The 115,343-nt window shown below is 39.6% G+C and carries 125 protein-coding genes (2 of these 125 cut by a window edge); 49 read left to right on the forward strand and 76 right to left on the reverse strand.

Going from position 1 to position 115,343, the window contains the following annotated elements:
- Nucleotides 1–399, reverse strand: the 5' end (the start) of a protein-coding gene (locus F895_RS08470; protein WP_005241732.1) for a CTP synthase. Its footprint begins 1,233 nt before the window's first position; 399 of the gene's 1,632 nt are visible here — the first part of the coding sequence; the start codon lies at nt 397–399; its stop codon lies off the left edge, out of view.
- 367 nt (nt 400–766) lie between these two features.
- Here F895_RS08470 and F895_RS08465 point away from each other — a divergent pair, with 367 nt between their 5' ends.
- Nucleotides 767–1,249: a hypothetical protein gene (locus tag F895_RS08465; protein ID WP_005241733.1), complete on the forward strand. Its 483-nt coding sequence runs from the start codon at nt 767–769 to the stop codon at nt 1,247–1,249.
- Nucleotides 1,250–1,306: 57 nt separating this feature from the next.
- On the opposite strand, the gene F895_RS08460 is transcribed toward F895_RS08465, so the two are convergent.
- The 4 genes from F895_RS08460 to F895_RS08445 form a co-directional block, all read right to left on the reverse strand.
- Nucleotides 1,307–2,392, reverse strand: coding sequence for a YheT family hydrolase (locus tag F895_RS08460; protein ID WP_005241735.1), 1,086 nt, complete (start codon nt 2,390–2,392; stop codon nt 1,307–1,309).
- A 15-nt stretch (nt 2,393–2,407) separates the two neighbouring features.
- Nucleotides 2,408–3,127, reverse strand: coding sequence for an SGNH/GDSL hydrolase family protein (locus tag F895_RS08455; protein WP_005241737.1), 720 nt, complete (start codon nt 3,125–3,127; stop codon nt 2,408–2,410).
- A 39-nt stretch (nt 3,128–3,166) separates the two neighbouring features.
- The gene (locus F895_RS08450; RefSeq protein WP_005241738.1) at nt 3,167–3,574 is read right to left on the reverse strand and encodes a nuclear transport factor 2 family protein; all 408 of its coding nucleotides are present in this window, start codon (nt 3,572–3,574) and stop codon (nt 3,167–3,169) included.
- A gap of 73 nt (nt 3,575–3,647) precedes the next feature.
- The gene (locus F895_RS08445) at nt 3,648–5,672 is read right to left on the reverse strand and encodes an NADPH-dependent 2,4-dienoyl-CoA reductase (protein WP_005241746.1); all 2,025 of its coding nucleotides are present in this window, start codon (nt 5,670–5,672) and stop codon (nt 3,648–3,650) included.
- A 124-nt stretch (nt 5,673–5,796) separates the two neighbouring features.
- Between F895_RS08445 and F895_RS08440 the strand changes: the two genes are divergently transcribed.
- Nucleotides 5,797–6,357 carry a PadR family transcriptional regulator gene (locus F895_RS08440; protein ID WP_005241748.1) on the forward strand — a complete coding sequence of 187 codons (561 nt, stop codon included), beginning with the start codon at nt 5,797–5,799 and terminating at the stop codon, nt 6,355–6,357.
- Nucleotides 6,357–7,277 (forward strand): alpha/beta fold hydrolase, encoded by a 921-nt coding sequence (locus F895_RS08435; RefSeq protein WP_005241749.1) that lies wholly within the window; start codon nt 6,357–6,359, stop codon nt 7,275–7,277. The genes F895_RS08440 and F895_RS08435 overlap by 1 nt, the downstream gene beginning before the upstream one ends.
- Nucleotides 7,278–7,330: 53 nt before the next feature.
- Here F895_RS08435 and F895_RS08430 read toward each other — a convergent pair whose 3' ends face one another.
- Nucleotides 7,331–8,374 carry a 3-deoxy-7-phosphoheptulonate synthase gene (locus F895_RS08430; protein WP_005241750.1) on the reverse strand — a complete coding sequence of 348 codons (1,044 nt, stop codon included), beginning with the start codon at nt 8,372–8,374 and terminating at the stop codon, nt 7,331–7,333.
- A gap of 617 nt (nt 8,375–8,991) precedes the next feature.
- On the opposite strand from F895_RS08430, the gene F895_RS08425 reads away from it, so the two are divergent.
- Complete coding sequence (locus tag F895_RS08425) at nt 8,992–10,566, forward strand: ATP-binding cassette domain-containing protein (protein ID WP_005241751.1); 1,575 nt, start codon at nt 8,992–8,994, stop codon at nt 10,564–10,566.
- 102 nt (nt 10,567–10,668) lie between these two features.
- Here the strand turns inward: F895_RS08425 and F895_RS20300 are convergent, their stop codons facing one another.
- The 8 genes from F895_RS20300 to argC all read right to left on the reverse strand — a co-directional run bounded on the left by F895_RS20300 (nt 10,669) and on the right by argC (nt 18,630).
- Complete coding sequence (locus F895_RS20300) at nt 10,669–11,328, reverse strand: TonB-dependent siderophore receptor (RefSeq protein ID WP_227501371.1); 660 nt, start codon at nt 11,326–11,328, stop codon at nt 10,669–10,671.
- The gene (locus F895_RS0118960; protein WP_005241753.1) at nt 11,265–12,851 is read right to left on the reverse strand and encodes a TonB-dependent siderophore receptor; all 1,587 of its coding nucleotides are present in this window, start codon (nt 12,849–12,851) and stop codon (nt 11,265–11,267) included. The genes F895_RS20300 and F895_RS0118960 overlap by 64 nt, the downstream gene beginning before the upstream one ends.
- A 227-nt stretch (nt 12,852–13,078) precedes the next feature.
- Entirely contained in the window at nt 13,079–13,441 is a 363-nt protein-coding gene (locus F895_RS08420; RefSeq protein ID WP_005241760.1) for a YnfA family protein, read from the reverse strand.
- On the reverse strand, nt 13,441–15,726 hold the full coding sequence (clpA, locus tag F895_RS08415) for an ATP-dependent Clp protease ATP-binding subunit ClpA (protein ID WP_005241762.1): 2,286 nt from the start codon (nt 15,724–15,726) through the stop codon (nt 13,441–13,443). The genes F895_RS08420 and clpA overlap by 1 nt, the downstream gene beginning before the upstream one ends.
- 87 nt (nt 15,727–15,813) lie before the next feature.
- On the reverse strand, nt 15,814–15,960 hold the full coding sequence (locus tag F895_RS19510) for an ATP-dependent Clp protease adaptor ClpS (RefSeq protein WP_245106440.1): 147 nt from the start codon (nt 15,958–15,960) through the stop codon (nt 15,814–15,816).
- 352 nt (nt 15,961–16,312) lie between these two features.
- The gene (gene clpS / locus F895_RS08410; RefSeq protein WP_168926869.1) at nt 16,313–16,726 is read right to left on the reverse strand and encodes an ATP-dependent Clp protease adapter ClpS; all 414 of its coding nucleotides are present in this window, start codon (nt 16,724–16,726) and stop codon (nt 16,313–16,315) included.
- A gap of 23 nt (nt 16,727–16,749) precedes the next feature.
- A complete protein-coding gene (locus F895_RS08405) occupies nt 16,750–17,499 on the reverse strand; it encodes a DUF6776 family protein (RefSeq protein WP_005241765.1) in 750 nt (249 codons plus the stop codon).
- Between the two features lie 81 nt (nt 17,500–17,580).
- A complete protein-coding gene (gene argC / locus F895_RS08400; protein WP_005241767.1) occupies nt 17,581–18,630 on the reverse strand; it encodes an N-acetyl-gamma-glutamyl-phosphate reductase in 1,050 nt (349 codons plus the stop codon).
- Nucleotides 18,631–18,904: 274 nt separating this feature from the next.
- Here argC and F895_RS08395 point away from each other — a divergent pair, with 274 nt between their 5' ends.
- The 3 genes from F895_RS08395 (at nt 18,905) to F895_RS08385 (ending at nt 22,793) form a co-directional block, all read left to right on the forward strand.
- Nucleotides 18,905–20,422, forward strand: coding sequence for a hypothetical protein (locus tag F895_RS08395; protein WP_005241768.1), 1,518 nt, complete (start codon nt 18,905–18,907; stop codon nt 20,420–20,422).
- Between the two features lie 144 nt (nt 20,423–20,566).
- On the forward strand, nt 20,567–22,054 hold the full coding sequence (phoA, locus tag F895_RS08390; RefSeq protein ID WP_005241769.1) for an alkaline phosphatase: 1,488 nt from the start codon (nt 20,567–20,569) through the stop codon (nt 22,052–22,054).
- Nucleotides 22,055–22,181: 127 nt separating this feature from the next.
- Entirely contained in the window at nt 22,182–22,793 is a 612-nt protein-coding gene (locus F895_RS08385) for a CDP-alcohol phosphatidyltransferase family protein (protein WP_005241770.1), read from the forward strand.
- Nucleotides 22,794–22,810: 17 nt separating this feature from the next.
- Here the strand turns inward: F895_RS08385 and F895_RS08380 are convergent, their stop codons facing one another.
- Nucleotides 22,811–23,506, reverse strand: coding sequence for a M48 family metallopeptidase (locus tag F895_RS08380; RefSeq protein WP_005241771.1), 696 nt, complete (start codon nt 23,504–23,506; stop codon nt 22,811–22,813).
- Nucleotides 23,506–24,177: a ribose-5-phosphate isomerase RpiA gene (gene rpiA / locus F895_RS08375; RefSeq protein ID WP_005241772.1), complete on the reverse strand. Its 672-nt coding sequence runs from the start codon at nt 24,175–24,177 to the stop codon at nt 23,506–23,508. The genes F895_RS08380 and rpiA overlap by 1 nt, the downstream gene beginning before the upstream one ends.
- 103 nt (nt 24,178–24,280) lie before the next feature.
- Between rpiA and ilvA the strand changes: the two genes are divergently transcribed.
- The 3 genes from ilvA (at nt 24,281) to F895_RS08360 (ending at nt 27,966) form a co-directional block, all read left to right on the forward strand.
- Nucleotides 24,281–25,819: a threonine ammonia-lyase, biosynthetic gene (ilvA, locus tag F895_RS08370; protein WP_005241773.1), complete on the forward strand. Its 1,539-nt coding sequence runs from the start codon at nt 24,281–24,283 to the stop codon at nt 25,817–25,819.
- A gap of 157 nt (nt 25,820–25,976) precedes the next feature.
- Nucleotides 25,977–26,627 carry a potassium channel family protein gene (locus F895_RS08365; protein ID WP_005241774.1) on the forward strand — a complete coding sequence of 217 codons (651 nt, stop codon included), beginning with the start codon at nt 25,977–25,979 and terminating at the stop codon, nt 26,625–26,627.
- A gap of 1 nt (nt 26,628) precedes the next feature.
- Nucleotides 26,629–27,966, forward strand: a complete 1,338-nt coding sequence (locus F895_RS08360) for a TrkH family potassium uptake protein (protein WP_005241775.1) — start codon at nt 26,629–26,631, stop codon at nt 27,964–27,966.
- Here F895_RS08360 and F895_RS08355 read toward each other — a convergent pair.
- Genes F895_RS08355 through F895_RS08345 form a run of 3 tightly spaced genes read right to left on the reverse strand, consistent with a single transcriptional unit; the run spans nt 27,954 to nt 32,614 of the window.
- Nucleotides 27,954–28,481 carry a cysteine peptidase family C39 domain-containing protein gene (locus tag F895_RS08355; RefSeq protein ID WP_005241781.1) on the reverse strand — a complete coding sequence of 176 codons (528 nt, stop codon included), beginning with the start codon at nt 28,479–28,481 and terminating at the stop codon, nt 27,954–27,956. The two genes, F895_RS08360 and F895_RS08355, sit on opposite strands and share 13 nt — an antisense overlap.
- Complete coding sequence (locus tag F895_RS08350) at nt 28,482–29,651, reverse strand: phospholipase A (RefSeq protein ID WP_005241783.1); 1,170 nt, start codon at nt 29,649–29,651, stop codon at nt 28,482–28,484.
- Nucleotides 29,652–29,674: 23 nt separating this feature from the next.
- Nucleotides 29,675–32,614, reverse strand: a complete 2,940-nt coding sequence (locus F895_RS08345; RefSeq protein WP_005241785.1) for an insulinase family protein — start codon at nt 32,612–32,614, stop codon at nt 29,675–29,677.
- Nucleotides 32,615–33,143: 529 nt separating this feature from the next.
- Here F895_RS08345 and F895_RS08340 point away from each other — a divergent pair.
- From F895_RS08340 to F895_RS08305, 8 genes are all read left to right on the forward strand, one after another.
- Entirely contained in the window at nt 33,144–34,157 is a 1,014-nt protein-coding gene (locus F895_RS08340) for an adenosine kinase (protein ID WP_005241792.1), read from the forward strand.
- Between the two features lie 16 nt (nt 34,158–34,173).
- Complete coding sequence (locus F895_RS08335; RefSeq protein ID WP_010590022.1) at nt 34,174–34,479, forward strand: Rieske (2Fe-2S) protein; 306 nt, start codon at nt 34,174–34,176, stop codon at nt 34,477–34,479.
- A 22-nt stretch (nt 34,480–34,501) separates the two neighbouring features.
- Nucleotides 34,502–35,113: an OB-fold-containig protein gene (locus F895_RS08330; RefSeq protein WP_010590023.1), complete on the forward strand. Its 612-nt coding sequence runs from the start codon at nt 34,502–34,504 to the stop codon at nt 35,111–35,113.
- 553 nt (nt 35,114–35,666) lie between these two features.
- Nucleotides 35,667–35,858, forward strand: a complete 192-nt coding sequence (gene cydP / locus F895_RS08325) for a cytochrome oxidase putative small subunit CydP (RefSeq protein ID WP_004806751.1) — start codon at nt 35,667–35,669, stop codon at nt 35,856–35,858.
- The gene (locus tag F895_RS08320) at nt 35,858–37,435 is read left to right on the forward strand and encodes a cytochrome ubiquinol oxidase subunit I (RefSeq protein ID WP_005241807.1); all 1,578 of its coding nucleotides are present in this window, start codon (nt 35,858–35,860) and stop codon (nt 37,433–37,435) included. Before cydP ends, F895_RS08320 begins: the two co-directional genes overlap by 1 nt.
- A complete protein-coding gene (gene cydB / locus F895_RS08315) occupies nt 37,432–38,577 on the forward strand; it encodes a cytochrome d ubiquinol oxidase subunit II (RefSeq protein ID WP_005241809.1) in 1,146 nt (381 codons plus the stop codon). The genes F895_RS08320 and cydB overlap by 4 nt, the downstream gene beginning before the upstream one ends.
- A gap of 14 nt (nt 38,578–38,591) precedes the next feature.
- Nucleotides 38,592–38,693 carry a cytochrome bd-I oxidase subunit CydX gene (cydX, locus tag F895_RS19515; protein WP_000270276.1) on the forward strand — a complete coding sequence of 34 codons (102 nt, stop codon included), beginning with the start codon at nt 38,592–38,594 and terminating at the stop codon, nt 38,691–38,693.
- Between the two features lie 4 nt (nt 38,694–38,697).
- Nucleotides 38,698–38,994, forward strand: a complete 297-nt coding sequence (locus tag F895_RS08305; RefSeq protein WP_005241811.1) for a cyd operon YbgE family protein — start codon at nt 38,698–38,700, stop codon at nt 38,992–38,994.
- 102 nt (nt 38,995–39,096) lie between these two features.
- Here F895_RS08305 and F895_RS08300 read toward each other — a convergent pair whose 3' ends face one another.
- The 8 genes from F895_RS08300 to F895_RS08260 all read right to left on the reverse strand — a co-directional run bounded on the left by F895_RS08300 (nt 39,097) and on the right by F895_RS08260 (nt 46,307).
- A complete protein-coding gene (locus tag F895_RS08300) occupies nt 39,097–39,933 on the reverse strand; it encodes a LemA family protein (protein ID WP_005241814.1) in 837 nt (278 codons plus the stop codon).
- A 1,036-nt stretch (nt 39,934–40,969) separates the two neighbouring features.
- Nucleotides 40,970–41,635: a YccT family protein gene (locus tag F895_RS08290; protein ID WP_005241818.1), complete on the reverse strand. Its 666-nt coding sequence runs from the start codon at nt 41,633–41,635 to the stop codon at nt 40,970–40,972.
- 304 nt (nt 41,636–41,939) lie between these two features.
- Entirely contained in the window at nt 41,940–42,524 is a 585-nt protein-coding gene (locus F895_RS08285; protein WP_005241820.1) for a lysozyme, read from the reverse strand.
- 229 nt (nt 42,525–42,753) lie between these two features.
- Nucleotides 42,754–43,212 carry a hypothetical protein gene (locus F895_RS08280; RefSeq protein ID WP_005241822.1) on the reverse strand — a complete coding sequence of 153 codons (459 nt, stop codon included), beginning with the start codon at nt 43,210–43,212 and terminating at the stop codon, nt 42,754–42,756.
- Between the two features lie 292 nt (nt 43,213–43,504).
- Nucleotides 43,505–44,101, reverse strand: coding sequence for a nitroreductase family protein (locus F895_RS08275; protein WP_005241824.1), 597 nt, complete (start codon nt 44,099–44,101; stop codon nt 43,505–43,507).
- A gap of 181 nt (nt 44,102–44,282) precedes the next feature.
- Complete coding sequence (ftsY, locus tag F895_RS08270) at nt 44,283–45,389, reverse strand: signal recognition particle-docking protein FtsY (RefSeq protein ID WP_005241826.1); 1,107 nt, start codon at nt 45,387–45,389, stop codon at nt 44,283–44,285.
- A 118-nt stretch (nt 45,390–45,507) separates the two neighbouring features.
- A complete protein-coding gene (locus F895_RS08265; protein WP_005241828.1) occupies nt 45,508–45,837 on the reverse strand; it encodes a hypothetical protein in 330 nt (109 codons plus the stop codon).
- A gap of 110 nt (nt 45,838–45,947) precedes the next feature.
- The gene (locus F895_RS08260) at nt 45,948–46,307 is read right to left on the reverse strand and encodes a hypothetical protein (protein WP_005241830.1); all 360 of its coding nucleotides are present in this window, start codon (nt 46,305–46,307) and stop codon (nt 45,948–45,950) included.
- Nucleotides 46,308–46,533: 226 nt separating this feature from the next.
- On the opposite strand from F895_RS08260, the gene F895_RS08255 reads away from it, so the two are divergent.
- The 3 genes from F895_RS08255 (at nt 46,534) to F895_RS08245 (ending at nt 48,135) form a co-directional block, all read left to right on the forward strand.
- On the forward strand, nt 46,534–46,767 hold the full coding sequence (locus F895_RS08255) for an SEL1-like repeat protein (protein ID WP_004653777.1): 234 nt from the start codon (nt 46,534–46,536) through the stop codon (nt 46,765–46,767).
- A 420-nt stretch (nt 46,768–47,187) separates the two neighbouring features.
- Nucleotides 47,188–47,565: a DUF2750 domain-containing protein gene (locus F895_RS08250; RefSeq protein WP_005241831.1), complete on the forward strand. Its 378-nt coding sequence runs from the start codon at nt 47,188–47,190 to the stop codon at nt 47,563–47,565.
- 138 nt (nt 47,566–47,703) lie between these two features.
- Nucleotides 47,704–48,135: a CBS domain-containing protein gene (locus tag F895_RS08245; protein WP_004772457.1), complete on the forward strand. Its 432-nt coding sequence runs from the start codon at nt 47,704–47,706 to the stop codon at nt 48,133–48,135.
- Between the two features lie 62 nt (nt 48,136–48,197).
- On the opposite strand, the gene F895_RS08240 is transcribed toward F895_RS08245, so the two are convergent.
- Complete coding sequence (locus F895_RS08240; protein ID WP_005241832.1) at nt 48,198–49,412, reverse strand: aspartate aminotransferase family protein; 1,215 nt, start codon at nt 49,410–49,412, stop codon at nt 48,198–48,200.
- A gap of 163 nt (nt 49,413–49,575) precedes the next feature.
- On the opposite strand from F895_RS08240, the gene grxD reads away from it, so the two are divergent.
- Nucleotides 49,576–49,917 (forward strand): Grx4 family monothiol glutaredoxin, encoded by a 342-nt coding sequence (gene grxD / locus F895_RS08235; RefSeq protein ID WP_004639270.1) that lies wholly within the window; start codon nt 49,576–49,578, stop codon nt 49,915–49,917.
- Nucleotides 49,918–49,968: 51 nt separating this feature from the next.
- Here the strand turns inward: grxD and F895_RS08230 are convergent, their stop codons facing one another.
- The gene (locus F895_RS08230) at nt 49,969–50,292 is read right to left on the reverse strand and encodes a hypothetical protein (protein WP_005241833.1); all 324 of its coding nucleotides are present in this window, start codon (nt 50,290–50,292) and stop codon (nt 49,969–49,971) included.
- Nucleotides 50,293–50,371: 79 nt separating this feature from the next.
- Between F895_RS08230 and F895_RS08225 the strand changes: the two genes are divergently transcribed.
- Both F895_RS08225 and F895_RS08220 read left to right on the forward strand, forming a co-directional pair.
- On the forward strand, nt 50,372–50,800 hold the full coding sequence (locus F895_RS08225) for an HD domain-containing protein (RefSeq protein WP_005241838.1): 429 nt from the start codon (nt 50,372–50,374) through the stop codon (nt 50,798–50,800).
- A gap of 55 nt (nt 50,801–50,855) precedes the next feature.
- On the forward strand, nt 50,856–51,776 hold the full coding sequence (locus F895_RS08220) for a LysR family transcriptional regulator (protein WP_005241840.1): 921 nt from the start codon (nt 50,856–50,858) through the stop codon (nt 51,774–51,776).
- Between the two features lie 29 nt (nt 51,777–51,805).
- On the opposite strand, the gene map is transcribed toward F895_RS08220, so the two are convergent.
- The gene (map, locus tag F895_RS08215) at nt 51,806–52,600 is read right to left on the reverse strand and encodes a type I methionyl aminopeptidase (protein ID WP_005241842.1); all 795 of its coding nucleotides are present in this window, start codon (nt 52,598–52,600) and stop codon (nt 51,806–51,808) included.
- A gap of 358 nt (nt 52,601–52,958) precedes the next feature.
- Between map and brnQ the strand changes: the two genes are divergently transcribed.
- Nucleotides 52,959–54,260 carry a branched-chain amino acid transport system II carrier protein gene (gene brnQ / locus F895_RS08210; protein ID WP_005241844.1) on the forward strand — a complete coding sequence of 434 codons (1,302 nt, stop codon included), beginning with the start codon at nt 52,959–52,961 and terminating at the stop codon, nt 54,258–54,260.
- 401 nt (nt 54,261–54,661) lie between these two features.
- Complete coding sequence (locus F895_RS08205) at nt 54,662–54,922, forward strand: hypothetical protein (protein ID WP_005241846.1); 261 nt, start codon at nt 54,662–54,664, stop codon at nt 54,920–54,922.
- An 11-nt stretch (nt 54,923–54,933) separates the two neighbouring features.
- On the opposite strand, the gene F895_RS08200 is transcribed toward F895_RS08205, so the two are convergent.
- On the reverse strand, nt 54,934–55,389 hold the full coding sequence (locus F895_RS08200; RefSeq protein ID WP_005241847.1) for a hypothetical protein: 456 nt from the start codon (nt 55,387–55,389) through the stop codon (nt 54,934–54,936).
- A gap of 135 nt (nt 55,390–55,524) precedes the next feature.
- On the opposite strand from F895_RS08200, the gene F895_RS08195 reads away from it, so the two are divergent.
- Nucleotides 55,525–56,382 carry an alpha/beta hydrolase family protein gene (locus tag F895_RS08195; protein ID WP_005241848.1) on the forward strand — a complete coding sequence of 286 codons (858 nt, stop codon included), beginning with the start codon at nt 55,525–55,527 and terminating at the stop codon, nt 56,380–56,382.
- A 695-nt stretch (nt 56,383–57,077) separates the two neighbouring features.
- Nucleotides 57,078–57,542: a MarR family winged helix-turn-helix transcriptional regulator gene (locus F895_RS08190; protein WP_005241849.1), complete on the forward strand. Its 465-nt coding sequence runs from the start codon at nt 57,078–57,080 to the stop codon at nt 57,540–57,542.
- A gap of 54 nt (nt 57,543–57,596) precedes the next feature.
- Here F895_RS08190 and F895_RS08185 read toward each other — a convergent pair whose 3' ends face one another.
- From F895_RS08185 to F895_RS08165, 5 genes are all read right to left on the reverse strand, one after another.
- Entirely contained in the window at nt 57,597–58,262 is a 666-nt protein-coding gene (locus F895_RS08185) for an SOS response-associated peptidase family protein (RefSeq protein WP_005241850.1), read from the reverse strand.
- 80 nt (nt 58,263–58,342) lie between these two features.
- Nucleotides 58,343–58,963, reverse strand: coding sequence for a 2OG-Fe(II) oxygenase (locus tag F895_RS08180; RefSeq protein WP_005241851.1), 621 nt, complete (start codon nt 58,961–58,963; stop codon nt 58,343–58,345).
- 161 nt (nt 58,964–59,124) lie between these two features.
- Complete coding sequence (locus F895_RS08175; RefSeq protein WP_005241853.1) at nt 59,125–61,287, reverse strand: malate synthase G; 2,163 nt, start codon at nt 61,285–61,287, stop codon at nt 59,125–59,127.
- A 289-nt stretch (nt 61,288–61,576) separates the two neighbouring features.
- Nucleotides 61,577–62,722 (reverse strand): cell division protein ZapE, encoded by a 1,146-nt coding sequence (gene zapE / locus F895_RS08170; protein ID WP_005241854.1) that lies wholly within the window; start codon nt 62,720–62,722, stop codon nt 61,577–61,579.
- A 118-nt stretch (nt 62,723–62,840) separates the two neighbouring features.
- Nucleotides 62,841–63,860, reverse strand: coding sequence for an AraC family transcriptional regulator (locus tag F895_RS08165; protein ID WP_005241855.1), 1,020 nt, complete (start codon nt 63,858–63,860; stop codon nt 62,841–62,843).
- Between the two features lie 155 nt (nt 63,861–64,015).
- Between F895_RS08165 and F895_RS08160 the strand changes: the two genes are divergently transcribed.
- The gene (locus F895_RS08160; protein WP_005241856.1) at nt 64,016–65,530 is read left to right on the forward strand and encodes a flavin-containing monooxygenase; all 1,515 of its coding nucleotides are present in this window, start codon (nt 64,016–64,018) and stop codon (nt 65,528–65,530) included.
- A 231-nt stretch (nt 65,531–65,761) separates the two neighbouring features.
- Nucleotides 65,762–66,988 (forward strand): multidrug effflux MFS transporter, encoded by a 1,227-nt coding sequence (locus tag F895_RS08155; RefSeq protein WP_005241857.1) that lies wholly within the window; start codon nt 65,762–65,764, stop codon nt 66,986–66,988.
- A 34-nt stretch (nt 66,989–67,022) separates the two neighbouring features.
- On the opposite strand, the gene F895_RS08150 is transcribed toward F895_RS08155, so the two are convergent.
- Complete coding sequence (locus F895_RS08150) at nt 67,023–67,592, reverse strand: TetR/AcrR family transcriptional regulator (protein WP_005241858.1); 570 nt, start codon at nt 67,590–67,592, stop codon at nt 67,023–67,025.
- Nucleotides 67,593–67,808: 216 nt separating this feature from the next.
- On the opposite strand from F895_RS08150, the gene F895_RS08145 reads away from it, so the two are divergent.
- Nucleotides 67,809–68,726 (forward strand): LysO family transporter, encoded by a 918-nt coding sequence (locus F895_RS08145; RefSeq protein ID WP_005241859.1) that lies wholly within the window; start codon nt 67,809–67,811, stop codon nt 68,724–68,726.
- A 16-nt stretch (nt 68,727–68,742) separates the two neighbouring features.
- Here the strand turns inward: F895_RS08145 and pyrF are convergent, their stop codons facing one another.
- Nucleotides 68,743–69,423, reverse strand: coding sequence for an orotidine-5'-phosphate decarboxylase (gene pyrF, locus F895_RS08140; RefSeq protein WP_005241860.1), 681 nt, complete (start codon nt 69,421–69,423; stop codon nt 68,743–68,745).
- 112 nt (nt 69,424–69,535) lie between these two features.
- The gene (locus F895_RS08135) at nt 69,536–70,084 is read right to left on the reverse strand and encodes a helix-turn-helix domain-containing protein (RefSeq protein WP_005241867.1); all 549 of its coding nucleotides are present in this window, start codon (nt 70,082–70,084) and stop codon (nt 69,536–69,538) included.
- 89 nt (nt 70,085–70,173) lie between these two features.
- Here F895_RS08135 and F895_RS08130 point away from each other — a divergent pair, with 89 nt between their 5' ends.
- Complete coding sequence (locus tag F895_RS08130; protein WP_005241868.1) at nt 70,174–70,830, forward strand: AzlC family ABC transporter permease; 657 nt, start codon at nt 70,174–70,176, stop codon at nt 70,828–70,830.
- Entirely contained in the window at nt 70,827–71,153 is a 327-nt protein-coding gene (locus F895_RS08125) for an AzlD domain-containing protein (RefSeq protein ID WP_005241869.1), read from the forward strand. Before F895_RS08130 ends, F895_RS08125 begins: the two co-directional genes overlap by 4 nt.
- Before the next feature lie 90 nt (nt 71,154–71,243).
- Here the strand turns inward: F895_RS08125 and F895_RS08120 are convergent, their stop codons facing one another.
- The 16 genes from F895_RS08120 to F895_RS08050 all read right to left on the reverse strand — a co-directional run bounded on the left by F895_RS08120 (nt 71,244) and on the right by F895_RS08050 (nt 82,882).
- Nucleotides 71,244–71,609 carry a lipopolysaccharide assembly protein LapA domain-containing protein gene (locus tag F895_RS08120; RefSeq protein WP_004653853.1) on the reverse strand — a complete coding sequence of 122 codons (366 nt, stop codon included), beginning with the start codon at nt 71,607–71,609 and terminating at the stop codon, nt 71,244–71,246.
- Nucleotides 71,610–71,623: 14 nt separating this feature from the next.
- Nucleotides 71,624–71,926, reverse strand: a complete 303-nt coding sequence (locus F895_RS08115) for an integration host factor subunit beta (protein WP_004653854.1) — start codon at nt 71,924–71,926, stop codon at nt 71,624–71,626.
- A 157-nt stretch (nt 71,927–72,083) separates the two neighbouring features.
- Nucleotides 72,084–73,766: a 30S ribosomal protein S1 gene (rpsA, locus tag F895_RS08110; RefSeq protein WP_005241870.1), complete on the reverse strand. Its 1,683-nt coding sequence runs from the start codon at nt 73,764–73,766 to the stop codon at nt 72,084–72,086.
- A 114-nt stretch (nt 73,767–73,880) separates the two neighbouring features.
- The gene (gene cmk, locus F895_RS08105) at nt 73,881–74,561 is read right to left on the reverse strand and encodes a (d)CMP kinase (protein WP_005241871.1); all 681 of its coding nucleotides are present in this window, start codon (nt 74,559–74,561) and stop codon (nt 73,881–73,883) included.
- 9 nt (nt 74,562–74,570) lie between these two features.
- Nucleotides 74,571–75,011 carry an SRPBCC family protein gene (locus F895_RS08100; RefSeq protein ID WP_005241872.1) on the reverse strand — a complete coding sequence of 147 codons (441 nt, stop codon included), beginning with the start codon at nt 75,009–75,011 and terminating at the stop codon, nt 74,571–74,573.
- Nucleotides 75,012–75,077: 66 nt separating this feature from the next.
- Nucleotides 75,078–75,587, reverse strand: coding sequence for a tRNA adenosine(34) deaminase TadA (gene tadA, locus F895_RS08095; protein ID WP_005241873.1), 510 nt, complete (start codon nt 75,585–75,587; stop codon nt 75,078–75,080).
- Between the two features lie 5 nt (nt 75,588–75,592).
- Nucleotides 75,593–76,717, reverse strand: coding sequence for an enoyl-CoA hydratase/isomerase family protein (locus F895_RS08090; protein WP_171057861.1), 1,125 nt, complete (start codon nt 76,715–76,717; stop codon nt 75,593–75,595).
- Nucleotides 76,714–77,427 (reverse strand): uracil-DNA glycosylase, encoded by a 714-nt coding sequence (ung, locus tag F895_RS08085; protein WP_005241875.1) that lies wholly within the window; start codon nt 77,425–77,427, stop codon nt 76,714–76,716. The genes F895_RS08090 and ung overlap by 4 nt, the downstream gene beginning before the upstream one ends.
- Before the next feature lie 45 nt (nt 77,428–77,472).
- On the reverse strand, nt 77,473–78,069 hold the full coding sequence (locus tag F895_RS08080; RefSeq protein WP_005241876.1) for a 6-pyruvoyl trahydropterin synthase family protein: 597 nt from the start codon (nt 78,067–78,069) through the stop codon (nt 77,473–77,475).
- A gap of 107 nt (nt 78,070–78,176) precedes the next feature.
- On the reverse strand, nt 78,177–79,172 hold the full coding sequence (gspK, locus tag F895_RS08075; protein ID WP_005241878.1) for a type II secretion system minor pseudopilin GspK: 996 nt from the start codon (nt 79,170–79,172) through the stop codon (nt 78,177–78,179).
- On the reverse strand, nt 79,169–79,960 hold the full coding sequence (gene gspJ / locus F895_RS08070) for a type II secretion system minor pseudopilin GspJ (RefSeq protein WP_005241879.1): 792 nt from the start codon (nt 79,958–79,960) through the stop codon (nt 79,169–79,171). The genes gspK and gspJ overlap by 4 nt, the downstream gene beginning before the upstream one ends.
- Nucleotides 79,957–80,361 (reverse strand): type II secretion system minor pseudopilin GspI, encoded by a 405-nt coding sequence (gene gspI / locus F895_RS0118965; protein WP_032865349.1) that lies wholly within the window; start codon nt 80,359–80,361, stop codon nt 79,957–79,959. Before gspI ends, gspJ begins: the two co-directional genes overlap by 4 nt.
- 169 nt (nt 80,362–80,530) lie before the next feature.
- Entirely contained in the window at nt 80,531–81,079 is a 549-nt protein-coding gene (locus F895_RS08065; RefSeq protein ID WP_010589977.1) for a type II secretion system protein, read from the reverse strand.
- An 11-nt stretch (nt 81,080–81,090) separates the two neighbouring features.
- Nucleotides 81,091–81,699, reverse strand: coding sequence for a TetR/AcrR family transcriptional regulator (locus tag F895_RS08060; RefSeq protein WP_004757931.1), 609 nt, complete (start codon nt 81,697–81,699; stop codon nt 81,091–81,093).
- Nucleotides 81,700–81,739: 40 nt separating this feature from the next.
- Nucleotides 81,740–82,513: a TatD family hydrolase gene (locus F895_RS08055; RefSeq protein WP_005241885.1), complete on the reverse strand. Its 774-nt coding sequence runs from the start codon at nt 82,511–82,513 to the stop codon at nt 81,740–81,742.
- 24 nt (nt 82,514–82,537) lie between these two features.
- Complete coding sequence (locus F895_RS08050; protein ID WP_005241886.1) at nt 82,538–82,882, reverse strand: PilZ domain-containing protein; 345 nt, start codon at nt 82,880–82,882, stop codon at nt 82,538–82,540.
- Between the two features lie 484 nt (nt 82,883–83,366).
- Between F895_RS08050 and F895_RS08045 the strand changes: the two genes are divergently transcribed.
- Entirely contained in the window at nt 83,367–83,729 is a 363-nt protein-coding gene (locus F895_RS08045) for a hypothetical protein (RefSeq protein WP_227501365.1), read from the forward strand.
- Between the two features lie 55 nt (nt 83,730–83,784).
- Here the strand turns inward: F895_RS08045 and F895_RS08040 are convergent, their stop codons facing one another.
- The 13 genes from F895_RS08040 to F895_RS07980 all read right to left on the reverse strand — a co-directional run bounded on the left by F895_RS08040 (nt 83,785) and on the right by F895_RS07980 (nt 94,867).
- Entirely contained in the window at nt 83,785–84,294 is a 510-nt protein-coding gene (locus tag F895_RS08040) for a hypothetical protein (RefSeq protein ID WP_005241888.1), read from the reverse strand.
- Nucleotides 84,295–84,450: 156 nt separating this feature from the next.
- On the reverse strand, nt 84,451–84,756 hold the full coding sequence (locus tag F895_RS08035; protein WP_005241889.1) for a hypothetical protein: 306 nt from the start codon (nt 84,754–84,756) through the stop codon (nt 84,451–84,453).
- A gap of 183 nt (nt 84,757–84,939) precedes the next feature.
- Nucleotides 84,940–85,923 carry a hypothetical protein gene (locus F895_RS08030; RefSeq protein WP_005241890.1) on the reverse strand — a complete coding sequence of 328 codons (984 nt, stop codon included), beginning with the start codon at nt 85,921–85,923 and terminating at the stop codon, nt 84,940–84,942.
- Nucleotides 85,924–85,925: 2 nt separating this feature from the next.
- Nucleotides 85,926–86,687 (reverse strand): 3-deoxy-manno-octulosonate cytidylyltransferase, encoded by a 762-nt coding sequence (gene kdsB, locus F895_RS08025; RefSeq protein ID WP_005241891.1) that lies wholly within the window; start codon nt 86,685–86,687, stop codon nt 85,926–85,928.
- 9 nt (nt 86,688–86,696) lie between these two features.
- Complete coding sequence (gene lpxK, locus F895_RS08020) at nt 86,697–87,704, reverse strand: tetraacyldisaccharide 4'-kinase (RefSeq protein ID WP_005241892.1); 1,008 nt, start codon at nt 87,702–87,704, stop codon at nt 86,697–86,699.
- Nucleotides 87,705–87,706: 2 nt separating this feature from the next.
- Nucleotides 87,707–89,434: a lipid A export permease/ATP-binding protein MsbA gene (gene msbA / locus F895_RS08015; RefSeq protein ID WP_005241893.1), complete on the reverse strand. Its 1,728-nt coding sequence runs from the start codon at nt 89,432–89,434 to the stop codon at nt 87,707–87,709.
- Nucleotides 89,431–89,859: an ExbD/TolR family protein gene (locus F895_RS08010; protein WP_005241894.1), complete on the reverse strand. Its 429-nt coding sequence runs from the start codon at nt 89,857–89,859 to the stop codon at nt 89,431–89,433. Before F895_RS08010 ends, msbA begins: the two co-directional genes overlap by 4 nt.
- 14 nt (nt 89,860–89,873) lie before the next feature.
- Complete coding sequence (locus F895_RS08005) at nt 89,874–90,503, reverse strand: MotA/TolQ/ExbB proton channel family protein (protein ID WP_005241895.1); 630 nt, start codon at nt 90,501–90,503, stop codon at nt 89,874–89,876.
- 100 nt (nt 90,504–90,603) lie between these two features.
- A complete protein-coding gene (locus tag F895_RS08000; RefSeq protein ID WP_005241896.1) occupies nt 90,604–91,491 on the reverse strand; it encodes a ParB/RepB/Spo0J family partition protein in 888 nt (295 codons plus the stop codon).
- Nucleotides 91,488–92,270: a ParA family protein gene (locus F895_RS07995; protein ID WP_005241897.1), complete on the reverse strand. Its 783-nt coding sequence runs from the start codon at nt 92,268–92,270 to the stop codon at nt 91,488–91,490. The genes F895_RS08000 and F895_RS07995 overlap by 4 nt, the downstream gene beginning before the upstream one ends.
- An 18-nt stretch (nt 92,271–92,288) precedes the next feature.
- On the reverse strand, nt 92,289–92,924 hold the full coding sequence (gene rsmG, locus F895_RS07990) for a 16S rRNA (guanine(527)-N(7))-methyltransferase RsmG (protein WP_005241898.1): 636 nt from the start codon (nt 92,922–92,924) through the stop codon (nt 92,289–92,291).
- A gap of 240 nt (nt 92,925–93,164) precedes the next feature.
- Nucleotides 93,165–93,854, reverse strand: a complete 690-nt coding sequence (murU, locus tag F895_RS07985; protein WP_005241899.1) for an N-acetylmuramate alpha-1-phosphate uridylyltransferase MurU — start codon at nt 93,852–93,854, stop codon at nt 93,165–93,167.
- A complete protein-coding gene (locus F895_RS07980; protein WP_005241900.1) occupies nt 93,854–94,867 on the reverse strand; it encodes an aminoglycoside phosphotransferase family protein in 1,014 nt (337 codons plus the stop codon). The genes murU and F895_RS07980 overlap by 1 nt, the downstream gene beginning before the upstream one ends.
- Nucleotides 94,868–94,985: 118 nt before the next feature.
- Between F895_RS07980 and F895_RS07975 the strand changes: the two genes are divergently transcribed.
- Nucleotides 94,986–97,448, forward strand: a complete 2,463-nt coding sequence (locus F895_RS07975) for an LPS-assembly protein LptD (RefSeq protein ID WP_005241901.1) — start codon at nt 94,986–94,988, stop codon at nt 97,446–97,448.
- Nucleotides 97,448–98,761, forward strand: a complete 1,314-nt coding sequence (locus F895_RS07970; protein ID WP_005241902.1) for a peptidylprolyl isomerase — start codon at nt 97,448–97,450, stop codon at nt 98,759–98,761. Before F895_RS07975 ends, F895_RS07970 begins: the two co-directional genes overlap by 1 nt.
- 100 nt (nt 98,762–98,861) lie before the next feature.
- Here F895_RS07970 and fba read toward each other — a convergent pair whose 3' ends face one another.
- From fba to F895_RS07955, 3 genes are all read right to left on the reverse strand, one after another.
- Nucleotides 98,862–99,899, reverse strand: coding sequence for a class II fructose-bisphosphate aldolase (gene fba / locus F895_RS07965; RefSeq protein WP_005241903.1), 1,038 nt, complete (start codon nt 99,897–99,899; stop codon nt 98,862–98,864).
- A gap of 203 nt (nt 99,900–100,102) precedes the next feature.
- Nucleotides 100,103–101,254, reverse strand: a complete 1,152-nt coding sequence (gene rhlB, locus F895_RS07960) for an ATP-dependent RNA helicase RhlB (protein ID WP_005241904.1) — start codon at nt 101,252–101,254, stop codon at nt 100,103–100,105.
- 102 nt (nt 101,255–101,356) lie between these two features.
- Nucleotides 101,357–101,569, reverse strand: a complete 213-nt coding sequence (locus F895_RS07955) for a cold-shock protein (RefSeq protein WP_004911569.1) — start codon at nt 101,567–101,569, stop codon at nt 101,357–101,359.
- Nucleotides 101,570–101,926: 357 nt separating this feature from the next.
- Here F895_RS07955 and F895_RS07950 point away from each other — a divergent pair, with 357 nt between their 5' ends.
- The 6 genes from F895_RS07950 to F895_RS07925 all read left to right on the forward strand — a co-directional run bounded on the left by F895_RS07950 (nt 101,927) and on the right by F895_RS07925 (nt 105,162).
- Complete coding sequence (locus F895_RS07950) at nt 101,927–102,166, forward strand: sulfurtransferase TusA family protein (protein ID WP_026040228.1); 240 nt, start codon at nt 101,927–101,929, stop codon at nt 102,164–102,166.
- A gap of 132 nt (nt 102,167–102,298) precedes the next feature.
- The gene (rpoH, locus tag F895_RS07945; protein ID WP_005241906.1) at nt 102,299–103,168 is read left to right on the forward strand and encodes an RNA polymerase sigma factor RpoH; all 870 of its coding nucleotides are present in this window, start codon (nt 102,299–102,301) and stop codon (nt 103,166–103,168) included.
- A 107-nt stretch (nt 103,169–103,275) separates the two neighbouring features.
- The gene (locus F895_RS07940) at nt 103,276–103,641 is read left to right on the forward strand and encodes a DUF423 domain-containing protein (protein ID WP_005241907.1); all 366 of its coding nucleotides are present in this window, start codon (nt 103,276–103,278) and stop codon (nt 103,639–103,641) included.
- Nucleotides 103,642–103,650: 9 nt separating this feature from the next.
- The gene (gene thiS, locus F895_RS07935; RefSeq protein WP_005241908.1) at nt 103,651–103,848 is read left to right on the forward strand and encodes a sulfur carrier protein ThiS; all 198 of its coding nucleotides are present in this window, start codon (nt 103,651–103,653) and stop codon (nt 103,846–103,848) included.
- Between the two features lie 23 nt (nt 103,849–103,871).
- The gene (locus tag F895_RS07930; RefSeq protein WP_004639328.1) at nt 103,872–104,657 is read left to right on the forward strand and encodes a thiazole synthase; all 786 of its coding nucleotides are present in this window, start codon (nt 103,872–103,874) and stop codon (nt 104,655–104,657) included.
- 178 nt (nt 104,658–104,835) lie between these two features.
- Nucleotides 104,836–105,162, forward strand: a complete 327-nt coding sequence (locus F895_RS07925) for a hypothetical protein (protein ID WP_005241909.1) — start codon at nt 104,836–104,838, stop codon at nt 105,160–105,162.
- Nucleotides 105,163–105,232: 70 nt separating this feature from the next.
- Here the strand turns inward: F895_RS07925 and F895_RS07920 are convergent, their stop codons facing one another.
- Genes F895_RS07920 through yaaA form a run of 3 tightly spaced genes read right to left on the reverse strand, consistent with a single transcriptional unit; the run spans nt 105,233 to nt 106,924 of the window.
- Complete coding sequence (locus F895_RS07920; RefSeq protein WP_005241910.1) at nt 105,233–105,847, reverse strand: HD domain-containing protein; 615 nt, start codon at nt 105,845–105,847, stop codon at nt 105,233–105,235.
- Between the two features lie 9 nt (nt 105,848–105,856).
- Nucleotides 105,857–106,120: a hypothetical protein gene (locus F895_RS07915; protein ID WP_005241911.1), complete on the reverse strand. Its 264-nt coding sequence runs from the start codon at nt 106,118–106,120 to the stop codon at nt 105,857–105,859.
- Between the two features lie 21 nt (nt 106,121–106,141).
- The gene (gene yaaA, locus F895_RS07910; RefSeq protein ID WP_005241912.1) at nt 106,142–106,924 is read right to left on the reverse strand and encodes a peroxide stress protein YaaA; all 783 of its coding nucleotides are present in this window, start codon (nt 106,922–106,924) and stop codon (nt 106,142–106,144) included.
- A gap of 125 nt (nt 106,925–107,049) precedes the next feature.
- Between yaaA and F895_RS07905 the strand changes: the two genes are divergently transcribed.
- The gene (locus F895_RS07905; RefSeq protein WP_005241913.1) at nt 107,050–107,679 is read left to right on the forward strand and encodes an alpha/beta hydrolase; all 630 of its coding nucleotides are present in this window, start codon (nt 107,050–107,052) and stop codon (nt 107,677–107,679) included.
- Between the two features lie 93 nt (nt 107,680–107,772).
- Nucleotides 107,773–108,843, forward strand: a complete 1,071-nt coding sequence (locus tag F895_RS07900; RefSeq protein ID WP_005241914.1) for a DUF2157 domain-containing protein — start codon at nt 107,773–107,775, stop codon at nt 108,841–108,843.
- On the opposite strand, the gene rtcR is transcribed toward F895_RS07900, so the two are convergent.
- Entirely contained in the window at nt 108,844–110,445 is a 1,602-nt protein-coding gene (gene rtcR / locus F895_RS07895; RefSeq protein ID WP_005241915.1) for an RNA repair transcriptional activator RtcR, read from the reverse strand.
- Nucleotides 110,446–110,512: 67 nt separating this feature from the next.
- On the opposite strand from rtcR, the gene F895_RS07890 reads away from it, so the two are divergent.
- Nucleotides 110,513–111,478, forward strand: coding sequence for a ribonuclease Z (locus F895_RS07890; protein WP_010590242.1), 966 nt, complete (start codon nt 110,513–110,515; stop codon nt 111,476–111,478).
- A 111-nt stretch (nt 111,479–111,589) separates the two neighbouring features.
- Here F895_RS07890 and F895_RS07885 read toward each other — a convergent pair whose 3' ends face one another.
- Nucleotides 111,590–111,880: a hypothetical protein gene (locus tag F895_RS07885; protein ID WP_005241917.1), complete on the reverse strand. Its 291-nt coding sequence runs from the start codon at nt 111,878–111,880 to the stop codon at nt 111,590–111,592.
- A gap of 433 nt (nt 111,881–112,313) precedes the next feature.
- Between F895_RS07885 and F895_RS07880 the strand changes: the two genes are divergently transcribed.
- The 4 genes from F895_RS07880 to rtcA form a co-directional block, all read left to right on the forward strand.
- Entirely contained in the window at nt 112,314–113,582 is a 1,269-nt protein-coding gene (locus F895_RS07880) for an RtcB family protein (RefSeq protein ID WP_005241918.1), read from the forward strand.
- Between the two features lie 4 nt (nt 113,583–113,586).
- A complete protein-coding gene (locus F895_RS07875) occupies nt 113,587–114,036 on the forward strand; it encodes a hypothetical protein (RefSeq protein ID WP_005241919.1) in 450 nt (149 codons plus the stop codon).
- Complete coding sequence (locus F895_RS07870; RefSeq protein WP_004639341.1) at nt 114,033–114,491, forward strand: DIP1984 family protein; 459 nt, start codon at nt 114,033–114,035, stop codon at nt 114,489–114,491. The genes F895_RS07875 and F895_RS07870 overlap by 4 nt, the downstream gene beginning before the upstream one ends.
- A gap of 258 nt (nt 114,492–114,749) precedes the next feature.
- Nucleotides 114,750–115,343: the 5' portion of an RNA 3'-terminal phosphate cyclase gene (gene rtcA / locus F895_RS07865; protein ID WP_005241920.1), read on the forward strand. 465 nt of this gene lie beyond the right edge of the window; the window shows 594 of its 1,059 coding nt (coding positions 1–594); its start codon is at nt 114,750–114,752; the stop codon falls past the right edge of the window.

The raw sequence follows: 115,343 nt of genomic DNA on the forward strand, positions 1-115,343 counted from the left end.
GCCTTCACCTGCGCGAAGGACGCGTTCTTTAATGTTGTCTGTAATATGTGGAATAACTTGAACCGTACCACCTAAGTAATCACCACGACGTTCTTTATTTAAAACATCCTGATATACGCGACCACTGGTAAAGTTATTCAGTTTGGTCATTTTCGCGCGACGTAAGAAACGTTCGTAATATCCCAAATCTAAGTCAGTTTCAGCACCATCCTCTGTGACGAAAACTTCACCGTGCTGAAATGGGCTCATGGTACCTGGATCGACATTAATGTATGGATCCATTTTTACCATAGTGACTTTTAAGCCACGAGCTTCCAAAAGTGCAGCAACAGAAGCAGCAGAAATACCTTTACCTAGTGATGAAACCACACCACCAGTGACAAAAATAAAATGGGTCATTGAGTTTCTCGTACAATCGAGCCGAAATCGGCCTACAATGTTGGGCAATTTTACTGTACTCTGCCCCTATAAAGCAAAGTCAAACCGCATCAATTCAAAGAACTATAAACAACTGGCTATTCTATCAGCATTTTCGATAAAAATTTACGGATTTTGTGGATTTTTCATACAGACATTCAATCGAGTGATTCAAATGCATGAAAAAGTATGGCAAAAATCTACTTTTCCCGCTTACAACGTCTCAACCTCTATCTGCTAATTTGCAAGCTTTTATAAAATATAAACAAACACAACATTACACAGTGATTTCTTCAACTTGATTTGCTGTTATAATTGTTGCGTCCTTATTTAATATGTTGTTTTAGCAATGGCGAATAAAAAACTTTTAATTTGTGCAGCACTTGCGACTGGTCTTTTATTAACTGCTTGTGTCAAAAAAGAAGAACCTAAAAACGAAGAGCAGCAAGAACAGGCAGCAACCGAGAGCCAAACTCAGCCTGAACCTGCAAAAATCCAAGAGTTTGAATCTTTAGAAAGTGTTGATAAACACGAAGCTCCAGCACCTGTTGTTGAAACAACGCGTGAACAAACTCCAAATACTACCACTGAAGTTCGTCGTGAAACTCGTCCAGCTCAAACAGAGAATCCAACTGCGACTGAGACTCCACGCACTGAAGAACCAAAACCAGCTAAAACAGAGCAGCCAAAAACTGAACAAACTGTAAAAGCTGAGCAAAAACCTGCGAAGACTGAACAAGTAAAAGCACCAAAATCTTCAGCACCAGCTCAAAGTGAAGATGATGCTGTCGCTGCTGCAATTGCTGCTGCAACCCCTGCGTTAAACAATTAATCTTTTAATTGCAAAAAAGGCCAGTTCATTTCGACTGGCTTTTTTATCTTGATCAATTTAGTAATTCTTAAAAAAATCAGCCATCAAGCGTGAAGCCCAAGACTTCACACTGAAACTTTCATAAAAACCGCAATGACTTCCCTTTTTCGTCGTCACAACCGCAATATTTTCCATTTGCTGAATTGCACCTTTATAAGGTTCCAAGTTTTTGATTGAACAGACAGGATCATCTTCAGCATTCAAAATCATCAAGGGAACTTTAATATTCTCGAAGACATAAATTGGATTAATTGCCTGACAATAACTTTGATAATCCTGAAACCCAGCCATTTCAAAATATTCTTTTTCAAAGTCTTCCAAGCTTGTTGTTGCCAACACCTTATTTACCGAAGCGACCTGCTGCCAAGTTTTTTGATAAGGGTAAATGAAATATTTAAATAACTTTTTGGTCATCATTTTACTGTAAAAAGGATGTACATTTTTAAAACCTATTTCGGTGTTATAGCCTGGGCACATTGCAAACGCAGCTTTAAATGGTGTATCCGATCCTTGCTCACCTAAATAGCGTACCAAGAGCCCCGTTCCCGCAGAAGAGCCAACGGCATATAAGTTTGATGATGGAAACAAATCTTGGATATGAGCCAGTTGCTCTTTGAGGTCACTGGTCGAACCAAACAGTGAAATCTGCGGTACGGGCATTGGTAAACCCGCATGACCACGGCGCAAACATAGTGCGATTCGCCAACCGGTATATTCATGTAAGTCTTTAACCAATTCGCGCATACTCTCGGGAGTGCCAGTAATGGTATGCATAATCACAACGGTCGGCGTGTCTGCTGGTAGATCATAACCATACCAAGCAATGGCAGTGATACCACCATCCTGCATTTTAAGTTGCTCAATACGATCATATTCAAGTTTAACCGTTTTCTTCCGAATCACATCGAAATAAAGGAGATGTACATGTGTATTACTGAGCCATGGCGTCGGGCGATATTTCTGCTTTAACTGCGGCAACTTTTCTAAAACATCTTTAATTTTCCCTTTCGGGTCATAATAGATTTTAGGCTGCTCTGCACCAAGTACCGAATCAAATAGTTCTGAACCTAAAACTCTAATTTTATTTAAAGTAGATAAACTCATATTCAACCGCCACCTCTAAGGATGAGTAAATGTTTGTCGCACTAAAGCTGCGACTTGTTGCCCCCAAATGGCATAGATTTCTTTGCCTGGATGAAAACCATCACTTGCCATTGGCAAATCCAATGCCTGAAAAGTTTCAAGATCATATTGAATAAATTGAAACTGCGGCAGTGGTGCCAACCACTGTTGTAATGCCTGATTCATCTGTTGTGCATATCGTCCAAACAACCAAGCCAATGGATTGGGCAATGCTGGAAAATGCTGCATCGGCGGCACACCCGATACAATGATGAGTTTAGGTTGAAATTGACTCTGTATATAGGTGAATAATTGCTTTTGTTGTTTAATCCACGATTTAACAGAGGTCAGTTTAGTCACATCATTGACACCAATTGAAGTGATTACAACATCATAGCACTGCTGTTCTAACTGTTGCACTGCCTGAAAAACCTGCTGTGTGGTATCACCTGTTTTAGCGTGTAGTTTCCATTGCAACAAATAGTCCTGCTGCAACTGGGAAATAATCGCTCCAGATAAAGCATCTTGCTGCGTTTCAACGCCAACCCCAGCCGCCGCTGAATCGCCAAGGATAAGTAATGAAAGTGGTTTACCATTGCCAACAGAACCCTCCCGATCACCACTGGCTTCTAAAAGACGAGGTGTATTCTTCCGAACTTTCATACCTTGTATAAGAAGTATAGGAAGTAATGCAAAAGTTGAAAGCTTTAACCACATTACAAGAGTCTCAATATTACTTAGGCTATTTTAGCGAGATTAGCTTGGCTGATATTTTGCAAATCTCGCACCCATTTTCTCAGCCAACGCAGCTAAACCACTCATTGGGCGAATCATCACTTCAAAATCAATGATTTTCCCTTGTTGGTTAAATCGAACCATATCAATGCCTTTGAGCGATTTTCCGCTAACATCGGCACTAAACTCCAACACCACATTTTCCCCATCCTCAGTATAGAATTCGCGGTGATAGGTGAAATTTTCAAAAACCTGAATGACATTGGTCAAAATAAAGAAAACCACATGCTTTCCTTCATAAGGCTTATAAGCAACGGGAGAACGGAATACGACATCTTCAGCCAACAAATCATTTAAATTCGATAAGTCACCTGTTTTAATCATGTGATGCCAGTTTTCCAAAGCCTGTTTTGTTGTTTCGAGTGTCATTGTTATTTTTCCTTGTGATTTAATGGATCGGTTGATGAGCACCCCCTCCTGAAAGAGAATGCTCATCAAGATTTTATAATATGGCTGCTAACTCAGCACCTTGGCGAATTGCCCGTTTGGCATCTAATTCACCCGCTTCCTTCGCACCGCCAATCAGATGAACATTTTTACCGTCTGCTTTCAGTTGGTCGAACATTGCGGTATACGATTCTTGACCGGCACAAATCACCACATTATCGACCTCAAGCACTCGACTTTGACCATCAACGGTAATATGCAAGCCTTGGTCATCCACCTTGTCGTAACTGGCACCTGCAATCATTTTTACATCACGATGCTTTAAGCCAGTACGGTGAATCCAACCAGTTGTTTTACCTAAACCAGCACCTACCGCAGCAGTCTTACGCTGTAATAAATAAATTTCTCGTTCTGACTTTTCCAACGTTGCTGGTTTTAAGCCACCGACATGCTCATAGGCTGTATCAATCCCCCATTCAGCATAGAATTTTTGAGGATTTAAACTACCACTGTCACCTTCATGCGTTAAATATTCTGCGGTATCAAAGCCAATACCACCTGCACCAATAATGGCAACACGTTTACCAACAGGTACACGTTCTTTCAATACTTGGATATAGCTCAACACTTTTGGATGATCAATGCCGTCAATATGGAGTTGACGTGGTGTTACCCCAGTTGCAACCACAATCTCGTCATAGTTTGCCCGACTCAGCTCTTCATAAGTCGCAGTATGGTTAAGTACTAATTCAATATTGGGCTGTAATTCAATTTGACGTTTAAAGTAGCGTAAGGTCTCGTAGAACTCTTCTTTGCCTGGAATGGTCTTCGCAATATTGAATTGACCGCCAATTTGATTGCTTGCATCGAAGACTTTGACTTTATGCCCACGGCTTGCAGCGTATACTGCAAAACTTAAACCCGCAGGGCCAGCACCAATCACTGCAATATTTTTTATCGCATTGGTTTCTTTAAAAATAAGCTCTGTTTCATAGCAAGCACGCGGATTCACTAAGCAGGTTGCAATTTTCATTGAGAAAATATGATCTAAACAGGCTTGGTTACAACCAATACAGGTATTAATTTCATCACTGCGACCTTCACTTGCTTTTAATACAAACTCAGGATCAGCTAGCATTGGACGTGCCATAGACACCATATCAGCCTGCCCAGAAGCCAATACATGCTCTGCCATTTCAGGGGTATTAATACGGTTCGAGGTAATTAATGGAACTGAAACTTCGCCTTTGAGTTTCTCCGTCACCCAAGTAAATGCCGCACGAGGTACTTTGGTCGCAATCGTTGGAATACGCGCTTCATGCCAACCAATCCCTGTATTGATAATGGTTGCACCAGCTTTTTCTATTTCTTTAGCCAACTGAATGACTTCTTCTAAACTTGAACCACCCTCAACCAAATCCAGCATTGATAGGCGATAAATAATGATGAAGTTTTCACCCACTAAATCACGGGTACGCTTTACGATTTCAATCGGGAAACGGATACGGTTTTCATAGCTGCCACCCCACTCATCATCACGATGATTGGTACGTGCAGCAATAAACTCATTGATCAGATAGCCTTCCGACCCCATGATTTCGACACCATCATAACCTGCGTATTGTGCCAGCTTGGCGCAGTTAGCAAAGTCATCAATTGTTTGCTGTACTTCAGCTGAACTTAATGCTTTAGGCTTAATTGGATTAATCGGTGCTTGAATCGCAGAAGGTGCAACAATCTCAGGCTGATAAGAATAACGACCTGTATGTAAAATCTGCATCGCGATTTTACCACCCGCATCATGTACCGCTTGGGTGATCACCTTATGTTTTTCTGCTTCTGCAATGCTGTCTAGCTTCGATGCATGAGCAAAGGTAAGACCTGCATCATTGGGAGAAATACCACCCGTGACAATTAATCCTACATCCCCTTTGGCACGCTCAGCATAAAATGCAGCCATACGCTCATAACCTTGTGGTGCTTCTTCCAAGCCAACATGCATAGACCCCATAAGCACACGGTTTTTTAAAGTGGTAAAGCCTAAATCAAGTGGCTTTAATAAATGTGGATAAGCTGACATGTTTTCTCCTTTGGCTCGCACACTGCTAGCTAATGCAACTTGTTGCATAAAGTTATAAACAAGATTTGATTTTTATGCAACATATTGCATAATTCTGATGAGTCATTTTTTATTATGGAACATCATGTCACTCGCCCATGTTTTATTGACCAGTCTACTCGAAAAACCAAGTACAGGTTTCGAGTTGGCTCGTCGCTTTGACCGTTCAATGGGCTTCTTTTGGAATGCGACTCATCAGCAAATCTATCGAGAACTCAATGGGATGCTGAAAAAAGGATGGATTTCTACATTAGAAGAACAAGCTGCGAATAGCCGAAAAAAAACTTACCAAGTTGAGCAACTTGGAAGAATAGAACTCGCTGCATGGATTGAACAACAAAGCGAACCCGCGCAATTACGCGATGACCTTATGGTGAGGTTAAGAGCGGAAGCTCAACTCGACGGTAATACCATTCTACCGGAATTGGAACGCCATTTATCGATACATAAGGAAAAATTAGGTCTTTATCAAGCCATCCATGATAAAGACTTTAAAAATAGTGAACCAACCAACCGTGTCTTATTCATTCATAAAATGATTCTCGAACTTGGTATCATTACAGAAAGTGAATGGATAAAATGGTTGGAACAAATGATTCCTCAGCTGAGAAAGTTTGAGGAAGCGGACAAGATTGGAGAAAAATAATGCCATTTTATACCATGCCAGATCAGGAAAAATTATTTGTACGACGTGTCGGCGAAGGTGAACCTGTCTTGGTTTTATCGGGGTTGGGAATGCAAAGCTGGCAGTGGCTCCCGTTCTTGTTTGCCAATCGCAAACAATATGAATTTATTATCCCTGATTGGCGTGGTTTCGGTGGTTCAAAAAATTGTGCCATCCCGGACTTGGATGCCATTTCAAGCCATTGGAATGATGTAGATGCACTGATCAAACAATTAAAGCTGGACCAATTTATTTTGATGGGTTATTCCATGGGCGCAACGACGGCAATGCATGGCATGAAACATGGCGGTTTAGCAGAAAAACTTAAGGCCTACTTGCATATTGATCAAACCCCTAAAATTGCGGTCGATGAATCTTGGCAATATGGTTTATTTGGTACCAAAAACTCTCAATTTAAAAAGCTGCTACTTGAGATTCAAACCTTATTGCTCAACTATAAACATGCCCAAAAGCTTGAAGATTTACCGAATGATATTCGCTACAATCTTGTAAGCTTATGGGGGGCATTCATTGAACTTCAAGGAAGTAATAATTATAGCCCCAAGATCTTTAAGCTTGCACTAAACCGCCCATTTTTACAGAAATATTTACTACCAATTCAACGCCTTGACTACTTACTTTGGTATGTCGAAAATTATTTAAATCATGATGAAGACTATCGTGAGGCTATCAGCCAGCTGAATTGCCCAACCACTTTCTTTATTGGTCGCGAATCTACACTCTACCCAGAAACTGGACAAACCCTGATTGCCGAAAGCTTAGCGAATGCCACTGCAATTTATTTTGAGCGCTCTGGGCATACACCACTGATTACCGAACCTAGAAAATTTAGCCAGGAAATTGGACACTTCCTTAGTGCTCAAGCAACACACGCGGCTTAATTGCGTATAAATAAAAAAGCCAATCAATTCAGATTGGCTTTTTTATTTACAACTTATTTCTTCAATCTCATTTTTTCCGCAACATCCAATAAGGCCTGTTCCGTTTTATCCCATCCTAAGCAGCCGTCAGTAACTGACTGACCGTAAGTCATATCACAGGAAATCTTTTGATTGCCATCAACTAAATGGCTTTCAATCATCACACCACGCACTTTAGATTCCGCACGTTCTGCAATAATTTGCTGTAAAACCTGTGGTTGCAGTAGTGGATCTTTACCGCTGTTACCATGACTACAATCAATCACCAATGCCGGCAATTGCTTATGCTTGAAATGCATCGCTTGAATCGAAGCCAAATCATAGTTGGTACCCTGATTTGAGCCACGTAAAATTAAATGTGGTAATGGATTACCTTCACTATGCAAAATTGCAGGTAGACCTTGTTGAGTCATCCCCAAGAATTGATGGCCATGCAGTGCTGATTGAATTGCATCCAAAGCAATCTGAATCGAGCCATCTGTACCATTCTTGAAGCCAATGCTGTATGGCATATGGCTTGCTATTTCACGATGAATTTGTGATTCACTGGTACGTGCTCCAATTGCCCCCCAAGCCAATAGGTCGTCAAAATAACCTGTCGCCATTGGGCTTAAAATTTCACTGGCAATCGGTAAGCCTTTTTCAATCAGTTGTAAGTAAAGCTGACGCGATTTTTCTAAACCGAGTTGTAAGTCTGATGATCCATCTAAATTTGGATCGTATAAGAAACCTTTCCAACCCAGCGTGGTACGCGGTTTTTCGATATATGCACGCATAACAAGGAAAATCTGATCTTTAACCTGTTCTTGTAATTGTTGGAGGCGATCAGCATATTCTAGTACTGCGATAGGATCATGAATTGAGCAAGGACCTGTAATCACCATCAAGCGATGATCATGTCCTGATAAAATATTCTGAATCGTTTGACGATGTTTTGAAATTTGCTGCGCTAAAGTTGCAGACAAGGGATACTGCGCTTTGAGTTGTGATGGCAAGCTAAGCATTGATTCTTTTGTATGTGTTTGTGGTTGTGTCAAAGCAGTATTTAAAGCATTCATTTTCAATTCCTTTGGACTGGCCTTCTTCGCAGTCCTATCATTTATTTGAGCAAGTGTGATCTAAGCGATGTTGATTTTTTTGCAAAGTAAAACCAAGAAATCTTGCTAAAATATGAATAGTTAAATGTGTACATGGTATTTCTCCTAAAATCTTGATTGTTAAAGCATAAAAAAACCTGATCGGTGTTGCCGATCAGGTATTAACTGGTTGGGCAACCTTTTTGCTGCCCGAAACGCATCAGGCAACGATCAATATTGCCAAAAGTAAAAGTATGCGTTGGTGTTTACAGTATGCTTTAACATATTTATTTCAAATATCTAAAAAACGGTGTCTAACTATTAAATTACGCACTATTTCAGCATTTGACAAGCACTTTTTATATTTTTTTAATCCTATCTTCAAAACCTTAAAGTTTGACCTTTCGCCAGTTCCCCCATAGAATAGTGTAAAAATAAACCAATTTGAGATTACGCCAATGAAGTAAGTTCTATTTCCATCATCAAAGTTCATTTTTCTTTTTGATGTGCAAAATAGACTTAGCTATCGTTTAGCGCTTCCTTATTCTAAAACTTATCTCGATTTCTCTATTTTGCATATCCTGTTTATGAGGTTTCTTATGACTCAACAGGCATGTATTATTTCCAACCTATCCCTTGAATTAGCCCAGCAAAAACTGTTTGATCGGCTTAGCTTTCAACTTCCATTACATCAGTTCACAGGACTGGTCGGGCGCAATGGTCAAGGCAAATCAGTATTGATGTCTGTTCTGCATGAACAGACAAAATTCAAGCTACCCTATTCAGGCCAAATTTCTTGGCAATGCCCACATCAATATTTAACTCAGCTTCAGCGCGTACAAGCAGATACTATCGCTCAAGCTTTACATATTGAAGATTTAAACGGATGCTTTGAGCGAATCCAGCAAGGTACGGCAACTTTTACAGATTATGATCAGGTTGAAGGGCTTTGGCATTTACCCACAGAATGGCAGCAGCTTTTGCAAAGTGCAGGCTTACCTATAAATCTTGATACACCCATTCAGCATTTAAGCGAGGGCCAAAAAACCAAACTCGCGCTATGCCGTTTATTTTTACTCAAAGATCATTACCTGCTGCTCGATGAACCAAGCAATCACTTAGATCACCAAGGACGTGAATGGCTGATCCAACAAATGTCTCAACACCGAATGGGTGGACTGATCATTAGTCATGACCGACAATTATTGGCACATGTACAAGGCATTCTTGCTTTAAATCAGTTAGGTTTACACTATTACGGTGGTAATTATACGCTTTATCAACAGCAGCAACTGTTGCAGGTCGAAGCCTTATCCCAAGCTGTTCAGCAAGAAAAACGCGAGTTAAAACAACTAAAAGAGCAACAGCATCACAGCCAGATGAAAGCGCAGAAACGTCAAAAAGCTGGTGAAAAGTTAAGAGCCTCTGGGTCTCAAGCCCCCATCTTACTCGATGCCAAGAAAGAACAATCCGAGCAATCTCTTTCTCACCTCAGAAAACAACAGAGCAAACAACTTGCAGATGCCAAAGATAAGTTACAGCAAAAACAAACGCAACTGGAACATCTTAAATCACAATTTTTTGAGTTTACCCAAAAGACGGGGAAATCAGGTGAGATTTTACGCTGCCAGCAATTACAGCTTGCTTACGCAAAAACACAGCCAATTGATCTAGCGCTATCGACTGGTGAAAAATTGCATTTAAGTGGCGCAAATGGTACCGGTAAGTCCACTTTACTCAAAACCCTTCAAGGCTTAATCCCGCCACTTGCAGGAGAGATTTATTGCAAAGTAAGCTCTGTTTATCTGGATCAGAATCTTTCATTACTCAATGAAAGTCTATCTGCCGTTGAATATTTATGTGGTATTAACCCCGATCTGACTGAGCAACAAGCACGCACCCTCTTGGGCAACTTACAAATTCGTAGAGATAAAGCCCTTAGCTCTATAAGAAATTTAAGTGGCGGCGAACGCTTAAAAGTCGCTTTGCTTGCATTGAAACAACAGGCGGTTGAACTATTGCTTTTAGATGAGCCTGAAAACCATCTCGATATCGAATCTCGTGAGTTACTGGCCCAAGCCATTCGCTCTTTTCATGGTGCTGTGATATTGGTATCCCATGATGAAAATTTTGTTGGAGAGTGTGGGATTACAGCATCGTATCTGTTGGAATAATTTTTAATTTTTTTAAAATTCAGGCATGGCAAAATAATGTTCATGCCTGAATAAAACAATCCCTTCTAGCGATCTAATTACTTCACAACCTAGATATTTTTTTTAAAACTTATAATTAAGAGTGGCCATAAAATTACGTAGTTCTCCCCAAGTATTGATTGCCGTTCTTTTATAGACTGTATTTCCGACATTATCAACATTGACCGCAATACTGAGATCTGGATTGATCTGATATTTCCCCATTAGATTCAATAAAGCATAGTCATCTTGTCGATTAAACTGAGTTGCTACGCCGCGTGCACGTGTATCAAAAATTTCACTTTGCCAATTCACCCCAGCCCCTAATGTCAATTTATCCCATTGATAAGTTGTGAACAATTTCAGCGTCTGTCGTGGAAGTGAACTTCCTGTAGCTGTTGTTAAGGTTTTTCCATCCCGATCTTTTGCATCTGTGTAAGTATATCCACCAGAAATATGCCAATAAGGACTCAATTCACCAGCAACCGATAACTCTATGCCCTTTACCTTAGCGCCATTCACTGCAATATAAGCAAATTCACCATCGGTAGTAAACTTCTCACCATCTCTAACAGCAAAGTTATCTTGCTTGGTTTCGAAGTAAGCAAGGTTGGTATTTAAGCGTTGATTAAAGAATTCTGCTTTTAAGCCTATTTCTACACTATTTCCCTCTTCTGGGTCTAAGAATTGGCCTGTAACATTTTTTCGAGTAGATGGATTAAAATAGAGGTATAACTTGTATATGCAGAGATCTGATCATTTATATCTAAAATTAAACCCACATAAGGCGTATAAATATGACTTTGTTTTTGTTCAGCCCCTGTACTTTTGCGCTCCCAACTACTCAAACGTGAGCCTAAAATCAGTTTTACTGGATCTGCTAACTGTAGTTTGGCCGAGGCAAACCCACCAATCTGATATTCAGCGGTTATCGTCCGCCCTATAGGAGTCAAATTGATATAGTCTCCCACATCACCATGGTAGTTTTGGATCGGTCTAGATGAAAATTGCCAAACTTTATAAGCAGGATCATTGGCATTTACTTTGTATCCATTAATCCCAAAACTTAATTCATGCTCACGACCAAGTGCTTGAAACCGCCCCGAAACAAAACTATCAATTGCATGAACTTCCGGTGTATTTATAAACTTACTCCCATGAATACTCATTTCTCCCGGCTTTAAGATAATAGGGTTACCATCCCAGTCAGTACCGTTGACGACACCATTTTCATCTTGATAATTTAGAGTATAGCCTGCTATGTTTTTAATTTGATCGCTGTCTGTCTTGGCATAACTATAGTTAATCACCCCTTTCCAATCTGGACTAAATTGATGTTCTAAGCCCAGTACAACATATAAATTATCTACTTTAAGATTTGAATCGTGAGTGGCTGGATTATCCCTTGGTCCAAATGTGGTTTGTTTCAAACCATCCCCACTCACAAATGGAAAACCATGTTGTGCGGCATTGTAAATTTTATTTTGTTGTAAACTCAGTGCAGTTGTTAATGTCGTCTGATCACTGAGCTCATAATCTACTGTGCCATACAGTAAAGTAAAATCTTTATGATAACGATCTTGCTGATTGCCTCCTGACGAATTTGCCGCAACCAATCGTCCTTTCAAAGTTTTATCTGTATTTAATCCACCCGATACATCAAATTGACTACGGTATCGATCCCAACTTCCCGCCTGAACTTTAATCGAGCCTTGTGTATTTTCAGTCGCGCGTTTACGGATATAATTAATACTGGCACTTGGATTACCTGAACCACCCAACAGACCTGTAGCACCTTTTAAAATTTCGATACGGTCATAAATGGCCGTGTCCTCCAAACCAATGTTATAAGCTCCACCAAAAGATGCCGCACTGGTTGGAATACCATCGCGCATAAAATTATTGAGCTTAAAACCACGAGCGTAATAATCTGAAAAGCCAGCACCTTCTTGTCCATGCTGACTTCTACTTACCCCAGGTGTTTCCTCTAAAACTCTGCTTATATCTGTTAGATTTTGATCCTCTATCTGCTGCTGCGTCAGCACTGTTAAGCTCTGTGGAGTATCTTTTAAATTTAAATCGAGTTTAGTTGAGCTTCGACTTGATTGAACAGTATAGCTCTCATGATTGTCTTCAGCTTTAACCGTTATTGTAGGCAATGTATTGGTTGTGTCGGCTGCCCACACATCTGAACCAATTACCAAGGAAATCGCTGATACTAAAATTCTGGGAGAAAATACACTTCTGTTGGAAACTAAGGATTCCATGAACACACTCGATTGTAAAAATGAAAATAAAAATCATTATCAATCGTAGCAATATTCTGTCAGCCTGATTTTCATAACAGGCCGTAAAAGTAGCCTTTTTGTGCCTAAATTCGGCTTATCATGGCCTCGCTTATTTAATTTGAATAATAAGCATAACCTAGTGCTTTGATGTTGTTTTACTTTTCTTATTCAAAAATTAAGCATGGTATATACCATGCTTAATGAAACTAACGCACTAAACCTTGCGGTTGCAAAATGATTAGACTTGCGCCACACAAAACAACGAAACCACCTAAAACATCCCAACGTGTTAGCATGATTTGATCAACATAACGTAGCCACAATAATGCAGTAAATATATAAATTCCACCATAAGCCGCATAAATACGACCTGATGCCGCAGGGTGCAAAGTCAGCAACCATACAAAGACCGCCAAGCTTAGTGCTGTGGGAATCCATAACCAATTTGACTTGCCTTGATTCAAAATTAAATAAGGGAAATAACAACCCAGAATTTCAGCAATTGCTGTGACGAAAAATAACCCAAATACTTTAAGTACTTGGGTTATCGAGAAAGATAGTTCAAACATTAAGCAGGTTCAGCACTCGGGGTAATATGATCTTCAAAGACTTCCAATTTTAAGCCGACTTCTTTGCCATTTTCTGTTTTTACAGAAACTGCCACATTACCACCATGCTCAGCAAGTTCACCAAACAAAATCATCTCAGCAAGCGGCTTTTTCAAATGTTCCTGAATCAGACGTTGCATTGGACGAGCCCCCATGAGACGGTCGTAGCCATTGGCTGATAACCAGTCACGTGCACTTTGATCAACATCAAGTACCACCTGTTTTTCATCAAGCTGTGCTTGTAACTCAGTCAAGAATTTGTCTACCACTGAATCGATGATCGTGGTCGGAAGTGCTTTAAATTGAATCACGCCATCCAAACGGTTACGGAATTCAGGCGAGAATGCACGTTTCATTGCATCTTGGTTATCTGCACTATGATCTTGCTCAGTGAAACCAATACTTGCACGGACAATACTCTCTGCGCCAATATTGGTGGTGAGCACAATAATCACATTTCTGAAGTCAGATTTGCGACCATTATTATCAGTCAAAGCACCATGATCCATGACTTGTAATAACAAGTTAAATACATCTGGGTGCGCCTTCTCGATTTCATCTAATAACAAGACACAATGCGGATTTTTATGAATCGCGTCGGTCAGTAAACCACCTTGATCATAACCAACATAACCCGGAGGCGCACCGATCAAACGAGAAACTGCATGACGTTCCATATACTCAGACATATCAAAACGAACCAGCTCTACACCTAACAACTTGGTAAGCTGTTTGGTCACTTCGGTTTTACCCACACCTGTTGGGCCAGCAAACACAAAGCTGCCGACTGGTTTATCTGGTGCTTTTAAACCTGCCCGTGATAATTTGATCGCTGAAGCAAGCGCTGTAATCGCCTCATCCTGACCAAACACCACACGTTTCAGATCACGTTCCAGATTTTCAAGTACCGACTTGTCATCTTTAGATACTGTTTTCGGTGGAATACGGGCAATCTTGGAAACAATATCTTCAATATTTTCAACTGAAATCGTTGTGCCATCAATCTCAGCTTTTAAACGGCGTTGAGCCCCAGCCTCATCAATAACATCAATTGCTTTGTCTGGCAAGAAGCGATCATTGATAAATTTAGCTGATAACTCAACTGCAGCAACCAATGCTTTGTCATCATATTCGACATGATGGAAATCTTCGAACTTGTTTTTCAAACCACGCAAAATTTCAATCGTTTCATTAATGCTTGGTTCATTCACATCAATCTTTTGGAAACGGCGAGACAAGGCATGGTCTTTTTCGAATACCTGACGATATTCCTGGAAAGTTGTTGAACCGATGCAACGCAAGGTCCCATTCGCCAAAGCAGGTTTAATTAAATTCGATGCGTCCATTGTGCTACCCATACTCGAACCAGCACCAATGATCATATGAATTTCATCGATAAATAAAATCGCATTTGGATTTTTTTTCAAAGCATTCAAAAGCTGTTTTAAACGCTTTTCAAAGTCACCACGATATTTAGTCCCTGCAACCAAGGCACCAATGTCTAAACTATAAACTTCTGCATTCGCCAATGGTTTTGGTGCTTTACCATTCACAATCAGCCATGCCAAACCTTCAGCAATCGAAGTTTTGCCTACACCAGGGTCACCCACTAAAAGTGGATTGTTTTTACGACGACGGCATAAAATTTGTGCTGCACGCTCAATTTCTTTCTCACGACCAATTAACGGATCCGTTTTGCCCTTTTGCGCTTCGACATTTAAGTTCAGCGTGTATTGTTCAAGTGGTCCAGCATTTGCTGAAGCTGCACTTTCGCCTTCAATATCTTCGACTTCTTCTTCTACTTGAATTTCGTCTTTTCGAGTGCCATGAGACAAGTATTGAGTCAAAGTTAAACGGTTAATTTGATGGCGTTTAAGCAAATAAACCGCAAATGAATCTCGTTCTGAATACATCGCAACTAAAACGTCAGCACCTTCAACCGTACGGTCACCGCCGCTTGATTGAACATGGAAGATGGCACGCTGTAAAATTCGATCAAAACTCTCTGTTGGATGAGGGGCTTGTTCGCTATTATCACCAAGTTTTGGGGTATGTTGCTCTACATATTCCTCTAATTCTTTACGTAAAGTAACGATATCCGCGCCACATGCTTTTAATGCATTCACAGCAGAATCATTATCTAGCAAGGCAAGCAACAAATGTTCAACTGTCAGAAACTCATGTCTCTTTTGACGAGCCATGCTAACAGCCAAACGTAACGATACTTCTAATTGACGACTGAGCATGTAACCCCCTTATATCTTGGGCTTTCTCAAAAAAAAGACACTTCTTTTAGTGAAAAAGCTGATTATTGACTTGATCCGCTGAGCTTCTCAAAGCGTAATTGAATATACGTCTACAAGCCTCTTTGCTTCATAATCTACTGTTAGCATTAGTTGAGTATCTTGGTCAAGATTCAAAACCAAGTATTGTTGTAAAAATTCAATTACAAAGAGAATAGGACTAATCCAATTGTTCAAAAAGACAGCGAAATAGTTATTAATTTATGAAACCACATTAAACCTATGAAAAATTGTAATACTTTATGGCCTTACCTAAAGCCTAACAAATCATACATAGGTTTAACATAGAAATACTCAGTATATTGTTTCATGTTTTTAGCATAAAACAATATATGCTTTGAACCATCTTTATCTCGAAAGCTGAAATGAAAGTGATATTTCTTAACACTTTCACGCATAACATCTAAGCCATATTACGACGCAAGGTCTTGCGCATGAGGAATAGCATTCCGCAAGTGCGTTGCTTTTCTTAACGCTTTTACTCGCAACTTAGTTGCTCGTCTTGCGCAGCTAAAAAGCGTTGCTTTTCTTAACGCTGCTCAGGTTCGATCTGACATAGCAAAGGATGGCCTTGCGAACGGGCATAGTTATTCACTTGATTGGCTTTGGTCTCAGCAATATCCCGTGGGTAAATACCTGCTGTTCCTTTACCTTCATAATGAACCGTAAGCATCACTTGACTGGCCTGATCAAAGTTCAGCCCAAAATAGCTTTGCAAAACTTCAATGACAAAATCCATTGGTGTGTAATCATCATTCATTAACACAACCGCATATAAGGGCGGGCGTTTTAACTCTGGCGGGGCAGTTTGTACCACTACCTCACCGTCATGATCCTCTTGCGAATCACTTAAACGTGGATTTAAGTGCCAATCGACATAACCTGATTGATGAAAAGAGTTTTTCACTTCACTTAAATTCATTTGGCGTTTGTATCTTCGCATATTGAGTTCTTAATCTAAAAAAATTATTGAGCATTCGCTTCTGCTTGCGGGATTTCTGATACAAAAGCTGAACTTACATCCACAGGCTTACCACGCTGCCAGCTAAAACGTTTGATTACAGGTGTACCCGATCCTGTCAAACGTACTTCAATGAATTGAGGTGTAAAGCCTTTAGGCATTGTCCAACGCCCAGTCAAACGCTCAAAATCTTCAAAGTTAAAGTTTCTGTCTTCTAAAGGTACGACCAAAACTTCAGTATCTTTAATCAGACGTAATTCAACCGAACCAGATGCACGGCGTTTATTTGGGCTAACTTGAACAAGATCAATCTGATATTCAAATGCATTTTCAGGTAATGATTTAATCGCCATATTTTGTATGGTTAAACTGACACCACCACGCTGCCTCAAGATATCACGATAAATCGTATTCATTCCTTCAAACTGGGTTTTATCTGCATTGGCTTGGTTCACAGCCTTGAACAAGTCATCTGCATTACTCACAGCCATATCTCGCTCTTGAACAGCCGCATTCAAACTTTTGCTAACTGAATCTAAAGCGGTTTTTTGCTTCTGAACAACATCAACCAACTGCTCAGCATCTGCATCATATCCCACTACAGTTAAACCTTGACGGTGACCAACAGTATAACCAAGCATAAAACTGCTACCGATCAAAATCGTAGCGCCAATAATCAAAGGTAAATTCGTTTTTAAGAATTTATTTTTTTCAACGGAACTGTCTGGTGAAGTAGTCGGTTCAACGTTTTCCATCATCATCTCTATCGTTATGATCTGCATCAAAGCACACATTAAAATCGAAATTTAAATGTGTGTGAAGTAAAAAAGAGTTTTTTATGGTAATAAACCAATACCTTCCAAGCCTGCTGCTTCATCAAAACCAAACATTAAGTTCATATTTTGGACCGCCTGACCTGCTGCACCTTTCACCAAGTTATCTTGCGCAACCAGAATGATCAGTTTATTTGGTTGTGGGCGATAGAGAGCGATTCTGAGTTCATTGGCACCACGAACACTACGTGTTTCTGGTGAACTATTCGCAGGCATAACATCTACAAATCTTTCATTTTTATAAAAATCTTCATAATGAGTTTGTAAATCAATTTGCTGACCTTGCTCAGTTAAGTCCACATAAATTGTACTCAGCATACCGCGAATCATAGGCACTAAATGCGGAACAAAAATAAGCTGATCAAACTGTCCTTGTTGCCCAGAAATATTTTCCAGCGCTTCAACAATTTCTGGATGATGGCGATGCCCAGCAACACCATACGCTTTAAAATTATCAGCATTCTCACTGTAAATCATACCAAGGCTTGCTTTACGACCTGCACCAGATACGCCTGATTTTGCATCCACAATAATACTTTGTGTATTAATAAGCGGACTTGATGTTTTAAGTAATGGTGCCAGACCCAGTTGCACTGTGGTTGGATAGCATCCTGGATTACCAATAACTTGTGCTTGTTTGATTTTTTCGCGATTTAATTCAGTTAAACCATATACAGAATCTTTTAACATAGCTGGACAACTATGTTGCATACCATACCATTTTTCAAACTGGGCCAAGTTTTGTAAACGGAAATCAGCTGCAAGATCAATCACTTTAGTACCAGCAGCGACCAGTTTTTCTGCATGTTGCATTGCAACACCATGTGGAGTAGCAAAAAATACAACATCACATTGCGCTAATTGATCTAAATCCAGATCTGAAAACTCAAGTGTTGTATGTCCGCGCAAACTCGGAAACATATCTGCAACGCGCTTTCCTGCTTCTGTACGAGAAGTGAGAATACGAACCTGAACTTGTGAATGTCTTAACAAAAGACGTAATAGCTCAACCCCAGTGTATCCAGTTCCACCAACAATACCAACAGAAATCACGTGTGACACCTCAAGCGTTCATTTAGGTAAATAGTATGGCAGTTTGCCGAATTTTACACAATCTTCAAGTGCCTAACTTTTAAGAAAATAAAAATGTTATCTAGCCACATTAATCAGCCATAAGCCGACACATGAAGATCAATAACTACATTATATTTGAAGTGATTTTACCATTGGTCAAGAAATACTATTGAATCATTTCACTATTCGAATAGAATAAAAAAATTGCGGTAATAATAAATTTCATGGATGCAAAATTTTTTGGAGAGCTGGAATGCCTTCTTTGATGTCAAAACAAAGATTACATCATCATATCTGCTTAGGACTAAGCACCCTTCTACTCAGCTCTGCGTTAATTGGCTGTGGAAGTGGTGAAAGTAGTGCAAAAGTAGAAACAACACCAACAGTTACTGAACCCAAACCCAAAAGCTTCAATATCATTGCTGCAGTTGAAATGCGAGATGTTGTGCTTAGAATCTTTGATAATTTTGATAATACTCTTGTTCTGGAACAAAACTTAAGTACAACGTCAGACATTAATATCACTCTACCGCGTGTTCTAAATAAAGAACGGTTATACCGCATTGAGATCTCAACGACTCCGAATTCATTGGTGTTCGACTTTCAAAATAGTCAATATCAAAATGTTTCTATGACATTGCATAGTCTGGTTGAAGTCAATACCAATAGTCTTACGCAAACGATTTATATTAATCCAGGTTCAGAAGCAATTTATCAACGTGCCTTGGTTCGTTCTGGCTCTCTGCCAACAGATATCAATATCAACCCAACAAAAGTGAGTGCTTCTCAATTAAATCTGGCCACTGCCGATGTAAATTCAGCTTTAACTAGTGCGTTTTATCAATTAGATATCCCAAATCTAAGCTCTTCCTCTGTTCTAAAAATATTTTCCCCCCAAGATGCCACATTAAACCTGAATTCATACGTGAACACCTATCTCAGTTTTGGTTTTATTCAGCAATGGGCAAATCTTTATCCCAACAATAACTTTGCTGAATTTACCAAAAATCTGGCAGTAGATTTAAGAGACGGTTATCTTGATGCGAAAAAATTACGCGGCGATCAAAGTACGCTTACGTCATTAGTCACTGCAACTCCGGACAATATTGATCCCTCCAAGAACAATCTCTTATTCATTGCCGCAAATCAGAAAAATGCCAGAGACACTTTTGCTGCTTCATTAAAACAGGCAGTATTACAACTGGCCGATAGTTATCGTCAAGCAGCCTTAAACCCACAAGGTTATAGCTTCCTGCAACAAAAATCCTATGCTGGTAATGGCCCTATAAATAATACGGCAGATGCTTTCCGCGTTGTTGGTGCTGGTGATTACCGCCGTGCTGTTGGATTCACTGATACAACTGAAACATGCAATGGCTCTATTTACCCGTGTAAACAAGGTATTACAGGAATTAATATTGTCAGTGCTAGCTTACCATCCATTGAATATTTGATTGGCAATTACAAAGACCCAAACAGTAACTGTCAACTTAATATCCGTGGTGATGGCCAGTTAGAGTTAGTAAAAGATGGGCAAACTTTTAGCTCAAAACTGGATGGTGATAGTACAGATAACTTGTTACAGGTTGATAAAGCCAATTCTGAATATTTATTAAATAGTAGCTCAACACAACCCAACAACAGTACGCTTCAGTACAATTTCATTCAATTAAGAATCAAGCAGAATCAAGTCCTCAGTGCAAGCGCAGGCTTGGATAGCCGTAAAGCCCCAGATCAACTCCAGACAACTCAATTACAGTGTAATTTCTAATATCTACACGTTATTCAGGCTATGGAAGCTATGCTTCATAGCCTGAATGAGCAATAAATTAAAGAAATTCAAAATATAATTTTAACCAAAATTTCACATTTAATTATTACTATCATTTTCAACTATTTTTCAAGTTGAAATCACGTGAAATTTAAACTATTACTTTTACCTGCTGTTATTTCTCTCTTGGTCGCTTGCGGCAATGATAACGACTCTTCTTCTAACCAATCATCTCAACCAACACCACAACCGCCTCCAACCACAGAGCTGCCAACACCATCACCCAATACACAACTTGGTGAATTACTTGAAGCTGGCGCCAGTGGGGATATCCGTCAATTTGGTGGTGCAACCCGTTTAAAGAAAGAGCGAACACAAGCAATGAAAGATTCTTTAAGCGACAAAACTGTAAAAAATATCATTTTATTTATTGGAGATGGGACGAGCGATTCAGAAATCACTGCTGCACGTAATTATGCGGAAGGTGCGGCTGGTTATTTTAAAGGCTTAGATGTATTACCATTCACAGGGAGTTATACAACCTATGCACTCGATAAAAATGGCAATATTGATTATGTAACAGATTCAGCCGCTTCTGCAACAGCATGGGCTTCAGGGATTAAAACCTATAATAATGCGCTCGGTTTAGATATCTACAAAAAGCATCATGCTACAATTTTAGAACTGGCCAAAAAAGCAGGATTAGCAACAGGTAATGTCACGACAACTGAATTGCAGGATGCCACACCTGCTGCTTTAGTTGCTCACATCAGTTCACGTAAATGCTATGGTCCAAATGAAACCTCAGCAAATTGTACCGATAGTGCGCTTGAAAATGGCGGTCTCGGTTCAATTACCGAACAACTTTTATCAGCCCGTGCAGATGTAACTTTAGGCGGTGGTAGAAAAAGTTTTTATCAAGTTGCTAAAGCAGGCCCTTTCCAAGGCAAAACATTACTTGAACGTGCCAAATTAGAAAACTATCGGATTGTTGAAGACCTTAACTCACTTAAAGCAGTCAATTTTGCTGATCAAAACCAACCTCTTCTAGGTTTATTTGCTGACGGTAATCTCCCTGTCATTTGGAGTGGCCCGAACACACAACTGAATGGTCATAAAAAAGAAGCGGAAAGCTGTAGAGACAATACTGCATTTACCACTTCAACTCCTCGTTTAGCACAAATGACCGAGAAAGCGCTTGAGCTCCTAAAACCCAATCCCAAAGGCTTCTTCTTACAAGTTGAAAGTGGTTCAATTGATAAACGGAACCATGCAGCAGATCCGTGTGGCCAAATTGGTGAAACTGTACAGCTGGATGAGGCTATTCAAGTTGCACTTAAATTCGCCAAAGCGTATGGTGACACCTTGATTATTGTTACTGGTGATCATGCACATACCAGCCAGATCATTCCAATTAAAGGTGAGAGCCCAGGTCAAACAGCAGCATTAAAAACCAAAGATGGTGTTGCAATGGCAATCAATTATGGCACAGCACCAGAAGGTTCAAGTCAACATCATACTGGATCCCAAGTGCGTATTGCTGCTTATGGACCTCGTGCTGCTAATGTATCAGGATTACTTGATCAAACAGATTTGTTCTTCATCATGAAAGATGCTTTAGGTATTCAATAATATTGAACATGTCTTTGAACAACAGCCTCTCGTTAGGCTGTTGTTTTTTATATAATATGTTACTTTTAGTCTTATTAATTATTATCGCCTGCTATACTTTCAGCACATCTTTTATGCTGCTTATTTAATGCCTTTAAAACATCAAATCCCGACTTTACTTATCTATTCCAGATTGGTGCTGGGTTTTCTTATTGTTGCTGTCACCCTACTTCAGCCTAACTTCTATGCTATTTTTACCGTGATCTTTCTGACGCTCGGACTGCTGAGTGATATTTTTGATGGCATCATTGCCAGACGCCTAGGCATATCAAGCGAAGAATTACGCCGATTAGACTCTAACATTGACCAAGTTTTTTTTATTTGTGCAATTGCTTCAATTTATTTACAACAACCCGATTTTTTTAAACAATATTTCTGGCCCATCATTATTCTGACGCTATTTGAAGTTGCAATTTACCTTGTGAGTTTTATTAAGTTCCGTAAAGAAGTGGCCACCCATAGCCTCGGCGCAAAAATTTGGACCTTATTTCTCTTCGCTTTGTTGGTACAAGTCACGCTCACAGGACAAGGCCAAATTTTATTCTGGATCGTTTTTTGGTTAGGTGTTTTAACGCGAACTGAAATCATTGCCATCATTCTAGTCCTCAAACAATGGCAAAATGATGTTCCTAGCCTCAAACAAGCTTTACGTATCAGAAAAGGTTTAAGCGTCCAGCAGAATCGTCTTTTTAATGGTTAAACCATTTATATAGAACATTAATCTTTTTTAAAGTACCAAGCAGGCAATTGAATTTGTTTTAACTGCTTTCGATGCGCAAGATAACAGGGATCATGCTTTTCAACTTCACCCCAGAAAGCTGCACTATGATCAAAATGTTTGGTATGCGCTAACTCATGCACACAAACAGATCGTACAATATGTTCAGGCATAAGCACCAATGCAGCATTTAACATGATGTCGTGTTTGCAACTACAACTACCCCAACGCGTTTTCGGTCTCCGGATATTGCATTGCTGATATGACAGGCTGATTTGCTGACTCACTTGAGTCAAATATTCAGGTAAGAACTGCTTTGCATAAGCCAAGACAGCTGCCTGCAAAGCCTGCTCTGGCTGCGCATCTTTGATCCAGACCAGATGCTGATCAAAATCAAATTTAAACAGAGGCCGCTGCTGTTGCAGGATAATTTGGAAAGGTTGCGAATGGAAAAATAGCGCTAATTGTTCAGGAAATACTGCAACCTGATTTAATTGCTGTTGTTGTTTAGCCCATGTCTCGACCAACCATTGTTCTGATTGATGCAAAAATTGCTGAATCTGTCGTTTACTACAGAATAAAGGAACGGTTAAACGAATACCTGTCGGCTCGACACGCAAGCGCAAATTTCTTGCTCTTGCATGCCGAACGACTTTAATGTCAGGTAATCGCGTTTCCAATGAAACAGATTGCATTACTGCGGTGTACGTTCTTCAATACCACTGTCAGTTGCAACAACTGCAATTGTTGCTGGATTCAATGCAAAAATACCATTGGTCACAACACCAGGAATATTATTCAAGGTTCTTTCTAGTTCAAGTGCATTTAAAATATTTAAATTAAAAACATCTAAAATCACATTGCCATTATCAGTCAACACACCTTCGCGATAAACTGGGTCACCACCTAAAGCCACAATCTTACGTGCTACTGCAGAACGTGCCATAGGAATCACTTCAACAGGAAGCGGAAAATCACGTCCTAATTGATCAACCCATTTTGAGTCATCCACGATACAGACGAATTTTTTCGCAATAGATGCAACAATTTTTTCACGGGTTAAGGCAGCACCACCACCTTTAATCATATGCATATGGCGATCGATTTCATCTGCACCATCTACATAAGCATCCAAGCCACCGACCGAGTTCATATCTACAACTTCGATACCCAACTTCTTTAAACGCTCAGCAGTTGCATTTGAACTGGCTACAGCCGCTTCTAATTGCAATTCAGGCAATAAATCAATTAAAAAATTAACGGTACTTCCTGTTCCTACGCCCAAAATGCCGCCTTTAGGCAAATGTTTCAAAGCTGCTTTGGCGGCAGCTTGTTTTTTTTCATCTTGGCTTGCATATAGACTCATGACTTCACTCAACTATTTTGACATTTGCTATAAAAAACAGCGCAAATGTACAGGGGTTTGCTACAATGATTGTCTATTTTAAACTGTTATAGGGAAGAAGAACATGCTGTCTCGTGTGGTACGACAAATTTTACAAGCAACGGTTTATGATGTTGCAATTGAAACACCGCTTGAAGCAGCTCCACGAATTAGTCAAAGAATTAATAATAACATTCGATTTAAGCGTGAAGATTTACAACCTGTATTCTCTTTTAAGCTACGCGGTGCGTACAACCGCATTAGCCAACTTCCTAAAGATCAACTCGAGCGTGGTGTAATTTGTGCATCTGCGGGTAACCATGCACAAGGCGTTGCATTATCTGGGAAGAAACTGGGTATTCACGCTATTATTGTGATGCCAAGCACGACACCGGACATTAAAGTCCAAGCGGTGAAAAGCTTGGGTGGTCAAGTGGTACTGCATGGCGATAGCTTCGATGTTGCCAACAAATATGCGAAACAACGTGCCGAAGATGAAGGTTTGGTTTTTATTCCGCCTTATGACGATGAATTGGTTATTGCAGGTCAAGGAACCATCGCCAATGAATTAATCCGTCAATGGCGCGATGTTGAATACGTTTTTGTTGCCGTTGGTGGTGGAGGTCTGATCGCAGGCGTCGCAGCGTATTTGGGTGAAGTGGCTCCACATGTAAAAGTGATTGGAGTTGAATACGAAGAATCTGCTTGTTTAAAAGCAGCACTTGAAGTCAATGAACGTGTCGTGTTACAGCATGTCGGTTTATTTGCAGATGGTACCGCAGTCGCACAAATTGGCGAATTACCTTTCGACATCATTCGCTTACGTAAATCAGATAATTCAGGCCCTATTGTTGATCCTGAGATCGTCACCGTCAATACCGATGAAATCTGTGCAGCGATCAAAGACACCTTTGATGAAAATCGCAGTATCGTTGAACCATCAGGTGCGATGGCCTTGGCTGGGATCAAAAAATATGTCGCTGAGCATCAAGTAACAGGCAAAAATATGGTGTCCATTGTTTGTGGCGCCAACATGAACTTTGACCGCCTACGTTATATTGCGGAGCGTACTGAGCTTGGTGAACGTCGTGAAGCCATTTATGCAGTGACAATTCCTGAGCAAAAAGGTGCTTTCTTAAACTTCTGTCGAGCACTTCAAGGTCGCAATATTACAGAATTTAACTATCGCGCCAGTCATAGTAACCTTGCACAAGTCTTTGTCGGGATTAGTCTCAAAGGTGGTGAAACCGAACGTCATGAAATTCATGAAATACTGAAACAACAATATGAAGTAGATGATCTCTCTGATGATGAAGTCGCCAAACTGCATATTCGCTACCTCATTGGTGGTCATGCCAATATTGAAAATGAGCGTTTGTTCCGTGTTGAGTTCCCTGAACGTCCAGGTGCACTGCTTACTTTCTTGGAACGCTTAGGCCCTACTCACAATATTACCCTGTTCCATTACCGCAATCATGGTGCAGCTGAAGGTCGCGTTCTGGTCGGACTAGAAGCAACTGATGCGAAACAGAATCCAGATGGTTTGGTCGAAACCTTGGAGAAAATCACCTATCCATATGCTGAGATCAGCGACAATACTGGATATCGACGCTTTCTTAAGTAAAATACGATAAAATAAAGCCGATGAAGATGTCGGCTTTATTTTTAATTGATGATTTTGATGTTCTCCATACTGCTGCAAACAAAATCATTACAAATAGAAAATTATTACAACTTAAAATGGATAAAAACAGATTTTTATCATTTAGTTAAGGACAGTTATGGCACAGTTTGCAGTCATTGGTTTAGGTAGTTTTGGGGCAACTGTTGCATTGGAACTCACCAAACTTAATCATGACGTCATTGGACTTGATACCCTCAAACGCAATGTCGAAAATTTGGCCGATCGGATTACCCATGCAGTAATTGCCGATGCCACCGATGAACATGTTTTGGAAGAACTGAATATCCAGAATTGTGATGCAGTTGTGGTTGCCATTGGTGAAGATATTGAAGCCAGTATTCTATGTGTTTTAAATCTAAAAAATCTTGGCGTTGAAAAAATTTTGGTCAAAGCCAAGACCAAGGCTCATCACACCATCCTTTCTCATTTAAATGTCAGTAAAATTATACATCCTGAAGAAGATATGGGCGTTCGTGTAGCGCAAGCCTTAAATTATCCAATGGTGAGTCGTTATATGGCACTGGATGATGATCACTATATTGTAAAAGTCCCTGTTAATGAAAAACTCAACCAAGTCAATTTATCAGGCATCTTAAAACAAGAACCGAATATCAAATTGTTATTACTCAAGAGAGATCAACAGATTCTCTATGAAACAGATGCCAATTTCACGCTAAAAACGGATGATGTTCTGATTCTAGAAGGCTCTCTCAGTCATCTTAGAAAACTTTCAGGATGCTTTGTATAATATGGCATTTAAAATAAACCCCCAGAAGACATTTAACCTAAGCCCACCTTCTTTGCTCGCGATTGGTTTTTTGAGTTTTATTATTATTGGTACAATTTTACTTAAACTTCCCATCGCAAATAAAGGCAATGTCAGCTGGATGGATGCTCTGTTTACAGCTACTTCAGCTGTAACTATTACTGGTTTATCCGTAGTAAACCTGAATGATTCTTTCAATCATTTTGGACAATTCATTATTTTATTACTGATTCAGTCGGGTGGCTTGGGCTTTATGACCTTTGCCATTTTAGCTGCACTAAGTTTAGCCCCCAAATTGGGTCTGAAACAGCAAATGATGGCCCAAGATAGCCTAGGACAAACCAGCCTGTCTAAAGTTACTTTTGTTGCCAAAGGCGTAGTACTCTATACCCTGTTCTTTGAACTGATTGGGGTCATTATTCTGACCGCCTCCTTTGCCCCTATCTATGGTTTTGCTCGAGGATTGTACTATGCCGTCTTTTATAGTGTCTCGGCCTTCAATAACGCTGGGTTTTCATTATTTGAAAACAGCCTCATCAGCTTTCAAAGTCATTATCTGATTTGTTTAACCATCAGCATTCTATACACATTGGGCGGGATTGGCTTTTTAGTCTTGATCGATGTAAAACAAAATAAGCGTTGGAGCAAACTGACACCAAACAGTAAATTAATCCTGAGTACTATCGCAATTTTAAATCTGGTTGCTTTTGTACTGATCTGGCTTTTGGAGTCAAACAACCCTCTCACACTCGGCTCAATGAGTTTAGGCGAACAGGCAATGAATGCCTGGTTTCAAGCCACCGTACCACGCTCTTCAGGATTTAATACCATCGACACTGGTTCGATGGAACACAGTACTGCCTTACTGACCATGCTTTTGATGTTTATTGGTGGTGGATCTCTCAGTACTGCTGGCGGGATTAAGGTTGGTACTTTCGTCATTTTATTGCTGTGTGTAATTTCTTTTTTAAGGCGCAATGAAGAAATTCGTATTTTTAATCACTCCGTCTCTCAAGAAACGACATATAAAGCACTTGCTGTTGCAGCGATTACCGGTATGTTGGTCTTTGTAGGTTGCTTTATTCTTTTTCTGCTTGAACCCAAGCTCGATGTACTCGATCTGATGTTTGAAGTGGTGTCTGCTGCCTGTACAGTTGGCCTGTCACGTGGCGTAACAGGCCAACTGCATGACGGTAGCTTATTTGTCCTGAGCCTACTAATGTTTACAGGTCGATTAGGACCACTGACACTGGCCTATTTAATTGCGACCCCCAAAAAGAGTCGCTTAAAACATGCCAATGCCAATATTCAAATCGGATGATGATCTAGCGGTTGCTCAATCACTATCGCTTGTCGACAAATACCTTCGGCTTGGCGTTGCTGCTCAAACTGGGCTTTAGACATCACATCAAAATGATCACAGAAACTAATCTCCTGTTTATCAATTGAATAAATCAGAGATTGGTTTCCAATGCCCTGTAAAGTGTCATAAAACACAATAACAAAGTTACCCTCTTCAAAAGCCTGCTGAATTCCGGCATAACCTAAAGCAGCATTCACCGGAATCTGCAAAGCTTGTGCATCGAGATAACTCTGCTTTTCATTTTCATCAATATAGGGATCGGGATCTGTATAAAAAGACACATTAAAGCCCAGTCTTTTCAACGCCACAGCCAAAGCAATGGTAAAGGTTCCCTCTTTTCGATCATGGCGACATAGTTGGATCAGGTCAGCAATATCAATATGGCTATGATATTGCTTTAAGATTAACCACGTTGCAAATACCCCACAATTTGCTTCAAGCTGTAATAAAGGTTCTGGAATATTTAAACTCATTTAGTACCAATTCATTAATGAGACACCTAAGCCGACATAGGTTGCTCGGTGGTTATAATCAATCAGACTTTCGCCATAGCCATCAAATATTTGTAAATGACCACGCAATTTATCTTTAATAGGAAAAGCCCAGTCAAACTGCACTGCACCATGCGAACGATCGCCACCTTTTAATGAATGGCGCAGCATCAAGGAAAAGTCGTTATCACCTTTACGATAGAATGCAGTTAAATCACCACGACCAATATAATCCTTAATATCTGGATTATTATCATCTTTGGCTTCTTCCTCTATGCGGTACCAAGGGCGAACCATCAAGGCAAAATTATCTTTCTCGAAGCCTAGATTAAAAATCACTCGGTTCCAGCTACGAGAGAGTGGATCTGAACGTCCATTAGATTGATGGTTCAATGTCACACCAAGCAAACGTGCATTCAGACCTAAAATTTCATAATTGGTTCTAAACATCAAACTTGCTTCAGGCTCATAATTAGTCTCACGGAACGGGCGAGATTCTTTCGAATTATACACCTGCCAACGTGAAGACTGAGTATAACCCAACCAAAGATCACCATTGTCACCAAAGATATTTTCCCAAGCTTTGGTCTTAAACGAAAGCTGAAATTTAGCCTCACTTGAGGTGAGATCCTGCTTTTGTTTTACCGTGTTTTCAGGATTTGGACTACTTGGAAACTCATTTTTATCGCTAGTCCAAAATACTGGCAGCAAGTAAACTGGTTGATACGCACGGATATTCCAGACACCCAGTTTACTCTCCTCTGAAAGCTCCCAACGACGATCTAACAAAGACACATTCGGATCAAATTTAGGTGCTGCCCCTAAAATATTTAAATCACTGACCTTTTGCACCACTTTATCTTTAAAAGACTCAGGCTTGGCTTTTTCATTTGCTTCAGCCGCAGGCATCGCTGCTGCAAGCATAGGTGCAGCATCCGTCTGCACTTGTGTTGGGATAATGGTCGGTGCTTTAAAAAGACTATCATAACAAGCCAAACGTTCAGCATTTGCTGCCAGAGCTACACACGCATCTACGGTGGCTGGACTTGTTGGTGCTGTTGATTGCGCATGTGCTAACGCTGTCGTTAAAGAGCCGAGTATCGCGAGGATACTCAGCTCCAAATGACTACGTTCAAAAGACTTGAACGCCATACATTTCTCCGATTTTTATTTTATTAATTAACTTGCTGGATATTAAATCCAAGTTTCTGCAATTCTTCACGTTTCGCAAATGGCGCAACCACTGCTTTTACAGGTTTTTGAGCCAATAAATATTGCTTCGCCACACGCTGTATATCCTCTAGGTTGACGTTCAATAAACGTTCACGCAAAATTTTACGGAATTTCGGCGTGCGTGAATGCAACAATGCATAACATGCGGTAATTGCTTCCCCTGCCGGTGAACCTGGCTTATCCATACTTGCAACCAAACCAAGAATTGCTTCTTCTAATTGATGTGGTTGTTGTTCAGTATTTAATAACCACTGTACACTGGCTTCAAAATCATTAAATGTTTCCGCTAAACGTGGATCACGGTAGCTGTAGAAACGGAATGAACACGCATTTCCATCATAACTTGCGCCACCACCATAAGCACCACCTTTTTCACGAATGGCACTATGTAAAAAACCATTACGCAAGTAAGCCGCCAATACCATCAAGGGAGCTGCATCTGGATGTGCAACATCAACCGCTTGATAAGCAGAAGAACAGAATTGAACATTGGCCTGAATCAACCATGCTTCATCGTCATTGGTATTGACTTGATCCACTTGTGTCAAAGTCACAGGAGCTTGATCAACTGCTAACTTATCCCAGACATTTTGGACTTCTTCAACCAAACGATCCGATTGATGCTCTTCACACACCAACAAGAACTGTTTTGGCGCTTGCATTAACTTGCGGTGAATCGCCTGTAATTCAGTAATCAATGCTTGATAAGCTGTATCATCTTGATCAATCTTGTTCACCAAGTCTGTAAGCCAATTTAGCGCACCTAAACCTGTATTATGATAATCACGGCGAGCCAATGCACTCATTTGACGAGATGCAGCCTGCATGGCATAGCTATGACCAGAACCGGATAAACGTGACTGCCAACGGGTCTTACGTTGTTGTAACAACTCGATAATACGATCTTTTTCATCAAAACGAAGCTGCTCAAAAGCAAGTTTAAGCAGTTGAATTGCATCCAACTTTTGTGTCAAAGATTTCGTTGTTAAGGTTAACCATGCACTGATACGGTCTTTATCATCCACCTTACTGCGTAAAGATGCTCCCATACCCAGACCACCGCTGACAGCCGTTTGGATTTGTTGCAATTGAAGATAGTCGTATTCACCAGCACCTACTTCGCCCATCAGAATTGAAAGCAAATTAAAGTAAGGCGATTGTACGATTTCATCAGGAATCTGAATCAGCACCTGTTGATAGTAAATCCCATTGGTACCCGCATGATAAAGATTCAACGGCGTATCTAAACCATTGCAGATAATTTCGCGCAATTGCCCTTGTACAATCTGCAATTCTGCAGGGATATCTTCCAAACCGACTTTTGGTAACAACTCAAGATCGTCTGGCGTATCTTGACGCTTTTTCAAAGCTTCTGTTTTTTCCTGAATTTCAACTTTCTGAAGCTCAGTCAAATTGGCGGTAATCTCAGCCAAACGCGCCTGCTCAGCTTGCTGTTCTTTGACTGATTTGGTTGCATCTGGCACCAAAGTCATTTGCACACGATGCGGGTTATCCAATAAATGTGTTTGAATTAAATTGGACAACCACATTGGGTCTTTGAGTTCTTCTTTAACTTGCTCAATCGCAGAGTCAACATCCCAAACATGAATTGGATCATTATGATGGATGGCACTGCCTAAACCGTTCAAGATCAGGCTCAGACCATACGGTGTACCATCACCATTAATTTCACGTTGATGCAATTCGATCTGATGAAGAATCGCATCCACCAGATCGGTATCAACTGGTTTAGCTGCAACGTCTGTTAAAATGCTTAAAACACCTTGTTTAAAGGTATCGGCATGTTCTGCATTTGAACCTTGTACACCACAATAGAAAGTCATTTCAAAGTTGCTGTCATCAACCCCCATCAGTGGGCCTGTTGATTGTGCATAACCACAGGTTTCTAAATACTGGCGTAAAGGTGAAGCAGAGTTTTCCAATAAAATACCTTCAACCAGACGCATACCTAAGCGTAGTTTAATATCACTGGTTTCTGGCAATAACCAAGACATCACATGATAGGTTTTATCTTTTAGGTCTTCGCTATCCACTGCATAGCTTTCCGTCACTTCCACGGGTGCTGTCAAACGCTTTTCTGGCGTTGAGTACAAGGTTGTACCTTGTGAGAATTTATGTAGAGCTAATCTTTCAAATTGCTCTTGCAGATCATAAGCACTCTGATTACCGAAAGTCATAAACACCGCATTACTTGGATGATAATGGGTTTTATAAAAGTCGACGAGTTGTTCATAACTTAAATCAGGAATGTCTTTTGGATCGCCACCAGAATTATAGTGATAGGTCGTCTCAGGGAATAAATGATGCGCCAACTGGTGATACAACTGATCTGTTGGGGAGCTCATCGCGCCCTTCATTTCATTGAACACCACCCCTTTGTAAACGGCTTGATCGTTTTCCAGTTCAATACGAATACCTTCTTGCGCAAAATCCAGAGGATTCAAATTTGCGGCAAAAGCGGCATCTAGATACACCGACAATAGGTTCTGAAAGTCTTTTTTATTCTGCGTTGCAAATGGATACGCCGTCCAGTCTGCTGCCGTAAAAGCATTCATAAACGTATTTAAAGAACGACGAATCATTAAAAAGAAGGGATCACGTACCGGGAACTTTTCAGAACCACATAGCGCCGTGTGCTCTAAAATATGTGCAGTTCCTTTTGAATCCATAGGTTGGGTTCTAAAAGCCACCAAGAACACATTTTCGTCATGGCTTGTGGCTAAGTGGTAGTGAACTGCACCAGTCACTTTGTGCTTATATTCTAAAACTTGAATATCGAGTGCTTCTACATGGTGTTGACGTAATAGCTGAAACGCGGGATGAGTTGTTTGGGTAATGCTTTCAGTAACATCTACAGTCATGTGATCTCCAATTTGTCTCTATTAAATTCATTACAATTGATTATAGAGAGTCTACCGAAGAATACGTATCGATATCCATGTAAATTACTCTATTTTTGTAGAAAAAAGCAGCGCCCAAGCCCAAACAGTGTTTTAGCAAATTTTATAGAAATTACTGCGCACTAGCACAAAGGCCGATTCCCCGACTGTGATAAAAATGAGCCATCTATATCGTATCCGTGAATCAGTTCATCACACCAAAAATAAATCTGTGCTATTGTTCGTTCCAATCGAATAAACACATGCCAGCGCTTTTACAGCGCTACACTAGATGGAACTTGAAGCGGCATATCTTAAATTGTGAATATCGAATCAGAATATCAATTTGCGTAAGAATTCCAGACTTCTTTTAATTTTAATTAGATATTGCTCCGCGACATTACCTCATTTCAAGATTGTGCAACGGTTTGCTGAATTTTCTTCAACAACCTACTGTAATCCGTAGCATTCGTGTAAACTTTACTTTTTGATTTTTACTGTGATGACAAACATGGCAACTGTTGATCTTTTTGCAATTGGTAATGCACTCATTGACCAAGAATTTAAGGTTTCAAATGAGTTTTTAACGCAACAGGCGTTGCAAAAAGGCACGATGCAGTTGGCCGATGGTGAAACACAGGCAAATCTATATCAAAAATTACAAGCAACTCAAACTTATAAAGGCCAGGCCAGCGGCGGTTCAGCAGCCAATACTACCGTTGCTTTTAGTGCATTGGGTGGTACTGCATTTTATGGCTGTCGCGTGGGTAATGATGAACTTGGTAGAATTTACCTAGACGGCTTAAACGAAGCAGGCATCAGCACCACAACTCAATCGATTAGTGAAGGTGTAACAGGCACCTGTATGGTTCTGATCAGTCCAGATTCAGAACGCACCATGCAAACTTACCTCGGTATTACTGCTGAATTATCGACTGAACAGATTGATCTTGAGCCGCTTAAAACTGCAAAATGGCTGTATATCGAAGGTTATTTATCAACTAGCGATACCGCACGTGTTGCGGTTAAACAAGCACGTGAACTTGCAAAAGCACAGGGTGTAAAAATTGCCTTATCGCTGTCTGACCCAGCCATGGTGCAATATGCACGGCAAGGTCTGGAAGAACTTCTAGATGACGGTGTTGACTTGTTATTCTGTAATGAACAAGAAGCGTTGATGTTTACTGAAACAGATAACCTTGAAGCTTCGATTGCACGTCTAAGCTTAAAAAACAAACAAGTGGTCATTACGCAAGGCGCTAAAGGTGCTGTAATTGTAGATGGTGCACACCACTTCCACGTTAATGGCCGTGCTGTTGAAGCAGTCGACACCAATGGCGCAGGTGATGCATTTTCAGGTGCATTCTTATATGCAATGAATGCAGGTTTAAGCTTGGAAGCTGCGGCACAACTTGCTATTTTGATCTCAAGCGAGGTCGTTGCTCAGTATGGACCACGTTTAAGTGTAGAGAACTACGCTAAACTTTTCGAACAATTCCAAAAAGCTCAGCAGGAATGTGCGTAATATGGAAAAGATTTGCATGACCGAGGAAGTCCCTGAACGTGAGTCTCGTGCATACGACACCATGAAAGGAACCACGATTTTCATTACTCAAAAAGATGGCAACTTCTATGCCTATCAGAATGTTTGCCCACATTTGCAAACTGAACTTGAATATTTAGAAAATCAATTCTTAGACCAAGACCGAGAATACATTCAGTGCTCTACTCACGGCGCGCTGTTTTCAGTCGAAACAGGCGAATGTATTTCTGGACCATGTTTGGGTGAATTTCTTGAAAAAGTAAATTTGGAAGTCCACTCAGATGGTGGTATCTATATTGATTAACACCTAGATCATGAATTCTGCAATGACTGAATTTTTCCTCAATTATTACCTTATGCCATTTCATATGAGTGTTGTGGCTTTAATTGTGCTCAGCATTGCAGAAACCATCGGAATTGTGATTGGTTTACGGCCCAGCCATTTGGTGAAAAAGCTGACGCCTGAATGGTTACTTAATTCTCCGTTGCTTGACGTCAAATTTTCTAAATATCTCATCTTTGTATTCCTATTAATCAACTTTAGTTTTGCGGGTTATTTTTTAGAGCTCTCATTCTTTGCTTTACAACACTATTTCATTTCACCTTATTATTTATTTGTTCCTGCTTTAATCATCGATATTTTCTTTACCGTATTTATGATTCATTGCCTGGATCAGGTAATTAAGCCTAAAGTCATTCATACCCATACTAATTTGGTTGGCCGTTTAGCCACTATTTCGACTGGCAATGCACGTCCAGGATTTTCAGCACAAGCACGTGTCCGTGATGAGTTTGGACAGCTGTATTATGTACAAGTCGAGCCAGAATACGGCGAGCTCGAATTACAATCACAAGTGTTGTTGATTAGTCAAAAATCGAACTCACATTATCTCGCAAAGAAAATCTCGCTTTCAAATAATCTGTTTACACCAGACTAAATTTTCACTCAAAAAGCTCTTTTCTGCATTAAAAACCCAGAAAATTACATTTTGTTACAAATGTATGGGGTAAAAGTTTTGAATTAGGCTCTTCCCTTCTTCTGGTTTTTATGATCTCACTGGCACCAAAAGCACGACAGTGAAATCCATCACATTTTTTAAAATAATCTTTAGCTATACACTAGGTTTTACCATGACTTCATTCTAAAAATTATTTAATCGTGAAAGTAAATTTATAACCCACTGTATATATTATAAATTTTATATTCATACCATTTTAGTTGGTTTAACATTTTTTTAATTCACTATAAACCATATCTTTTTAATCGGATATAAAAATGCAAATACAACTGTTTTAATCAGATTTTAAAATTAATTCCTATTATTTTAGTTGGATAAAATATTTATTTTAAAATATTTAAAATAACAAACATAAATAATTGATAAATAACAACTAAATCAATAATTATTATTTTAAAACCCTAAAGGTTTATTTTTAATGAATTTTATTTAATAATGTTTTACATCTTCTTTAAATATGAGGCTGGGTTCAATGAACACGAGTTCTCAAGATCCAAATCGGCGGCTCATCAGAGAAATCACGATTATTCTTATTATTAAAGTTGTCCTTCTCTTGGTGATTAAACACATCTGGTTTGATGCGCCAACGATTCCAAAAGATTTTAACAATGAAGTTGCCGAGCGTATTGCTGGTGACATGTCCAAAACTCAGGAGACACGTTGATGATTTCTGAAAGCGTGGTCGATCTTTCGCGGTTCCAATTTGCAATGACCGCAATGTATCACTTTCTTTTCGTCCCTCTAACTTTAGGTCTGGCTTTTATTCTTGCCATTATGGAAACCACCTATGTGATTTCTGGTAAAGAAATCTATAAAGACATGACCAAATTCTGGGGGAAACTCTTCGGGATTAACTTTGCCCTAGGTGTAACCACTGGTTTAACCATGGAATTCCAGTTTGGTACCAACTGGGCCTATTATTCCCACTATGTAGGCGATATTTTCGGGGCGCCACTTGCCATTGAAGGTTTGATGGCCTTCTTCCTTGAATCAACCTTTATCGGTTTGTTCTTCTTTGGGTGGGATCGCCTATCTAAAGTCCAACATTTAGGCGTGACGTGGTTAGTCGCAATTGGTTCGAATATGTCTGCCTTGTGGATTCTGATCGCAAACGGTTGGATGCAAAACCCAGTTGGTGCTGCATTTAACTACGAAACCATGCGTATGGAACTGGTTGATTTCGGTGCATTGATCTTCAACCCTGTTGCTCAGGTGAAGTTTGTGCATACGGTTTCTGCGGGTTATGTCACAGGTGCGATCTTCGTTCTTGCGATCTCAAGCTACTATCTACTAAAGAAACGTGACTTACCGTTTGCGCGTCGTTCATTCGCAATTGCTGCCATCTTCGGTTTAGCTTCAACACTTTCTGTGATTTTGCTTGGTGATGAATCTGGTTATGAACTCGGTGATGTTCAAAAAACCAAACTTGCTGCAATCGAAGCTGAATGGCATACCGAACCTGCGCCTGCTGCATTTACCTTATTTGGTCTCCCAAATCAGCAGGAAATGCGCACCGATTATGCAATTAAGATTCCTTATGTGATGGGGATTATTGCAACGCGTTCTACAGACAAAGAAGTGACCGGTTTACGCGACTTGATGAAAGAACATGAAGTGCGTATCCGTAACGGTATGGTGGCTTATAGCGAGTTAGAAAAACTTCGTGCGGGCGACCGTTCTCCAGACTTATTGGCTTCATTTGAGAAAAATCAAAAAGACTTAGGTTATGGCCTACTCTTGAAAAAATATTCTCCAAATGTGGTTGATGCAACTGAAGAACATATTCAGGCGGCAACTAAAGACACCATTCCAAATGTAGCGGCTCTATTCTTCTCATTCCGTGCAATGGTGGCTTCTGGCTTCCTGATGTTATTGCTATTCCTTCTTGCAACATGGTCAGTGGCAAAACGTAATGCCGAAGATAAACCTTGGTTACTCAAATTTGCTTTGTTTGCTCTCCCACTCCCATGGATTGCAGCTCAAACAGGTTGGTATGTGGCTGAAGGTGGTCGTCAACCGTGGTCAATTGGTGAAATCTTACCAACACATTTGTCTGCTTCAAGTGTGAGTACAGGCGATGTATGGGGTTCAATCATTGCATTAGCTGCGTTCTATACCGTGCTACTGATTATCGAAATGTACTTAATGATCAAATTTGCGCGTTTAGGTCCAAGCTCGTTACATACTGGTAAATATCACTTCGAAAAACTAGAAGCAAAAGCTGGGGAGGCTCAGTCATGATCGAATATGAACTCCTAAAAATTATCTGGTGGGTATTGGTCGGTGTTCTACTGATTGGCTTTGCCCTCACCGATGGTTTCGATATGGGCTCAATGGCACTGATGCCATTCGTGGGTAAAACTGATTCTGAACGCCGTGCTGCAATCAATACGATTGCACCGCACTGGGACGGCAACCAAGTTTGGTTCATTACCGCTGGTGGTGCTTTATTTGCAGCTTGGCCAATGGTCTATGCGGTTGCTTTCTCCGGAATGTACTGGGCCTTGCTACTGGTTTTATTTGCCCTGTTCCTGCGACCCGTCGGATTTGACTATCGCTCCAAGTTAGAGAATACCCAATGGCGTACTTCTTGGGACTGGGGACTATGTATCGGTGGCGCTGTTCCTGCACTGGTGTTTGGCGTAGCCTTTGGTAACTTGTTCCTCGGTGTACCCTTTAGCTTAGACGACACGTTACGTTCGCAATATACAGGTAGCTTCTTTGCACTCTTAAATCCGTTTGCACTGATTTGCGGTCTTGTTAGCCTATCAATGTTATGTGCACATGGTGGTGCTTGGCTGATGCTGCGTACCGATGGCAATTTGCATAACCGTTCTGCCAAAGCTACACAGATCATGGCAATCGTGTTCCTTGTGTGCTTCTTGGCTGCGGGTGCATGGTTAGCCTTTGGCAATATCTCCGGTTATAGCTATGCCACTGCGGTCAATACCAATGCTGCGCTTAACCCACTGGCGAAAGATGTGGTGACCAATGCCAATCATGGTTGGTTAAATAACTATGCAACTTATCCGATTACGATGGCGGCACCTATTGTTGCAATTTTAGGTGCGCTACTGGTCATCATTAGTGCAGGCAAACATAAAGCGGCTGCAAGCTTTACAGGTACAAGCTTAATGATTGTCGGTGCAATCCTGACTGCAGGTTTTGCATTATTCCCATTCTTATTACCATCAAGCATTGACCCAACCTCAAGCTTGACCATGTGGGATGCTGTTTCTAGTCATAAAACCCTTGGTGTAATGACCGTTGCTGCATGTATCTTCGTTCCACTCATTTTGATCTACACCTCTTGGTCGTATTACAAAATGTGGGGTGTCATCACCAACAAACATATTGAAGAAAATTCACATAGTTTGTATTAATCAGGAGATATAACATGTGGTATTTTGCATGGATTCTAGGCATTTTGATGGCGTGCTTTGCAGGTGTACTCAGTGCACTGTATATCGAACACCATCAAAATTTAGATGAGGAATAATAAAATGGCTGAAGCAATGACAACACCGAAGAATAGTAAAGCGCAAGTATTTGCAATGACCGTTTCGTTTTTGTTGGCATTGCCCCTTGCTGCTATTTTACTGATACACCCATCCCTGATGTTGGATGCAAACGGACATTACAATCATAGCTTGCTCATGTTGGTAATGATTGGAATTTCTGGTGGCTTCGTGCATGGCGTTGGGTTTATACCCAGATTCTGGTTATGGAAATGGTTATTTAGTCCCTACATCGCCTGGCCTTTAATGCTGTTAGGGTATTTTATTTGGGTCGGCAACTAAATCCCTCCTCACCATAAAAAAGCTGCTGGTTGATCTGGCAGCTTTTTTATTTAGTGTAGTTTAGAATAAAGCCAAACTAAATTTGATCGATCTTGAAATAATTTAATCTACTTTACTCGATGGTTGAATCTCATCACCACTTTCACGCTGGTCAATTTGAGCTTGTACAGTTTGCTCGGTAACTATTGTATCGCTAACTTCTTCTTCAGTATTTTGTTCTAACTGATTCGGCTTATCAATCATTTGCTGATACTTAGATACGGCACTCTCTTTTAAATTCTGGACTTGCTCACTCTCGAGGATGCGCTTACTGGTATCTAACGCTTTATTAGCAAGTGTTTTGGAACCATCAAGCAAACTAGTTTTCGCAGAACCCAAAAGTGCTGTTAAATGCTCAGCACTATCGGTATGAAAATCTTTTAGAATGTGTTGTTCCGTATTTTCAACTGAAAAATCCAAATAGGGTGCTTCAGAAAATTTAAGTGCATTCGCAATAAAAACGGTGGGGATGGAACCACGTTTGGTATTATATTCTCGAACATAATGATTGAATGTTTCACGTTGATGTCCAATTTCATCCTCAACAGCCTTTATACTCTGCATTAGACTCTGGTATTGTTCATTTGCTTTAAGATCAGGATAACGCTGAACCAAACCTTGAATTCCCATCAAAGCTACTTGTGACTCACGCTGCCCAGAAACAATTTCATTTGCTTTAGTTACATCTTTAGAAATAGTCAGATGTAAAAGTTGCTCGCCATCTTGATAATTTTTAACTACATCAATTAATTGATTAATCAGATTCACTTTTTTTTGCAACGATACAGAAATATTAGACAGACTGGATTTAATAAACTCTGCTTTTGCTTGCAAAGTATTATACGCTTTGAGCAGCAGATACATCACAATCAAAAAAATGAAAAATATAATCCAAAACATATCACCCTCAAATCATTTTCTCATTATTTAGAAGCTTGGAATAGCTTACGTCAATTGAATCAATATTTTAAATATTTATAAGTATGTTAAATGAAGCCAGATCATAAAACCATCTGATACATTCGTACAGCATAGAGCCAGTTCCATTTCAAAAAAACTCAAACAACAAACTTAAACTATTGAATTAATATACTTTACTAACCGAATCTGGCATCAAAAAAAATTAAAACCAAGACTATTTAAAATCAAAATTCATGAAAAAAAGTCCTATAATGTAAAATAAAATCCAACTTAATATTTATATTTGATAATATTTTATATAACAGGTTTATCAAATCTGATAAGCGTTTTCATTTTAAATCTATAATTAAAAACATAGTACCAACTGCAATAGCAATATGGTCCAAGCTTGACTAAAAATGAGCCTGACCAAGATTCGAGTCTTTCTTATAAAATTTTACTTTAAAACCCGCCTCATAGCAGTATCTCAATACTGTATCAGACATCTTATAGCTAAAATTACGATAATTTTGACATAAGAAAATAAAATAAGACATGAGAGATAGTGCTATGGCAAAAGCAATCTCAGCAAAAGAAGTTAAGTCCGTGGGCAAGATACTTGCTTTCATCGTTTAATAGTTAAGATAACAGCATTAATCATTATCTCGATTGATTGATGCTATCATGTCATACCATTGCAATTACAAAGTCATCATAATGTAGTTATCTATAGCTACTACTCTGTATTTTTACCTATATTTCATACATTTTATCATTGGTGAGCAAAAGCCCTACCACAACTTTTATCGGCAATTACCACGATTTTATTTCTGATTCCCCTGACCTCAGCACTTGCTTATTTATTCCCAAGCCAAGAGCTTTGGTTTCCAACTAACATTTTTGTTCGAATCTACTTCACCGCTTTGGTGTTTATACGTTTTACTAACAGTACAAAGATCGAACATACTAGGCTTGTACTCACCACCAAACAATAAAAAAGCCGATGATGACATCGGCTTTTTTATCATATTATAAATTAGTTCGTTTGACCTGCGAGCCAAGCCATAAACTTTTGACGTTCAGCTTTAGACGCTTTTTGCCATAATTCAGCTAGCTGTTGATCAGTGGTTTTTCCTGCTTCTGTAGCAGTGCTAGTTACTGCTACAGGTACGGCAGCTTGTGCTGCATAAACAGGTGCTGGTTGATTTATAGTATTGTTTTTGTTCTTTTGTGTCAGGTCTAAGGTACGACTTAACAAATTATTCCCAGAGAACCACGGTTGTGCTTCATTGTTTGCACCTGTTTGTTGAACAACAAGCTTTTTATTTTGATCATATAAAGCAACCGTCGGTTGATCTGCATATTTTTTTGCAGCTTCAAAGCTTTTTGGCGCATTTACAAGCCCTAAACTATACGACTGGTTATCTTTTAAGTTGGAAGCTTGCAGGGTTACCACACCAGATTTAAGGATGTCATGTTCACCACTCAAGTGCTCAAAGTATTCACGATAGCGCACATTAACGGTTAAATCACCTGGATCAACCTGATAGGTACTCTTCTTTGAAGGAATCAAACCATTATTTACTTCTTGACCATTTACAGCAAGAATCACGATTTCTTCAGGTGCAGTGATTGTAACTGCTGAAAAAACTGAACTACTTAATAATAAACCGACAGCAGCAACACCAACTCTTAAAGACATTAGACTCTTCTCGATATAAACATTTTTATGAAATCGTATGCACTATGCAACGCGATTGTGACCATTTTATGACAATATTTTTAATTATAACAAAAACAATATTTTACAATTGATTGATGTAGAACTGGTGTTTTGGCAATTCTCTACAATGATAAAACCTTTATGTTATAAATCCTTTTATCGTCAATTTCTTTTGGTAATTTACTATGAAACACCACAGGCCACAACCGCTCGAATCTAAACCTTAAACGACTTTTCTTATGCTAATATCATAAAAAAGAAAATGCAGGTTTCTACACTCAAGCTACTTTTTTAAAAATAGTGCCCGCTCTGTTTCACGGCGCCGAACCAAACCTCTTAACATTTTACCTCCGCCACGGTTCCAGACAAGGAACTGATCGGCTGCTCCGTCATAGTCCTCTGCATTGAGCTTTTTAAGCAGTGTAGAGCGCTTAAATGCGCTTTGACCAATATTATATGTCAGTGATATCAAGGCATCGAATTGATTTTGATTAATTACAACGTTAACAGCTTGATTGACTATTGCCTCGAAGCGCCTCAAGTCTTGTTGAAAAAAGGACTTGGCCTGCTCCACTGTGCAACGATCTCCCCGTTTCACTCTAAGACCATTTGGGTAAATTGTCGTACCAAAACCAATTGTCCAGACGCCTACACCATCGTCATAAGCATTTAGTTTTAAATCTTCAAAGCTTGTAATCAGATTTATACCGACACTACTGGTCAATTTTTCCGAATCAGTAGCTACACCAATACTCTCAACAACATCATAAGCAGTTGCCACATCAAAAGATGGATTCGTTGTACTGGCCTTCTTCCGCGTTGATTGATTGCCCGTTAACGTTTTCAAGAAATCTAATATTGCTTTCATCTATCACTCCCGCTTCTCCCTTATATCACTTTTGCCCTTTAATGTGTTGGATGATACTCAAGGCTGTCTTAACTTCTTGTCGATGAATCAAGCATAGTCTGATTGGACGAATATCTATTTAATAACACGCCAACCAAACAGTTAATCTAAATTGTGTCATCATAAAAAACCCACCGAATGGGTGGGTATATTTTTCAAATATTCATCTGCAAAACAATATCCAATCTGCTCACTCCCCAATCGGGATTGATAGTCTAAGTTGATTGCTTCTCTGCTCTGAAGGAAACGAAGGTTGCTGCAGAATTTTTTGTTGATAGTCCTGTTCTGAAATTACACCTTTATTTCGTGCTTTTTGCATTAAGTTAAACTGCTGCTCCTGACCATACGCATTCAAAGCATCAAAATGTCGATGTTCCAAAAGGTATTGGGATTTGTCATGAGGACTCATATTCGAAGTATTGGCTTGAATTTCATGTTGTTTTTCTAAGTTGTAATGGCGTTGATTGATACGGTCTTGTTCTTGTTGTTTGAATGACTCAAAGAAATCAAAACGATCGCCACTCTTCTCATATTGAGGCTCTTCTTTTTTCAGAATTAAAAAAGATTGAGGCTTCTTAAACAAATCATCGGCACTATATGCAGAACCACAAACTAAGCTACTTATCAGGAGAATTAATATTTTTTTCACAATATACACTCAATACAAAACAAACAAAGACAAGTGTATATTTTATAATTTATGCACAAAAAATTCAAATTTAATGTTACAAAACAAAATCTTATGATAATTTCACTTAATCATAACCTATACTTTCCAGCGATGAAGACCGACTCTATTCTAGCACCTCATTTTATTCTGTTTATTCTTCTATAGCATGAAAGCAGACTATTTATTCTGGAGCTTATAAAGCTTCGGGGAATCATTTTATTGCAATAAAAAAAGAGCACTAAAAGTGCCCTTTCTTGATACTCGTTTAAACTTAGTTAAAAGTTTTAAAGCGAGCCGTATCATCCATATAGGTTTTTTCGCCTGCTGCTGCTTCGATAGAACCAAATACAAGCTGAGCACGTAATTTCCAGTTTGCAGGAATCTCAAAAGTTTCAGCAACTTCTTCATCGATAATTGGGTTGTAGTGCTGTAAAGATGCACCCACACCAATTTCAGATAAAGCCGTCCAAGTCGCGAACTGAGCAATCGCACTTGAGTGTTCAGACCAAACCGGGAAGTTATCTGCATACAATGCAAATTGCTCTTGCAGACCTTTTACAACATCTTGATCTTCATAAAATAATGCAGTACCAAAACCTGCTGCAAAACTATCAATTTTTGCACTTGTATTCGCAAACGCTTCTGCTGGTATCATTTTACGTAAAGTTTCACGTACGATTTCCCAAAATTTAACGTGTGAGTTCCCATACAAAGTTACAACACGTGAAGTTTGGGAATTAAATGATGATGGGCTATGTTTAACAGCCTCACGAATCGTTTCTTCAACCTTTTCTTGGTCAACCGTAAGGTTTTTACCAATGGCATAAATAGTACGGCGTGATTTGATGCTATTTAAAAAATTGCTCATGTTGTTATTCCTACCTTGTGCCCTTAGGGCGTTATCTTGGATTGAATGTAGTGTATAACGATGTATTTTTTAGGAACAGCCTAAAAAATATGACAGATCGTTTTATTTTTGAAACAGTCTTATTCTTTATTCAAAATAAAAAAAACTCCACATCTGGTGGAGTTTTTTTATCATAATTTAATTACTTATCAGTTTCAAATAATGCTGCAACAAATGATTTTGCCGAGAAAGGACGCAAATCATCAATCTTCTCACCCACACCAATATAACGAATTGGTACATGTGTACGGCTTGCAATATTAAATAGCACACCACCTTTTGCTGTACCATCAAGCTTGGTAATGGTAATACCCGTTAAACCTACGGCTTCATCAAAAAGTTGTACTTGGTTAATTGCGTTCTGCCCTGTACCCGCATCAACAATCAACATAATTTCGTGTGGTGCAGTCGCATCAATCTTTTGCATTACACGTTTTACTTTTTTCAGCTCTTCCATCAAATTCGCTTTATTCTGTAAACGCCCTGCTGTATCGGCAATCAAGACATCAATCCCTTTAGCACGTGCACTTTCAAATGCATCAAAAATAACTGAAGCACTATCGGCGCCATGGCCTTGAGCAACAACTGGGATATCATTACGCTCACCCCAAATTTGTAACTGCTCAGTAGCTGCTGCACGGAATGTATCACCCGCAGCCAACATCACTTTCTTACCTTCACCTTGTAAACGCTTCGCCAGTTTACCAATGGTTGTGGTTTTACCTACACCATTTACACCAACCATTAAAATTACATAAGGCGATTTATTCGGATCAATATGCAATGGCTTAACGCGTGGCGCAAGCAAGGCCACCAACTCTTCTTGCAGTGCTTTATACAAGGCATGTGAATAAATCAAATCACCACGCGCTGTTCGTTCAGTCAAATTCGCAATAATTGTTTTGGTTGCATCAACCCCAATATCTGCGACCAGTAACTGCTCTTCAACTTCTTCTAACAGTTCATCGTCAATCTCTTTACCACCGATCAAAATGTTGACCATGCCATCCGTAAAACTACGACGGGTTTTAGTCAGACCATCTTTCATACGACCAAAAAAGCCTGTTGATTTGACTTCTTCCTCAACAGCAGCGGTCGAAGTAGCTGGTGTTGGTGTTTCTACAACCTTTTGTACTTCAGGCTCAATAATGGGAACATCGACAGCAGGTAAACTCGGCAATGTGACATCATCATCACCGATGTCCTCATTGATCAAGAATTTATTTTGCATATTCGATTGCTGTTGCATGTCGATTCCTTGAGATTAAAGCGGCTTTTAAAAAGATGGTCAGTCTAGCATAAATTGATTTGGTTTTCCCGATCAGGACAACCCATTCATTTATTGATAGAAATGAGTCGTTTAAAACTCATTCATCTTCTTTTGCCATTGCTGGGTATTGCTTAATCCGTTTCGATTCAAATTGATATGCATTTAAAAGCTTTAAGTAGTCAAGGCGGCGGATGGAAGCATGGCTAAGAACCTCTTGAGCCAAATGCTGCGTTCTTGGATGACTTGCTTGATGTGCATACTGAAGAATTTTTTGATATTGCAATGTATTGATCGGGCGCAGTAAGGCGTTATACGCGAGTATAAAAATAGACAAAATAATAAGACTAACCAAAACATTATAGAATTGGTCTAATTTGAATCCTAATCTGGATTGCATCAGTTTATGCTTAGAAAGTATAGACAACATAACTTACCTCGAATTAGAGGTAGTGTATGTCTCTGATTCACTTAGAACAAGTACAACGTTCAATAAGTCACAATTCCACAACTTATTGAACGCACATAACTTTACTGCAATTAACTAATTAATGAGCGTACAAAGGAAAAATACAGAATAAAAGCAATGATGACCAGAGTAATAAAAATAGCAAACATACCCACACCACTTTCAGCATCGGCAGGATGCAAATCATCATCATCCGCAATATTTTTCAGTTCTCCATCATAAATCATATAGAACCTATCTTTTTGTTCTGGACTTAAATGGCTGGCAAAATCATAGACACGTTTACGCTGAGCCAAGCAATAATCACCCAAGTGAATTTCTTGATGAAAAATCGCTTCATCAAGTAATTTACGGTGATGATGCGCTAAAGCAATAATTTGGCTCTCCAATGGTGGAACATCCACAGTTACGCCATCAATGACATTTGACATGTTATTCTCCTTTTCTATTATTCTCACTTTGATTTTACTTAAAATTATTTGTGGTTAATGTTTAATCGTGTAAGCTTTTATTTACGCAAAGATACTTAATATATTTGACATTTCCAGCAATTTGTCATATTACTTTAATAATTCAAAGTTAAAGTAGCTTAAATTCAAAGTAGAGTATCTTTGAATAGAATGTGCGGTAATCATAATTAAAATAAGGAGTTATTATATGATTCAACAATTTACACATCATGAACTAGAACATGTTTATGCCAACGCGGTTAACACCATTCAATCGCAAAAAAACTTCCAAGATGCAGTAAAAGAGCTAGAGGAAGTTGCTAAAGCAGGCCACGGTAAAGCGGCGTTATTTTTAGCAGAATTGTATTACCAAGGCTTCCGAGTTGAAAGAGATTCCTTGAAGGCACAGTATTGGCAGAAGATGGCAACCTTGCAAGCATAATCAAACGTCACTTAGGTGGCGTTTTTTAATACCTGTATAAACCCTATTAACCTCATTCTTCCCTATTGTCTAACTTGCGCTTCGTCAAAGCTTGGTCGCTTTGTCTTGCTCAGGTGGCGTTTTTTAATACCTACATCCCTCCTATTAACACTATTCTCCCTATTGCTTGACTTGCACTGCATCAAAGCTCAGTCGCTTTGCCTTGCTCAGCTGGCGTTTTGAATACTTAAAAATTCATACAAGTATTATCCCAATAAATACTGCGTGCTTAGTTCGTCTTGGGCTGCATCAAATTTTTATTCAATCGCCCTGAGCATGGACTCACAATATTTGCTTACGATTTAGATCAATTGTTTAAACATAACTGCCATCTATATTTCTTATAATAAACCATAAGTTTAAGAATATTAGTTCAATAAAATGTACCGTTTTAACCATTTCCAACCTGTCTCACGTGAGTTGATGATTAAAATTTCAATTCTAAAAACAATGATGTATTGCGGCGTGCTTTGGGGTTTATACCATCAAGGATGGGCGATTAAATCTGATCAAGACGGTCACGTATTTCCATTTTGGCTCAACGGCGTACAAGCTCATCGCTATGCCAAAGCACATTGGAAGCATTACACACCACGCAAAATCACGCCTAAAGATTTTCATGAATCATTACTTCCGACCTTAACACGTTTACAGGTCGAGCCAGCCTTATTTAACTCTTCACATCGAAAATTTAAACTTTCAACCCAGCAAATGCAGCATTTCTTCTTTATGCCACAGCAAACTGCGGTGACGGTTTAGTTATTTATGTCATCTCAATGATGACTTTTTAGACATTCATGAGAAAAAGTTATCATTGGAAAGAAATTAGGGCTTTGCAATTAAAAAAAATACCGTTAAGTTAAATGAAAATGACAATACAACACAGGTGGATAAACAATGACAATCGTTGCTCAAGTCATCAAGAATAAAGCAGTACAATCAATTTTCACCATTTCACCGAATGCGACTGTACTTGAAGCAATTAAGATTATGGCAGACAAAGGAGTTGGTGCTTTAGTCGTTGCTGAAGACGAAAAAGTCGTCGGCATTTTCTCTGAACGTGACTATACACGTAAAATTGCCTTGATGGAGCGCTCTTCAAACAACACGCCTGTGGCTGACATTATGACGTCAAAAGTAATCTCGGTGAGTTTAAACCACACGGTAGAAGAATGCCTTAATCTCATGACTGATCGCCATTTGCGTCATTTACCTGTACTCGATCAAGAAAAACTTGTCGGTTTTATCTCCATTGGTGATTTGGTTAAAGCTGCGATGGATGACCAACGTATTCTGATTGAACAACTTCAGCAATATATCTCTGGTTAAACATTTATCTGAATATAAAAAAAGGGCAAATAGATTGCCCTTTTTTATTAGCAGTTATTTAGTTAAGCTTTGAGAAAATTTTGAATGGCAGGCACAAGGCGTTTTAGCAATTCATCTGCTTGTACTTGAGTCATATTCAATGGTGGTAATAAACGAACCACTGAACCTGCGGTGACATTGACAATCAATTGATACTCATCACGTGCAATCGCAACCAGTTCCGCACAGTCTTTTGGCAATTGAATCCCGATCATCATCCCAAAACCACGTACTTGCACATTGTAATCAGCCAATTGAGCTCTTAATTGATCAACAATATAAGCCCCAACGGTTGCTGCATTTTCAACTGCATTCTCTTTCTCAAGCGTATCCAGTACGGTATATACCACACGTGAACCTAAAACAGTTCCGCCATAGGTCGAACCATGACTACCCGCACCAAGCAAACCAACAGCTTTACCTTGAGTCATCACCGCACCAATTGGAAAACCATTGCCTAAGCCTTTGGCTGTCGTCATTACATCAGGAATAATATTGGTATGTTGATATGCATAGTATTTACCGGTACGCCCATTACCAGTCTGGATCTCATCCAGCATCATCAACCAGTTATGCTGGTTACATAGAGCACGCACTTCTTCCAGATAACTAAAACCTTGTGGCGCTGTATTGACGCCCCCTTCACCTTGAATGGGTTCAATCAGGATCGCAACAATCTCAGGATGATTGATGGCAGCTTCTTGAATTGCTTCGACATCACCAAATGGCACACGAATAAAGCCTTCAACCAAAGGGGCAAAACCTTCCTGAACTTTTTTATTGCCTGTTGCAGACAAAGTTGCCAAAGTACGGCCATGAAATGACTGCTCAGCAACTAAAATTTTAGGATTGGCAATGCCTTGTTGTGCCCCAAACTTACGTGCAATTTTAATTGCACCTTCATTTGATTCTGCACCACTATTTGAGAAGAAAATTTCTTCCATACCTGAAACTTCAGCCAATTTTTGCGCTGCTGCCGTTTGCCAAGGAATCTCAAAGAGATTGCTGGTATGCACCAATGTCGCAGCCTGCTCAGCAATCGCATCCGCGATTACCGGATGTGCATGTCCTAAGCCGCATACCGCAATTCCAGTAAGTGCATCTAAATATTCCGTTCCATCGGCCGTATATAAATATGCCCCTCGCCCTCGTACAAAGCTGATCGCTTGGCGACCATAAGTTGCCATAAGGTGTGATGGTTGATCAGGTTGTACAGGAGCCAGAGTGATATTAGTCATAACAAACTCAATCTATCAGTAGTCGTGTGGAAAAAAGTTATATAAGCAAAAACTTGCATAGATTGAAAGTGTAAAGTCACATTTATATAAGAAAAATCTTTTGCAATCCTCCGCCACGCTTTTTTTTAGGTATAATGCTGGGAGATTAGTAGAGGATCTATCTATGACGGAACAAGCGCGTGATACAGTAGCGTTAATTCGTGATCAAATTGCGAAACACCCTGTTTTACTTTACATGAAAGGCACTCCACAATTCCCGCAATGTGGTTTTTCTGCTCGTGCAGTAGAAGCACTTAGCCAAATTGGTCGTCCATTTGCCTATGTAAATATTTTGGAAAATCAAGATATTCGTGCAACTTTACCACAAATTGCCAACTGGCCTACTTTTCCACAATTATGGATTAATGGCGAGTTAATTGGTGGTAGCGACATCATGCTTGAAATGTTCCAAAATGGCGAGTTAAAGCCATTAGTTGAACAGTACAGTCCTGCTCCTGAAGCATAATCTGTAAAGTAAAAAGCCAATCAAATGATTGGCTTTTTTATTGGATTCATTTTACTGCTGACTAAAACCGACATAGCGGAACATCCCTTCTACGCCCAAATCTGCTTTATAAATCTGTAAATCTAGATAATTCACCTGAGTCACACTGGCAAAAATATTCATGTTCGGGTCTTCATGAATTTCATCGACAGATTGTGGTAAGACTTCTTCGAAGCGATCTGCAATAAACTCAAAGCCCAAGTCCATCGCCATAAACAAAGTATGCTCACACGGTTGAATATATTGCTCCTGATTCCAGTCTAAAACGGCATGTTGGCAATAAGGACATACGATGTTTTGGGTCGCATCGGCAATAGTGATGAGTTGATATGACATAATGATAAAACGTAAAAAATTTCAATCAGTTTAAAAGAATATCATGCACTAATCTATCTTCTATCGGAGGATTTAGCTGATGGCAACCCTAGAACAAGCCATTGCATTCGCAGCACAACAACATGCGGGGCAAGTCGATAAAGCCAATGCGCCTTATATTCTACATCCCTTAAGGGTGATGCTGAATGTTCCCGACCTTGAGCACAAAATTGTCGCTGTTTTGCATGATGTCTTGGAAGATACCAATACAAGCACTGGAGATTTATATGCTTTAGGATTTCAAACGCATATTGTTGAAGCTATTGTTGCCTTGACTAAGAAGCAAGGTGAATCTCGACTACAGGCTGTACAAAGAACAGAACAAAACCCGATTGCACGTGTTGTGAAATTAGCTGATATCACAGACAATATGGACTTGTCTCGAATTCCAGAGCCGACGCGCAAAGACTTTGAGCGTTTAAACGAATATAAACAAGTTCGAGATATCCTATTGGCCCAAAATGTTTAATAATCTCATTGATACTCATTTAACTTGATCACAAAAAGCTGGAGCTTATAGCGTAATGCTAACGGATTTAGATGACTTTTATTGCTTTGCGCTTGTTGTAGAACACGGTGGCTTCAGTGCCGCAGAACGTGCGACGGACATCCCTAAATCTAAACTCAGCCGCAGAGTTTATAATCTTGAAGAACAACTCGGTGTGCGTCTAATTCAACGCAGTTCACGTCATTTTGCTGTGACTGACATTGGTATGGATGTCTATCGCCATGCACAAGTCATGATGAATGCAGCGCAAGCAGCACATGATGTGGTGAACCATCTCAGTAGCCAGCCACGTGGCGTAATCAAAGTGAGTGTGCCTGTAGATATTGCACAGAATCAAATGGCTAAAATCCTACCCGCCTTCATGAAAAAGTATCCTGAAGTTCGTATACAAATGATGATCAGCAATCGCCGGGTCGATGTGATCAATGAAGGGATTGATTTGGCTCTACGTGTCCGCTCCAAGCTGGATGATGATCCAAATCTGGTGCTACGCCAATTCGAAGCGATTGAACAACGATTGTTTGCAAGTCAGGCCTATCTAAATGAATTTGGTAATATTAGTACACCAGAACAATTAGCGGAACACCGCATTATCAGTATGGCTGAAGATCATCTCGATCAACAATTCCTGCTTACAGGACCAGAGCATCAACAGAAAAAGATCAAAGTAAATCCAGTCATTATGGGTTCGAATCTATTAATGCTGGCAGAACTAGCGACCCAGAATTGTGGTGTTGCCTTATTACCCGACAGTATTGCCCAAGATTTTGTCAAGTCAGGACAACTTGTAACCGTTTTACCAGAATGGACTGCGCCTCACGGTATTTTCCATGCTGTTTATCCATCACGACGTGGTTTGTTACCAGCGGTACGTGTTTTTATTGACTATCTTGTTGAAGAACTCACACAATGTTCAACTAAAAAAAAGCGCGATTAAAAAATCGCGTTTTAAATCATGAAACAAGCTTAAACTGCGGCATAAGATCCTGTACCATTTGGCCACGGGGTCAATAATTCAAAACCATCATCGGTGACTGCAACCATATGCTCCCATTGGGCTGACCATGACTTATCTAGTGTCACCACAGTCCAGCCATCCTTCAGCTCTTTTACATATCTTTTTCCTGCATTTACCATTGGTTCAATCGTAAACACCATGCCTTTTTTCAAGACCATACCTTGGCCTTTTTGCCCATAGTGTAAAATATTAGGTTGCTCATGATAAATACGGCCAATTCCATGCCCACAGTATTCACGAACAATGCTATAACCTTGGGCTTGTGCAACTGATTGAATTGCATAGCCTATATCCCCCAATGTCGCACCTGGTTTTACTGCATGTATTCCAGCTAACATTGCATCATACGTCGTTTCAACCAGTTTCTTCGCCTCTGGGCTCGGTTCACCCACAAAATACATGCGGCTGGTATCACCAAAATAACCATCTTTAATAACCGCAACATCGATATTTAGAATATCCCCTTCTTGCAAGATCTTTTTCGCAGAAGGAATCGCATGGCAAACTTCTTCATTGACCGAAATACATGTGGTTTTGGTAAAACCGTGGTATCCCACATTGGCAGGAATAACCTGCAAGGTATTCACAATAAAATCATTGCAGATATCATCTAAATATTCAGTTGAAATGCCCGGCTTGATATAAGCGCCAATCATTTCCAACACTTGTGCCGCTAAACGACCCGAAATTCTTAACTTTTCCAGATCATGTTCAGTCTTAATGGTCACAGTAGAAGCTCTCATTCGAGATATTCCTTATTTATTGATTAGATTAAAATCACACGCAGAAAAATATATATGTGGTCTGCATCAAGTATTTCAATATTTGTACGCCTTCGCCTTCAAATCTTCAATCATTTTAAGACTAAATGATCATTTTTATTTCATCTTGAATTTCGATCTAAACCAAAGAAAAAAATACAGATGCTGCACATTTACCAAGTTTTAAAAACTTTTCAATACATTAGCTTTACCAGTGCTAATTATATGATTTTCATAATTTCTTTTTAGTCAAAAAACAAACAGTTTTCACATAAAATTAGTTTCAAAAGAATGTATTTTTGTTTTAAAATTCGCACTTTTATTTTATGCCTCCCTTGTTATGAATCAACTTCGTACAGGAGATATCATTGCTTTAGGTTTTATGACCTTTGCGTTATTCATTGGCGCAGGCAATATTATCTTTCCTCCAATCGTTGCTCAGCAGGCTGGCGAACATGTTTGGCTTGCTGCTTTCGGTTTCTTAATCACTGCAGTTGGTTTGCCTGTGATTACGATTATGGCCTTATCTCGCATGAAAGGTTCGATCGAAATCATTAGCTCTCCTTTAGGACGCTTTTTTAGCTTACTCCTGACTATTGTTTGCTATTTATCTGTAGGGCCACTATTTGCAACCCCACGTACCGCAACCGTTTCTTATGAAATAGGTTTCGCACCTTATTTTGGTACATCTGGCAGTAGTCTCTTTATCTATAGTATTGTTTATTTTGCTTTTGTGACCGCAGTTTCACTGTATCCAAACAAACTACTCGATACTGTTGGTCATGTACTGGCACCACTAAAAATTATTGCACTTGCAATTTTAGGTATCGCTGCATTTGCCATTCCAACAGGCATGATTTCACCTGCTGTAAATAATTATGTGAGCAGCCCAGTATCTGAAGGTTTTGTGAGTGGTTATTTAACCATGGACACTTTAGGTGCTTTGGTATTCGGTATTGTGATTATTCAAGCGATTCAATCTCGTGGAGTCACAGATACTAAACTCATTACCAAATATGCGATTATCGCGAGTTTGATCGCTGGTGTAGGACTAACTCTAGTCTATATTAGTTTGTTCAAACTTGGCCTAGGCAGTCATGAAGTCGCTCCAAACGCAGCCAATGGTGCAATCATTCTACATGCCTATGTTCAGCATGCTTTTGGTGATTACGGTTCATATTTCCTAACTTGCCTAATCTTCCTTGCATGTATGGTCACTGCAATTGGCTTAACCTGTGCATGTGCTGAATATTTCAATGAGTTAACAGGTTTATCTTATAAATTGCTGGTTTTCATCCTGACTGGTTTTTCATTATTGATTTCCAATTTAGGTTTAACCAAGCTGATTGCGTTTTCGGTTCCGGTTTTAAGTGCCATTTATCCGCCTGCAATTGTTGTCATTATGCTGAGCTTTTTCTGGAAACGCTGGAATAATCCATCGATTGTTGTTGGTTCAGTGACGGCTATTGCCTTTCTATTCGGTATTATTGAAGCGATTAAAGCAGCTGGCTTTACTCAACAATTACCGACTTTTATTCAGCATTTACCTTTGAATGAACAAAATCTTGCATGGTTACTTCCATCAATTATTGTTCTTGTGATTGCAATTTTGATTGATCGGGTATCGTCGTCTAAGAAATAAAATGATTTGTCGTTAAAATGATGTTTTACCCAAACATGATTTTAGCTATACGAAAAATGTTCTTTTATCCAATGTTCATTTTTTGTTTACGACAAATCTTTCTTTTCAAACAACAAAATCACTCCGTCCCAGTCAAATCAGGCATTGGAAACCAACCATTCCTATTCAATAAACTTATTCAATCGTTTTTCAAAATGTAAAAATAATAGCCATTATTTAACTAAAAAATAGTATAAATCACTATAAAAAATACTTTAAATCTATATAAATCAATACATTCAAAAATTTATTTTCAAAATACCCCTTATCCCTATTGAAATGCTCAGAAAATAGCAGTACAACTTAAAAAAGAATTCAGACAAAAACACATGGTTTTGTCGTCACAACAAGGAGGGATGGAGATGTTATCAATACATTTCAACAAGCAAGTCTTCATTAACACTCTGAAGGCTAATGATTCAATCGTATATGCAACAACAACACTTGCCTTAATGGTTACGTTGTTATTTCAAGGCACAATTAAAGGTAATTTAAAACCTGAATATTTTGCATATGCATTGGTTGTATCGCTGGCCTTTTGTATGTGGGCGATTGTTGATCGAAAGTTTCGACAGCTAAGTGTAGCTCGACAGAAAAATACTTTAGGAAAAATGGATGAGTAATCATCCATTTTTTAATTCCAGAATCGGCCAATTGTACCCAATAACAAAATTGTCGTAGCGCCCAGCTCGACAACAATTAAACTGAGCATCATCAACGTCATACACCATGCAGGTAAAGTCCAACGCCCAACCTGATGCGGCTGTTTAAATTGATTGGTTGTATCCTTTAATAAGCCGTGCAAAATGTAAATTAAAATCGACATTGTAAAAAAGAATAAATTCGCAACAACGCAAAACAAAACCAGTGAATCTGATAGCACCGTAAAGAAGCTTAATGCAGCGAGAATCAAACTGGCAGAGGCATAAAGCAAACTACTCCGATGTGCAATATCAACATAATAATGTGCCCGAGCAAGTTCCGTATGTCTGATTTGATAATACTTCCAAACCCCAGTTGACATCCCCATCCACAAAAAAATCCCACTAAATATAATTGCAAGTTGTGTCGCACTATTTAAAACCAACATATATTTCCCCGAAAACAATCTATTCCTTTTGTGCGTTTATATTACATAAAATTTGACTTTTAAGTCATTTTTTAAACGAGTTTCTTTTTGGAACTTGTGTAAAGTAGAACGATGCGAATACACGAGTATGTTTTAATGAATCGCTCTGAGTCTTTTTGGATCAATTGTCAAGATAACTATCAACTTGCTGCCCAGTTTTATCCTGCACAAGGCAATAGCAAGCCATACCCTATCTTGATTTGTCCAGCAACAGGGATTACCAAAAATTTCTATCACGCTTTTGCCGACTGGCTTAGCCAGCAAGGCTATGATGTTTTAAGCTTTGATTTTAGGGGGATTGGCGAATCGTTGCACGGTGCCCTTAAGAATTCCAATGCCAGCATTAGCGATTGGGGGATCTATGATATTCCAGCTGCCATCGAAACCTTATTAAATCGTAGCCAAGCTGAAAAAGTCATCATGATTGGCCACAGTGCAGGTGGACAGTTGCTCGGTATTACCCCCAACTACAATAAAGTTGCTAAAGTCTTGGCAATTGCAGGTTCAACAGGGCATGTCAAAGGTTTAAAAGGAAAGACTAAAATTCTTGCACCCGTGATGTTTAATATTATTTTTCCAATTTCCAGCTTTTTCAAAGGCTATGGCGCAACTCAATTTATTGGGATGGGAGAAAATCTGCCCAAGAATGTTGCCAGACAGTGGGCCGAGTTTTGCAGCAAACCTGGTTATGTGATGAATGCGATTGGTAAGACCATTTTTGAAGACTATCACCAACAAATTCAATGCCCAATCACCTCTTTCTGGGCAAGCGATGACGAAATTGCTACACAGGAAAATGTGCAAGATCTTTTACGTTTATATCCAAATGCCCCAACCAAATTGATTGAATTGAATCCACAACAGCATGGTTATAAGCATATTGGGCACATGCTAATGTTTAAAAAATCCCATCAAAAATTATGGCCACTCATAGAAAGTGAATTGCGTATTTAAACATACGTATTCTCTCTGATTGTTGATACTTTACGCATCTCAACCTGTAATCCTGTTCAGATGCGCCTTTTTTATCTTAAATATCCCATCAGCTTAGCATTTTGTTTTTCACTCGTATTCATTAACTACAATCATCACGTTCCATCACTGTTAGCTCAAACGAGCTGATTCCAGTGAATTTCAAGCAATCAATGATAAAATTTCATCAGAAAAATGTGATAAAGAATGTATTTATTCAACTTTTTTAATTTTTTGATATGTTATATTTTAACCAATTGATTAATACAAGCATTTGTATTCTCTATTTTTTAAGCATTATTTATTTTTTAAATATATTGATTTTCTATATTTATGACATTTTAGACAGAAATTATTATAAAAATGTCACGTCAAAAATCGTATTTTTTTTCTACAATATGATTATTCTACAGATGAGCAAGAATTAAAAACTTGAGCATAATCTGCAAAGGAATGACGACTGGATAGTACATCATTAATAGCTGATTTATGTGAATTTTATGATGACTTATTCATTTAGAATTAAGATAATTCCAGCATTATCTTTAGATAAAAGTGTTAAAAAATGGAATGCTAAAAAAATCTAGAAATTGATTTTTTTAACAGGAAAGTTAGAGACATTTCATGGAATCTAGGAGCAGCAAAATATTGCTCCTTGTGCAAGCAGGAAATAAGTGATGCCAAAAAAATATGCGCGTTTTTTACCTACAGCCGATTCATTTAACCTAGAAGACTTCCCTTTTTACTGGATTTCTCAAGTAAATGCTCAATACGTCCAAAACATTGACAACGTACTTAAAAAATATGGTCTAGACAATTCTCGTCGTCGTATTTTAATCGCCTTACATGTCAAACCACATGCAAGTGTGTCAGAGCTTTCAGACATGGTTATTTCAAAAATGTCTACTACCACCAAAATCGTTTATCGCCTTAAAGATGAAGGCTATATCGATACCTATTCATGTAAAGAAGATGGCCGTATAACACGTGTTTTTCTCACAGAAAAAGGCCAAGAGATGATCACAAAAATCAATGATCTTACCGCCATCATCTTAGAGCAATCTTTTGATGGTCTTACGCCTTTGCAAATTGAAAAGACGATGGAAATTCTGCGTCATATGTTTAAGAATCTTGCGCGTTAATAAGCAGAGATAAAAAAGGCTTCAACATTGAAGCCTTTGTCTTTATTGTCAAAATTACAAGTCAAACATATTGAGTTGTGGGGTTATTTTTTCGAGCCTTGCTTTCGGTACATGCGAACATTCAAATTCCTCTACGGGAAAACCATTCATAAACCCATAGAGTTGATGGGGTTGCTTCAGGCTTAACCACTCATCCAAGCGTTGATGTGGAATAACCACCACGGATCGCTTCACATTACCCGGTTCATGGAAATCTTTCATCATCGGGTGGTCTATCGCGTCCATAGTCAGCATGGTTGCTGAACGAACAGTGTGTTCATTCAATTTACAAATCTCATAAAGTGCTGCAATATAAAACGCCTGCCCATCTTTACGGCGTACACCCCAGCGTTGTGGTTTATTATCGATATACTTACTTTCATAGAACTCTGAAACAGGAATCACGCCAAACTTGCATTTAGATGCTGCTTCAAGAAAACTGGGTTTCTGAAAGATAGTTTCATGTCTTGCATTATAAGTATGCTTAGAAATATTGGTATCTTCTGACCACTTCGGTACTAAACCAAATAATACTTCGCGCCACTCTAGCCCCTGCTCCGATTTAAACAGCAAAGGTGTTTTATAGCTTGGGTAAACCTCATCCACATATTCAAACGGAATCAAAGGCAATTCTAGCTGTTTGGCTTGTTCAACCGTCAAAGGTTTATAGTTAGCACACATAAGCAGATCAGTACGTATATCTCTAAAAAATAAAGTTAAAAAAAGGAGGCATCACCCCTCCTTTTTATTCTTAGATCAAATTAACCAAATAGTTTTTTCATCTTCGCACTTAAGCCGTGGATAAAACGATGTTTTGCATTGGCTTTATCACTGGTTAAGAAGTTAATCTGGATCGATTGACGTTGCCCTTCAAAAGGTACATATCCATGCCAACCATTATCTGTCACCTTAAATGCAACAAGAGTTCCTGGTCCAGCATCAATCTCTGCAACATAGTCATCCATATTCTTTTCATCATTCAAGATACGTAAACGACCTGTCGGTGCATCCCAAGATTCATTTAAATAAATCAAAATGGTCAACAACTTGGTTTTCGAGTCGGAATGGATACGACCATCCTTTTGACGTGAATAACCACGTAAAGTGATCATCATCGGATGTTCCATCACATCAACATCAAATTTTTCAGTCAAGATTTGACGAAATTCTTTAGTATCTAACGATTTTAAGAAGCGATCAAAATTAGGTTTAATCTCAACATCTTCGATATTATAGCTACCACCTTGCTGGATTTTTGGAAAATCCTGAATAACAGCTTTTACTTCACTGTCCACAATTGAGTTTTCTACAACAAAGTAAGGATATGGTGAGGTAGAAACTTGCGCTTGTTTTAAAGCATCTAATTTTAAAATTTGTGACATCGCTATGATTCGACTAAATGATCAAACTGTAGCAATTATAGCAAAAATTTGATCAAGATAATGCTTAATCCTGTTTTAGATCTATTTATCAATCAAAGCTTCCTTTAAACCACGGAAATAAAAAAAAGCCTCCGAAGAGGCTTTTTTTATATTAGATGAGCTTAATCACCTGTATAACCTTTTAACTTTAAACGTGCAGCATGTAACAATGGCTCAGTATAACCAGATGGTTGTTCTGCACCCTTGAAGATCAAGTCAGATGCTGCTTGGAATGCAATACCATCAAAGTTTGGTGCCATTGGTGTATACAGCGGATCATTGGCATTTTGTTGATCAACGATCACCGCCATACGCTTAAGTACTTCTTCAACTTGCGCACGTGTTACGATACCGTGACGTAACCAGTTTGCAACGTGTTGCGAAGAAATACGTAAAGTTGCACGGTCTTCCATTAAGCCAACGTTATTAATGTCTGGCACTTTAGAACAACCAACACCCAAGTCAACCCAACGAACGACATAACCCAAGATTCCTTGACAGTTATTTTCAAGTTCATTGTTTAACTCTTCTGCTGTCCAGTTGGTTTCTGGTGCAAATGGCGGCGTTAACAAGTCATCTAAAGTCAACATGTCTTCAGCAGCCAATACATCTTGACGTGCTTTTACATTGATTTGATGGTAGTGCAATGCATGCAGTACTGCACCTGTTGGTGATGGAACCCATGCACAAGTTGCACCTGCATTTGGATGTGCGGTCTTGGTCGCCAACATATCTTTCATGCTATCTGGTTTTGGCCACATGCCTTTACCAATTTGCGCTTTACCTTGTAAACCACATGCTAAACCGATTGCAACGTTACGGTTTTCGTAAGCAGCAATCCATTTTTGGGTTTTAACAGCTTCTTTACGCACAACTGGCGCAGCTTCCATAGACGTATGGATTTCATCGCCTGTACGATCCATAAAGCCCGTATTAATGAAAATGGTACGGTCTTTTGCAGCAAAGATACAGTTTTTCAAGTTCACAGACGTACGACGTTCTTCATCCATAATCCCGATTTTGAGTGATTTAGCAGGCAAACCGATGGCTTGTTCAGCACGCTCAAACAATTCAACCGCAAATGCAACTTCCTCTGGACCATGCATTTTTGGCTTAACGATATACATTGAACCTTTACGCGAGTTTTTGTTCTCGTTTTGACCGCGAATATCAGCAACTGTAAGCAAAGGTGTAACTAAAGCATCCATGATGCCTTCGAACACTTCTTCGCCCTCAACCAAGATCGCAGGGTTTGTCATTAAGTGGCCTACGTTACGAAGCAACATTAATGAACGGCCATGCAATGTTGTTGTACCACCAATCAGATTCTGTACAGTACGGTCTTTGTTTAAGGTACGCGTAATGGTTTTACCATTTTTCTCGATTGACTCTTGTAAGTCACCTTTCATGAGACCTAACCAGTTACGGTAGCCTTCCACTTTTTCTTCAGCATCAACCGCTGCAACCGAATCTTCCAAATCTTGGATCGTAGTTACCGCAGCTTCAAGAGTTAAATCTTTAACGCCAGCAGCATCTGTTTTACCAATTGGGCTATTTGCATCAATTTCGATAATCACATGCAAGCCGTTATTTAATAAAACGATTTCAGTAGGGTTAGCAGCTTCACCATTGAAACCGACAAACTGTGATTCGTGTGCTAAAGTCGTGGTTGAACCATCTTTGAGTGTCACAGCTAAACCATTATTCACCACTGCATATTGAGTTGCATCTGCATGCGAACCTTGTGCCAATGGGAAAGTTTGGTTTAAGAAGTCCTTTGCAAAAGCAATGACTTTATCACCACGAACTGGGTTATAGCCTTTGCCTTTCTCTGCGCCGCCCTCTTCAGAAATAACATCTGTACCATACAGTGCATCATATAAAGAACCCCAACGTGCATTTGCAGCGTTCAAGCTGTAACGTGCATTACGCACAGGTACAACCAGTTGTGGGCCAGCCAATAATGCAATTTCTTCGTCAACGTTTTCAGTCGTTACCTGAAAGTCAGCAACTTCTGGCTCTAAGTAACCAATTTCAGTTAAGAATGCCTTGTAAGCATTTAATTCAAATTTATTGTTGCGATGCCATTCGTCAATCTTTGCTTGAAGTTCATCACGCTTAGCCAATAATGCTTTGTTTTTTGGGCTAAGGTCGACAACGACTTGCTCGAAGTTTTTCCAGTAAGTTTCACTCTCTAAACCAGTACCTGGTAAAGCTTCATTTTCGATGAAATCGTAAAGTTCTTTAGCAATCGCTAGCTTGCCTTTTTGAATACGTACAGTCATTGTCTTTCCTGATGGTGCTAACTTTTTATAACAAGAATTCTAGTATACTGATTTATACTAGCCTGAATAGTAATATCACATTCCTAAATAGTAAGCATTTTCCCCATTAGAAGTATTGACAAACATATTTTTTTATACTTACCAAAACATCAAATGATGTGTGCTTGTTTTCTAGTTATGCAATATACTCCCTTTTTCAAACTCATCTAGTTATAACAAAATTCGACCAAGAATAAAGCCTTATCCCTATAAGTTTATAAAAAAAGCACTCCGAAGAGTGCCTTTTCATTTATGAAGTTTGTGCGATCTGAATTTGTCGGTGCTCCGAATGCAAATAATCATCAGACTGCATTTCCAATAAACGTGAACGCGTACGTTCAATTTCAAATGCCAATTTCTCACCTTCATAAAGATCAATAATAGAGTCTTCTGAAGTAAGAATCAGTTTTACACCACGGTCATAGAATTCATCGACCAAATAAATAAAGCGGCGAGTTCCTTCGGACAGGAAATCGGTCAAATGCGGAACATTGCTCACCAAAACGGTATTATAGATGTTGGCGATTTCAATAAAGTCTGCGGGACTACGTGGCTTAAAGCATAGCTCTGAAAACTCACACCACAATACATCTTCAGTGTGACCTAAGGTTTCTACCACGCGATTATTGATCATAATCGGTGAGCTAGATTGTGCTTGGGTTTGGGTCAGTGCTTTAAAACGACCAGATAACCACACTTGCGCATCATCCGTTAATGGATATTTAAATAATTGCGCCTGTTTCAATACCCGTAAACGATAATCTACACCTGCATCAACATTTAAAACCGTACAGTTCTTCTTGACCAACTCAATCGTCGGCAGGAAACGATCACGATGAATTCCGTTTTTATATAAACCATCTGGTGCAATATTTGATGTTGCAATCAAAGTGATGCCACGCTCAAAGAGCTTTTGGAACAGATCACTCAAAATCATGGCATCAGTTACATTTGATACGAAAAATTCGTCAAAGCAAATTACAACAGCGTCTTTATAAATCTGATCTGCAACCAAATCTAGTGGATTACGTTGACCCGAAAGTTTATTCAACTCTTTATGAACATGTTGCATAAAGTGATGGAAGTGCATCCGCATCTTACGGCGGAATGGCACAGATTCATAAAACTGATCCATCAACCATGTTTTGCCTCGACCTACACCACCCCACATATATACGCCTTTTGGATAGGTTTGACGGCGGAAACGTCGAAACGCTTTCTTCGATGCTTTATAGCGAGTGAGTAACTCTTTCCATACTCGATCCAACTCTTGCACGGCTTGCGCTTGAGCCTCATCTGGCATGAATTGTCCTGAGTCAAGTGCTTGAGCATAGCGCTCAGCAGGTGACGTTGGGATATATGCAGTGCTATGTGAGTCTGGTTTAGAATTTGACATAAGGTGTTATTGCAATTTTAATTGATGAAAATTATATCGAACATTCTGTTCAATGGCATTAGATTTTAGGCTTAATTATCATAGAGTTTAAACATCAAAATGTACCATTTTTAATCATTTAATGATTTCGACTATATTGTCTCGGACTCAATCCAAACCATCTTTTAAAAGCATGATTGAAGGCCGCTGGCTCAGAATAACCCAACATTTCGGCGACTTGTTCAATTGAATAGGAACTATTTTCAATGAACTTAATCGCCTTCTGTTTAATCAGCTGTTCACGAATTTCCTTATAGCTGGTCTGCATTTGCTGCAATTGATGTCTTAAGGTACGTTCTGGAATACTCAGGGCACAAGCGGTTTCTGCCATCGTGGGTATGACCCCATTTTGCATTTCCAGATAATCCTGCACATATTCAACAATCGTTAATTTGAGCGCCGCACTTTTCTCTAAATGTTGAATATCCTGTAGGCATTTTTCTTCATAAATGCGATACGTCAAAATATCAGCAGATGGAATTTTTGTATTTAGAATTTGTGTATTTTCCAAAATAAAAGCGGCCTGTGCACATCCAAATTTGACATCTTGACCATAATAATCTTGATAAGCAGCAAGCAACCCTAGATCTTTAGGGCGCTGAAATGGCAGTTCAATCTGAATTTTGGGTATATCCAACCCCATCATTTTAAAGATGTCTTGTAAAAACTTATAGGTACCTGAAATTTCACACTGTGCCCTTAATTGGCCTAAATGCATACTGAGATCAATAGGTTGATAAAACAAATAGATCAACTCATTTTCAATCTTTAACTGCAAGCTCCCAAATAGATGGGTTAACTGCTGATATTGAACACCATTGAGTAAGGCACGATGTAGGGTATCACTGGTCACCAGTAGCATCAGGAACGGTCCATAGCCAGCCAATGCATAATGCTGCCCAATGAATAGACCTTGTTCTGGTGAAATGTCCTGACTAATATGCTGCAAAATATCCCACTCGATTTCATCTGGAATAATTGAACTTGGATCTAAGGCATCGGCGTGTATCCCCATATTTGCTAAACGTGCATCCACATCAATACCGACATGACGCATGCCTTGAATCAAATACATCAACCCGAGGATAGATCTCTTCATAAGTTCGAATGCAATTCTCAAAACTTTAATGTTTTACTATAAAAGCCTCAGCAAATGAATTGCCGAAATGATCAAGTTTTACGTCGATACAATCATATTTAATCTCACGAAAACCGTTAAACTTGCTCAAAACTTAGCGGTGTAGGACACAAACTATGCGTGATGTAAACCAAAATGCGATTCAAAAAACAAAAGTTGCCATTATTGGTGCAGGTTTTGGTGGCTTGGCAATGGCTATTCGCCTGTTACAAAGTCAAATTAATGATTTTGTGATCTTAGAAAAAACCAATGATGTGGGGGGTACATGGCGAGAGAACCAATATCCTGGCGCAGCCTGTGATGTTCAATCGCATATGTACTCACTTTCATTTGCTCCCAAAACAGACTGGTCTAAGCGTTATGCTGAAGCAGATGAAATCTTTACCTATATCCAAGACATCACGGAACAACACAAATTAAAGGACTATTGCAAATTTGAACATGAAGTCACTCGTGCTGAGTTTGATGAAAGCCGAAATATCTGGACCTTAGCCCTGAAAGATCGACCGACAGTTGAAGCACAATTTGTTATTTTTGCCTCAGGTCCACTGCACGTGCCACAAATTCCTCATGTGAAAGGCATTGAAAACTTTAAAGGTAAAGTTTTCCATTCATCACAGTGGGATCATCATTATGACCTAACTGACAAATCTGTTGCATCAATTGGAACTGGCGGCAGTGCGATTCAATATATTCCTGAAATTGCGCCAGAGGTCAAACAACTCTATGTATTGCAACGTACCGCAGCATGGGTGATTCCTCGTGATGAACGTAAATACTCCCAACTGAGCAAATCTTTATTTAAAGCATCAAATATCTACCGTCAGATTCACCGTACCCGCCTGTATTGGACCAATGAATCTCGTGTTGTGCCAATTGTACAACCACAGATCATGAAGTATGGCCAGAAACTGGCTGAAGCCTTTATCCGCTTCCAAGTTAAAGACAAAGAACTGGCGAAAAAACTAACACCTGATTTTGTCATGGGCTGTAAGCGTATTTTAATTTCAAATAAATATTTCCCAACCTTCAACCGTAAAAACGTTGAATTAGTGACAGATGCTATTCAAGAAATCACCGCAAATAGTATCATCACCAAAGATGGCAAAGAACGTCAAATTGACTGTCTGATTTATGGTACAGGTTTTATTACCGACCCTCGTATATATCTAAAACATTTCGATTGTGTTGGCCGTAACGGCATTGAACTCAAACAAGCATGGAAAGATGGCGCTGAAAGTTACTATGGGATCAGTACCAAAAACTTTCCGAATCTATTCCAGTTACTGGGGCCAAATACCATTCTTGGGAATAACTCAGTGATTTTCATGATTGAATCTCAGGTCAACTATATTCTCCAGTTAATTCAAACGGTAGATAAAACAGGGACTCAAGCAGTTGAAATTAAGCATGACGTCCAAGATCAGTTCAATCAGCGTGTACAAGATCAGCTTAAAGGAACGGTATGGCAAGCGGGTGGCTGTAGCAGTTGGTATCAAGCTGCTGACGGTAAAAACTTTTCGTTATGGCCAACCTACACATGGCGATATTGGTTAGAAACTCGTAAAGTCAATGTCGCTGATTATAATTTTATGAGTACTTCAACTGCTGCCAAATCTAATGCTGCATAAAGAGTAAAGCCTATTTAAAAAAGCCCTCGATTCTATGGGGGCTTTTTTATTTCCAAGCGATACAATAACTTATCTCTTGCACTTATCATCTTTTCATTCTTTTATCTTTTCCAACTAAAAACAGTATTGTTAATAAGCAAATACGGAAAAAACCATGCTATGATTTTAACTACCTACCGTTAGGTAGTAAAACTATATCTGTTTGCTTTCTGCACTGGAGTCTAAAACCATATGCAATCTGCTGCTCCAATTTCTAAAATCAGTTGGTCTTTGTTACTACTACTCTCCTTATTCACAGTCTTAGATGCGTTGGCGATTGATATTTATTTGCCTGCGTTTCCACTGCTTGCCGAAAGCTTTGCAACCACAGCTGGACAGATTCAGTTGACACTCTCGGTATTTTTGATTGGCCTTGCAATTGGTCAAGGTATTTATGGTCCTTTATTAGATCGCTTTGGCCGACGCAATCCCTTATTGATTGGAATCGCAATATTTATCTTGGGCTCATTATTGGCTGCCATTGCACCCAACATTGAATGGTTGCTGGCAGCCCGGTTTTTACAAGCAATCGGTGCCTCTGCTGGTTTAGTTGTTCCAAGAGCAATTATTTCTGATGTCTGTGATGCCAAAACCAGCGCCAAAAATTTTTCTATTCTGATGCAGGTGATGATGATCATTCCTATCATTGCACCATTGTTCGGCAGCCTGATCCTGCGTATCGGTTCTTGGCATTTGATTTTCTACACCTTGGCTGCACTTGGAGCTCTGCTTTTGTTATGGGGTACTCAAGCCATTCCAGAAACCTTAAAACCTCAATATCGTCAGTCACTACAATTCGCAGCAATTAAAACAAGCTATCAAACACTCGCTCTCAATCAAAAATTTATGGCCTACACGCTGGCGGGCGGTTCTATCTTGGGCGGCTTTTTTGTTTATTTAAGCCAATCCCCATTTATTTTTATTCAGCATTATCATATTCATAATGAAGGTTTTAGTACTTTATTTGCAGCCAATGCCATCGGATTAATTATTCTTGGGCAAGTTTCGATCATATTATTAAAGCGTTGGTCTGCACAACAATTACTGATACTGGGCATGTGTATATTTAGCGGTGCCAGTTTGATCTTATTGCTCAGCGTTTCTTTATCTACCTTAAGCTTATGGCAGTATGTTGCACTGTTAGGACTAAGTATCTGGTCTACAGGTTTTATTTTTGGCAATGTAACGGCATTGACCATGCAACAAAGCCCACAACATTTAACAGGTGCGGCTTCATCATTGATGGGTTTATTGCAATATGCCTTGGCTTCGTTGATTGGCTTGATCGTGAGCTTGTTTGAAATTAATATTAGCCTGCTCCCAGCCAGTCTATTCGTTTGCGGAATGATTGCACTCAGCTTATGTATTTATGCTGCACTTAGACAAAGTGACACTTTTTCGACGACGAAAGCAGAATAATAAGTATCGTACTCAGATCAGCAATTGACTGCAATCAAGGGCTGATCAAAACATCTAATGTTTTTAGAATGGCATCTAGTCGAAGTCTGAACTTATCTCGTCCTCCGTAGATCAATTCACTTTGTAGTGCATCCACAAAACTCATACAGACCCGAGCCAAGATTGTACTGTCTAATTGATACTTATTTTCTTTCAACACCGACTGTTGTAGTGCCTGTAAAAACACCTGTTCCAATTCAGCCATGAAAACATGCATTGGCTCAATCACCTGATCATATAAGTGTACAGGTGGACTAATTAAAGCATTCATCCAGAACTGAACTCCATAAGAGAGATCAAAGCGTTGTTCAATACTCATGAAGTAAGCGTGTAATTGCTGCTGAATTCCCATACCACCTTGCAAAACTGTTTTGGCATGTCCCAGTTCTTCATCAATCATGATCGGAATCAAGCTTAGATACAGTTCATCTTTATTTTTAAAATGTGCATAAATTGAAGGCTTTTTAATTCCAACATCAGTCGCAATTTCATTTAAGGATGTTGCTGCAAAGCCTTGTTTTGCAAAACGCTCAAAGGCAAATTTTTGAATCTTCGCTGCTGTCACAAATCATTTACCTCTATTTCTTAAAAAAGTATATTTCACTCCATATAATATTCATAGCGACAATGAGCATCCTGAAGTTGATCAACTGTGTTAGGGACTTCTGACGGATATAAATGCACCTTTATTGCAAAACATTCTATATCAAGTGATATATAAATCTACCCAAGTATCAGATTTCCCTGCATAATAAATCAGCACTCTAAACACGCTGATTGTATGACCTCTCTTGTTTTAATCTTCCAAATTTTTATCTGCCTTAGCTTAGGCTATTTTGTTGCACCGCACCTATCTCAGACACTTAAACAATTTGTATTCAAAATCCTGCCTTATTTTTCTTATATTTTATTGGTTAGTGTCGCATTCGAACTGACTCAGGCCTTAAATCATATCCAAAACCCTGCAACCATTTTACCGCCAGCGCTTTTGATTGCATTTACCACTTCAATTGGTTCTTTTTTCATTTGTCTTCTCACCTACAAACTAATAGATCGGCAAAGCATTCAAGGCAAAATTTCATCACATCTTTTTCTAAATGCACTCAAAAATATTGCCAAAGCCTTTTTAGCTTTAGGAGTCGGTATTTTACTGGGCGTATTGATCAAGATTTCGGGCATTCAAATAGCATTTAACAGCTGGTACTTATTGCTGATCTTTATTTTCTTGATCGGGATCGAACTGGCCTTTACTCAATTTGATCGTAGCTGGTTAAGCTGGAAAATCCTAATGGTTCCCGTAGCTGCATTCATCGGCTCTGGTTTAGCCTCAATTCTGAACTATATTCTTTTATCTAATAATTATAACTTTAATGAAGTCATGGCCTTAGCTCAAGGCTATGGTTGGTATTCAATGTCAGGGATTTTATTCACTGAGCTACACTCAGCTAAACTGGGTGGGATCGCTTTATTAACGGATTTATTTAGAGAAATTTTTGCAATTTTATTGATGTATTGTCTGGGTTGGCGCTTTCCACGCTCTGCAATTTCAAGTGCTGGTGCAACCTCGATGGATGTCACTCTTGCCATGGTCAAACAATCATGTGGCACGCATTACGTACCACATGCAATGATGAGTGGATTGATTCTATCTCTCCTCGCACCACTCTTAATCAGTTTGTTTTTGAATCTAAAATTCTAAATCAAGCCAAACTCAATTAGATTGAAGTTAGAATTGACTTTAACATCTCAGTTGGGTTTTCAGCTTTCGTAATTGGACGACCAATCACCAAATGAGTTGAACCATCCAGCATGGCTTGTTTTGGTGTCACAATGCGTTTTTGATCATCTGCATTTGAGCCTTCAGGGCGAATCCCCGGAGTAACTAAGGCAAACTCCTGTCCTAACAGATCACGTAAAATTTTAGCTTCTTGTGCTGAACATACCACACCATCCAAACCACTCTCTTGAGTAAGTTTAGCCAAACGCTTTACCTGTTCAACAGGCTCGATATCTAATCCGATATCCCGTAAATCTTCACGTCCCATAGAAGTTAAAACAGTAACTGCAATCAACTGTGTTTGATAATTGCCCGCTTTAAGACGCTCAACACAGGTTTCCATCATTTTACGGCCGCCAGATGCATGCACGTTCACCATCCATACTCCAAGATCTGCTGCAGCACATACGGCCTGAGCCGTGGTATTTGGAATATCATGAAATTTTAAATCAAGAAAAACGTCAAAGCCTTTGTCTTGTAAGCTTTTAACAATCGATGGGCCTACATGAGTAAAGAGCTCTTTGCCTACTTTGACACGACAAAGTGACGGATCAAGCTGATCTACGATTGTTAAGGCGTCATATTGGCTTTTTGCGTCTAGCGCAACAATAATACTCACGAATCTAGTTCCATCACATAAAAATCGGCTAATTATAAATTGATTCAGAGCATGAACAAAGCAAGAAAGTTCTCATATTGAAAAAAAGCTTTTCCACTAAGCTGAAATATACCTATCTTTGTTCTGAAATTAAAATTGCTCGCGTATCTGCTTGCAGTGCCTCAAAGATATGTGGCTGATCCGCAGGGTAACAAATATAATCCCCTTCACTCAGCAATACAGGCTCTGAAATTAATCCAACCTTTGCTTGCCCCTTCATAATAATAATATGCTCAATACTACCAATCGGATGTGGCTGACTACAACGCGGCTCACCCGGTTGGGTTGTTAACATATACACATCACGTCTCGCACCTGTTGGGCAATTGGCCAATAGAATAGCTTGATAATGAGCAATTTCAGAGGAAACCGATGGCCCTTCACCAAAACGAATGACCTGAGTTTGTACAATATGGCTTTCCATTAACTTTGCAAATGGAATATCCAAAGCCACACACAAAGCCCACAATGTTTCCAGGCTTGGATTTCCTTGCGCAGCTTCCAGTTGCGACAAGGTTGATTTGGCTATGCCCGCCCGACGCGCGACTTCTGCCAATGACAGCCCTGCTTTCTGTCTCTCTCTCTGCAAACCCTTTGCAACAATTTCAATTGGCAATGCCATAAACCACCATAAAAAACGATTGTTCGCTTTGACGAACGATATGAATTTAATCTATTATATCGTACGTTCGTTTGATATAGAAAATAAAGATGCAAAATAAAGAGCGCTATAATCTCGTCAAAGCTATCAGTCTCATTTCAATCGCCACAGGTATTGTCGGTATTTCACTCGGTTCCGTTGCTGCGAGCTTCAATATACCGATTTGGATTCCAATGATGCTCTCTTTAACTGTATTGGCAGGTGCTGCTGAATTTACTTTTGTAGGTATGATTGCGACTGGTGCGAACCCTCTTTTCGCAGCATTGACTGGAATATTCATCAATTTACGCCATCTTCCATTTGGCTTATCTGTTGCTACCTTTATTGAAAAAAATGCATCTCGCTTTATTGCTTGCCATATCATGAATGATGAAAGTGTAATGTTTGGATTAAGCCAGCAAGAAGATGAGAACAAGAAAAAAGCGTATTGGATGTGTGGATTGGGTATTTGTATTCTTTGGCCAATCGGTGTGTTTATTGGTTACATCTTGAGTAAAAGTATTCCAGATATTTATATATTTGGCATTGACGCTGCTTTTCCTGCCATTCTTTTTGCCTTGATTTTGCCTATGCTAAGGAACAGAACTACACGGAATCGCGTGTTTCTCGGTACGACATTGTCTTTAGCTTCTATTCCTTTGCTCCCTACAGGTTTACCTGTTTTAGTTTCCATGTTCGGTTTATTACTAAAGGGTAAATCCAAATGAAATATAGTGAAACTTATATCTTTGCTGGTATTGTCATACTTGCATTGGGTACCTATTTCATTCGCTATTCAGGCGTTTATTTAGCCAATCGAATGTCGTTTAAAGAGCAGCATAAGCAACTTCTTGCTGATTCTGCTTGTGTACTCCTATTTACCTTAGCTGTTTTCAACACTATTTTTACTGAAACGCATTTTAGTGGTATCAGTAAAATCATCGGGGTTGCTGTTGCCGTTATTTTTGCCTGGAAGAAATACTCACTGATCGTGGTCATCCTTGTCGCGATGCTAATTACCGCAGTCTTGAGATATCTCGGTCTTCCATAAAGCAAAAAAATAGCCCTTTAATCAAAATAAAGGGCTATTTCCTATCCAGTAATCAAATCTTCAAGGATTGATTACTAAAAATATTCTCAATTACAGTGGAGTACGTGTTTGACTCTCAGGATTGATATCCAACACTGTTTTTTCATGTCGTACACTTGCAGCAGCTTCTGCGGCAGCTTGCTGTGCAAGTTGAATTTGCTCTTTACGAAGATGATCAATATCTTTGCGCAATCTCTTAATTTCCCAACTGGTTTGGAAAACGCGGAAAACCTGTACGCCTAGAAGCAAACCAACAACAACACCTAAGACTAACGTCAATAAAAGTAATAACCCCAAACGCATCGCTGGAACTTGAGTAAATAACAAGTCTACTTGTAGCTCAGCCGGGTTTTGAAGTACCAAAGCAAGTGAATAACCAAAAATGGCAACGAGTAATGCAATTAAAACATAACGCATAAATACCTCAATACTTATTCAGCAGATTCGTTTACTGCATCACGAAGTGCCTTACCAGGTTTAAAATGTGGAACTGCTTTTGCGGCAACATCAACTGATTTACCTGTTTTAGGGTTACGACCTAAACGTGGCTCACGGTGATGTAATGCAAAACTACCAAAACCACGAATTTCAATACGATCGCCACTCGAAAGTGCTTCAATCATCTGATCGATCATGATCTTAACTGCGTCTTCAACCAAAGGCTCAGCCAAGTGTGGGTTTTTTAGTGCAATCCGTTCAATTAAATCAGATTTATTAAGTGCTTCAGTAGTCATTGATGACCTCTTTAATTATTGCTACTTTCCAATGTTTTTAATAATAACCTGTTTAAATACAAAACGGTAGCGCAGTACATGATTACTACGCTACCGTTTACAGTATTTTTGTATAAAAAACTACGTCTCAGTTACAAGAAACGTACTTTTTAACAAATTACTTCATTTGAGCTTTAATTAAGTCACCAATAGTCTTAGGACCATTGCTTTCTGCAGCTTGAGTCGCAGCAGCTTGGCGAGCATTGTTCACAGCTTCTTTCTCTTCAGCTTCGTCTTTCGCTTTGATAGACAAGTTGATAGAGCGAGATTTGCGATCAACGTTGATGATCTTCGCTTCAACTTCTTGACCAACTTCTAAGAATTTAGTCGCATCTTCAACGCGGTCACGGTTGATTTCAGAAGCTTTAAGTGTTGCTTCGATGTCATCAGCTAATTTAACTGTAGCACCTTTAGCGTCAACAGCAGTTACAGTACCTTTAACCATAGCACCGCGTTCATTCGCAGCCAAGAAGTCATTGAATGGGTCGCTGTTTAATTGCTTGATACCAAGACTGATACGGTTGCCTTCAGCGTCAACAGATAAGATAACTGCTTCAACTGTGTCGCCTTTCTTGTAACGACGAATCGCTTCTTCGCCTTGTTCGTTCCAAGAAATATCAGACAAATGTACTAAACCGTCGATACCACCAGATAAACCGATGAAGATACCGAAATCAGTGATTGACTTGATCGTACCAGAAACTTTTTCGCCTTTTTCATTTGCTTTAGCAAACTCTTCCCATGGGTTAGCACGAGTTTGTTTGATACCCAATGAAATACGACGACGTTCTTCGTCAACTTCAAGAACCATAACATCAACTTCATCACCGATCTGAACAACTTTAGATGGGTGGATGTTTTTGTTAGTGTGGTCCATTTCTGAAACGTGTACTAAACCTTCAACGCCTTCAGCGATTTCAGCGAAGCAACCGTAGTCAGTTAAGTTAGTTACACGTGCTTTAACGATAGAACCTTTAGGGTAACGGCTCATGATCGCTAACCATGGATCTTCGCCTAATTGCTTAAGACCTAAAGATACACGGTTACGCTCGCGGTCAAATTTAAGTACTTTAACTGTAACTTCTTGACCAACTTCAACAACTTCTGAAGGGTGCTTGATACGCTTCCAAGCCATATCTGTGATATGTAGAAGACCATCAATACCGCCAAGATCAACGAACGCGCCGTAATCAGTAAGGTTCTTGATTGTACCAGTAACTGTTTGACCTTCTTCAAGTTGAGCAAGTAATGCTTCACGGTCAGCTGAAGATTCAGCTTCCATAACTGCACGACGAGATACAACAACGTTGTTACGTTTAGCATCAAGTTTGATTACTTTGAACTCTAACTCTTTACCTTCAAGGTGAGTTGTGTCACGAATAGGACGAGTGTCAACTAAAGAACCTGGTAAGAATGCACGTACAGGACCGATGTCAACAGTGAAACCACCTTTAACCTTACCAGAGATAACACCAGTAACGATTTCGCCGTCTTCAAAGATTTTCTCAAGTTTAGTCCAAGTTTCAGCACGCTTCGCTTTTTCACGTGATAAAACTGTTTGACCCATACCGTTGTCAAGCGCTTCAACAACTACGTCAACAGTATCGCCAACTTGAACTTCAAGTTCACGTTGTTCATTTAAAAATTCAGCACGGTCAACAACGCCTTCAGATTTAAGGCCAGTGTCAACAGTAACCCAGTCAGAATCGATACTGACAACAGTACCTTGGATGACTGCACCCTTTTCAACGTTGAGGTTTAATTCACTTTCTTCAAAGAGGGCTGCAAAAGATTCGGTCATGATATACCTGATAAAGTCCGCGGTCTTGGATCAGACAAGGCCGGTTTAGTTAAGTTGTTACATTGTCCAAAAAATCTGATCAAGCAATGCTTCAACTGATAAAAAATTGTGTATCTATTTTATACGGCTATTGATATAGTCAACCATCAGCTGAAACACTTCATTGATGCCTATTGTAGAACTATCAATGATATACGCATCCTCAGCGGGCTTGAGCGGAGCAACTGTACGCTCCATATCTCTTTTATCTCTAGCCTGTATGTTAGATAAAATGTCGCTTATTTTAGCATCAAGCCCCATACCCTGCAACTGTTTTACGCGCCTCTCTGCACGAGACTCAGCCGATGCTGTTAAGTAAATTTTCGCTTGAGCCTCTGGAAAGATCGATGTAGCCATGTCTCTGCCATCAGCAACCAACCCTGGTGCTTGAATAAATGCACGTTGACGTGCGAATAATGCTTTTCTTAAAGCAGGGACAGTTGCAACTTTAGAGGCATACTCTCCAACCTGTTCAGTACGAATGGTATTGCTCACATCCAAACCATCAAGCAAGACCTGTGTCCCCGCCTCGGTCGTTTTAAATTCAATATCCAAATTTGTTGCATATTCGACACATTGGTCTAAATTCACGTCAATTTGGTCAAGCAAACCACGTTGAAACAATGACAGCCCAAGTAAACGATATAACGCACCTGAATCCAATAAATTAAATTGGTAATGTGCTGCAATTTTAGCGGCCAGCGTACCTTTACCTGAACCGCTTGGACCATCAATCGTAATAATATGAACTGTCATTCCCATCTCTTATAAAGCAACTGATTTGGCTAATTTTGAAAAGCCTAGTGTAATGGCTGCTTTCAGTTGTGCAAGAACTAATTTACTCACCAACGGTGCTTTTGCCGTAAATTCAATCTTATATGTGACCAAAGTGATAAAAGGTGTAATTTCTTTAAACTCAATTTGACCCAGATGATGCTTCACCAACGGGTTGTTAATTAGCTTATATTCAATCCGTTTATTTTCTTCCAGTAAGGTAATTTCTTCCTGTAATGGCTTGATTGGACCAAATCCCATGCGGCGAATCGAGCCAACACCATCAGGACGTTTCGGGTCAGCTGAGTCCTTCACACGGACAACCTGCAAAGGTGCAAATGCCTTGTTATACGTGGCATGTTTTGACAGCAGGTCGAAAACTTCAGAGATCGGTGCATTAAATTCTTTTTTTACAGTAATTGCATTACGCATAACATCGCCTTTTTATATGACCCAACATCTTGGGAGGCTTAGTTTGCCATACTATAAGTGACATTTTTAATCATTTAGGGACGTTTTTGACAACCGGATTCTCTTCTTTTCATCCCGCCTTTGCTTAAAAAAATCACTCAACTGTTGCGAGCATTGTGCTTGTAGACAACCCTGCTCAAAGGCAAATTTGTGATTGTAATAGCCACTATCGAGTAATGCTCTTGCACTGACTAATGAACCTGCTTTCGGTTCTGTTGTAGCAAATACCACTCGCTGCACACGTGCATGCACTAACGCCCCAACACACATGGTACAAGGTTCAAGGGTGACATAAAGCGTAGTATCGTCTGGCAAACGATAGTTATTTAATGCCTGACAGGCTGAACGCAGTGCTTGAATTTCAGCATGTGCGGTTGGATCAGAAAGTGTAATCGGAGCATTATATCCCGCTCCAATCATCCGTTCATGGCTCACTAAAACGGCCCCCACAGGAATTTCACCTTGAGCTGCGGCCAATGCAGCCTGCTCATAGGCAAGCTGCATCCAGTATTCATCATTACAATTTTCAGAACTCATAAGACTCAGGCAATCACACCATACTGTTTTAATAGCGCATTCCAGCTTTCAATATTGGTCACAGGAGCACAATCCCCCAAGATACCTTTTAAGCTGAGTTGCTCTGTTGCTTGCCACTCTGGAGATAAGTCCTTATCCACTAAACGAGCACGCACCCCTTCAACAAAGTCAGGATGACGGATTTTCCAATCAGAGATTTGCGCTTCCAGTGCAAAAACTTCATCCCAGGCATGACCTTGTTTGCCCCACTGCCATAACAACCAAGTAATCGCTGCTGTACTCGGTGAGCCTTTCTGCAAGTTTTCACTGGCTTGACGTAACCAGTCACTACTTGCATCACTCAAACCAATAATCGACTGGTAGTCATATTCAAAGCTTTGTCCACGACATACGCTATGAATCACATCAATCGAATTTTGTAATGGACCCGATGCTACAGGACGATGCAAACTATTTAAGGTGTCGTCAATTGCTCTAAATGCGCCTGCTGGATAATGGTTCCAGTCCACATTTAATACCTTTTGCAAGACATTATCACGTTGCGCTTCACAAATATGCGTTGCCCAACCAATGCTAAATGCACCCGCAGCCGTCATGATTGAACCCGTCAATCCTGTAAACAAGCCAATTTGTCCTCGATCCGCCAAGAAGCGACTCGCACCAACATCCGGGTATAAACCAATATTAATTTCTGGCATAGCCAAACGTGAATAAGGCGTGACCAAGCGGAAGGGTGCGGCCATAAACAGACCTAGCCCACCACCCATGACATAACCCTCACCCCAAACCACGATCGGTTTAGCATAATTATGTAACAGCAAATCAAGCGCATATTCTTGCTGGAAGAATTGATTGGCTGCGTCAACTTCCTGATTAATAACTAATTGACGTAATTTACGAACATCTCCACCAGCACAAAATGCTTTAGGCGTGGTGGAATCAAACCAAATGGCTTTAACTGTTTCATCGACATGAAAATCTTGGAAAACCTGAAGCAATGCAGTGACGATTGGTTCATCCAGTGCATGCAAAGATTTAGGGCGGTTCAGACGAATGATTCGCCAACCATTTTTTGCGTGTTCAATAACTAAATCTGGATGATAGCTATTTAAATCAGGAGAAGTCATTATGCGTCCAATTGCCAGTCTATAGGCTCAATGCCATGTTGTTTCAAATAATGATTAGTTTTAGAAAACACTTTACAGCCAAAAAAACCACCACGATTCGCAGCTAGGGGTGATGGATGTGCTGCGCTAAGAACCAGATGTTTATTACGATCAATACGTTGGCCTTTACGCTGCGCATAAGCACCCCATAAAATAAACACCACATGTTCACGCTGTTCATTCAATACATCAATGACTGCATCGGTGAAATCTTCCCACCCGCGTTTCTGATGAGAAGTTGGTTGACCCGCTTCTACCGTGAGTACACTATTAAGTAATAACACACCTTGTGCCGCCCATTTACTCAAGTCACCATGACGTGAAATCGGTACAGCCAAATCCGTATTTAATTCGTGAAAAATATTACGCAAAGATGGCGGTAATGCAACCCCTCTTTGTACAGAGAAACTTAAACCATTGGCCTGATTTGGACCGTGATACGGGTCTTGCCCTAAAATCACGACCTTTACTCCACAAAGCGGCGTTGTATTCAGTGCATTAAAAATCTGTTTACTTGGTGGATAAATTGTTTTTTGGGCAAGCTTTTCTTGTTGTAAAAACTCACGCAAGTCATCCATCTTCTGGCTAAGTAAAAACTCTGATAATGAGATTTTCCAAGACTCGTCCAACTGAACTTTACTTAATTTGTCCTGCTGCTGTTCAGTAATTTCCATCCATATTCCTTGAAAAATATTCACTCAATAAAGTGAAGAAAGCACTCAAATATTAACTTGTAATTCTACGTTTGGATTTTGGAATTTGATTCCATTTTTCAGATTTTCGTACATTTGAATGTCACTCCACTCAGCTTGTACCTGTTCTGAAAATACAATTTGGTCCAGACTTAATGCACCCATTTGCGCATTGTCAATATCTTCCTGAAAGCTCTGTGCATAACCCGTATCCGTTTCATGCACAATAACAGAATAAACCTGCACATCACCCTCACCATTCTGAGTTGTGGTTGAATTCAAGACCTGCTGAGCAAGATAGAAGAAGATACGGGAAAATTGTTCGGCTGAGGGTGAAACAGGCAACGCAATCCAACGTGCGCTGAATGTTTTACATGCATCAATATATGCAGGATCATCTTTCTGCCAAAAACAGATCGCATGATCAAAACTATCAAATAACTCTTTGATCACGCCTTTTAACAAACCGAAGTCATAGACCATTTGCCCATGATCCAACTTTGACGCTTTTAATAATAATTCAACTTTATAGCTATGCCCATGAATCGAGCGCTTACAACGATCCGATGTACAGTTCCGTACAATATGAGCATTTTCAAACTTAAATAATTTACGAATTAACATGCACCAAGCTAATCTTTTATCTGCAAACGGATTTTATTATAAAACAAAAAAAGCGGCATTGGGATTGATTTTAAACCTTGTCACCATTTGACAAACCAATCTTTAAATTACTCAAATGGTGACAAACTTCTAGAGTAAACAAATACTTGTTTGTCTTTTCTCATTAATGAACTAGTAAATTGGCGTTTTCGTTCGCTTAAAACAACTTCGATTTGTGCGGTAAAATAGTTTGACTTGCTATCTAGCAACGTAGCTGCATCTGTTTTGCTTTGTTCGTCTATGCCAGAAAATGCACTTAGCTTCCATAGATCATCGACGTTATTGAAGTAGCTTAAGTCAGCCTGCTTACGTTTCAACTCTTGCTCCACCGCTTTTACATCTACTTTTGAGTCAATACTGGCCAGCAACAACGCAGAAGCAGTATTCATATTGACCTTGGTTCTCTCTGGCAAAGCAGTCACATAAGGCTTAATCAAATCATAATTTTTACCTTCAAAGCCTCTCACCAACTTTAATTCTTCAACACTATGAAATTTTGTATTTGGTACTAAATAAGCAGGATCTAACCCCTGATAATAACTACTCTCAGCCCCCATTGCACCTGCTACCTCATCATTGGTATCTTGCCAATCGATTACAGCCTGACTGAGTTCCGCAGGTAAACCAACTCGTTGCAGCAACTTTTCAAACCAACGTCGAGCCGAGTCATCCACCTGATTTCCGTCTGCTTTAACCAAATTATTGAGATTAAACTTCCCCGACTCATCAGTTAAACGTCCTGACACAAAGCCATCTTCTACTGGAAATGGGGGCATGGGCTTAGCCCAATTTTCCTGTAAATGATCAATCGCACCACCACTATCACTGTCTTGAATGAGCAACTCAGAGAAGAAAGCTTCTGCACTTTTTGCATATAATAAAGATTGATTTTGACGCATCAAATACCCCGTATTTTCCGAGGTATTGGTTTGTCGTTTCGCGATAGTCGCTGCTAAAATTGTTGCTAAAGCCACCATCACAAGAATGGTCAATAAGGCGACACCATGCTGAGATGCCCCAAATCCATGAGACTTTTTACTGACGCGTTCTTTTATCTTAATCATTGTGATGGAAGCTCGGTATGATTAGATGAATTTGATCCATCTTTATTCGGTGGGTTTACGCCCCCATTTGTATTTGAGTTCCCTAGATATTGTGAATAGACTTGCGTATTTAACAGGCTAAAGATCCATTCATAATCAGTACCAGCAACGGTCAGCTGTATTTTCAAACCCAAGGGTAATTTCTTGAGCTCGGCTATATTGTTTGGATCGCTATTTTCTGGCCATTGAGTTAGCTCTTGAGGATTCAGAACCATCACTTTAAATTGATCAACATTCTCCAATAAGGTACTTGAGACTGGCTGTACGCGATTTGGAATATTAAGATTTGAATATTTCAGTCGATATACTTTCTTTTGTGTAGAGTCATATCGATATTCAATACGTTCATAAGGTGATAGTCCTTGTTTCAATGGGTCAGAAACACCTGCTTTGCTAAAAGCAAAATATTGATTATTCAACACAATAGCAGCCTGTAACTGTCGACCATCATTTGCAGTCAATGGAATAATCTGCAAGCTGTCTCTTAAAACCTGCTGATAAGCATCTTGCAAGGCAAATAAATGCATTTCATGCTCTGCATTTCTATCTTTTACTTTTAATAGATAATCAAATACCTTCCACCCCAACATGGAAAGTACAGCAAAGATTGCGATTGCAACCAGCAATTCCACTAAGGTAAATCCTGACTGAGGTGAAGAACGATTGAAAGCAGGCCTAGATCGCTTTGCAAGAAAGCCACGCTTAGCCCGAATCCAAGTTGAAAAGCGATGCTCGAAATTATATGTCATTGTGTTCTAGCCTTTGCTGGATAGTTAAAGAACACAAGATTAGTAACACCCGCTTCAACCTTCCCTTGTTCATTATTAAATAAACTGACTTGTAACTCGATGCGTTGTATCTTCGGGCTAATGGTAGATTGTGCTTTTTTGTCAATTTGCCACGTTTCGCCTTGCGAAGTCACTTGCTTGGATTGTGTCCCGTCCAGCCATTCCTGATTGATTTCCATCCTTGCCACTTCATTCATTGCGACAAATTGTGCCTTTGTCCTTAAGATTGCATTTGATGTCGATTGCGTATATTGCATCGCGACTTTCGTTAATGCGATGGCAGCCACGGCAAAAATCGCCAAAGCCACCATTACTTCGAGTAAGGTAAATCCTGAACGAGGGTTAGTGAAACAACGTTTCACCCGAGCGCAAGACGAAGAGCTATGCTCGAAGTGAGCACGATTAAATCGAGCACCGCTCGACCCTGCTGCAAGGCGAGAAGCTATGCTTCGAGTATAGAGGTTGGTGAAACAACGTTTCACCCCGAGAAGCGCAGCTTCGCAAGAAGACGGAGAGCTATCATCTGAATCTTTAATTTTCATCTATTTTACCCAAATGATCTAGCTCTAACTCATGGCCAATTGGTTGTTGCTCATAATAGAACTGAATCCGAACTGGCTTCACTTCACCATTGCCGAACCAAATTAGTTGTGGTGTTTTACCACCCAATAAATCTTCATTTTTCGCTTTGCTATAGTTTGCCGTGTCTAAGCTTTGAATACTGAAAGAAACACGATCTGGTAACTGTCGGGTTTTAAATTCTTTATAGAGCCGCCAAGTACGATCTGCCTGTTGAATCTGCTCCCGACTCTGATCGTGATATTCAAACAGGTTATAATTAAATGGGGCAACATCTGTAGCATTTTGAGTGTTTAAGGCAAAAACTTTGGCCTGATCTGTCGCTTCTTTATTAATTTTTTTGAGATCAAGAATAAACATTTCCCTAGCTTGCATTGCTCGACGTTGATCCACTCCACCGATATTTAACACCACCAAAGATGCCATAATCGTCATAATGACAATCACCACCATGACCTCAATCAGAGTAAAGGCTTTTTGTAATCGCAGTGATGATCTCATCGTCTTTTCAACTAAGGTAAAGCAGATTCAAGTAACTTGGGTAATGCGAGTGCCTGTTCAATATAAGCAACACGCAATGTGTCTCGCGATCCAATGTAACGTTGATAAAAACTCGAATTCAAAATTACAGCCGCGCCATAGGTCAACGACCAAATGGAGGCGAGATAATCACGTGTGGTCATGGTGCTATTGATGTCCAACAAGTAACTCTCAGTCATTCGAATGATGATACGTAAACGTTGCCGACGCACTTTATATAATTCACTAAACAGCAACTGAATGCCCTGACCCGTTGTTGAAAGACGTTCTTCGATTTGGTGAAATAAAGCGGTACGCTCAGGATGATGCAAATGATGCAGCATAAAAAAAGCCAAATGTTCTGGAAAAGCTTTTTCAGTATCTTGAATCATTTCAAGTAACATGCGCTCATTGCGAATAATAAGCAGCATATATAATTCGTCTTTACTTTGAAAATGTTTGTATAAGGTCCCTTTTGCAAGATCTAGTTCCGCTGCTAAGGCATCTAGTGTCATGCCCGCTTCACCATTTTCTAATAGGAGTTGCTCCGCGATTTGAAAAATTAATACTTCTCGTGCTCTGAACTGAGCTTGCCGATCCATTTTCACGTAATAACTCTCTTTCCTAATACAACAAAACCGTTTATTTCAAATTTAAGAGATTCTCAAAATTTTGTGTTGTAATCCTGCCAATCTCTTCAACCGATTTATCATATACATCACTTAATGCTTTTGCTACAAAAGGAACGTATTTCGGTTCATTGGTTTTACCACGGTATGGAACGGGTGCCAAATAAGGACTATCCGTTTCAATCAGTAACCGATCAAGTGGCACCTGTTTCGCAACATCCCGCAAGTCTTGTGCATTTTTGAATGAGACAATTCCTGAAAAGGAAATATAATAACCACAATCCAGAACAGCTTTGGCAGTTTCCCAATCTTCAGTAAAGCAGTGCAGAATACCATGTGTAGAGTGTTCCGCCCGAATAATATCGACTGTATCGTGTTTCGCTGCTCGGGTATGCACCACTACAGGCTTTTTGACAATTTTCGACGCTTCAATATGGCGTGCGAAGCAACGTTTTTGCTCAGCCACGAAATCAGTACTATGGTAATAGTCCAACCCCGTTTCCCCCAATGCCCAGACTTTATCTGATTGTGCAAGCTTCACAAGATAGTCGGTTGTTGCACGCGCCATAATCTGCTCATCTTCACAAGGATGCACACCGACTGAGTAACCAACATCATCATGTCTTGCCGCAATGTCTGCCAATTTAACATGATCATCCAAATCGACTGAAATGCCCATGAACTTGGAAACACCTGCAAGCCGAGCTTGCTCCAGTGCCTGATCTAAATCACCGTTATAAGGTGTCAGATCCAACATGGTTAAATGGCAATGCGTATCAACAAACACTCTTTTTTCCTATTCTCTTAACAACTACATCGTATAGCTTGGACGATCCAAGCCTTTCATACCAGCAAGAAGCTTTTCAGCTTCATTTTTATAATACACACCTTTTTCACCAACCAACTGAATTGCAAAGCCTTGTGGCTTAAAATGGGTTTGTTTATGTGAAATCCAGATCACTTTTCCTGTGAGAGGAATCTTTTGTGATTGCTCAGGCAACGTTGCCAATACAAACACTTCTTGTCCCATTTTAACTGCCTGTTTGGTCGGTACAAATAAACCCCCTCCCGATACAAAAGGCATATAGCTAGATTGCAATGTAGATTTGTCAGTAATATTAACCTGTATAATTCCGCCCATCATTTGTGGTTGCATAACATTCCCCTGTCAAACACTCAATTAATTAAAACATTAATAATTTTATACCATTGATAAATCTAAATATATTACAAAAGTTGTGTAGATTTATAACACACACTCTAGTGACTGGCCCGTAAAAAACCTATACTCGATTTATCACTTGATTATAGAAAACAATCGAACAAACAACAAATAATGTTTAGGTAAAAGCAGAGTAAAGTAGACAATCCGAACTTTATTTAAACAAGCCATGTAGTCTAAAAAGAAATATTTAAGCCTAGATGACAATTGTTCAATCCTGTTTCAATATTTTGAGCTCAATTAAAGCTGAAAATATTAAATCAAAAGGAGTTTAAACATGAAAAGAATAAGCCTATTGGTATTTTGTAGCTTTTACTTGCTGAGTACCTCCATGCTCTATGCTGAAAACTTGAAAAAATAACCTAAATTTACCGACTACCCTGTTCGGATGTACAAAGGACCCACGGCTCAACTGGATATGACTGATGACTATGCCCGTTTATTTAGAACACGATTATCACAAGGCCTAACAGAAAGACCAGATTATGCTGGAGAATATGTAGTAGTTGGTTGGGGCTGTGGTGCAATGTGTTATAGCCTCACCTTAATTAGCAAAAAAACTGGTAAAATTTTACAGACATTCGGAGGCGAAACCGGAGAAAAATTGATTGATACCCAACCCAACAGTTTGCTATTGATCACACATGGTTCTGTCAAAGTGAATGGAAAAGACATTTATGCCAAAAAATTCTATCTACTCAAAAACAATCAGTTGAATCTAATTTACCATACACCCATTGCAGCAGAGCATCAAGATGAGAATGGAAAATTCAACCCATAAGACAATGATTTCAATGAGATATAGCAAGGCCTGCTTGCTATATCTATCACATTCACTATTTTGATGCTTTAACAATTTCAGCTTTATCAAAAGAGAACCAACATTCACCTTGAGTTGCCCATTTTGATTCAGTGGTCCCCAACACACCCGTCACGGTAATTCGATCACCTACCTTTAAATTACTAATTTTATCGGTATTTACTTTTAAATCATCACGAGTCAGCCCCTGTCCTTTACATTTAGCATTACTTGGATCTTTAAAGATAATCGCAATCTGGTTTTGGGAAATCACCTCACCTGTTTTAGTAATACGTGTAATGATTCCAGGTACTTCAAGACGCTGTGCATCCCACTTTCGCTTTGCTGTAATTTCATTCTGTTGCCAATCTCTCCAAATTTCTGACAGAGTTGCCTTCTTAGCAGGCCCTAAGCCACGGAAGTCTCCACTCAAAATATCTCCAGTTTTATTTAAAATTCCATCCGTTGCTGACATTGCTGAATCCAAAGTCTGACAAGCACTCAATGACAGACAGCCTAAAGCGACTAAAAGTGTTTTTATTTGCATATCTCAATTCCCTAGCATATCTAGCAAAACGCCATGTGAAAAAATAACATATTTACTTAAAAATGTGAATTTTTAACACTCGACTAAGGAGATTTTTCCAATAAAAAAAGCCACCCGTATGAGCAGCTCTTTCCTAAAAATCAAAAAAAGAATTTTCTATTTTTCGGTACATTTATAATCAAAATCCAAGGTGCTAATCATTCGATCAGTATTTCTTGAAATGACTGAAATATTATTCACCCCAGCTTCAATATAAAATTTACCACTAAACTGATTCGCTACTGAGCCACGATCATGATTGAAAGAATAGTTATAAATACATTCATAGGCCTGAGATCCTATATTTGAAGCATTAATCACAAATGAAGAGCCATTAATATTTGATACAAATTTTGGTTCTGCCCTTACAATGCTTGGTATCATTAAAAATGATAAAGCAAACGCGATAAATGTTATTTTCATCTCTATATTCCTTGTTTTTTAATATTATTGTGAAGTAACTCACATTTTATATACATTTTATAAGGATTAAAGAGCGAAGAACAATTTATATACAAAGCTTACATAATCACCACAAAGATAGCTCCACAGATTAGAAAACAGAGCTAAGCATATAAATTTAATTAAAATATTTTTTAAACCAACTTAACCAACGTTCATTAGCTGAATAAACAACTCATCCATAACCAATTGGGTTTGTACATTTTGCTCAATCATTAACTTTTTCTTCTGTAAATCAGAATAAATCGTAAAGAGTGTCTCTAAACTATAAAACTCAGCCAGTGGCTTAAAATCCAAATCATCATTCTTTAATGATTGATTCAACTTTAAACTAATCAAATCCCCTAACAGATATTCAAACATAGTTATCCATTCAGCGAAATTTAATTCTTTAGACCACTTATTTGAATAGTTTAAAGGCATATTCTTTTCGGCAACCAACTTAAGCCAATCCTGTAGAAATAAGGCACGTTTCTGTAGCCATTCACTCTTTTCAATTTCAATAGCCGTTAAAGGCATATCATTGGCAAGGTTCAGCAATAAAGAAACTTGCTCAGCACTAATTTCAGGAATTTGCTGTTTTATAAATGCTTGTGCATCTGAGATCGTTAATCGATCTAAAGCAAAATGCTGTAATCGACTTCGAATCGTTGCTGGAAGTTTTAAGTAATGATCAGCCAATAAGATCAGTACCACTTTCTCGCCAGGTTCCTCCAACGTCTTAAGTAATGCATTGGCCGAGGCCGTATTTAATGCTTCAGCAGGCTCAATAACGACAACACGCCAACCTTCTCCTGTTTGCTGAACAAATGGGAGTAAATCTCGAATCTTTTCAATTTTAATTTTAGCATTTTGCTTTTTATTCTCTTCATCCGTGGTGATATGCACATAATTTGGGTGAGTGTCAGACTTTAACCATTGGCAACTCGTACATTCACCACAAGCAGCCTGCACTTGCTTATTCAAACAAAGAACCCAAGCCACAAATCGCGCCGCAAACTCTTTTTTTGCGCAGCCTTGCTTTCCATAAAACAAAAGGCCGTGCCCAAGCTCAGGAAACCGTGTAGTTAACAATTCCCATGTTTGGGTATGCCAAGGATATTTCACCGTAGATTGAATATCGACCATAATTATTGAAAGGCACTCACAGGCATAGTGTTTAATCGATCCAGATCCGCTTGCGTATCAACGCCTGGTGGTAAATTGGCTTCTGCAACGGCTATGGCAATACGATGACCATTTTCAAGTACACGCAGTTGCTCTAGACTTTCTAATTTCTCAAGATGCCCCTGTTCCCAAGTGACATACTCTTGCAGTAATTTAACGCGATAAGCATATAAACCTAAGTGACGAAAAGCTTGATCATGTAGTGTTAGCTCAGCCTGTTTCGCACCATCACGATCATATGGAATAGTGGCACGGCTAAAATATAGCGCCTCATTACGCTTGCTCATGACCACTTTGACAATACTATCTCGCTGAAACTCATCCAGCTGATGAATCGGTTCACATAGTGTTGACATTGAGCACTGCGGATTGTCGACCAAAAGTTGGCTAACCTGCTGAACAAGCTGTGCTGGTAGCAATGGCTCATCACCCTGTACATTGACGATAATATCATCTTGCAACCATCCCTTCAGACGCGCAACCTCACTTAAACGGTCTGTACCTGAAGGATGCTCTGTACTGGTGATGACCACATCAACCCCTTCTGCACGGCATACTTCTGCAATCCGCTCATCATCTGTCGCTACACAAAGGTCATCAAAGCCAGCAACTTTTTTGGCTTGATCAACCACACGCAAAATCATTGGGCGGCCATGAATAAGCAATAAGGGTTTTGCAGGCAGGCGAGAACTCGCAAAACGAGCCGGAATAACAATATGTTTCATGGTCGCTCTCTAAGAAAATTGAATACCAACTTGCTGTAGTTGCGACTTCAGCAAATCATAGCAATCAGATGATAAAACAGCCTCAACGGGTACAACCCAGATTGGAATATTAAATTCAGAGTTTTGCTTTAATAATGCCTTGAACTTTACCGCATCTTTCTCAGTGGTAATAATCGCATCATGATTATCGAAAGTTAGATCAGCAATCTCATAATCATGATGATCTGGAAACTCATGGGCCTGATATTGCTGCACCTTCAAGGTATTCAGAGTTTGATAAAAACGCTGTGGAAAGCCGATGCCAACAACTGCATTAAAGTACTGACTGGCATCAAACCATTTCGTCTCTACATCAGGATTTAACAGATAAGGTTCCCCAACTGCTAAATGCATATTTCTTTGTGCTTGTGCAGTTTTAGTATGTGCAATCACGGTGCTTTTTTTTAAGCGTGATTTGGGCTCACGCAAATATCCTTCAGGTAAGAGTTTTTCATTGCCTAAACCACGATTCTGATCCAATACAATCCATTCGATTTGCCGCGCTAAAGCCCAATGTTGCAGGCCGTCGTCACTAATAATTAGATCAAGTTTTTCATTTTCAAGAAGCAACTCAATAGCAGCTTGTCGGTTTGGCCCAACAGCCATCGCTACACCGGTCGATTGTACGATCAGACAAGGTTCATCCCCTGTAGCCTCAGGTTCTGAACCCTTCGTCACCAAAAGTGGAAATGGGCCTGTGCCACCATAACCACGGCTAATTACTCCAACTTTTAAATGATGCTGTTGTAAGTACTTAACCAACTGGATCAATAACGGTGTTTTACCACTACCACCAACTGTAATGTTTCCAATCACCATAACAGGCACTGGCGCTTGATAAACAGGCTTAATTCCATGTTGATACAGCGCCTGATTCGCACAAAAACCGAGTCGATATAACCATGACAATGGGCGCAACAGCACTAACCACGAAGCCTGATCATTCCAAGCATCCTGAATCCGCTGTGCCATCGACATGCTTAATTTTCCTCAAAATTACGTTGATGTAGTTGATAGTACATACCATGCTTGGCAAGCAATTCAGCATGTGTCCCTTGTTCAATAATTTGCCCTTTATCCATGACTACGATCATATCTGCATTTTCAACTGTTGAAAGACGATGTGCAATTACAATTGTAGTACGTCCTTGCATGGCTTCATCAAATGCCTGTTGGATGAAATATTCAGATTCATTATCGAGTGCACTGGTCGCTTCATCCAAAATCAAGATCGGAGAATCTTTTAAAATCGCCCTTGCAATTGCGATACGCTGACGCTGACCACCTGACAAATTCAGGCCTTGTGCCCCAAGAATCGTGTCATAACCTTGTGGCAAGTTCATGATAAAATCATGTGCAAATGCTGCTTTAGCGGCTGCAACAACCTGTTCATCAGTCGCATCTTGTAGCTGACCATAAGCAATATTATCACGCACTGAACGGTTAAAAAGTACGACCTGTTGATTCACTGTCGAAATTTGTGACCGCAAATACGACAATTCAATATCTTGAACAGGAATATTATCAAAATAAATTTGCCCTTCGCTTAACTCTTGAAAGCGTGGCAACATATTCACCAGTGAGGTTTTTCCTGCGCCAGACCGTCCTACCAATGCAATAGTTTGTCCTGCCTTGATATCCAAAGAGAAGTCTTTAATTGCATGCGTGCCATCTTCATAACGCAGATTCGCATGCTCAAATTTAATATTACCGTGTAAGACTGGTTTAAGCTGTCCGTTATTGACTTCTTCAGGCATATCCAGCAATTCAAATACGGAATGTGCTGCGGCTAAACCACGTTGTAGCTTTTCATTGATATCAGTTAAGTTTTTTACTGGTTTTGAAATTAAACCTGCTGCAGTAATATAAGAGACAAACTCACCTGCAGATGTATCACCCAATACCTGTGGACGTAGAGCCAACCACAAAATGATTGCCATTGCCATCGACAATAACAGTTGAATGATCGGACTATTAATATTCTGTACCACCACCATTTTTAAACCGCGGCGCAGGTTCTCCTCAGAAGACTTATAAAAACGCTTCTGTTCAAACGCTTCACCGGTAAAACTCTTTACAACAGAGTTTCCTGTAATGGTTTCTTGTACCACGTGGTTGACATCGCCCATGGTATTTTGGACCTGGATCGACAGTTTCCGCATCTTTTTCGATGCAATTCTCACCAGCAAACCAATAAATGGCATAAAAACCACAATACATAGGGTTAAACGCCAATTGGTATAAAGTAAATAACTCAATAAACCAACAACAATCAAACCATCTTTAATCAATGTTTGCAGAGATTCGGAAGACGCTGCTGTTAACTGCTCTACGTTATACATCAGTTTCGCACTGATATGACCCGCACTGTTATCAAGATAATATTGTGATGGGAGCCTTAAAAGTTTTGCATAAACTTCCTGGCGAATGCTAAACACCAAACTGCGTGAAATCACCGCAGAAAAGTAACCACCGAGAAATAGACCAAAACCACGGAAAAACATCAATAAAACAATTAGTGCTGGAAACCAATCCAGATTTGTTCGGCTACCTTCTTGAATGGCATCAATAATGTACTTCAACAATTTTGCCACAGAAACTTCTGTCGCTGCATTGATTCCGAAACCAAGCAAGACTAATAAGGCAACGCCCCAATAAGATTTTAAATACGATATTAAACGGACATAAACCTTAAAATCCTGATTCACTCAGTAAAACCTCTTGTTGGAACCTTGGTGCTGATATTGACGTTAACAAAACCGAGTTGACCGGCAACATCCATCACGCGAATCACGTCTTGATGCGCAGCTTTGGCATCAGCCGCAATAATGAACATAAAATCACGACGATCTTGTGCAATCTGCTTGATAGCCGTGCTTAAATCAGCAATATCCTTGCTTGATAAAGCTTGACCATTAACAGAATAATGTCCTGTGGAGTCTACCATGATTTCAATTTTGTGATCGAATTGTTTAGGCGGAACACCTTGTGCATCGGGTAATGTCAGATTTATACGACTTTGCTGACTAAATGTCGTCGATAATAATAAAAACACCAAAATAAATAACATACAGTCAATCATTGGTGTCAAATTGATATGAATATCTTCAACTTGAGAGCGTTTAAATTTCATATGAACACCTCGGCTTAGCTTGCACGACGATGTTCATGTGCATAAGCTGCTTTCTTATAAAAAAGTGCAGCATGAAATAGTGTTGATTGCTGTTCCAATTCGGCAACATACTCATGCACTACTCGTTGAAAATAACGATAAGCAATCATTGCAGGAATCGCAATCAGCATCCCTACAGCAGTCGTAATTAAAGCTTTGGAAATACCAGGCATCATCATACTGGCATTACCCGCTGAACCGACATCAATCACTAAAAAAGATTCAATAATCCCGAGCACTGTTCCCAGCAAACCCAACAAAGGAGCAATCGCGCTCAAAGTTCCCAAGAAGTTAATATTTTTTTCAAGATGACTAATCTCTTGAGATGCGGTTGCTTCCATCTGAGCACGCGCAAATTGCTCACCCTGATCTTGATGGTCATAACCTGCTTTTAAAATACGACCTAACGGGCTTTTTGATGCTTCCTGTTGTTGTAAATGTTGAATCACTGACTCGGCATCAGAACCACTGATAAGCAAAACTTGCGGTAAAACTTGTGACCGTTTTAAACGAATGTATCGTTCAAGTGCAATGGCAACCGTAAAAATTGATGAGAGAATAAGGGGCAGCATTAACCAACCACCCGCTTTCACAAGTTCCCACATATTATTCCCCAATAATATTTAAAATATAAAAGGATGGAACAGGATTCGTTCATCATTCAATTATCTTTACAGACCCGATAAAGGAACCCAATCCTTAATACTAGTTAGGTAAACAAATATTGAGGATTCCATCCAACTCATCCAATGAGTGGTAATGAATGACCATTTTCCCTTTACCTTTTTGGTTATGGTCAATTTTCACATTTGCCCCGAAACGCTCTGACAGCTTCAGAGTCAACTGTTCAATATCAGGAGATACCTGAACCTTTTCTTTTTCAGGTTTTGGTTCACTCCACTCACGAACTAACTGTTCAGTCTGTCGTACCGACAAACCTTTTTCAATCACGATCTGTGCAACCGCAATTTGATCTTTTGCTTTCAAAGCTAAAATAGCACGGGCATGTCCCATATCAATCTGACCTTGTTGCATCAAATCTTTAATTGGATCTGCCAAGCTGAGTAAACGTAATAAGTTACTGACTGTCGTACGCGCTTTGCCAACAGTATCTGCAATTTCTTGATGGCTCAAACCAAACTCATCATGGAAACGTTGTAGAGCCACCGCTTGGTCAATCGGATTCAAATCTTGACGTTGAATATTTTCGATCAATGCCAAAGCAATCGCGACTTGATCATTTAAGTCACGCACAATTGCAGGAATTTCTGTTAACCCTGCTAATTGTGCCGCACGCCAGCGTCGCTCACCTGCAATAATTTCATAGGGGTGTTGTTCATCGTCGACAGGACGAATCACAATCGGTTGCATCACGCCATGTTTTTCAATCGATGCGGCAAGCTCTTGTAAATCTTGTTCTTGAATAAAGCGACGTGGTTGGTATTCGCCACGCTTCAATAAATTGACATCAATTTGCTTGAGTTGACCATGATCCAAGGCTTGTGCTTCAAGTTGCAATTTTTCTTTTTGAATTGAACCCAATAGCGCATCTAAACCACGACCTTTAGCCAATCCGCGTTTTTTGATGCTCATACCGCACTTCCTTTTTTCACTTTACTTTTCTTCAACATTTCAGCGGCTAGGTTCAAATATGAAACAGCGCCTTTAGAACTTTTCTCAAAATAAATCACTGGCAACCCATGCGCGGGCGCTTCTGCCAAACGAATATTTCGGGGAATGACCGTTTCATATAACTTTTTACCAAAATATTGCTCCAGCTCTGCTGACACATCACGTGTCAATGCATTCCGAGCATCATACATGGTACGTAATACCCCAACAATTTCCAAGTTTGGATTAAGGGCTTTTTGTATACGATCAATCGTTTGAGTGAGATCAGCCAAACCTTCCAAGGCATAATATTCGCATTGCATTGGAATAATCACACCATTAACCGCAGCTAAGGCATTCACCGTAATCAGGCTTAAGCTTGGTGCACAATCCACTATAATATAGTCAAAGGCAGCATCGACCTCTTGCAATGCATTTTTAAGAATAAACTCTCGTCCTTCCTGCTCTGCAATCGCCAACTCTACGCCAGCAAGCTCTCGGTTTGCCCCAAGTACTTTATAACCCACTTCTGCTTTTTGAATGGCAGTTTCAATCGGCACTTCACCCAACAACACATCGGTCACAGAATAAAGTAAATCATTCTTTTGAATACCAGACCCCATGGTGGCATTCCCTTGCGAGTCCATGTCGACCAACAAGACACGTTTTTTCAAGATCGCCAAAGAAGCAGCAAGGTTGACTGCTGTCGTGGTTTTTCCGACACCACCTTTTTGGTTTGCAATCGCAATAATTTGAGCCATGACTTCCTCTTAATATTTTTATTGAATGCGTTGAAGTAAAAGTAAATGACGTTGTTCATCTAATCTCGGCACACGAAGTTCAATGATCTTACATGAATACTCATCTTTCATCTGTTCAACTTCATCCGCTGGCACCAAGCCTTTCATTGCAGCAATAATACTCTGCTCATGCATATAAGGTTGTGCCGCATCCACAAAGTCAGTCAACGAAGCAAATGCCCGGCTGGTAATCACATCAAACTGCCCCAACTCGCCAATGCTGTCTTCATTTTCAACACGTGTTTGCACAGCAATAACATTTTTCAATTTCAAATCAGCAATAAACTGCTTCAGGAAACGAATTTTTTTCCCATTTGAATCCAATAATACACAAGAACGTTCTGGCTGACACAAAGCAATGATCATGCCCGGCATTCCGCCACCTGTCCCAACATCCAGTAAACGGCCTTGTGGTAAATCATTTAAGATACTTAAACTATCCAACAAATGTTTAACCAACATTTCTTTCGGCTCACGAATCGCCGTTAAGTTGTAGGCCTTATTCCACAGCACGAGAGCATCTTGATATTTCAATAAGAGTGTTAGGCTATCCTCACTCAGGTTTAAACCTAGAGCTTGACTACCTTGCTTTAATTCTTGAAAAAAAGGATGCATAACAGTGCAACATCTCGATAAATTTGCTGTGCAGTATACCGATTTCTGATACAAGGCACAGTAGGACTTGTTGAACGATTATGCAGTTAAACATTTACAAGCATGATAAACTGCACAATCCGCTAATTTTTTGTCTGTTCTTATGCAAATCACAGATAGACAAAGCATTTTTCTTAGGGCTATTGACATTTCAGCCGTGCATTGTGCTATCGGCTAAAATGCCATAAACAAGCCATAACCTTATGCAAATACACCTTGTTGGATTTGCTGATCCAGTTGTTGCAAACGCTCTGGTGTACCAACATCCACCCAAATTGCCTGCATCTTTTCAGCTGAAACCTGCTGCTGTTGCATCGCTTGTTTCAGTAATGGTGCTAAAGGCCGTTTACCGTTTTCCAATCCATTAAACATCTGTGGATCAAATATCGCAACACCACTATAAGTTAATGCCTCACCAAACTGTTCCTGCTCAAAAGTATAAGCTAGATTATTCGCAAGAATAAAATCACCTTTCAAATGCTGTGGTGGATTCTCCACCAGCACCAAATGTGCTTGCTTACCATCTAACTGAACACTGAGCAATGAAGAAAAGTCCATCGTGGTCCAGACATCACCATTCACCAAGATAAAAGGCTGATCACCCAGCAAAGGTAAAGCATTAATGATGCCACCTGCCGTTTCCAGCCCCTCGCCTTCATGCGACCATAAGATCGTCACACCAAATTGCGAACCATCACCAAGCGCCGCCACGAGCTTGTCAGCCAACCAAGCCGTATTAATCACGATCTCAGTCACGCCAATCGCTTTAAGTTTCTCGATATGCCAGACAATCAGTGGTTTCCCACCAACCTCAAGTAAAGGTTTAGGGGTATGTAATGTTAAAGGCCGCATGCGATTACCCAAGCCTGCAGCTAGAATCATGGCTTTCATTATGCTGCAACCTCGTAATCACCATATTTTGCAATAAATTTCGGCATGACTACATCACGGATAAACTGCATGAAATCATTCAGTTCATCATAGCCTTGGCTTTCTTCAAGCAAATACCACATCACACGTGGTAAATCTTTTAAATAGCCAGATTTACCATCACGTTCAAACAGGCGTACAAAGATACCTAAAATTTTCAAATGGCGCTGAATTGCCATCAAGTCCGCATCTCGCTTGAATTGCTCAAAACTACGGTTTTCTTTTGCTGCCGCGGGTAATAAGTTATAAAACACCTCAAACCACTCATATACACGCTCAGCATTCCACTGTACATACGCATCACGTGTAATCGAAATCAAATCATAGGTATCCGCACCAATCACGGCATCCTGAAAATCAATCACGCCAAGCTCTTGCTCATTTTCAATTTTCATCAAGTTACGACTGTGAAAATCACGATGTACAATCACTTGTGGTTGTTGAGTTGCTTCAATGGCAAGGAAATCAAATGCCTGTTCAATTGTTTCCAATTGCTGCTCTGTCGGTTGAATGTTCAGTGAAGGTAACATCCAGTCCGTTAGCAAACGCATTTCAGTCATTAACTTTTCGTATGAATAAGCTGGCAATTGCCCATGACCATCGACCTGTTGCAACGCTATTAACTGCTTAAAGCTTTGTGCGTAGTACTGATCAACCGTGTGATCTGTGAGCAGTGTAGAAAGTACAACATCACCAAAATCTTCCAGCAATAACAGACCATGTGCTAAGTCTTTCGCAATAATATGCGGAACACGCACACCATGTTTGTCAAAAAACTCATCAATACTTACAAATGGTGCACAATCTTCTTTTTCAGGAGGCGCATCCATAAGCATGTATGTTTTGTTTTGTAATCCAATTCGCGCATAACGACGAAAGCTTGCATCTCCTGCTAAAAAATTGATCTCAAATTGATCAGATTGGAGAGTGGCTTGAAGCCAAGTTTGTATCAATTGTTCACGTTGTGTATTCATTTGCAATAAAATCTAAAACTAGCTGAGATTTTGAAAGCTTAAGTGTAGCCACTTATCAACTTTTTCTCTATGATGCGACAATAATTAATTGTGAATTAGCGTACTGGTTAATGAGACAATGAAACATCAGTTTAAATTTAATCCTTTAGCAACAGCTATTTTGACACTCTTGTGTGGCGGCTCGATCCAGTCTGGTTTCGCAGCTCAAGCTGATGCTGTCTCTACGCTTGACAACAAACAGCTCAAAGCAGCAATTCGAAATCAAGGACAGCAAGATCAAGAAAGTTATCCTGGGGAAAGCTTTTTCCAGCAATATTATGTAGATAAATCTGCGCCAGAAGCACAGTTACGTGATAATCGTTATTTAAGTTCTTCCTTTTGCCAAGGGACTTGGGTCACTCCAATTAATCCCCAAACAAAAGCAGGCAACGAAAACACCACGACTTCTGTCATTACTGCTGATTATGGACATTACAACCCTACAGGTGACTCAGTCCTACAAGGCAACGTCGTAATCGATCAAGAAGGTCGTACGATTCGTGCAGATCAAGTTACTATTGATTCAACCCAAACCTATGCCAATGCCGAAGGTCGTGTTCAACTCGCCCAATCTGGCTTACTCAGCCAAAGTGATGAAATTAACTATAATTTAAAGACCCAGACAGGCGATTTAAATAACAGTTACTACATTTCTGAACAACAGCATGCACACGGACATGCAAGCCAGATTAAACGTGCCAATGAAAATTTAGTTATTTTAAAAGATGCGAGCTATACAGCTTGCCCACCAGAACAGAAACCAGCCTGGAAAATTCAAGCGAAACAAATTGAATTAAATCAGGATACGGGGCGCGGTGTCACTCGTGGTACAAAACTTTATGTGAAAAACGTACCTGTACTTGCAGTCCCTTATTTCAACTTCCCAATTGATGATCGCCGTACTACTGGCCTGCTCAGCCCACTTTTCGGCTATAGCAATGATGGCGGGGCTCAACTTGCCACACCAGTTTATCTCAATCTTGCACCTAACTACGATCTTACGCTAACACCAAGCTATATGAGCAAGCGTGGCGAAAAACTAGATGCTGAATTCCGTTATATGACGGAAAACTTTGGTTCGGGCCGTATTTGGGGCGGATATATTGCTAAAGATAAGCAATATGGTGATGAAAATCGTGATGACTTACACTTCCTTCATCACTGGAGCATTAATGATCAATGGTCAACTAATTTAGAATATAATTACGCTTCTGATAAAGACTATTTTGCGGATTTCAATCACAACCCAAATACAAGAACCGATCTCAACTTACGTCGAGCCTGGGAACTGAATTATCGCAATGGTATTCCAGGTCTAAAAGCTCAATTGAAAGTTGAAGACTTCCAGACACTCGATAAAACGATCCCTGATGCAAATAAGCCATATGCTCGATTGCCTCAATTTTTATTAAACTACGTTACAGGTGACCCACAAGGGCTACAATACGAGTTTAACAACGATACCGCTTACTTTAAAAAATCGATCAATGATGGCTCTGCGCTTGAGTCAAGTGGTACGCGTATCTATAACCAGTTTGCAGTTCGATATAATTATCTCACGCCATCTTGGTTCTATGCAGTTCCTGAAGTATCTGTTCGGAGTATTAATACCTATTACGACCAAGATACCAAAGCAAACCTTAGATCTGACAACCAAGAAAAATCTGTTGTCGTACCTCAGTTTACTTTTGCAACAGGTCTAACATTTGAAAAAGATGGAAAATACCTTCAAAGTATTTCTCCACGCGCTTTCTATGCCTATTCACCATATAAAAACCAAGACAACAATCCAAACTTTGACTCAACGACAGCCTCGGTCAATTATGATCAACTGTTCAACCCATATCGCTTTTATGGGCATGACCGCTTAGATGACAACAATTTCTTATCGCTTGGTATTACCTATAGCTTGTTAGACACTGAAGGTTTAGAACGAATTAAAGCCAGTATTGGTCAAAGTTATTATTTTAGCGACCGCCGTGTCAGTCTAAATGAAAGACTGGATGAATTCGATACTCAACGCCGTACAGGACCTATTGTAAGTCTTTCTAGTCAACTCAATCAGAATCTTACCATCAGCTCCAACTCCGCATGGACAGAAAATGGTGACAACGCACAACGAGATTTACAAGCGTACTATACGGGTGACAAAGGTAATCTTTACAATCTGGGTTATTTCTATAGAAAAAAAATTACAGACCGACAAGATGCCTACGATCAAGTTGTTGCATCCTTTATACAACCTGTGAAGGACAATTGGCGTATCATGGGCCATGCCCAATATGATATGGACAACAATGTTATGCGTGAATATTTACTCGGTGTAAATTACGAGTCGTGTTGTTGGGCTGTATCCGTCTATGGTCGTTCTTACTACAATGATTTAGATGATCCAAACACCCCAGGCGTTCATAAAAAGAATGCTGTCATGGCTGAATTCACTCTCAAAGGCCTAGGTGCTTTAAACAACAAACTTGCTTCTCTGCTTGAGAATAGAGTTTTAGGTTTCGACAAAATTAATCAATCTTGGACACAACGTTAATGAAGATAAAACCTTTTCAACATATCTTTAAAGCGACTGTTCTCGCTGCCCTAATTTCTTCATCAATGCACAGCTTTGCACAACCAACGGATGAGGTTGTTGCAATTGTTGATAGTAGTGTCATTCTTAAAAGTGATTTAGAACAAGGAGTTGCTGAAACAGAGCATCAGTTAAAGGCGCAAAATAAAACAATTCCGCCACAACAGTATTTACAAATGCAAGTACTGGATCAACTGATTATTCGTCAAGCTCAATTAGAGCAAGTCAAACGTTATGGCATCAAACCTGACGAAAAAAGTTTAAATGCGGCTGTTTTAAAAATCGCGAATCAATCAGGTGCAAACTCACTTGAAGCATTCCAGCAAAAGCTGGATTCAATCGCACCAGGAACTTATGAAAATTTACGTAACCGTGTTGCCGAAGACCTTGCTATAGGACGTTTACGCCAACAACAGGTCATGTCTCGTATCAAAATCAGTGATCATGATGTCGAAAACTTCTTAAAATCTCCTGAAGGTCAAGCTGCCCTTGGCACACAGGTCCACGTATTACATATGCGTATCTCTGGAGAAAATGAGAAGGACGTACAGCAAGTTGCTCAACAGGTTAAACAATCATTAACAAATAGTGATGATACAAAAGCGATCAGCTCTAAGCTATCAACAGCTTCAGTTAAGGTCGATGGTGCAGATATGGGCTTCCGCTCACTCGCAGAAATCCCAACTGAACTTTCGGCACGTATTGCACCACTCCAAATTGGACAAACCACAGAGTTAATCAATGTTCGTGATGGCGTACATGTATTAAAATTACTTGAACGTAAGCAAAACGATCAGAAGGCCTTGGTTCCGCAATATCAGACCCGCCATATTTTGATTCAACCTTCTGAAGTTGTCAGTGTAGATCGTGCGAAACAAATGATCGATAGCCTTTACAACCGCGCTAAAGCAGGTGAAGACTTCGCAACACTGGCTGCAACCTACTCAAATGATACAGGTTCGGCGCGTGATGGCGGTAGCTTAGGCTGGGTTAGCCCGGGCGTTATGGTCCCTGAATTTGAAAAAGTGATGAAAGACACCCCTGTCGGACAAATTAGCAAACCATTCCAAAGCCAATTTGGTTGGCATATCCTGCAAGTGACGGATACACGCCAACAAGATATGACCAAAGAAGTGCAAGAACGTATGGCACGTCAGATTTTAGGTGAACGCTTATTTGATACTGAGGTGGATAGCTGGATGCGAGAGCTACGTGCAAACGCCTATGTTGAAATTAAAGATGCCAATCTAGACTCCAAAGCAAAGCAAAAATAATTGATTTAAAAAAATACCAGCAAATTGCTGGTATTTTTTTAAATCACAAATGAAAAAAGCGGCTATGGCCGCTTTTTTCATTTCACAAATAACGCTTAGATTACTTGTAACGATCAACCATTTTCTCTAAAGAAATTGGGCGAATCTTACTCGCATTACCCGCTGTACCAAATGCTTCGTAACGAGCAACACAGATCTCTTTCATTGCTTCAACAGTTTCACCGAAGAATTTACGCGGATCAAACTCGCTTGGTTTCTCAGCCATCATACGACGCATTGCGCCTGTAGAAGCCAAACGCAAATCGGTATCAATATTAATCTTACGCACACCATGCTTGATCGCCTCAACAAGCTGATCGACAGGTACACCATAAGTCTCTTTAATATCACCACCATATTGGTTAATCACAGCCAACCACTCTTGTGGTACAGAGCTTGAACCATGCATAACAAGATGTGTATTTGGTAACGCGGCATGAATTTCTTTAATACGGTCAATGGCCAAGATATCGCCCGTAGGTGGACGAGTAAACTTATACGCACCATGCGAGGTACCCACTGCAATTGCCAAGGCATCGACATTGGTATCTGCAACGAATTGAGTTGCTTCTTCTACAGAAGTTAACAACTGAGAATGGTCAAGCACACCTTCTGCACCAACACCATCTTCTTCGCCAGCCATACCAGTTTCAAGGCTACCTAGGCAACCAATCTCACCTTCAACCGACACACCACAAGCATGCGCCATTGCCACAACACGACGAGTTACATCTACATTGTAATCGTATGTTGTTGGTGTTTTACCATCTGCACCCAATGAGCCATCCATCATCACCGAGCTAAAGCCCAATTGAATAGAACGTTGGCAAACATCTGGACTTGTACCATGATCTTGATGCATTACCACCGGAATATGTGGCCACTCTTCAATCGCAGCTAAAATAAGATGACGTAAGAAAGGTGCACCCGCATATTTACGTGCACCCGCCGAAGCTTGCACGATCACAGGTGAGTTTGTTGCATCCGCAGCGAGCATGATTGCACGCATTTGTTCTAAGTTGTTTACGTTAAATGCTGGTACGCCGTAGTTATGTTCTGCAGCGTGATCCAAGAGCTGGCGCATTGAGATTAGAGCCATAATATCCTCCCAGGTAATGCGCCATATTCTACATGCTGATGTATTTCAATTCAGCAACTAATCACAGGAATTATAAAAAAATCTTCAGTCTTTTGTGTAATTTGAGTAGCAAACCTTATGAAATAAGCAAAAAGACCAAATCATGTGATGATTTGGTCTTTTCAAAGAAGATCTTATCGTCTTAATCAAATACCTTATAAGACTTAGCAATAACCTTCTAAACGCGTTAATGGTAATTTTTTACCAATCGCTTTTTCAATCTCAGGTAAATAGAATGCATCATCTTCAGACAGGAAACTGATACTGACACCTTGCGCTCCCGCACGACCCGTACGGCCAATACGATGTACATAATCATCTGATTGCTCAGGTAAGGTGAAATTGATCACGTGCGAAACCCCATCGACATGGATACCACGACCTGCAACATCGGTTGCAATCATAATATTATTCTTACCTTGCTTGAACTGATCGAGCATTTTCAGGCGTTTATCTTGTGCAATTTCACCAGATAACATCCCGACCTTATAACCATCACGCTTTAAATGATCATATAAACGACGAACCTGATCACGGCGATTCGCAAAAATCATCACCTTATCAATTGGCTCTTCACGAAGAATCTCTTGTAACAGCTTATATTTATCCTGCTTCGCAACCACATAAACACGTTGTTCAACATCGTTATTTGTTTTTTGTTCAGGTTCAATTTCTACCGTTACAGGCTCAAATAACCATTGACGTGCAAGATTCAAAACATCATAGCTAAATGTTGCAGAGAACATTAACGTTTGACGCTGCTCTTTGAATGGCGAATAACGGACAATTCGTTTTACCGATGGAATAAAGCCCATATCGAGTAAGCGATCAGCCTCATCAATCACCAGAAATTCAATTTTGTCTAACCAAACTTCTTTTTGTTCAACAAAATCGATCAAACGCCCTGGCGTTGCCACGATAATATCAACGAAGTTTCGATCCAACATTTTCTTTTGTTTTTCAAAATCCACACCACCCAACAGCGTTACGAGGTGCAAATTTGAAAATTTCGTTAATGCTTGTGCATCACTTTCAATCTGTAATGCTAACTCACGTGTTGGCGCTAGAATTAACGCACGTGGTTCACCACGGAAACGTTGTTCTTTCACTGGATTATTAAGTAGATCATTGATCACACTAATCAAAAAGGCCGCAGTTTTACCTGTACCTGTTTGCGCTCGACCAATGGCATCATGCCCTGCCAATGTATATTTTAAAACCTTTTGTTGAATTGGGGTCATTTGTGTAAAACCCAAAGCATCAATCGCTTTCTTCAACTGCGGATGTAAATTTAAGGTTTCAAAACCAGACGTCATATATGCTCTCGAACCATCAGTGATCAAAAGAAAGTGGCTATTATAAACAAAAACGCCCCAAATTACATTGGAGCGTTTTTATATTGCGTATAAGGCAACAAATTAGTCTAAAGGCTGAACGTTTTCAGCTTGGAAACCTTTTTGTCCTTGAACTACGCTGAATTCTACGCGTTGGCCGTCACGTAAAGAACGGTGACCTTCACCAACAATTGCACGGAAATGAACGAATACGTCATCACCGCCATTACGTTGAATAAAACCAAAGCCTTTAGTGTCGTTAAACCACTTTACTACGCCTTGTTCACGAGCTGTCATAAGTCAATCCTCAGATTTTGAAAGATAAGGACCTTCCGGTGTTGCAAACAGCAGAGCCAACAAGGTTTTAAAATATTTATAATTTTAAAGCTTGTAATCATTCTGTAAAACTATCAACAATTTCCGGTTACATCCATTTGTTATTAGGGTTTATTACAATAATATTGCATTAAACTCTTCCTAAAACGCATCGAGCTTATCACGGGTTTATGACAATTAATAGAATTATTTTTAGTTATTTCCCTAGTTTCTATCTGTTTTTTTCACTAATTTAGCTATTTTTTTAATGAAATTTTTCTCTCAAAAATTACGCAAAAATTTGTTAATATAATTTTGAATGAAACAATTTAAATGCATATGACTGATACCCCCAATTCTCCTGAAATAATTGATGCACTCGGACAGCCTTGCCCTATGCCATTACTCATGTTGAAACGCGCGTTAAAGAAAACTGAAGGTTCAAAACAATATTTACTGAAATCTTCTGATCCACACAGCGAAATTGATGTAACACGATATTGCAAAATCCAACAACTTCAATGCCAGACACAGAAAATTTCAGATCATGAATTTCACTATTTAATTGAATCTATGTAATTCTTTGCTAAACTCTTGGTTAAAGATAAAATTGCTTAATTTACATTTCTATACTCAAATTTCCTTAGTGATGAAGAACATTCGCATTAAGATGAAATTGTTGACTCAAATATCATCCTATAAGGAGACTCCATGACTACTGACAGCAGCAATCAATTGATGCCCCTGTCATTGTCTGCGCCAGGTGTAAACCTTGGTGCATATATCAGTACTGTCAATCAAATTCCAATCTTAACGGCCGAGCAGGAAAAAGAACTTGCTGAGCGTTATTATTATGACCAAGACCTTGATGCTGCCAAACTATTGGTAATGTCACACCTACGCTTTGTCGTACATATTGCACGTAGTTATGCAGGTTATGGATTACCACAAGGTGATCTTATTCAAGAAGGTAACCTCGGATTAATGAAAGCGGTAAAACGCTTCGATCCGAATATGGGTGTTCGCTTAGTTTCTTTTGCTGTGCACTGGATTAAAGCCGAAATACATGAATATGTGATTCGTAACTGGCGTATTGTCAAAATCGCAACGACCAAGGCACAACGTAAATTATTCTTTAACTTACGTAGCCTTAAAAAATCAAGCAAACGACTCACTTTGGAAGAAGCGAAATCAATTGCCAATGATTTGAACGTCACACCAGAGCAAGTGCTCGAAATGGAAGGTCGTTTAACCGCTTATGATGCTGCTTTTGAAGCACAAGGTGATGATGATGACGATACACCACATACTGCTCCTGCACTTTATCTAGAAGATAATCGTTACGACCCTGCGCGCCTGATTGAAGAAGAAGATTATGAAGAGCAAAGTACCTCTGCCTTACACGAGGCAATGGAACAGCTTGATGATCGCTCTCGTAATATCTTACAACGCCGCTGGTTAGATGATGATAAATCGACTTTGCATGAACTGGCTGCTGAATATAACGTTTCCGCAGAACGAATTCGCCAGCTTGAAAAAAATGCAATGGAGAAAATCAAGACTGCAATGTCTGCGAGCTAGAACCAATACAAACACAAGGGCTTTAATGCCCTTTTGTTTTATCTGGCTTTGTTTAAGCCCTCGAATATGTTAACTTTGTTCATCAAATTTCCAGTTCCATTATCATTATGTGGATAGCTATCTCGGCGCTTAACCTTGCGCTTGCAGTTATGTTGGGTGCTTTTGGTGCTCATGGACTCAAATCTTTTGCAACCCCAGAGCAGCTCGCTTGGTGGGGTACAGCAACCCAATACTTCTTTTATCACGCGATTGGTTTGCTTATCTTGGGTGTCCTGCATAAAACCACAGTAACCTTCCCAATAAAAATTCCTTTTATTTTGATCCAAATTGGTATCATCTTTTTCTGCGGTTCGTTGTACATTATGGCGCTCGGCCTGCCTCGAATCTTAGGTGCAATTACCCCAATTGGCGGTGCATTTATGATTGCGGGCTGGTTGCTACTCGCATGGCAAGCAATCAAGCATGCGAAATAAGGATTGATCATGCACATCTATTTAAATGGCGAGTCAACAGACACGTCTTGTGAAAACCTACAGCAATTGATTCAAAGCTTAGCGCTTGAAGGCAAACGCTTCGCTGTAGAAAAGAACCAACAGATTATTCCGAAAAGTAGACTTGAGCAAACCGCAATTGCTCCTGAAGATCGTATTGAAATTATTCAAGCTGTTGGTGGCGGCTAATTGGCTAAAAATGGAGTAAGCCCATGCAAGATTCCCCTTTAATTATTGGTTCTCGTACTTTCCAATCTCGTTTATTGGTTGGGACAGGTAAATATAAAGACCTCAATGAAACTGATTTAGCCATTCAAGCCAGTGGTGCCGAAATTGTGACCGTGGCAATTCGTCGTGTAAATATCGGACAGCATGCTGATCAACCGAACTTGCTTTCAGTAATTCCACCAGAGAAATACACGATTCTGCCGAATACCGCAGGCTGCTTTGATGCGGATAGTGCAATTCGTACCTGTATGCTGGCACGTGAACTGCTTGATGGTCACAATCTAGTGAAGCTAGAAGTGCTCGGTGATGAAAAAACCTTATATCCGAATGTAACTGCAACGCTTAAAGCAGCGCAAACCTTGATTGATGATGGTTTTGAGATCATGGTTTATACCTCAGATGACCCAATTGTTGCGCAAGAACTTGAGAGCATGGGTTGCGTTGCGATCATGCCCTTGGGCAGTTTGATTGGTTCTGGTCTCGGTATTCTGAATCCACATACCATTTCAATCATCAAAGAAAATGCCAAAGTTCCGGTCTTAGTTGATGCTGGTGTTGGTACTGCCAGTGATGCGGCGATTGCAATGGAATTGGGTTGCGACGGCGTACTCATGAACACAGCAATTGCTGCTGCGCAAAATCCAATTTTGATGGCTTCTGCCATGAAAAAAGCAGTTGAAGCAGGTCGTGAAGCGTTTTTAGCGGGTCGTATGCCGCGTAAGCGTATGGCGAATGCAAGCTCACCAGAAACTGGTTATTTCTTTAAGTAATTTGTTTAACGAAGGGATAAATTCTATTCCTTCGTTACTTTTCTTTTATAAACTACGCAATTATGATGAAGATGTGTTCAGCTTAACTCTAGTAAAATTAACACATTAGCTAAACCTTATTGTTAAAAAAATATCAAATTCTTTCTTATTTTACAATGCTGATATCTAAGAGTATAAAATGAAGTTGAATGTAAAAAAAATTCTAACTTTTTTAGTGTTAGCAATTTGCTTAGCATATTTTTCAACTTATATGACAAATAAAGATTACAAGAAAAATGAGAGGAATATTGCTCAAATATTCCAACACGATACAGAATTACATGAAAAATATGGAACGATAGAAAATTATAAACTAAGAAAATCTGGCTGGTATTCTGGAGATAGCCAAGACCATATACCATATTATTACTATCATTTCTATATAAAAGGAAATCGGAAAGATGGGGTGATTGAGTTAAAAATTTATGAAAACCAAGAAAAATACGCAATAAATTATATTCAATAAACTCTCAGATTAGATATATCTTTAGCTTTAATTATTTATTCAAAAATCCTTATTAAATAGAGATCTAATCTCAAACAACCTTCCTCAAATTCCCTTTCGCCCTTTGCTCAAAACGCTGCTGGAAAGATTCCGTTTGATACAGCGGCTCCGTCTGATAAAAATGCGCTAGAACTTCTTTTCTTTTAATCGAATAGACATCTGGATCAACCCAAGCATATTCCTGCTGAATCTGCTGCTCATATTGCGCAAAACGGTCTGGTGCAGCCGCTAGAATCGCCAAATCAATATCCAGTAAAAACTGTAAATCCAACTCATCTGTCGATGCATGCTTTTGCGTAGCAACAATCCACCGCTTTATCTTTTCAACAATATCGTTTGGTAAGTCTTGAGCCAGATACTGTTCAAATAGCTCAGCACTTTTAAGTTCATTGTCTTTGGCTTGTGGGTCATAAACTGCATCATGGAACCAGAGCGCCAAGACAACTGCATGTGCATCATTTAAATCAGCTCGAATCGAGTCAACTAGAACTAGACATTCATATAAATGCTGAAGCGTATGATAAGCGCGCTGCTTTTCACTATAGGCAACAATCAATTTGTTAAAAACCTTCTGCGGCTCAGCAAAATGATAATGCTGATGCAGCTCAAACCATGATTTTTCTAATACGGTTAAATATTGCTGCATTGCCCATCCTCACTGGATTTCTTTATTCAGCCACTTTGCTAAAGATTCCGCATCTTTGCGCTCAAGAAAAAGCTGATATAAGGTACAGGAACCAAACTCATGTTTCAGTTCCTGTTGGCGCATAGGATGATTACCAAATCGAAATCGTCGAGTACCATCCCGATCTAAAGGCAATGCATATACCCCATAACTCCGAGGTTCTGTCAGGTGGCCTTTAATCAGGACTTGATCAGACGATATTGCGTGTTTTAACAAATGCTCTTTGGTTAACATCCCACCCTGCCCAAGGCAAATCTAAGCTGCGTGTTGCTCATCTCGCTTAAAGACCAATTCTTTATCCGATGAACTTTCAGCATCAAAGTAATACCCTTCACTATCAAATGCTTTTAATTGTTCTGCTTGGCTTAATTTATTTTCAATCAAGTATCTTGCCATCAATCCACGCGCTTTTTTCGCATAGAAACTAATGACTTTATATTTTCCGTTCTTCTGATCCAAGAATACAGGCTTAATAATTTCTGCCTGAATTTTCTTTTCATTTACAGATTTATAATATTCGTCAGAAGCCAAATTTACCAATACTTTCGCATCAATTTCAGCTAAATCTTGGTTAATTTGATCGGTGATAATGCTGCCCCAGAATTCATATAGGTTATGACCACGCTTATTTTTTAGTTTAGTCCCCATTTCCAAACGGTACGGCATCATCAAATCCAACGGACGCAATAAACCATAAAGACCAGACAACATACGCAAATGCTGTTGGGCAAAATCAATCTCTTGGTCTTTTAAGTGATAAGCATCTAAACCGGTATATACATCGCCTTTAAATGCAAACAAGGCTTGGCGTGCATTGGAAAAATCAAAATCAGCGTTCCAGTCACGAAAACGCTCTACATTTAAATTGGCGATTTTCTCGCTTACTGTCATCAAGGATGCGATTTCAGTCGCCGAAAGTTTACGGCATACATCAATCAACTGTTGAGATTGCGCCAATAAACGTGGTTGTGTATGTGTATCTGTAGGAAGTGCTGTGGTGTAATCAAGTGTTTTGGCTGGAGAAATTAAAGCAAGCATAATCAATCAAAAATAAATTTATCTTGGTGAAACTATAACAGTTGATAATTTTTAATGCCAATTCGTGTTCTCGTTCAGTTTTATCGGTAAAATAGTGGATTCTTCCATTATCCATTGCGTATCTTATGTCTGAGCAATTATTCATCCAAGGTCCTGTTGGTCAAATTGAAATGTTTGTTGATCAACCCCAAGGTGAAATCACAGGTTTTGCTGTTGTCTGCCATCCACATCCCTTACAAGGTGGTACACCGCATCATAAAGTCCCTGTTTTATTGGCTCAGATTTTTAATGAAATGGGCTGTATTGTGTATCGTCCAAGTTTTCGTGGTTTAGCTGGCAGTGAAGGCACACATGACCAAGGCCATGGCGAGACTGATGACATCATGGTTGTGATTGAATATGCCCGTGAAAAGCATGCAGGTTTAACCTTCTACGCAGGTGGTTTTAGCTTTGGTTCACATGTACTGGCAAAATGCCAAGCCCAACTCAGCAATGAGTTACGTCCTAAACAGTTAGTGTTATGTGGTTTACCTACCGGCTCAGTTGTTGATTTACGTCATTACAAAACCCCTGCAATTGACGGCGACATTCTATTTGTTCACGGTGAACAGGATGATATTACCTTGCTCTCAGATATGATCGCTTGGGCAAAACCACAAAAACATCCGATCACGATTTTGCCAGGCGCCAATCATTTCTTCACAGGGTATCTAAAACAGTTGCGTCAAGTTATTACTCGTTTTTTAAAACTGTAGGCTTAACAACAAATTACTAAGAAAAATATACTTTTTTTGAATCCAATGTCTGTTATATCAATATAGATGTACAGACATTCGGGTTCTTTAATAATGAAATTAAATAAAAAACAGGGACTTTTTTTAAAGCAAACCATTGAACAATGGCAACAACAAGGCACGATTACGCCTGATGTAGCCAATGAGTTAAATCAGAGTTTTTCAATTCGGCCGTTTGACTGGGAACGGCTGGCAAAATATTCATTCTGGATTTCAATAATTTGTGCCGTGATTGCAATTGCTGCAATTACCGCTGATCAGTTCTTGATGGAATTGATTGAAAAAATCTTTATCAATTCCAAAATCATTCCCTGTTTGATTTTTGCTGTGGTTGCAGCAGCCTTTTATGGCTTTGCATATCATCGACGTAAAACCAAACCCTTACATCAATTTAGTAATGAGGCGATTATTTTTGCAGGCGTGCTCTCTACCGCAGCGTCTGTCGCCTATTTTGGCCAAGCGATTGATACTGGTAGTGGGCATTTTTCTTTATTATTCCTGCTCTCCACCATCATTTATGCAGCACTTGCCTTCTGGTTCCCTTCTAAACTGATCTGGGTGTTTTCGCTGCTATCACTCGGCTCATGGTTTGGGACGGAAACAGGCTATATGTCTGGCTGGGGTGCCTATTATTTAGGCATGAACTTCCCTTTACGCTTTGTATTTTTTGGCGGTGTATTGATCGGCTTAAGCCTACTGTTTAAACGCTATGCGCATTTTAGAGACTTTGCACATTCGACTTATGTTATGGGCCTGCTGTATCTATTTATTGCCTTATGGATTCTCTCAATCTTTGGCAATTATGGAGACTTGAATAGTTGGTATAGCGTTAAACAATATGAGCTGTTGCATTGGGGTGTGTTATTTGCCTTTATTGCCATCATCGCAATTGTTTATGGTTTAAAACACGATGATGCTACCTCACGTGGTTTTGGTATCACCTTTTTATTCATTAACCTCTACACCAAATATTTTGAGTTCTTCTGGAATGGCATGCATAAAGCCATTTTCTTTATTCTGCTGGCAGCATCTTTCTGGTGGCTTGGTCGGCATGCCGAAAAGCTCTGGAATTTAGAATTTCTACCCAACCAATCCCAAATCAAGAAAGATCATCCGATTGAATGATTATTGAAAATCGCCCCAACTCAAGCCAAACCGAGCCAAATACTTTTTGACTCGGTCACTATCATTGGTGGTATTACGTTGTTGGCGTGAAGCTGCAAACAATTGACGTCCAGCATCCGCCATTGACTTGGCATTTTCACAGACTTGCAGCACCCCACGCAGTTGAATCTGATCAAACTCATCGATCTCGCTCAACTGCGCTTGATCTAAATACTTGAGTAGAACATCCCTTTCCTTAAATTCACTTTGTGTGGTTTGAATCGACCACAACTGCTTTAAACGCTGAATCTCTTTTTCGACTGTTTCTGAACGGATCAGCTCACCACTGGATAATGTCGCTAACCGCGTCACACTGGCAGTTAAATCACGAAAATTGCCTTGCCACGATGCTTCTTTAGACTTGGCAAATTTCAAATACACATCGAGTGCATCACGCTGAAAACGTAGTTGTCGTTGATGATTTGCCGCAAAGCGTTGTAACTCAAATTCAATATTTGGGACAATATCTTCAATGCGATCTTTGAGATTAGGTAAAAAGAAAGTCCATGTATTCAATCGTGCCCATAAGTCTTCACGGAAACGGCCTGCCTGCACTTCAGCTCTTAGATCCCGATTGGTTCCTGCAATCAGTTGAAAATCTGCCTGAACCTCTTTGTCACTTCCGACAGGAAAAAAGGATTTATCCTCGAGTGCTTTGAGCAACATTGCTTGTTCATCCAGTCCAAGTTCACCAATCTCATCCAAAAACAAAATACCCTGATCGGCACTTTTTAATAAACCTGTCCGCGAAGCCGCTGCACCTGTAAATGCACCTTTGATATGCCCAAACAAACTCGACATGGCGCTGTCACCACGTAAGGTCGCGCAGTTCACATCAATAAAGCGGCCACTCAAATGAAACTTGTCCTTTTTTAATTGAAATATTTGTTTGGCTAAATGTGATTTACCTACCCCTGTTGCCCCCATAATCAGGATCGGGGCACTGGAGCGTGTTGCCACCAGCTCAACCTCGGTGATCAGTTGATTAAATTCGGGGTTATAGGTTGAAATATTGGCTTTTAGTTGCTGCCAGTTTTGTTGCTGCTCATCTTCAAAACGTTGCTTAAGAACATCATATCGAGATAAATCCAGATCTATGATGCGATATTCACCTTCTGGTGTTTTTTGTTGATTGGGTGCGCTTTGAATCAGCTTGGCAGGTAAATAATTGGCATCAACCAGAAGATACCAGCAGATCTGGGCAACGTGTGTGCCTGTCGTGATATGCAAAAGATAGTTGTTTTTTTCAGTATCAAAGGGATAGGTTTTTACAAAGTCATACAGCGCACCATAGACCTCGGCAAAATCCCAAGGATCACGAATACTCACTCGATGCCCGGACACGTTAGTCGATGGTGACATATCCCGAGCATCTTCAGCAATAAATTTGACTAAATTATGATGTTGTCGATCATGCAATAGCACCAGCTCATCCACAATCAGATCTTCATGCATCAAAAGACTCAAGGTCGGACGCCAACGTTGCCAACGATTAGGATGCTTTCCTTGATCTAAGGTAGACCCCACAAAGCCAATAACGACAGTTTTCTTTGCATTCGGCATAATTTCTATAATATTTTATATATGTCTATCATATACAATACGCAATTCAATGAAAAATTCCAACAATATGCTTCATTTTACTTTTTTAGGCACATCTTCTGGTGTACCCACACTTACACGCAACGTTTCTGGTTTAGCCATCCGCAACAGCAAGAATAAAGACTGGATTCTGGTAGATGCTGGTGAAGGTACACAGCACCGCATTCAACAAGCCAAGCTTTCATTACAAAACTTAATTGCGATCTGCATTACCCATGTTCATGGCGATCATTGTTATGGATTGGTCGGCTTATTGGCCAGCGCAGGGATGAATGCTCGTACAGCACCGTTAACCATTATCGCTCCCAAAGAAATTCAACAATGGATTGAAGTCACAGCACAGCTGACCGATCTACATTTGCCCTACTCACTTAACTTTATTGATGTGAATGAAGCCACTCAAATACAACAAATAACAGATGAACTTTCGATTCAAGCCCATCCACTCATTCATCGTGTACCCAGTTTTGCCTTTAGCATTATTGCGCGATACACCCAAAAGAAATTAGACACACAGGCTTTAGTTCAACTCAGCGTACCCAAGGGCAAAGCTTGGGGAGATTTACAACAAGGTCTGGACATCCAATTTAATGGACAAACTTTAAAAGCAGTCGATTTTACTCAGTTACAAATACAAAACGCACATGCCATTATCGGCGGCGACAACGATCAGCCCGAGTTACTCGCACAAGCATGCCAAGATGCTCAACTTTTGATTCACGAAAGCACCTACACACAAGCCGCTTTAGATAAAGTCGGTTCAGGCCCAATGCATAGTTCAGCAAAGATGGTTGCTGAATTTGCTCAGCAACAAGGTCTAAGCAATCTAATCCTGACGCACTTTAGTCCAAGACATCAAGATAATGCTGGACAGCAAGCCATTGCAGAGGAAGTGCAAGTTTTCTATCAAGGAAACTTCTATTTAGCCCATGATTTTGATCAATTTAGCTTAGATGAGACAGGTCAACTTTCAAAAATTAATCAATCATTATAATTCTCGTGCGATGTAATCTATCTACAAAATTTTCGGATAGATCACATGGCATTTTAGTAATTATTCAAATCAATAAACCAATCTAATTCTTCTTAGAATCAACTTAATTATTTATGGCACATCAGGAGATAAAAAATCAAATATTCTTCGTAAGAGACGAAATGGTAAAATAATGACCAAATAAACAGCCTCAACAAACATATCTATTAAATCAAACCAGTACCAAGCATCATTTCTACGCTCACGATTCTCTCGCTTTGGTTTCACCCAGTAGGCAAATAAAAAACAAACGATACTTAGCGCGAAAAATATAAGATCAAAATTTCCCCCTAGGAACTGAACAAGGCAAAACACCCCAGCTGCAAATAAAAGAATTGTGATTAAATAACGAAAAATATCCATTCGACTTAGCAATTTATTTGTATTTTGTTATGTTTATAGCATGTCCTTATGCAAAGACATACTTGAATTTCCATAAACAAACCGCTACCCGTCTGAAAAATATTAGTCATGCCAATTACACTCCTTTAATAATCAAAAGCAGTGAAAATTTGCTTTTCCACATAGAGACAACACCTTAAACAAAATATCTAAAAAGATATAAATTTATATATTTTTATATTAATTTTTTTAATAACAATCTTATCCGATTGAATAAAAAATATTTTAAAAATTAATTAAATAATGTATATCAAAAGCTTATATAAATTATTTTGTATTCTATAAAAAGTTGGCACACTCGCTGCAAAAGTATAAGCACACAATATCATTGGGATCTTGTGAATATCACCTGCCTGCAAACGCTTGGCAGGCAGGCTTTGAAAGGAAAATGAAAATGTCTGTGGTTGAACAACTTAACCAACAAGCTCAATTTGAACAAGAACAGCAACAACGTGCTTATCAGGTTCTAAAAAATGAAACGAGTATGCCAGTAAAAATGTGGACCAATGGTGTAATGGTCGATGACAACTCAAAACGACAACTGTTACAAACAGCACAAATGCCCTTTATTTATAAATGGATGGCTGTAATGCCAGACGTGCACTTTGGCCTAGGTGCAACCATTGGAAGTGTGATTCCAACCAAAGGTGCGATTATCCCTGCTGCGGTCGGTGTCGATATTGGCTGTGGAATGATGGCGACGCGTACCAGCTTAACCGCGTCGGATTTACCCGATAGCTTATATGCGTTACGTACTGAGCTTGAACGTTTAATTCCACATGGAATGACCAAACGTGGACGAGATAAAGGTTCTTGGGAAACACCACCTGAAATGGTAGATCAAGCTTGGGCAGATTTAGTTGCAGATTTTGAGTTAATCTGTATGAAGCATCCTCGCCTAAAAAATACCAATAACCGTAAACAATTGGGAACTTTAGGGACAGGAAATCACTTTATAGAAATCTGTTTGGATGAACACGATCACGTTTGGATTATGTTGCACTCAGGTTCACGCGGTGTCGGTAATGCCATCGGTAATCATTTTATCGAGCTGGCACGTAAAGATATGCAGAAGCACTTTATTAACTTACCCAACAAAGATTTAGCGTATTTAGTCGAAGGTACTGAGCATTTTGATGATTACTGGTTTGCAGTAGGTTGGGCACAACGCTTTGCCATGAAAAACCGTGAAATCATGATGCAGTCTGCAATTAAGGCCTTAGCAACGATTATTCCGAAACCGTTCCAAGCACGATTGGAAGCCGTGAATTGCCACCATAATTATGTGGAAAAGGAAGAGCATTACGGCGAAGAAGTGATGGTAACCCGTAAAGGTGCTGTACGTGCACGTTTGGGAGAATATGGAATTATCCCAGGTTCAATGGGGGCCAAATCCTTTATTGTTCGCGGGCTTGGAAATCAGGAATCGTTCTGCTCATGTTCGCATGGTGCAGGTCGTGTGATGAGCCGTGCTGAAGCAAAACGTCGATTCACAGTGGAAGATCAAATTGCGCAGACTGAAGGTGTGGAATGCCGTAAAGATGCTGCTGTGATTGATGAAATTCCATCGGCCTATAAACCGATTGAAGATGTCATGAAAGCGCAACAGGATTTGGTTGAAGTGATTTATACATTAAGACAAGTGGTTTGTGTTAAAGGATGATTTCATGAATCAAATTGAAACAGGTATTGTGCAATTTGAGTGGGCAATAAAATTGTATTTATATGAGACAGCATTTATACCAGCTATTACTTTAGCTGGTGCCGCGGAAGGCATTTTTGGTGAGCTTAAAAATGGCTATGTATTTCATAGAGTCAGTGAAAATATTGCTTTTAAAAACAACTTACAAACAAAGCAAGTGTCTCAAGAAATTAATAAGGTCAGAAATTGGTTAAAACATGGGGACTGCAATAAAGCATTTGATGATTTAAATGAGCAAGAATTTCAAGCTGCTGCAATCAGTCGAATTATCATCGCAGCTACAGCTTTAATTTACTTAAAACCTGATTACATGAGTAATTTGTTTATTCAATTTATGCAACATACTCAAACCTATCATTCAGACTTTTTACCTGATGATAGTTTCGATTGGAATACAATAGAGGTAGAGAAATGAAACTCGCAGAAGCACTTTTACTGCGAAGCGATCAACAAAAAAAGCTCGCTTCATTAAAACAACGGATCAACGCCAATGTATTGGTACAAGATGGTGATGAACCGAGTGAAGATCCAAATGAACTGATCAAACAGGTGTTTGCTTTGACCCAAGAAAGCAATCAATTGATTTGTCGCATTCATTTGACCAACGCACAAGCAAAATTAGAGGATGGCAAAATCCTGCTGTCCCTATTAAGCTTACGAGATAGTTATGCTGAGCAACACAAGATTCTCGTTGATGCGATTGCCAATACCCATCGTGAACCTGATCGTTATAGTTCACGCGAGATCAAATGGCAGAAGGTTATCCCTGTCTCTAGCTTGCAAAAACAAGCCGATGATATCAGCGCGAAATTACGTGATTTAAATATCAAAATTCAGGCTGCAAATTGGCAAATTGATTTAGTTGAATAGACAACAGATTTTGTGAATTTAGTTCACAATCACAGTTTGGACATACTGGGCGAGTACAAGATCCTGCGTTACTCCGATCTGAGGGATTGAAAATAATTCAGGCGGCTATGGCAGCATGCGAGCCGTGCATCAATCTTCACTGATTAGGCTCAGCACCATGGACCTCGTAAACCTTTGCCAAAAGCAAAGTCACGCGTTACTTCGCATTACCATGTACTGACAGTATGTTCATTTAATTAGAAAATAAGGAAAATAGACGTGAATAAGGCCTTGGCAAATATGCCAGCAATCATCCAGATTGATGGTTCACAAGGTGAAGGTGGTGGACAAATTTTAAGAACTGCCCTTGCCCTTTCGATGATTACAGGTCAGGCATTTGAATTAATTAACATTCGGGCTGGACGGAAAAAACCAGGTTTAATGCGTCAGCATTTGGTCTGTGTACAGGCATCCCAACAGATTAGCCAAGCGTATGTTGAAGGTGCTGAACTCCATAGCCAGCGCTTGTACTTTGCACCTCAACATGTACAAAGTGGCAAATACCAATTCCATATTGGTTCAGCAGGCAGCACAACTCTGGTTTTACAGACCCTATTGCCTGCTTTGTTATTGCAAAATCAAGCTAGTGAACTCACCATCTCAGGCGGTACTCATAATCCGCTTGCACCGACAGCAGATTTTATCGAGTATTGCTTTTTACCTACACTCACCAAGATGGGAATAGAAACCGAGTTTAAGTTAAATAAAGCAGGTTTCTTCCCGATTGGTGCAGGTGAAATTCAAATCAAGATTCAACCGTGGCAACATCGAAACAAGTTTAGCTTGTTAGAACGTGGCGCTTTACAAAATACT

This window comes from Acinetobacter sp. CIP 64.2, from assembly GCF_000369645.1.
Classification (GTDB): domain Bacteria; phylum Pseudomonadota; class Gammaproteobacteria; order Pseudomonadales; family Moraxellaceae; genus Acinetobacter.

Bases quoted from the DNA above. Each gene is read 5' to 3' on its own strand.
- F895_RS08465 (WP_005241733.1), top strand. From the start codon at position 767: ATGGCGAATAAAAAACTTTTAATTTGTGCAGCACTTGCGACTGGTCTT.
- F895_RS08460 (WP_005241735.1), bottom strand. From the start codon at position 2,392: ATGAGTTTATCTACTTTAAATAAAATTAGAGTTTTAGGTTCAGAACTA.
- F895_RS08455 (WP_005241737.1), bottom strand. From the start codon at position 3,127: ATGTGGTTAAAGCTTTCAACTTTTGCATTACTTCCTATACTTCTTATA.
- F895_RS08450 (WP_005241738.1), bottom strand. From the start codon at position 3,574: ATGACACTCGAAACAACAAAACAGGCTTTGGAAAACTGGCATCACATG.
- F895_RS08445 (WP_005241746.1), bottom strand. From the start codon at position 5,672: ATGTCAGCTTATCCACATTTATTAAAGCCACTTGATTTAGGCTTTACC.
- F895_RS08440 (WP_005241748.1), top strand. From the start codon at position 5,797: ATGTCACTCGCCCATGTTTTATTGACCAGTCTACTCGAAAAACCAAGT.
- F895_RS08435 (WP_005241749.1), top strand. From the start codon at position 6,357: ATGCCATTTTATACCATGCCAGATCAGGAAAAATTATTTGTACGACGT.
- F895_RS08430 (WP_005241750.1), bottom strand. From the start codon at position 8,374: ATGAATGCTTTAAATACTGCTTTGACACAACCACAAACACATACAAAA.
- F895_RS08425 (WP_005241751.1), top strand. From the start codon at position 8,992: ATGACTCAACAGGCATGTATTATTTCCAACCTATCCCTTGAATTAGCC.
- F895_RS0118960 (WP_005241753.1), bottom strand. From the start codon at position 12,851: ATGGAATCCTTAGTTTCCAACAGAAGTGTATTTTCTCCCAGAATTTTA.
- F895_RS08420 (WP_005241760.1), bottom strand. From the start codon at position 13,441: ATGTTTGAACTATCTTTCTCGATAACCCAAGTACTTAAAGTATTTGGG.
- clpA (WP_005241762.1), bottom strand. From the start codon at position 15,726: ATGCTCAGTCGTCAATTAGAAGTATCGTTACGTTTGGCTGTTAGCATG.
- clpS (WP_168926869.1), bottom strand. From the start codon at position 16,726: ATGCGAAGATACAAACGCCAAATGAATTTAAGTGAAGTGAAAAACTCT.
- F895_RS08405 (WP_005241765.1), bottom strand. From the start codon at position 17,499: ATGGAAAACGTTGAACCGACTACTTCACCAGACAGTTCCGTTGAAAAA.
- F895_RS08395 (WP_005241768.1), top strand. From the start codon at position 18,905: ATGCCTTCTTTGATGTCAAAACAAAGATTACATCATCATATCTGCTTA.
- F895_RS08385 (WP_005241770.1), top strand. From the start codon at position 22,182: ATGCCTTTAAAACATCAAATCCCGACTTTACTTATCTATTCCAGATTG.
- F895_RS08380 (WP_005241771.1), bottom strand. From the start codon at position 23,506: ATGCAATCTGTTTCATTGGAAACGCGATTACCTGACATTAAAGTCGTT.
- rpiA (WP_005241772.1), bottom strand. From the start codon at position 24,177: ATGAGTCTATATGCAAGCCAAGATGAAAAAAAACAAGCTGCCGCCAAA.
- ilvA (WP_005241773.1), top strand. From the start codon at position 24,281: ATGCTGTCTCGTGTGGTACGACAAATTTTACAAGCAACGGTTTATGAT.
- F895_RS08365 (WP_005241774.1), top strand. From the start codon at position 25,977: ATGGCACAGTTTGCAGTCATTGGTTTAGGTAGTTTTGGGGCAACTGTT.
- F895_RS08360 (WP_005241775.1), top strand. From the start codon at position 26,629: ATGGCATTTAAAATAAACCCCCAGAAGACATTTAACCTAAGCCCACCT.
- F895_RS08355 (WP_005241781.1), bottom strand. From the start codon at position 28,481: ATGAGTTTAAATATTCCAGAACCTTTATTACAGCTTGAAGCAAATTGT.
- F895_RS08350 (WP_005241783.1), bottom strand. From the start codon at position 29,651: ATGGCGTTCAAGTCTTTTGAACGTAGTCATTTGGAGCTGAGTATCCTC.
- F895_RS08345 (WP_005241785.1), bottom strand. From the start codon at position 32,614: ATGACTGTAGATGTTACTGAAAGCATTACCCAAACAACTCATCCCGCG.
- F895_RS08340 (WP_005241792.1), top strand. From the start codon at position 33,144: ATGGCAACTGTTGATCTTTTTGCAATTGGTAATGCACTCATTGACCAA.
- F895_RS08335 (WP_010590022.1), top strand. From the start codon at position 34,174: ATGACCGAGGAAGTCCCTGAACGTGAGTCTCGTGCATACGACACCATG.
- F895_RS08330 (WP_010590023.1), top strand. From the start codon at position 34,502: ATGACTGAATTTTTCCTCAATTATTACCTTATGCCATTTCATATGAGT.
- cydP (WP_004806751.1), top strand. From the start codon at position 35,667: ATGAACACGAGTTCTCAAGATCCAAATCGGCGGCTCATCAGAGAAATC.
- F895_RS08320 (WP_005241807.1), top strand. From the start codon at position 35,858: ATGATTTCTGAAAGCGTGGTCGATCTTTCGCGGTTCCAATTTGCAATG.
- cydB (WP_005241809.1), top strand. From the start codon at position 37,432: ATGATCGAATATGAACTCCTAAAAATTATCTGGTGGGTATTGGTCGGT.
- cydX (WP_000270276.1), top strand. From the start codon at position 38,592: ATGTGGTATTTTGCATGGATTCTAGGCATTTTGATGGCGTGCTTTGCA.
- F895_RS08305 (WP_005241811.1), top strand. From the start codon at position 38,698: ATGGCTGAAGCAATGACAACACCGAAGAATAGTAAAGCGCAAGTATTT.
- F895_RS08300 (WP_005241814.1), bottom strand. From the start codon at position 39,933: ATGTTTTGGATTATATTTTTCATTTTTTTGATTGTGATGTATCTGCTG.
- F895_RS08290 (WP_005241818.1), bottom strand. From the start codon at position 41,635: ATGTCTTTAAGAGTTGGTGTTGCTGCTGTCGGTTTATTATTAAGTAGT.
- F895_RS08285 (WP_005241820.1), bottom strand. From the start codon at position 42,524: ATGAAAGCAATATTAGATTTCTTGAAAACGTTAACGGGCAATCAATCA.
- F895_RS08275 (WP_005241824.1), bottom strand. From the start codon at position 44,101: ATGAGCAATTTTTTAAATAGCATCAAATCACGCCGTACTATTTATGCC.
- ftsY (WP_005241826.1), bottom strand. From the start codon at position 45,389: ATGCAACAGCAATCGAATATGCAAAATAAATTCTTGATCAATGAGGAC.
- F895_RS08265 (WP_005241828.1), bottom strand. From the start codon at position 45,837: ATGTTGTCTATACTTTCTAAGCATAAACTGATGCAATCCAGATTAGGA.
- F895_RS08260 (WP_005241830.1), bottom strand. From the start codon at position 46,307: ATGTCAAATGTCATTGATGGCGTAACTGTGGATGTTCCACCATTGGAG.
- F895_RS08255 (WP_004653777.1), top strand. From the start codon at position 46,534: ATGATTCAACAATTTACACATCATGAACTAGAACATGTTTATGCCAAC.
- F895_RS08250 (WP_005241831.1), top strand. From the start codon at position 47,188: ATGTACCGTTTTAACCATTTCCAACCTGTCTCACGTGAGTTGATGATT.
- F895_RS08245 (WP_004772457.1), top strand. From the start codon at position 47,704: ATGACAATCGTTGCTCAAGTCATCAAGAATAAAGCAGTACAATCAATT.
- F895_RS08240 (WP_005241832.1), bottom strand. From the start codon at position 49,412: ATGACTAATATCACTCTGGCTCCTGTACAACCTGATCAACCATCACAC.
- grxD (WP_004639270.1), top strand. From the start codon at position 49,576: ATGACGGAACAAGCGCGTGATACAGTAGCGTTAATTCGTGATCAAATT.
- F895_RS08230 (WP_005241833.1), bottom strand. From the start codon at position 50,292: ATGTCATATCAACTCATCACTATTGCCGATGCGACCCAAAACATCGTA.
- F895_RS08225 (WP_005241838.1), top strand. From the start codon at position 50,372: ATGGCAACCCTAGAACAAGCCATTGCATTCGCAGCACAACAACATGCG.
- F895_RS08220 (WP_005241840.1), top strand. From the start codon at position 50,856: ATGCTAACGGATTTAGATGACTTTTATTGCTTTGCGCTTGTTGTAGAA.
- map (WP_005241842.1), bottom strand. From the start codon at position 52,600: ATGAGAGCTTCTACTGTGACCATTAAGACTGAACATGATCTGGAAAAG.
- brnQ (WP_005241844.1), top strand. From the start codon at position 52,959: ATGAATCAACTTCGTACAGGAGATATCATTGCTTTAGGTTTTATGACC.
- F895_RS08205 (WP_005241846.1), top strand. From the start codon at position 54,662: ATGTTATCAATACATTTCAACAAGCAAGTCTTCATTAACACTCTGAAG.
- F895_RS08200 (WP_005241847.1), bottom strand. From the start codon at position 55,389: ATGTTGGTTTTAAATAGTGCGACACAACTTGCAATTATATTTAGTGGG.
- F895_RS08195 (WP_005241848.1), top strand. From the start codon at position 55,525: ATGAATCGCTCTGAGTCTTTTTGGATCAATTGTCAAGATAACTATCAA.
- F895_RS08190 (WP_005241849.1), top strand. From the start codon at position 57,078: ATGCCAAAAAAATATGCGCGTTTTTTACCTACAGCCGATTCATTTAAC.
- F895_RS08185 (WP_005241850.1), bottom strand. From the start codon at position 58,262: ATGTGTGCTAACTATAAACCTTTGACGGTTGAACAAGCCAAACAGCTA.
- F895_RS08180 (WP_005241851.1), bottom strand. From the start codon at position 58,963: ATGTCACAAATTTTAAAATTAGATGCTTTAAAACAAGCGCAAGTTTCT.
- F895_RS08175 (WP_005241853.1), bottom strand. From the start codon at position 61,287: ATGACTGTACGTATTCAAAAAGGCAAGCTAGCGATTGCTAAAGAACTT.
- zapE (WP_005241854.1), bottom strand. From the start codon at position 62,722: ATGTCAAATTCTAAACCAGACTCACATAGCACTGCATATATCCCAACG.
- F895_RS08165 (WP_005241855.1), bottom strand. From the start codon at position 63,860: ATGAAGAGATCTATCCTCGGGTTGATGTATTTGATTCAAGGCATGCGT.
- F895_RS08160 (WP_005241856.1), top strand. From the start codon at position 64,016: ATGCGTGATGTAAACCAAAATGCGATTCAAAAAACAAAAGTTGCCATT.
- F895_RS08155 (WP_005241857.1), top strand. From the start codon at position 65,762: ATGCAATCTGCTGCTCCAATTTCTAAAATCAGTTGGTCTTTGTTACTA.
- F895_RS08145 (WP_005241859.1), top strand. From the start codon at position 67,809: ATGACCTCTCTTGTTTTAATCTTCCAAATTTTTATCTGCCTTAGCTTA.
- F895_RS08135 (WP_005241867.1), bottom strand. From the start codon at position 70,084: ATGGCATTGCCAATTGAAATTGTTGCAAAGGGTTTGCAGAGAGAGAGA.
- F895_RS08130 (WP_005241868.1), top strand. From the start codon at position 70,174: ATGCAAAATAAAGAGCGCTATAATCTCGTCAAAGCTATCAGTCTCATT.
- F895_RS08125 (WP_005241869.1), top strand. From the start codon at position 70,827: ATGAAATATAGTGAAACTTATATCTTTGCTGGTATTGTCATACTTGCA.
- F895_RS08120 (WP_004653853.1), bottom strand. From the start codon at position 71,609: ATGCGTTATGTTTTAATTGCATTACTCGTTGCCATTTTTGGTTATTCA.
- F895_RS08115 (WP_004653854.1), bottom strand. From the start codon at position 71,926: ATGACTACTGAAGCACTTAATAAATCTGATTTAATTGAACGGATTGCA.
- rpsA (WP_005241870.1), bottom strand. From the start codon at position 73,766: ATGACCGAATCTTTTGCAGCCCTCTTTGAAGAAAGTGAATTAAACCTC.
- cmk (WP_005241871.1), bottom strand. From the start codon at position 74,561: ATGACAGTTCATATTATTACGATTGATGGTCCAAGCGGTTCAGGTAAA.
- F895_RS08100 (WP_005241872.1), bottom strand. From the start codon at position 75,011: ATGCGTAATGCAATTACTGTAAAAAAAGAATTTAATGCACCGATCTCT.
- tadA (WP_005241873.1), bottom strand. From the start codon at position 75,587: ATGAGTTCTGAAAATTGTAATGATGAATACTGGATGCAGCTTGCCTAT.
- ung (WP_005241875.1), bottom strand. From the start codon at position 77,427: ATGGAAATTACTGAACAGCAGCAGGACAAATTAAGTAAAGTTCAGTTG.
- F895_RS08080 (WP_005241876.1), bottom strand. From the start codon at position 78,069: ATGTTAATTCGTAAATTATTTAAGTTTGAAAATGCTCATATTGTACGG.
- gspK (WP_005241878.1), bottom strand. From the start codon at position 79,172: ATGATTAAGATAAAAGAACGCGTCAGTAAAAAGTCTCATGGATTTGGG.
- gspJ (WP_005241879.1), bottom strand. From the start codon at position 79,960: ATGACATATAATTTCGAGCATCGCTTTTCAACTTGGATTCGGGCTAAG.
- F895_RS08065 (WP_010589977.1), bottom strand. From the start codon at position 81,079: ATGAGATCATCACTGCGATTACAAAAAGCCTTTACTCTGATTGAGGTC.
- F895_RS08060 (WP_004757931.1), bottom strand. From the start codon at position 81,699: ATGGATCGGCAAGCTCAGTTCAGAGCACGAGAAGTATTAATTTTTCAA.
- F895_RS08050 (WP_005241886.1), bottom strand. From the start codon at position 82,882: ATGCAACCACAAATGATGGGCGGAATTATACAGGTTAATATTACTGAC.
- F895_RS08045 (WP_227501365.1), top strand. From the start codon at position 83,367: ATGACTGATGACTATGCCCGTTTATTTAGAACACGATTATCACAAGGC.
- F895_RS08040 (WP_005241888.1), bottom strand. From the start codon at position 84,294: ATGCAAATAAAAACACTTTTAGTCGCTTTAGGCTGTCTGTCATTGAGT.
- F895_RS08035 (WP_005241889.1), bottom strand. From the start codon at position 84,756: ATGAAAATAACATTTATCGCGTTTGCTTTATCATTTTTAATGATACCA.
- F895_RS08030 (WP_005241890.1), bottom strand. From the start codon at position 85,923: ATGGTCGATATTCAATCTACGGTGAAATATCCTTGGCATACCCAAACA.
- kdsB (WP_005241891.1), bottom strand. From the start codon at position 86,687: ATGAAACATATTGTTATTCCGGCTCGTTTTGCGAGTTCTCGCCTGCCT.
- lpxK (WP_005241892.1), bottom strand. From the start codon at position 87,704: ATGTCGATGGCACAGCGGATTCAGGATGCTTGGAATGATCAGGCTTCG.
- F895_RS08010 (WP_005241894.1), bottom strand. From the start codon at position 89,859: ATGAAATTTAAACGCTCTCAAGTTGAAGATATTCATATCAATTTGACA.
- F895_RS08005 (WP_005241895.1), bottom strand. From the start codon at position 90,503: ATGTGGGAACTTGTGAAAGCGGGTGGTTGGTTAATGCTGCCCCTTATT.
- F895_RS08000 (WP_005241896.1), bottom strand. From the start codon at position 91,491: ATGAGCATCAAAAAACGCGGATTGGCTAAAGGTCGTGGTTTAGATGCG.
- F895_RS07995 (WP_005241897.1), bottom strand. From the start codon at position 92,270: ATGGCTCAAATTATTGCGATTGCAAACCAAAAAGGTGGTGTCGGAAAA.
- rsmG (WP_005241898.1), bottom strand. From the start codon at position 92,924: ATGCATCCTTTTTTTCAAGAATTAAAGCAAGGTAGTCAAGCTCTAGGT.
- murU (WP_005241899.1), bottom strand. From the start codon at position 93,854: ATGAAAGCCATGATTCTAGCTGCAGGCTTGGGTAATCGCATGCGGCCT.
- F895_RS07980 (WP_005241900.1), bottom strand. From the start codon at position 94,867: ATGAATACACAACGTGAACAATTGATACAAACTTGGCTTCAAGCCACT.
- F895_RS07975 (WP_005241901.1), top strand. From the start codon at position 94,986: ATGAAACATCAGTTTAAATTTAATCCTTTAGCAACAGCTATTTTGACA.
- F895_RS07970 (WP_005241902.1), top strand. From the start codon at position 97,448: ATGAAGATAAAACCTTTTCAACATATCTTTAAAGCGACTGTTCTCGCT.
- fba (WP_005241903.1), bottom strand. From the start codon at position 99,899: ATGGCTCTAATCTCAATGCGCCAGCTCTTGGATCACGCTGCAGAACAT.
- rhlB (WP_005241904.1), bottom strand. From the start codon at position 101,254: ATGACGTCTGGTTTTGAAACCTTAAATTTACATCCGCAGTTGAAGAAA.
- F895_RS07955 (WP_004911569.1), bottom strand. From the start codon at position 101,569: ATGACAGCTCGTGAACAAGGCGTAGTAAAGTGGTTTAACGACACTAAA.
- F895_RS07950 (WP_026040228.1), top strand. From the start codon at position 101,927: ATGACTGATACCCCCAATTCTCCTGAAATAATTGATGCACTCGGACAG.
- rpoH (WP_005241906.1), top strand. From the start codon at position 102,299: ATGACTACTGACAGCAGCAATCAATTGATGCCCCTGTCATTGTCTGCG.
- F895_RS07940 (WP_005241907.1), top strand. From the start codon at position 103,276: ATGTGGATAGCTATCTCGGCGCTTAACCTTGCGCTTGCAGTTATGTTG.
- thiS (WP_005241908.1), top strand. From the start codon at position 103,651: ATGCACATCTATTTAAATGGCGAGTCAACAGACACGTCTTGTGAAAAC.
- F895_RS07930 (WP_004639328.1), top strand. From the start codon at position 103,872: ATGCAAGATTCCCCTTTAATTATTGGTTCTCGTACTTTCCAATCTCGT.
- F895_RS07925 (WP_005241909.1), top strand. From the start codon at position 104,836: ATGAAGTTGAATGTAAAAAAAATTCTAACTTTTTTAGTGTTAGCAATT.
- F895_RS07920 (WP_005241910.1), bottom strand. From the start codon at position 105,847: ATGCAGCAATATTTAACCGTATTAGAAAAATCATGGTTTGAGCTGCAT.
- F895_RS07915 (WP_005241911.1), bottom strand. From the start codon at position 106,120: ATGTTAACCAAAGAGCATTTGTTAAAACACGCAATATCGTCTGATCAA.
- yaaA (WP_005241912.1), bottom strand. From the start codon at position 106,924: ATGCTTGCTTTAATTTCTCCAGCCAAAACACTTGATTACACCACAGCA.
- F895_RS07905 (WP_005241913.1), top strand. From the start codon at position 107,050: ATGTCTGAGCAATTATTCATCCAAGGTCCTGTTGGTCAAATTGAAATG.
- F895_RS07900 (WP_005241914.1), top strand. From the start codon at position 107,773: ATGAAATTAAATAAAAAACAGGGACTTTTTTTAAAGCAAACCATTGAA.
- rtcR (WP_005241915.1), bottom strand. From the start codon at position 110,445: ATGCCGAATGCAAAGAAAACTGTCGTTATTGGCTTTGTGGGGTCTACC.
- F895_RS07890 (WP_010590242.1), top strand. From the start codon at position 110,513: ATGCTTCATTTTACTTTTTTAGGCACATCTTCTGGTGTACCCACACTT.
- F895_RS07885 (WP_005241917.1), bottom strand. From the start codon at position 111,880: ATGGATATTTTTCGTTATTTAATCACAATTCTTTTATTTGCAGCTGGG.
- F895_RS07880 (WP_005241918.1), top strand. From the start codon at position 112,314: ATGTCTGTGGTTGAACAACTTAACCAACAAGCTCAATTTGAACAAGAA.
- F895_RS07875 (WP_005241919.1), top strand. From the start codon at position 113,587: ATGAATCAAATTGAAACAGGTATTGTGCAATTTGAGTGGGCAATAAAA.
- F895_RS07870 (WP_004639341.1), top strand. From the start codon at position 114,033: ATGAAACTCGCAGAAGCACTTTTACTGCGAAGCGATCAACAAAAAAAG.